Genomic DNA, 112,077 nt, shown 5'->3' with positions numbered 1-112,077 from the left:
GCGAGGAGATGACCCCGGTGGCGCTCGCCGGGCCGGGGGTGTCCAGCCCGACGGCACGCACCAGTTCCCGGGGCACCCCGGTGCGCGCCACGATGCCGTCGAACGCCCGGGCCAGCGCCTCGATCGCCGCCTCCGGCCCGGCCTGGACCTCGCTCGGGATCTCCACCAGCCCGTCCACGAGGAACCGGCCGTCGACGGTCAGCACGGTGGCGTTGTTGCTGGTGCCGCCGTTGTCGAGACCCACCACCACCGGCACACCCGTGCTGCCCACGGCCACCCCTCCCGCCGAGCCTGGCCCGAGGCTAGTTCGCCGTTGCGCGGCCCGCCATGCCCCGGACGGGCCGGGCGGCGCGACGCTCAGCCGGGCCGGCGGGCCGTGACGGCCGTGGCGTCCAACTCCTCGTCGTGCACCACGGTCGGCACCAGACCCGCGTCGGTCAGCACCCCGCAGAGCGCCTCGGCCTGGCCGGCGCTGGACTCCACGGCCAGGTGCCCGCCCGGGACGAGCCACTCGGCTGCGCCGGCCGCCACCCGGCGCAGCACGGCCAGCCCGTCTTCGCCGCCGTCCAGCGCCATCGGTGCCTCGTAGAGCCGCGCCTCAGCCGGCATCAGGGCCAGCGCGCCGCTCGGCACGTAGGGGGCGTTCGCCACCACCAGATCCAGGCGGCCCCGCCACTCGGTCGGGATCGGCCCGAACAGGTCGCCCTGGTAGACGGGCACGCCGAGCGGGGCGAGGTTGCGCCGGGCGCAGGCCACCGCGGCCGGGTCGAGGTCGGCGGCGGCCAGCCAGCGGGGCGCGAGCCGGCCGTGCAGCACCAGCGCGGCGGTGCCGGACCCGCAGCAGAGGTCGAGCACGGCCGGTGCCGGACCGGCCACCGCTGCCGCCGCGGCGACCAGCAGGGCGGTCCGCCCCCGGGGCACGAAGACCCCCGGGTCGACGGCGATCCGCCGGCCGCAGAACTCGGCCCAGCCGAGCAGGTGTTCCAGCGGCAGGCCGGCGACCCGGCGGTCGACGAGCTCGGTCAGGGCCGCGGCCGAGTCGGCGGCGGCGATCAGCAGGTCCGCCTCGTCCTCGGCGTAGACGCAGCCGGCGGCACGCAGCCGGGCGACGAGGGCGGGACGGTCGGGAGGAAACGGTGCCATGGCATGCCTTTCGGGAACGCTTGTCGGCGCTCCCGGCGTCGCCTAACCAGGGACGACGCGGACTCGGCGGGGAGCGCCGGTCCTTCGCTGGTGGATCGGGCTCACCTCCTCCGGTCGGGGCCCGTACGGGCCGTGGCTGTCCGTCACCTTAGCGGAGCTGGCACCGGCCGGCCGCCCCGGCACCGGCGCGCTGCGGTGTCAGCCCGCGCCGGTGTCAGTCCGCGCCGACGATCGGGCCGTCCCCCGGTTCAGGCCACGCTGGCGACCGAACCGTCCCGAGGTCAGGCCGCGCTGGCGTCCAGCGCGGCGGTCACGTCGGCCACCAGGTCGGCCGGATCCTCGATCCCGCAGGAGAGCCGGACGAAGCCGGGGGCGGTGTCGTCGCCCCACTGGGCCCGCCGGTCGGCGGTGGTGTGCAGCCCGCCGAACGAGGTGGCGGCGGCAACCAGCCGGGACGCGTCCAGGAACCGGGCCACCCGGGCGGCGTCGCCCAGGTCGAACGAGAGCACGCCGGGCATCCGTCGCATCTGGACCGAGGCGACCGGGTACGCCGGATCCTCCGGCCGCCCGGGCCAGCGCAGGCCGGTGACGTCGTCGCGGCCCGCGAGCAGCCGGGCGAGCGCCTCGGCGTTGGCGGTCTGCCGGGCCAGCCGCAGGTCCACGGTCGCCAGCGAGCGGTGCGCCAGCCAGCAGTCGAACGCGCCGGGTATGCCGCCGGTGGTGGTCCGCCAGGCCGTCACCGGGTCGAGCAGCTCGGCGGAGCGGGTCGCCACGTAGCCGAGCAGCAGGTCGGAGTGGCCGGTGAGCGCCTTGGTGCCGGAGGCGACCACCACGTCGGCTCCGAGGTCCAGCGGGCGCTGCCCGAGCGGGGTGGCGGTGGTGTTGTCCACCGCGAGCAGCGCCCCGGCGGCATGCGCGGCGGTGGCCAGGGCCGGCACGTCGGCCACGTCCAAGCCGGGGTTCGCCGGGGTCTCCAGCAGCACCAGGCGGACACCCTCGAACGAGGGGTACGGCCCGGCCGTCGGCACGAAGTGGACCCGCACCCCGATGCCCTCGAGGGTGGCGGTGGCGAACGCGCGGACCGGGAAGTAGCCGTCGGCGGGGAGCAGCACGGTGTCCCCGGGGCGCAGCAGCGCCAGCAGCAGCCCGGTGATGGCCGCCTGGCCGCTGGCGAAGACCCGGCAGTCCCCGCCCTCCAGCTCCCCGATGGCCGCCTCCAGCAACCGCCGGGTGGGGTTGTCCGGCCGGCCGTACCCGTTGGGCGCCGCCGCCGGCCCCTCCCACGGGTCCAGGTGGTACGGCGCGGCGAAGACCGGCCCCGGCAGAAACGGTGCACCGGGCGCCGGGGCCGGCAGCCCGGCGTGCACGCTGCGGGTGCCGTCACCCCAGTCGCTCATGCAGCCGCCTCGCTCTCGGCGACGGCATGAGGCTCGACCGCACGGTGCCCGATGATCCGCTCGCTCATGGCCGCCTCACTCGTACGACTCGGGCTTCGCGGTCCGGCTCATCAGCGCGTCCACGGCGAGCCGCGGATCCATCCCCTCGTGGCAGATCCGCTCGATCTGCTCGGTGATCGGCATCTCCACCCCGTGCGCCCGGGCCAGGTCCCGGATGGCCAGGCAGCTCTTCACCCCCTCGGCGGTCTGCCGGGTGGCCGCCTGGGCCTGCTCCAGGGTCTCCCCCCGGCCCAGGTGCTCGCCGAAGGTGCGGTTGCGGGCCAGCGGCGAGGAGCAGGAGGCCACCAGGTCACCCATGCCGGCCAGGCCGGCGAAGGTGATCGGGTCGGCGCCGAGCGCCACGCCCAGCCGGGCAGTCTCGGCCAGCCCGCGGGTCATCAGCATGGCCCGGGTGTTGTCGCCGAAGCCCATCGCGGTGGCGATCCCGTACGACAGGGCGATCACGTTCTTCACGGCTCCGCCCAGCTCGCAGCCGATCACGTCGTCGTTGGTGTACGGGCGGAAGTACGACGTCCGGATCGACGACTGGACGAGGGCGGCCCGCCGGCTGTCGGTGCTGGCGACCACGGTCGCGGCGGGCTGCTCGGCGGCGATCTCCGGGGCCAGGTTGGGCCCGGAGACGACCACCACCCGATCGGCGGGCACCCCGGCGGTCTCCATGATCACCTGGCTCATCCGCTTGGTGGTGCCCAGCTCGATGCCCTTCATCAGGGAGACCAGCGTGGCGTCCGGATCCAGGTGGGGGGTCCACTCGGCCAGGTTGGCGCGCAGCGTCTGCGACGGCACGGAGAGCACCACCACCTCCGCCCCGGCGATCGCCTCCTCGGCGTCGCCGGTCGCGGTGACCCGGTCGGGCAGCCGGAGGTCCGGCAGGTAGTCCGGATTGCGGTGCTCGGTGCGGATCGCGTCGGCCACCGACCGCCGCCGGGCCAGGATCGTCACGTCCCGCCCGGCGTCGGCGAGGATCTTGGCGAACGCGGTCCCCCACGACCCCGCCCCCAGCACGGCCACATGCCCGCTCATGCCGTCGCCTCCCCACGGTCGGCGACGCCATGAGGCACCACCGCGCTGAGCCAGCCGATTCGCTCGCTGCGCTCGCTCATGCCGTCGCCTCCCCACGGTCGACGACGCCATGAGGCACCACCGCGCTGAGCCAGCCGATTCGCTCGCTGCGCTCACTCATTCACTCACCTCGCGGGAACGGGTGCGGGCGGGGCGCTCCCAGAGCGGTGGTGGGGTGCCGCCGCGAATCTCGGCGACCAGGTCACGGATCCGCAGCATGATCGTGTCGGTCATCTCCTCCAGGACCGCCCGGGTCGGCGTGGCGCCCGCCCAGCGGCTCAGGTCGATCGGGGGCCCGGCGACCACGGTCACCGGGGTCCGCGGGCGCAGCCGCAACCGGGCCGTCCGCGGGTCGAACATCCACTCCGGCCCCCACATGGCGACCGGGATCACCGGCGCGCCGGTGGCCAGCGCCAGCCGGGCCGCCCCGGTCTTGCCCTTCATCGGCCACAGGTCCGGTTCGCGGGTGGTGGTCCCCTCCGGATAGATCACCACGGCGCCGCCCTCGCGTACCGCCGCGACCAGCTTGTCCAGCGACCTGGCCGCCTCGACCGAGCCGCGCTCCACCGGGATCTGCCGGCACCGGTGCAGGATCCAGCCGATCACCGGCACCCGGAACACGCTGGCCTTGCCGAGAAACTGCGGCCAGCGCCCGGAGTCGTAGATGAAGTGCGCGGAGACCAGCGGGTCGGCGTGCGAGATGTGGTTGGGCACGATGATCATTCCGCCGTCGCGGCGCAGGTGCTCCATGCCCCGCCAGGTGCGCCGCGTCCAGACGTTCAACACCGGCTTGACCAACACCACGGCTAACCGTGGCCAGAATCCCACCTTCCGCCGCGCCACCCTGTCTCCTCCTCGCGCCCCACGCACCCACGCCCCGCGACGAAATCATGCCTGCTCGCCCTGGGTCCGGCCAGAGAGGGTACCGCCGTCCCCACTGGCAGGATGGTCACGTGCCCGAGCCGAGCTGGACCGTGGTGGTGCCGGTGAAGCGCCTCGAGGCGGCGAAGAGCCGCCTGCGGGGCGCGCTGTCCGGCGTACCACACGAGGAGCTGGCGCTGGCGCTGGCGGCCGACACGGTCCGCGCGGTGCGGGCCTGCCCGGCGGTCGCCGAGGTGCTGGTGGTGACGGACGACTCGCGGGTGGCGGCGGAGGTGGCGGCGGCCGGCGCCCGGGTGGTGACGGACCCCGCAGCCGGGCTGAACGCCGCCTTCCGGCACGGCGCGGCAGCCGCCGGCCCGCGCGCCGCGGTGGCCGGACTCACCGCCGACCTGCCGGCGCTGCGCCCGGCCGAGCTGGCCGCGGCGCTGCGGGCCGTCCGCACCGGCCCGCCGGGGGTACGCGGGTTCGCGGCCGACGCCCCGGGCACCGGCACCGTGCTGCTCGCCGCGCCGCCCGGCGTACCCCTGGATCCCCGGTTCGGCCCGGGCTCGGCCGCGGCGCACACGGCCAGCGGGGCGCGCCCGCTGCGCGGTGCCTGGCCCACGTTGCGCCGCGACGTGGACATCCCGGCGGACCTGGCCGCCGCCGCCCGGCTGGGCGTGGGCCCGCGCACCGCCGCGCTGCTGGACGCCCGCTCGGCCGCCACCCCCGGCCGACCCGTCGGGTACGGTGCTGGCATGCAGGGCACGGTGGCCACCTACGACGCGGCGACCCGCAGCGGCGTGCTGCTCCTCGACGACGGCACCGAGCTGGCCTTCCCGGCCCGGGCCTTCGACGCCTCCGGGCTGCGGCTGCTCCGGCTCGGGCAGCGGGTCCGGATCGAGCGGGACGCGGCCGGTGCGGTCGTCCGGGTGACGTTGCCGACGATGGCCTGAGCAACCTGCCCCGAGTTCATTTTCCGTTCACCGGAATCGGGGAATCATGAGGGGGTGAGCACCCCTCGCGAGCAGCCCGAGAGTCCGCCGCACTTCCTGCACCCGACCGCGTCCCGCAACGGCGCCCCGGCCCGCGGCACCGACGGCCGCTTCCGCCGCGTCCGCGCGCCGGAGGAGGACCTGCCCGTTGAGGCGTCGGCGCCCGACTCGGCGGGGCTGGAGGAGTCCCTCGACCCGGTCGAGGGGCCGGGTCCGGTGCCGGACGCCGCACCGCCGGCGGCGCAGCCGCTGCCCGAGGATCGTTTCCTCAACCGGGAGCTCTCCTGGCTCGACTTCAACGCCCGGGTGCTGGCGCTCGCCGAGGATCCGCGCACCCCGCTACTGGAGCGGGCGAAGTTCCTGGCCATCTTCGCCAGCAACCTGGACGAGTTCTACATGGTGCGGGTGGCCGGGCTGAAGCGGCGCCTCTCCGCCGGCCTGCCGGTACGCGGGGGTGACCGGCTGCCGCTGCGTACCCAGTTGGAGCTGGTCGCGGAGAAGACCGCGGACCTGGTCGCCCGGCACGCCACCTGCTTCGTCGACGAACTGCTGCCGAAGCTGGCCGAGGAGGACATCCGGATCCTGCGCTGGAGCGACCTGGACGACCCGGAGCGGGAACGGCTGCGCACCTGGTTCCGGGAGCACATCTTCCCGGTGCTCACCCCGCTCGCGGTGGACCCGGCGCACCCCTTCCCGTACATCTCCGGGCGGTCGTTGAACCTGGCCGTGTCGGTCCGCGACCCGGACGGCGGATCGGAGCTGTTCGCCCGGGTCAAGGTGCCGAACAACGTACCCCGGTTCGTCCGGGTGGCCCGCGACCAGCCAGGCGTCCGGTTCCTGCCGCTGGAAGACCTCATCTCGGTGCATCTCGGGCAGCTCTTCTCCGGCATGCAGGTGGTCGAGTGCCACCTGTTCCGGGTCACCCGTAACGCCGAGGTCGAGGTGGACGAGGACCGCGACGAGGACCTGCTCCAGGCCCTGGAACGAGAACTGGCCCGGCGCCGGTTCGGTCCCCCGGTACGGCTGGAGGTGGCCGCGTCCATCTCCGACCACATGCTGGAGCTGCTCGTCCGCGAGCTGGACATGGACAGCCACGACGTGCTCCGGGTCCGCGGCCTGCTCGACCTCTCCGCGCTCTGGCAGGTGTACGGCGAGGCCGACCGCCCCGACCTCAAGGATCCGCCGTTCGTGCCGGCCACCCACCCCCGGCTCACCGAGGGCGAGGTGCCCCGCAGCGTCTTCGCCACCCTGCGCGACGGCGACGTGCTGGTGCACCACCCGTACCACTCGTTCGCCACCAGCGTGCAGCGCTTCATCGAGCAGGCCGCCGCCGACCCGAACGTGCTGGCCATCAAGCAGACCCTCTACCGCACCAGCGGCGACTCCCCGATCGTCGACGCGCTGGTCGACGCGGCGGCCGCCGGCAAGCAGGTGGTGGTGCTGGTCGAGCTGAAGGCGCGCTTCGACGAGGTGGCGAACATCGGGTGGGCGCGCACCCTGGAGCGCGCCGGCTGCCACGTCGTCTACGGCCTGGTCGGCCTGAAGACGCACTGCAAGACCGCCCTGGTGGTACGCCAGGAGGGCAACCAGATCCGCCGCTACTGCCACATCGGCACCGGCAACTACCACCCGAAGACCGCCCGGCTCTACGAGGACTTCGGCATGCTCACCGCCGACCCGGAGATCGGCGCCGACCTGACCGACCTGTTCAACGTGCTGACCGGCTACAGCCGGCAGACCGCGTACCGGCGGCTGCTGGTGGCCCCGCAGGGCATCCGCAGCGGCCTGATCGAGCGGATCGAACGGGAGGTCGCCCACGTCCGGCTCGGCATGCCAGGACTGGTGCAGTTCAAGGTGAACGCCCTGGTGGACGAGGAGATCACGGACGCGCTCTACCGGGCCTCGCAGGCCGGTGTCCACGTCGACCTGCTGATCCGGGGCATGTGCACGCTGCGTCCGGGGGTGCCGGGGCTGTCGGAGAACATCCGGGTCCGCTCGATTCTGGGCCGGTTCCTGGAGCACTCGCGGATCTTCCGGTTCGGCAACAACGGCGACGCCGAGTTCTGGATGGGTTCGGCCGACCTGATGCACCGCAACCTGGACCGCCGGGTGGAGGCGCTGGTGCAGGTGAGCGACCCGGTCGCCCGGGCCGAGCTCGACCAGGTGCTGACCGCCGCGTTCAGCCCGGACGTGGACGCCTTCGAGCTGGCCTTGGACGGCAGCTGGACCCGGCGTACGGGCACCGAGGAGGCGCCGCTGACCCACCTGCAGGAGCTGTTGCTGCACCGGGTCGGCGGGACGGCGGGCTGAGCGGCCCACGGCGGGCACGGATCGCGCATACGGTGAGCGGATGACGGACGACGAGCCGGTGCGGATCCGGGCGGCGGGCGGCGTCGTCTGGCGCCCGGCGGCGGCCGGCGTCGAGGTCTGCCTGGTGCACCGCCCCCGGTACGACGACTGGTCGCTGCCCAAGGGCAAGCTGGATCCCGGCGAGCACCCGCTGCGGGCGGCGGTCCGCGAGGTCGCCGAGGAGGCCGACGTCCGGGCCGTGCCGCAGGTCCGCCTGCCGACGATCCGCTACCGCAGCGAGGGCCGGCCGAAGGCGGTCGACTACTGGTCGATGCGGGCCGTGGCTGCGGGCGGCTTCCAGCCGGACACCGAGGTGGACCAGGTGCACTGGCTCCCCGTCGACGAGGCGGTACGCCGGGTCAGCTACCCGCACGACGGCGAGGTGATCGCCGCGTTCGCGGCGCTGCCGCCGGTGACCGCCACCGTGCTGCTGGTCCGGCACGGGCACGCCGGCAGGCGGGGCACCTGGACCGGCCCGGACGCCGGCCGGCCGCTGGACACGGAGGGCTGGGCCCAGGCGCAGGCCCTGGCCGAACTGGTGGCCCTGGTCCGCCCGGTGCGTCTGCTCGCCGCCTCGGCCCGGCGCTGCGTGCAGACCCTCGACCCGGCGGCCGCCCGGCTCGACCTGCCCATCGAGGTGGCCGGTGACCTGGACGAACCGAAACCCGGCCAGCAACCGGACGAGTGCGTGTTGGCCGCCGCGGCCCGGCTGACCGAGCTGGCCGAGGCCGGCGACCCGGTCGCGGTGTGCGGCCAGGGCAAGGTGATCCCGGGCATGCTGGAGCGGCTGACCGGCGAGGCCGGCGACTTCACCACCCCGAAGGGCGGCGGCTGGCTGCTCGCCTTCACCGGCAGCCGCCTGCTCGCCGCCGACCGGCTGTAGGGGAACAGCCCGCCTGGCTGGTGCCGCCGTTGTGGAGACCCACCACCGGCAAACCTGTGCTGGCCCACGCGGTTGCCGGTGGGTGGCGAGTTCGGCACGAGGACTGCCGCGGCCGGTCGGCCGCGACCGGTCGCGCCGCCGGTCCCCGGCGGGCGTACCCACGGAAAAGGGCGCCCACCGCGAGCGGTGGGCGCCCTTACGGGCCGGACGGTCAGCGCCGCGTGGCGGTCTTCTTGGCCGGCGCCTTCTTCGCGGGTGCCTTCTTGGCGGCCGTGGTCTTCTTGGCGGCCGTGGTCTTCTTGGCCGCCGTGGTCTTCTTCGCCGCCGTGGTCTTCTTGGCCGCCGTGGTCTTCTTGGCCGCCGTCGTCTTCTTGGCGGCGGTGGTCTTCTTGGCCGCGGCGGTCTTCTTCGCCGCGGTCGTCTTGGCTGCGGCGGCCTTCTTCGCCGGCGCGGTCTTCTTCGCCGCGGTCGTCTTGGCCGCCTTCGCCGCCGTGGTCTTCTTGGCGGCACCGGCCGCGGCGGTCTTCTTCGCCGCGGTCGCCTTGGCCCCGGTGGTCTTGGCTGCGGCGGCGGCAATCTTCTTGGCAGCGGCCGTGGCCTTCGGCACCTTGCCGCCGGCCACCATCTCCTTGAAGCCAGCGCCCGGGCGGAAGGTCGGGACGGAGGTCTTCTTGACCTTCACCGCCTCGCCGGTCCGCGGGTTGCGCGCTGTTCGGGCGCCCCGGACACGCTTTTCGAACGCTCCGAATCCGGTGATCGCCACCTTCTCGCCCTTGGTGACCGCCGCCTGGACCTCAGCGAGGACCGCGTCGAGCGCGGCCGTCGCCGTCTTCCGGTCCCCCAGGCGAACGGCGAGCGCCTCGATGAGCTCGGCCTTGTTCACGACTTCCTCCCGATTGTGCAACTGACTCGACGCGAGCCATTCTGCGCGCACGGTATGCCCTGTGCTGCCGGGACACAAACATTCGGTGGAAAAAAGGCCTTGTGTCGTAACGGATTCGCCCCCACCGGCGAACCGGTGGGGGCGAAAACCGATGTGCGCTCGGGCGTACGGCTACGCCAGCGAGGGCAGGAACGACGGTCGGGACGCCTCGTACGCGCCGATCTCGGCCTCGTGCCGGAGGGTGAGTCCAATGTCATCCAAGCCCTCCATCAGCCGCCAGCGGCTGTGGTCGTCCAGCGGGAAGGCCCAGGTGGCGTCCCCGGCGCGGACCTGGCGGGCGGCGAGGTCGACCGTGACCGGGGTGGTGGGGTCCGATTCCACGAGATCCCAGAGTTCCGCCACGGCTTTCAATTCCAGCTCGACCGGAAGGAGGCCTTCCTTCAGCGCGTTGCCACGGAAGATGTCGCCGAAGCGAGGAGAGATCACAGCGCGGAAGCCCCAGTCCCGCAGGGCCCAGACGGCGTGCTCCCGTGAGGAGCCCGTACCGAACTCGGGGCCGGCGACCAGAATCGACGCTCCTGAATAGGAGGGATCGTTGAGGACGAATGACGGATCCTCCCGCCACGCACTGAAGAGCCCGTCCGCGAAACCGGTCCGGGTCACCCGCTTGAGGTACACGGCGGGGATGATCTGATCGGTGTCCACGTTGGACCGGCGCAGCGGCACCGCGGTGCCGGTGTGGGTGGTGAACTTGTCCATCTCTCGGCTGCCCTTCTACAGGTCGGCGGGGGCGGCCAGGCGGCCGACCACGGCGGTGGCGGCGGCGACCGGCGGGGACACCAGGTGGGTACGCCCGCCCCGGCCCTGGCGGCCCTCGAAGTTGCGGTTGGAGGTCGAGGCCGAGCGCTGGCCCGGCGACAGGGTGTCCGGGTTCATCCCGAGGCACATGGAACAGCCGGCGAAGCGCCACTCGGCGCCGGCGTCGGTGAAGACCTTGTCCAGCCCCTCCGCCTCGGCCGCTTCGCGCACGGCAGCGGAGCCGGGGACCACCAGCATGCGTACGCCGTCGGCCACCTGGTGTCCGCGCAGCACGTCGGCGGCGGCCCGGAGGTCCTCCAGCCGGCCGTTGGTGCAGGAACCGACGAAGACCACGTCGACGGCCAGGTCGCGCAGCGGGGTGCCGGGCTTGAGGTCCATGTATTCCAGGGCCCGGCGGGCGGCGGCCCGCTCCGGCTCGGTGACGAACTCCTCCGGGTCCGGCACGGCGGTGCCGAGCGGGGCACCCTGACCCGGGTTGGTGCCCCAGGTGACGAACGGCGTGATCCGGCTGGCGTCCAGGGTCACCTCCGCGTCGAAGGTCGCCCCGTCGTCGGTGGGGAGCGTCTTCCAGTACGCCACCGCGGCGTCCCAGTCGGCCCCCTGCGGCGCGTTCGGCCGCCCCTTCAGGTACGCGAAGGTCGTCTCGTCCGGCGCGATCATGCCGGCCTTGGCGCCCCACTCGATGGACATGTTGGCGATGGTCATCCGCCCCTCCATGGAGAGGTCGCGGATCGCCTCGCCCCGGTACTCGACGATGTGGCCGCGCCCACCGCCGGTGCCCACCTGGGCGATCAGCGCCAGCACCAGGTCCTTGGCGGTGACGCCGGGGGCGAGCTGGCCGGTGACGTTCACCGCCATGGTCTTCGGGCGGGCCTGCGGCAGCGTCTGGGTGGCCAGCACGTGCTCCACCTCGCTGGTGCCGATGCCGAACGCGAGCGCGCCGAAGGCGCCGTGGGTGGCGGTGTGCGAATCGCCACAGACGATCGTCATGCCGGGCTGGGTGAGACCCAGCTGCGGGCCGATGACGTGCACGATGCCCTGGTTCTCGTCGCCCAGCGGGTGCAGCCGTACGCCGAACTCGGCGCAGTTGCGGCGCAGCGTCTCGATCTGGGTGCGGGAGGTGGGGTCCGCGATCGTGAGCAGGTCGCCGCGCCGGGACCGGAACGCCGGGTCGTCGTACCCGGTCGGGGTGTTGTGGTCCTCGGTCGCGATCGTCAGGTCGGTACGGCGGACCCGGCGACCGGCCAGGCGCAGCCCGTCGAACGCCTGGGGGCTGGTGACCTCGTGGAGCAGGTGCAGGTCGATGAAGAGCAGATGCGGCTCGCCGTCGGCGGATCGGACGACGTGCGCGTCCCAGACCTTCTCGGCCAGGGTCCTCGGTTGAGTGACTCCCACCATCTGGACATCCTAAATTCTGGGAGGTATGTTTCGGCTTGTGGGACACAGTATGAGCGGTGTCGGCGTTCTCGACAAGGCGGTGGTCATCCTGGCCGCCTGTGTCGACGGCGCCAGCCTGGCCGAACTCGTTGAACGCACCAAGCTGCCCCGGGCCACCGCGCACCGGCTGGCGCAGGCGCTGGAGATCCATCGGATGCTGGTCCGGGACACCCAGGGGCGCTGGCGCCCGGGCCCCCGGCTCGGCGAGTTGGCGAACGCCGCGCCGGACGTTCTGCTCACCGCGGCCGAGCCGCTGCTCGCCGCGCTGCGCGACGCCACCGGCGAGAGCGCCCAGCTCTACCTGCGCCGCGCCGACGAGCGCATCTGCGTGGCCGCCGCCGAGCGGGCCAGCGGCCTGCGGGACACCGTGCCGGTCGGCTCGGTGCTGCCCATGACGGCCGGTTCCGCGGCGCAGATCCTGCTCGCCTGGGAGCCGCCCGAGGCGGTCATGCCGCTGCTACCCCGGTCCAAGTTCACCGGCCGCACCCTGGCCGAGGTACGCCGCCGCGGCTGGGCGCAGAGCGTCGGCGAGCGGGAGGCGGGTGTGGCGAGCGTCTCGGCCCCCATCCGCGACCGCACCGGCCGGGTGATCGCCGCGATCAGCATCTCCGGCCCGATCGAGCGCCTCGGCCGCCGCCCCGGCGAACGCCACGCCATGGCCGTGGTCCGCGCCGGCCAACGCCTCTCCGGCCTCTAACCCCCTCCCCCGCCCTGCCCTCCCTCCCCCTCCCCCAATCGCCATGTTGATCAAGAAGTTTGCGTCGCCGATCGGGGCGTCGGTGACGTAAACCTCTTGATCACCAGGGGTGGGCGGGGGAGCGTGCAGGGTGGGCGGGAATGGCGAACGGCCCGCCCACCAGGTGGGACGGGCCGTCGATCGTGGTAGCCCCGACCGGATTCGAACCGGCGCTACCGCCTTGAGAGGGCGGCGTCCTGGGCCGCTAGACGACGGGGCCAGGCACTCTTCCTGCTTCACCACCCTGACGAGCGGTGCGGGGTTAGTCTAGCGGCACGCCCGGCGGGCACGGCGACGGGGTCGGCTGCGGGGATGGCCGAATCCTCCCGCCGCCCCGAGTCCGGCAGGCAACCTGGGGCCGGCGACAACGCCCCGCCCCGGCGCGAACGACAGCCCGCCCGGCGCGAGGGCCAAGGTCGGCCGCACACGAGCGGCGACACCGCCGGACACGAAACAGCCCGCCCCACGAGGTGGGACGGGCTGTCGACGACGTAGCCCCGACCGGATTCGAACCGGCGCTACCGCCTTGAGAGGGCGGCGTCCTGGGCCGCTAGACGACGGGGCCAGAACTATCTGCTTCCTCACCCGCTCGGTGAGGAAGCTGCACTCTATCAGAGATCACCTGCCGCCCCTACAGCGAGGAGCGGAGCAAACTCCGCCAGAATCCAGCGTCCGAGGATTCTCACGAACCCGCGGCTGCGCTGGGGTACCAGGACTCGAACCTAGACTAACTGAACCAGAATCAGTCGGGCTGCCAATTACCCCATACCCCATTGGCCCCTTGCGGCGCCGGGAATGAACTTTACCCTCCCGGTGCCGGCAGGCCAAATCCAACCCCTCGAACCGCACCTGACCTGCGGAAACGAGACGTCGGACGCGTCAGGCGACCGGCACCACCGGGTTGGTGAGCTCGCCGATCCCCTCGATCCGCACCGTGACCGTATCCCCGTCGGTGAGCGGGCTAACCCCCGCCGGGGTGCCCGTCAGCACCACGTCACCCGGGAGCAACGTCATCACGTGGGAGATGTACGACACCAGGGCCGGCACGTCGAAGACCGTGTCCTTGGTCCGGCCGAGCTGACGCACCTCCATCTCCTCGGGATCGCGACCCACCTCACAGCGGATCTCCAGGTCGGAGACGTCCAGCCCGGTCGTGATCCACGGGCCGAGGGGGCAGAACGAGTCGAAGCCCTTGGCCCGGGTCCACTGCCCGTCGGAGCGCTGGAGGTCCCGGGCGGTGACGTCGTTGGCGCAGGTGTAGCCGAAGATGGCCCGCTCGGCGGCGGCCCGGTCGGCCCGGCGCGCCCCCGGGGCGCCGATCACCACGGCCAACTCCGCCTCGTGCTCGACCTGCTTGGAGAAGATCGGCAGGCGGATCGCGTCCCGCGGGCCGATCACCGAGGTGGACGGCTTCAAAAACAGCAGCGGCTCCTTGGGCACGTCGCTGCCGTGCTCGGCGGCGTGCTCGGCGTAGTTGCGGCCGACGCACACCACCTTGCTCGGCAGGATCGGCGAGAGCAGCCGCACGTCGGAGAGCGCCCACCGGGCGCCGGAGAACTGGATCTGCCCGAAGGGGTGCCCGTCGATCTCGGCGATGGTCAGGCCCTGCGGCCCGGCCTCCGGCTCGCCCTCGACGACCCCGAACGACATTCCCTTGGCATGAGCAAAACGAGCGATACGCACCCGGCCAATCTATCCCCGCCACCGGCCTGCCCACGTCGGGCGCGGCCGGCCCGCCGCGCGGCTCCGCCGGACACCGGCCGCCACGAGCCACCAGACCAGGCGGGCGCGTAAGCCCGCCGGGCGCCGGAACGTCGCCGAACCGGGCGAGCCAGCCTACGTGGCCAGCGGCGGGCCGGAGCGAAAATGCCGACTTCGTACCCGCCCGGCGGGGCCGGGCCCATAGCTTCGGGTCCGGAGGTGCGTTCGTATGCCTGCATCGAGACGGCACCACAGGACCCTGGCAGTGATCGTGAACTGCCTCGGCGTGCTCGCCGCCGTACCGGCACTGCCCGGCACGGCACCCCGGGCGGCGGCAGCACCCGCCCAGCCGGGACCGGCCGCGGCGGCACCCGCCCCGGCGGAGCGCGCCACGCCGATCCCGACCGGGATGCCCGCGGCGCCGCCCGCAGTGCCGCCGGCGAGTCCGGCCCCGATCCAGATGTCCAAGCCGCCGGTCACCGTGGCGATGACCGCGGCCAACACCCCGGCGCCCGGCTACCAGATCGAGGTACGCAACGCCGGAAACACGCCAGTCGACACGACCGTACGGCAGGAGCTGCCGGCCGGGTCGCAGGCGACCACGGTGACCGCCGGCGGTCGGGCCACCCGCGCGATCGGGTCGTCCGGCGTGAACGAGGTCACCTGGCGGCTGCGGTTGCCGGCGCGGAGCACCACCACGTTGCACACCGCACTCAGCACGACCGCCCAGGGGCGGTCGGTGACCGCACCGGCCTGCGCGTACGGGACCGACGGGACCCGGCCGTACGACTGCGCCACGGCGACCTGGACGGGATCGGGGGTTCCCGTGGCGAAGGTGACCGCGGCCCCGGTGTGGCGGCGACCGCCGGTGCTGCTGGGCGCGCTCGCCGCGGTCCTGGTCGTCACCGTCGGCGTGCTGTTGTGGTGGTGGCAACGCCGCCGGCAGCGCTCCCGCGTGGCGACGGGCGCCGGCGATCCGGCCCTCGCCCGCGGGGCGGCCGGCCCGGCCAGCCCTGCCCCGGGCGGCCCGGCAAGCCCTGGCGCGGGCCCGGCAAGCCGCGCCGGGGGCGGCCCGGCAAGCCCCGGAGCGAGCGGCCCGGCGGCGGGCGCCTCGGCAACCCGTGGGACGGACGGTCCGGTGCACCCCGGAGCGGGCAGCCCGGCGGACCGCGGGACGGTCTACCCGCGCCCGGCCATGCCACCGCTGCCCGGGCAGCGCCGCAAGCCGCCGGTCTGGCTGCTGGTCGGGGTCGCGGCGGCGGTGCTGGCCGGCCTGGTCGGGGTGGGTGCTTGGACGGCCACCCAGCGGGTCTCCGCGATCGACACCAACAAGCAGCCGACCAGCGGCGCGTGGATCGGCCGGAGCGTCACCGGGGCGCTCGGCGTCCCGCTGCGGGAGGCGGCGTTCGAGTTCACCGTCTACCGGGTGGCCTGCGGCACGCAGGGCCTGCCCAGCGCCCAGGCGGGCGGCCGGCAGTGCCTGGCCACGGTCGGGGTGCGCAACCTCACGCAGGGCGAGCAGACCTGGCACGGCCAGTTGCAACGGGCGTACCTGCCGGGCGGCAACTGGGTCGCCGCCGACGAGGACGCCACCCGGGTGGCCAACCTCGGGCGGGACGTCTTCGCCCAGCCGGTCGCCGCAGGCAGCCGGGTGCTCCTGCCGCTGGTCTTCACCGTGCACGGCACCGACCCGCCGAGGCAGTTGGAGCTGCGCAGCGGGGTCTTCTCCGCCGGGGTGCGGGTGGACGTGCCCTGACCCGGGGTCGGGCGGCGGTCGTACCCTGGGGTGCGTGACCGCCGCCCTCGCCCCCGCCACCGTGCTCGACGCGGCCGACTGGCAGGCCCGGCGGCGGGCTCACGAGGAGCGGGCGGACGCCTGGCTGACGCCGCACCTGGCCCGCCGGCGCTCCGGGGTGAAGCACCCGGTGGAGGACTTCCTCTTCACCTACTACTCGTACCGTCCGGCGCAGTTGCGCCGCTGGCACCCGGGCGCGGGCGTGGTGCTGCGCGACGCGGACCCGGCCGAGTTCGGCCGGGACTACCACGCGGGTGCCGACGGCCTCACCCTCGACACCGAGCGGGTGCGCGCCCGGCGCGCCGAGTCGATCACCTGGATCCGTACGCTGCTCGCGGCGACCGCCGGCCGCCCGGCCCAGTTCGGCTGCTTCGGGCTGCACGAGTGGGCGATGGTCTACCGGCAGACCCAGGACGAAGTACGGCACAACGCCTGGCCGCTGCGGCTCAGCCCGGCGGCGACCGCCGCCGTGGTGGAGGAGCGGGGCGTGCGGTGCAGCCACTTCGACGCGTTCCGCTTCTTCACCGCGCCGGCCCGGCCGCTGAACCTGCTCACCCCGACCCGGGAGAGCCAGCACGCGCTGGAGCAGCCGGGCTGCCTGCACGCCAACATGGACCTCTACAAGCATTCCTACAAGCTCTCGCCCCTGGTCCCCTCGGAACTCGTAGCCGACTGCTTCGAGCTGGCGAGAGCGATCCGGACCCTGGACATGCGGGCCTCTCCGTACGACCTCACCGACCTGGGCTACTCGCCCGTCAGAATCGAGACCATCGAGGGCCGGCACGAGTACGTGCTGGCACAGCGGTCGTTCGCGGAACGGGCCGCGCCGCTGCGCACGCGCCTGATCGCGGAGTGCGACCGGCTCCTCGCCGCCTCGGACGGCTGACCAACGCTCTCAGTCACTCAGCTGCCAGAAGCCGGCGCGAGCAGTTGGGCTGTCCGGCGGTGCGGGTGGAGACGCCGGGTTCAGCCCTCCGGATGGCCGCGGTGCGCCGCCCACTCCGGCGCGAGGATCGACATGACGGTGGCGTCCACCCAGTCGTCGCCGTCGCGGAGCACCTGCCGCAGCGTGCCTTCGGCGACGAAGCCGACCTTCTCGTAGACCCGGCGGGCGCGCGGGTTGAACGCGAACACCTCCAGCGAGATCCGGTGCAGGCCGAGCTGCTCGAAGCCGTACCCGACGATCAGCCGGACCGCCTCGGTGCCGAGCCCCCGGTTCCGGCCGGCCGGGCCGATCAGGGTGCGGAAGTTGCAGCTGCGGTTGTGGCCGTCCCACTCGTTGAGGACCACCTCGCCGACGCAGGCCCCGGTCGCCTTGTCCACCACGGCCAGGTCGAGCCGGTCGGTCTGGCTGTTGCGGGTGCCGTACCAGGCTCGCAGCCGACCCGGGTCGAACGGCTCGGGCGGGCTGCCGGTGAGCCGCGCCACCTCCGGGTCGGCCAGGGCGACCTGGAAGGCCGTGAGGTCGTCGTCGACGAACGGGCGCAGGACGACCCGCTCGCCGGTGAGCGTGGGCTTGACGGAGAAGTCGACGGGCACCGGCGCATTCTGGTCGGCGGCCCGGTGGGCGGCAAAATCGTTTTCCGCGCCGGGCCGGTCAGTCGCCGTCCACCCGGCGGTCGCGCTTGCGCTGGGCCTGGCGCTTCTTGTCGGCCAGCCGGCGCTCCTTTGCGGCGCGGGACGGGCGGGTCGGGCGGCGGGGCTTGGCCGGCGGGGCGACCGCCTCCCGCAGCAGGCCGGCCAGCCGTTCGCGGGCCGCCTCGCGGTTGGCCAGTTGCGCCCGGTGCTCGCTTGCGGTGACGGTCAGCACGCCGTCGACCAGCCGCCCGGCGAGCCGGTCCAGCGCGCGGGCGCGCAGCGGCTCGGGCACGCTCGGCGAGCCGGCCAGGTCGAAGCTGAGCTCCACCCGGGAGTCGGTGGTGTTGACCCCCTGCCCGCCCGGCCCCGACGAGCGGGAGAAGCGTTCCCGCAGCTCGCCGGTCGGGACCACGAGCCGGTCGGTCACCCGCAGTCCGTCGTCCACGCCATGAGGCTATCGCCCGCCCCGGTGACTCGGCGTGGGAGTTACGGTCGGGGTGGGCGTCGGCCCGGCCCGCTCGTGGTCCGACCCGGCCGCCGCGTACGCGGCCGCGCCGACGAGCAGCAGGGCGATCACGCCGAGCTTGGTGATGACCGCGCGGATCGCCAGCCAGGCGGTCCGCCGGGTGCCCGGGACGATGTTACGGGCGGTCTTGTAGTCCTTCCAGCCGCGCTTCGCGCGGGCGTAGGACGCGCCGACGCCGGCGCCGATGACCAGGCCCACCAAGAGGAGGGCCGCAATGACAGCTTGCTCCACCCACGCCAGTATCCATACTCAGCGTAATATTTCCATGGCCCGATGGTCCCACGCCGGATATCCGACAGTTCACCCCGATGCGGCGCGATGGTCCGGTAGGGCGGCGCAGGTCAACGTCCGGTCAGCCGCCCCGGCCGATGATGGTGTCGGCGGTCTGCTGGACCTGGTCGATCGGGATGGCGAACCCGATGCCGATCGAACCGGTGCCGTCGATGGTGGCGATGGCCGTGTTCACCCCGACCACCTCACCCCGCGCGTTGACCAGCGGGCCTCCCGAGTTGCCCGGGTTGATCGAGGCGTCGGTCTGCACCGCGGTGTGCCGGCCGTTGCCGATGCGTACCTGACGGTTGAGCGCGCTGACGATGCCGGCGGTCACCGTGCCGGACAGGCCGAGCGGGGAACCGACCGCGAGCACCGGCTCGCCGACCCGGGTGGTGTTCGGCTTGGCCAGCGGCAGCGGCGACAACCCGGCCGAGGCGGGCACCTTGAGCACCGCCAGGTCGCTGCCCGGCTCCCGACCCACCACCTCGGCGGTGAACCGCCGGCCGTCGGAGGTCTCCACGGTCACCGGACCGGCGCCGCCCTTGGCCAGGATGTGGTCGTTGGTCACGATGTGCTGCTCGTGGTCGATGGCGAAACCGGAACCGCTGGCCGACGTCCCGGACCCGCTGCCGACCATCACCGACACCACCCCCGGCACGGTCTTCTCGGCCGCGGTGACCAGTTCCGCCGGCACCGGCGCGGCGGACGCCGCCGCGGGCCCGGGCGCGTCCCGGCCGGCCACCCAGCTGCCGGCCGCCGCACCGGAGACCGTCGACAGGGCCACCACCGCGAGCGCGGTCAGCATCCGCCCGCGCCAGCCACGCCGCCCCGGACCCTGCTCGGACCCGGGTACGTCCCAGCGGCCGCGCCCGTCCGGATCCAGCTCGGGCGAGACGAACCACGGGCCGCGTGGCTCGCCGAGTCCGGTCTGCACTGCCATACCTGGCTCCTCACGTGTCGTGCCGTCGTCGCGGACGGGTGGTACGGGTCAGGGCAGCCGGGAGAACCACCGCAGGGATCCGGCGGCCGCACCCATGGCGAAGACCAGCCCCAGGCCGATGAAGCGGGCGGAGATGTCCTGCCGTTCCTTGCGATAGCCGACCGAGGTGCCGATGTCCTCGTAGACGGCGCGCAGCTCGGCGCTGGTGGACGCCTCGTGGAAGCCGCCCCCGGTCTCGTCGGCGACCGCCTTGAGGGTCTGCCCGTCCACCGGCACCTGGATCGCCCGGCCGCCCCGGTCGACGAAGCCGGACGGGGTGCCGAAGGAGATGGTGTGCACCGGGACCTTCGCCGCCACGGCCTGGGCGGCGGCCTCCATCGGGTCCATGCCGGAGGTGTTCGCGCCGTCGGAGAGGATGATGATCCGGGCCGGCGGCGGATCCTTGGCCGCCTTGGCGTCCAGACTCTTCACCGCGCCCAGGGAGGTGCTGATCGCCTCGCCGATGGCGGTGCCCTGGACACCGGTGATCCCCTCAGCGAGCCGCCCGACGCCGTCGTGCAGCGCGTCCCGGTCGGTGCTCGGCGGGACCAGCACCGCCGCGCTGCCCGCGAAGGCGACCAGCCCGACGTTGAACTCCTTCGGCAGGCCGTCGACGAACCGGCGGGCGGCCTGCTTGGCGGCGGTCAGCCGATCCGGGTCGACGTCGCTGGCCAGCATCGAGGTGGAGACGTCCACCGCGACCATCACGGTGGCCCGTTCCCGGGGCACCCGCACCTCGGCGCTGGGTCGGGCGAAGCCGACCACCAGCAGCGCCAGCATGGCGAGGAAGAGTCCTGCCGGCACGTGCCGGCGCCAGGCCGGCCGGTGCGGCGCGACCCGGTCCAGCAGTCGCAGGTTGGTGAACCGGACCGCGTACCGGCTCTGCCGGCGCTGCATCATCAGGTAGCCGGCGACGAGCGCGGCGACGCCGAGCAGGAGCCAGAGCCGGACGGGTGACTGCCAGGTCACGCGGCACCTCCCCGGTTCGGGGCCGGCGCGGCGGCCAGCCGGCGCTGGGCGTGCACGTGCCGCACGATGTCCGCGCTCCAGTCGCGGTCGGTACGCAGCGCCAGGTGGTTGGCCCCGCACCGGCGCAGCGTGGCGCGTATCTGGTCGCGTTGGGCGGCGGCGGCCTGCGCGTACCGCTCCCGCAGGGCCCGGTCGCCGGTCCACACCTCGCGCCGCCGGCCGGTCTCCGGGTCGACCAGGGCCACCAGGCCGACGTCCGGCAGTTCCAGCTCGCGCGGGTCGGTCACCTCCACGGCGAGCACCTGGTGCCGGACGGCGAGCCGGCGCAGGAGGACCTCCCAGGGCGGCGCGGCGTCCGGGTCGTCGGGCAGCCCGTCGAGGAAGTCGGAGACCACCACCACCAGGCCCCGCCCCCGGGCCACCCGTCCGACCCCGTCGAGCCCGTCGGCCAGCCCGGGTGGGGCGGCGCCGCCGTCAGGTCGCGACGCGCCGAACTGAGGCCGTGGTGCGGCGTCCGCGGCAGCGAGCTGTCCCGCCACGTCGTGCCCGCCGACTCGCGGCGCGGCCAGCAGGGCACGCAGCAGCCCGAGGAGGTGGGTACGCCCACCCCGGGCCGGGAACCGGCGTACGCCGTCCGGGGCGAGCACCAGCGCGCCGAGGCGGCTGCCGACGCCGGCGGTGAGGAAGCCGACCGCTGCCACGGCGGCCACCGCGAGTTCCCGTTTGTCCAGAGTGGCGGTGCCGTACTCCATGCTGGGACTGGCGTCGACCAGCAGCCAGGTGGTCAGCTCCCGGTCGGCGTCGACCTCGCGTACGTGCGGGACCGTGGTCCGGGCGGTGACCGCCCAGTCCATCCGGCGTACCTCGTCCTCACCGGGGCGGTACTCGCGGCTGCCGGCCACCTCGCTGCCCGGGCCGGGCAGCAGACCGCGGTACTGGCCGTGCAGCAGCCCGTCGAGGCGGCGGGTGACGGTCAGTTCCAGCCGGCGCAACCGCTCGTCGGGGGCGAGGTCCGTCAGGCCGGGATCGGGCAGGGTCGGTGCGGCCCGGCGCCTCATGCCGCCGCCAGGTCGGGCGCCGTCTCGGGGTGGCCGGCGACCACCCGGGGCGGCGGCACCGCCTCGATCAGCCGGCGTACCACCGCCTCGGCGGAGACGCCGTCGGCCACCGCGTCGAAGGAGAGCACCAGCCGGTGGGCGAGCACGTCGACGGCCAACTCCCGGACGTCCTCCGGAAGCACGTACTCCCGGCCCCGGATGAACGCCTGGGCGCGGGCGGCGGCGACCAGGCCGAGGGTCGCCCGCGGACTCGCCCCGTACGCCAGCAGCGGCGCGATCTCGGGCAGCCCGAACCGGCCCGGGTCGCGGGTGGCGAGGATGAGCCGGACGACATACTCGGCGAGCGCGTGGTGGACGAAGATGTCGCTGGCCCGGCGCTGGAGTTCTCGCAGCCGGGCCGGGTCGAGCACCGGCCGGGCCGTCGGCCGGTCGCTGCTCATCCGGTAGAGGATCGCCAGCTCGTCGGCGTCGGTCGGGTAGTCGACCACGATCTTCATGAGGAAGCGGTCCCGCTGCGCCTCGGGAAGCTGGTAGACGCCCTCCGACTCGATCGGGTTCTGGGTGGCGAGCACCAGGAACGGGTCGGGGACGGACCAGGTCCGGCCGCCGATCGAGACCTGCCGCTCGGCCATCGCCTCCAGCAGGGCCGACTGCACCTTCGCCGGGGCGCGGTTGATCTCGTCGGCGAGCACCAGGTTCGCCATGATCGGGCCCAGCTCGACGTCGAAGGCCTCGGTGGAGGCCCGATAGATCCGGGTGCCGACGATGTCCGAGGGGACCAGGTCGGGGGTGAACTGGATCCGGGAGAACGTGCCGCCGACGACGGTGGCGAGGGTCTGCGCCGCGAGGGTCTTCGCGACCCCCGGCACGCCCTCGAGGAGGCAGTGGCCGTCGGCGATCAGGGCGGTGAGCAGGCGTTCGACGAGGCGATCCTGCCCGACGATCACGCGTTTGACCTCGAAGAGGGTCTGTTCCAGCTCGGCGCTGCTCGCATCGGCATCCACCGGGCTGGGCACGCTGGCCAGGGTGTCCGAGATGTCCGTCACGGTGCTTGCTTCCCGAGCCGGCCCGGCGGCAAACGTCGGATTATCGGCCCCTCGGCGGTCGTTCCTGAGCCGGACGGGGAGGACACCCCCAGTCGGGCACCAACCGGGTGACCGGGTGCGGGCGGCGCAGCTGGGCGCAGACGGGTCGCCGTCGCGGCGGCCGGTGGCGGCGAACGGCGCTGGCCCCCGCCGGAGCGGGGGCCAGCGCGGCGGGGCGGGTCAGTTGGCGATGATGATGTGGAACGGCTTGTCCGCGTACCCGCCGGAGGAGCTGCGGGTCTGGACGAAGACCGCGTTCGGGATCAGGGTCCGGGGCGCGGCCGAGATCTCGCCGCCCGGGGGGACGTTGGCCGGGTCGTTGGTGCCGATGGTCGCGTGGTACGCCTTGAGGCGGACGTCGTAGTCGAGCGTCACCTGAAACTGCCCCGCGAACTGGCCCGGCAGATTGCTGGCGAACTTCGTGACAGCGGTGACATTGGCCGAGTGCTGGAGCAGGGTGCCGTTGCTGCTGACGACGGCCCAGGCGACCGTGCCGACGGCGGGCGGGGCGAGGGTCGCCCGCAGCGCGGACTTCGCCGCCCGGGCCTCGGCGGCGGTCACCGGGGGCTGCTGGCCGGGCTGCCGGGCGCCGGGCTGGGCGACCTCGGCCGGAGCCTTCGCCGCCGGGTGGGCGGCGGCCGCGATGCCCCCGCCGGCCAGGGTGAGGGTCAGGACGCCGAGCGCTACCACCGCCGCCTTGCGTCTGAGGAATATGGCCATGACAGGTCTCCCTTTTGTGACCGTGACGAGCTGGCCGACCCGCGATTGACGGGCCGGATGACTACTGCCGCAGAGCCGGGCACAGAAACCCGCGGGCCATCGGGAGCCCGCGCATTTTTCCGCACCGTCAAGGTTGACACTCAACCTTCTGCACCCGGCTTGACCTGGTCTTACTACCGAGAGTCGCGACGTCTCAACCAGGTGGAAGTTAGCACCGGAAAATGCCGAGGGTCAATAGCGCCCATTTGCGTGTCGACTCGCGATTGGCGGCCCGAAAACTGTGAAAGGTGAATCGGAGACCATTCGTGAAATGGTGTTGCGGGCACCGTGGCGGCACCCGGCGCGGTACGGTGACGGCCGTGATCACCACCACGGACGCGGGGCGGGCCGCCGCCCGGACGCGCCCGATCGCCACCACCGCCTGCTGGCTCGCCGTCGCGCCGGTGGCCGCCTGGGCCGTGCTCCGGCTGGCCGGCCTGGAGCGCGGGCCGCTGGTGCAGGCGGTCGCCTTCACGCCGTACGTCGCCGCCGCGTCCCTGGTGCCGCTGGTGCTGGCGCTCGCGCTGCGGCGCCGCGCGGCGGCGGTGGTCGCGGCGGTCATCGCGTTGGCGCTGGTCGGCGTGGTGGCGCCCCGCGCGGTCGCCGCCGGGCAGCCCGAGGTCGGTGGCCCCACGCTCCGCCTGCTCACCGCCAACCTGCTGGTGGGCGGCGCCGATCCGGCCAGGCTGGTCGAGCTGGTCCGCGGGCACCGGGTGGACGTGCTGGCCGTGCAGGAGTTCACCCCCGGGATCGCGGCCGAACTGGACCGCCTCGGGCTGGCCACCCTGCTCCCCTATCGGGAGCTCAACCCCGAGGTCGGCACCACCGGCTCCGGGCTGTACGCGCGCTTCCCGCTCAGCGAGGGCGGGTTCCGGCGCAACCCGGGCTTCGCCTTCACCCAGGCGTACGGGACCCTGGCGGTGCCGGGCGCGCCACCCCTGCGGGTGGAGTCCGCGCACCCGGCCGCCCCGTACGCCGTGGAGGTGCTCCCAGACTGGTGGACCGACCTGCGGGGGCAGCCGCCCGCCACGCCCCGGGGGCGGCTGAGCATCCTGGCCGGGGACTTCAACGCCACGCTCGACCACGCGCCGCTGCGGGAGCTGATCGCCACCGGCTACGTCGACGCCGCCGACGCGGCCGGCGCCGGGCTCGCCGGCACCTGGGGCCCGTACGACGGGGACCTGATCCCGCCGGTCACCATCGACCACGTGCTGGTGGACCGGCGCATCGCGGTCCGCTCGGTGGCCGTGCACCCCGTCCCCGGCAGCGACCACCGGGCCGTCCTCGCCGAGCTGCGCCTGCCCGCCGCGTGAGCAGGGGCCTCTGGTTGACCTCAGACGCTGAGCGGGATCCCCTCCTTACACGCGGGCCCGGTCCAGGCCGTAGGTGAGCGCGTCGACGAGGGCGTGCCAGCTCGCCTCGACCACGTTGGGGTGCACGCCGACGGTCGTCCAGTCGCGGCCCGCGCCGGCGGTCTCCACCAGCACCCGGGTCACCGCGCCGGTGCCGTGGCTGCCCTCCAGGATCCGGACCTTGTAGTCGGCCAGCTCGAAGTCGCGCAGCTCCGGGTAGTGCCGGGCCAGCCCCACCCGCAGCGCCTCGTCCAGGGCGTTGACCGGGCCGTTCCCCTCGGCGGTGGCGATCACCCGCTCGCCGCGTACCCGGATCTTGACGGTGGCCTCGGAGACCACCGCGCCGTCCTCGCGGTGCTCGACCAGCACCCGGTAGGACTCCAGGGCGAACGGCCGGGGCGCGGCGCGGCCGGGCAGCTCGGCGCGGACCAGCAGCTCGAACGACGCGTCGGCGGCCTCGAACGACCAGCCGCCGGCCTCCAGCTCCTTGACCCGCCTGGTGACGGTGGACAGCGCCTCCGGATGGCCGGCCAGGTCCAGCCCGAGCTCACGGCTCTTGAGCTCGATGCTGGCCCGGCCGGCCATCTCGGTCACCAGGATCCGCATGTCGTTGCCCACCACCGACGGGTCCACGTGGTTGTAGAGCAACGGGTCGACCTTGATCGCGCTCGCGTGCAGCCCGGCCTTGTGGGCGAAGGCGGCGGCCCCGACGTACGCCTGGTGGGTGTCAGGGGCGATGTTGGCGATCTCGGCGATGGCGTGCGAGACCCGCACCATCTGTTCCAGGCAGCCCTCCGGCAGGACGGGCAGCCCGAGCTTGAGCTGGAGGTTGGCGACCACCGCGAAGATGTCGGCGTTGCCGGGGCGCTCGCCGTACCCGTTGGCGGTGCCCTGGAAGTGCCGGACGCCGGCCTCGACCGCGGCGATCGTGTTGGCCACCGCGCAGGCGGTGTCGTTCTGGCAGTGGATGCCGAGCAGCTCCGGCGCCACACCGGTGCGCGCGGTGACGTCGGCGATGGCGGCGGTGATCTGGGACGGCAGCATCCCGCCGTTGGTGTCGCAGAGCACGAACCGCTCGGCGCCGGCGGCCAGCGCCGTCTCCAGCACCGCCGCGGTGTACGCCGGGTCGTGCCGGTAGCCGTCGAAGAAGTGCTCCCCGTCGACGAAGACCCGCCGGCCCTGCCGCACCAGGTGCGTGACCGTGTCCCGGACCATCGCCAGGTTCTCCTCGGCGGTGGTGCGCAGCGCCCGCTCGACATGCCGCAGGTCCGCCTTGGCGACCAGTGCCACCGCCGGGGTCTCCGCGTCGAGCAGCCCGCGCACCTGCGGGTCGGCGTCGACCGCCACCCCAGCCTTGCGGGTGGCCCCGAACGCGACCAGGATCGCGTGCTTCAGCTTCAGCTCGGTGCGCGCCCGCCGGAAGAACTCGGTGTCCTTGGGCACCGCGCCGGGCCAGCCGCCCTCGATGAAGCCGACCCCGAGGTCGTCCAGCAGGCGGGCCACCGCCAGCTTGTCGACCACCGAGTAGCTGAGCCCCTCGCGCTGGGCGCCGTCGCGCAGCGTCGTGTCGTACACCTGGAAGGTCATGGGAGTCCTCTTCTCGAGCCTTGAGGGGAGCAACAAAAAGACCCCCCGCGGATGCGGGAGGTCTGCGCGCTCGGCGAGAGGGAAGCCGGCGCGCTAGTTGCCAATAATCAGGACGGAGCTGGTCACGGTCCGTACTCTGCCACCCCGGTCCTGGTTTTGGGAGGCACAATCCACATGCCGGGACGGTGACGGAGGGTGTTAGTACCCGATCGAGGGACGATCCGCGGCAGAATCCCCCGGCTGGTGATCGACTTCACAAGTCATCCGGCCGCTATCAAGCGGAAACGACGTTGCGGCAATATCTGGAACCGATCCAGTTACCGGCCTCGCGCCGCTGACAAGCCGTTGTCAAGGAGGACCTGTGCTCACCGTCGGTGACCGCTTCCCCGAGTACGAACTCACCGCCTGCGTGTCGCTGGACGCCGAGAAGGCGTTCGAGACGATCGACCACAAGTCCCACCAGGGCAAGTGGCGGGTGGTCTTCTTCTGGCCGAAGGACTTCACCTTCATCTGCCCCACCGAGATCGCCGAGTTCGGCCGCCTCAACGGCGAGTTCGCCGACCGGGACGCCCAGGTGCTCGGCGTCTCCGTGGACAACGAGTTCGTCCACTACGCGTGGCGCAAGGACCACCCGGACCTGCGCGAGCTGCCCTTCCCGATGCTCAGCGACATCAAGCGCGAGCTGACCGCCGACTGCGGCGTGCTCGGTGCGGACGGCGTCGCCCAGCGGGCCACCTTCATCGTCGACCCGGACAACGAGATCCAGTTCGCCATGGTGACCGCCGGCTCGGTCGGCCGGAACGTCTCCGAGGTGCTGCGGGTGCTGGACGCGCTGCAGACCGACGAGCTCTGCCCGTGCAACTGGAACAAGGGCGGCGCGACCCTGGACGCCAACGCGCTGCTCGCCGGCGCCGGGGCCTGACCATGGGCCTGGACGCGGTCAAGGCGGCTCTGCCCGAGTACGCCAAGGACATCAGGCTCAACCTCGGCTCCACCATCGTCACCTCGACCCTGAAGCCGGAGCAGGCCTGGGGCACCGCCCTGGCCTGCGCGGTGGCGGCCCGCAACCCGGTGGCGCTCAGGGAGATCGCCGCCGAGGCGGCCGGTCGCCTGACGCCGGAGGCGGTCGAGGCGGCCAAGGGCGCCGCCACGATCATGGCGATGAACAACATCTACTACCGGGCCAAGCACCTGATCGGCGACGAGCAGTACGCGTCGCTGCCGGCCCGGCTGCGGATGCAGATCATCGCCCGGCCGGGGGTCGAGAAGGGCGACTTCGAGCTCTGGTGCCTCGCCGTCTCGGCGATCACCGGCTGCGGGGTCTGCCTGGAGTCGCACGAGAAGACCCTGCGCACCGCCGGGTTCAGCCGCGAGCAGGTGCACGAGGGGCTGCGCATCGCGGCCGTCGTGCACGCCGCCGCGGTGGCTCTGGACGCGGAGGCCGCCCTGGCCTGAGCGGTCGGTGTAGCGACCTCCGCACCCGGGTACGAAGGGTCCGACAGCGCACATCCCCCGAGAAAGTCGAGAAAGGGAGTGAACGCCATGGAGCGGCTCGACCCTCGAACGACCCGCGGGACGCCGGACCCGCTCACCTACGGTGATCAGAGCGCCTTCGTGGGCGGCACGCCCGCGGGACGCTTCGACCCGTGGAGCTACCGGGACGGGGCCGGGGTGACCGGCATCGACCTGGTCGGCTACAAGGTGGAGGCGACTGACGGCGGGATCGGCAAGGTGGACCGGGCCAGCCACGAGGTGAACTCCAGTTACCTGGTGGTCGACACCGGGCCGTGGATCTTCGGCAAGAAGGTCATGCTGCCGGCCGGCACCGTCAACCACGTCGACCACGACGAGCGGAAGGTGTACGTCGACCGGAGCAAGGACCAGATCAAGGCCGCGCCCGAATACGACGAGAGCACCGACACCGATCCGGCGTACCGGGACAAGCTCGGCGGGTACTACGACGACACGTACTCGTCGATCCCGCCGGGTACCGCCCGGTGACGGAGGACGCCTGCCACTGACGGCCGGCGGGGCACATCGGGGCCCCGCCGGCCGTTACCGTGTCAGGGGTGGACGCCACGGACACCCCTCAGCGCAACCCCTTCCCCGCCCTGTTCAACTTCCGCGACGTCGGCGGGCTGACCGGCCACGACGGGCGGACCGTCCGCCGGGGCCGGCTCTACCGCTCCGACTCCCTGCACCGGATCGACGAGACCGACCGGGAAATGTTCACCGCCCTCGGCATCCGTACCGTCATCGACCTGCGCCGCCCCACGGAGGTGGCCCGCGACGGCCGGGTGCCCGCATACGACGGGCTGACCTACCGGCACATCCACCCCGAGCACGACGACTGGGCCGGAATTCCCTACGACCCGCAGGAGAGCCTGCCCCGCTGGCTCGCCGACCGGTACGCAGCCCTGGCCCAGACGGGCACCGCGGGGCTGGCCGAGGCGATCGGGCTGATCGCGGACAGCGCCACCGCGCCGGTGGTGGTGCACTGCGTGGCCGGCAAGGACCGGACCGGGATCGTCTGCGCGCTCACCCTCGCGGTGCTCGGCGTGGCCGACGAGGACATCGTCGCCGACTACGCGTTGAGCACCGAGGCGTCCGAGCGGTTCAGCGCCTGGGTCGCCGCGGCGCTGCCCGAGGCCGCGCAGCCGCCCCGCCCGTACCTCGCCTCCCCCGCCGAGGCGATGACCATCTTCCTCACCGAACTGCGGGCGGGCCACGGCTCCGTGGAGGGCTACCTGCACCACGCCGGCGTGACCGACGCGCAGCTGACCGCCCTCCGCGCCCACCTCCTCACCTAACCCCCCACCCCCAGGAGTTGATCAAGAAGTTTGCGTCTGATTCCGGCGTCGCGCCGACGCCAACTTCTTGATCAACGCCTGGGTGCCGCCGGAAGCAGGCCGACGGTGGCGGGCACGACGAGGTACGGCCGGCACCGCCTCCGACGGTGCCGGCCGTACCGGGTCCAGGGGCAGGTCAGAGGACTCGCTGCACCCAGCCGTGCCGGTCCTCGGCGCGGCCGCGCTGGATGTCGACCAGCCGCTGCCGCAGGGCCATCGTGGAGCGTCCGGACTCCCCACCGCCGATGAGGAACTCGCCGTCGGGGAAGCGCACCCCGCCGATCGGGGTGATCACCGCGGCGGTGCCACAGGCGAAGACCTCGCGCAGCCGGCCGCTGGCCGCGTCCGCCTGCCAGTCGGCGAAGCTGACCGGCCGCTCCTCGACCCGGTGCCCCGACTCGGCCGCCAGGGTGAGGATCGCGTCCCGGGTGATGCCCGGCAGGATGGTGCCGGTCAGCGGCGGGGTGACCAGGGTGTCGTCGTCGTAGACGAAGAAGACGTTCATGCCGCCCAACTCGTCGACGAAGCGCCGCTCCACCGCGTCCAGGAAGACCACCTGGTCACAGCCCGCCTCGATCGCCTCGGCCTGGGCCACCAGCGAGCTGGCGTAGTTGCCGCCGCACTTGGCCGCGCCGGTGCCGCCCGGGGCCGCCCGGGTGTAGTCCGGGGAGACCCAGACCGTGATCGGCTTGACCCCGCCCGGGAAGTACGCCCCCGCGGGCGAGGCGATCACCGCGTAGAGGTACTCGTTGGCCGGCCGCACCCCGAGGAAGACCTCGCTGGCGAACATGAACGGCCGCAGGTAGAGGCTGCTGTCCTCGGCGTCGGGGATCCACTCCCGGTCGATCTCGACCAGCCGGCGCAGCGACTCGACGAAGGTCTCCGTCGACAGCTCAGGCATCGCCAGCCGCCGGGCGGAGGCGGCGAAGCGGGCGGCGTTCGCCTCGGGGCGGAACAGGGTCACCGACCCGTCCGCGCCCCGGTACGCCTTCAGCCCCTCGAAGATCTCCTGCGCGTAGTGCAGGACGGCGGCGGCCGGGTCCATCGGGATCGGCGCGCGCGCCTCCACCCGGGGGTCGTACCAGCCCTTCCCGTCGGCGTACCGGATCGTCACCATGTGGTCGGTGAACACCCGACCGAACCCGGGGTTCGCCAGCAGGGCGGCCCGGTCGGCGGCGGATACCGGCGCGGGATTCGGACGGATCTCGAAATCGAGCTTGTCACCACCGCTCATCGCGCTGACCTCCCTGCGGGTCCACGGCATGCGTTGTCGCAGGCCGACGTCATTGGTGCCAGAAACTTACCCCGAACGGTCGTTCAGCGGATAGCTCCTGCCTGCCACATCGAGCGCACCGAACGGCGACTCGGGACGGTCGGGCGGAGCGGGCCCGGGGACGGGTCTGGCGGCCCGACGCCGGGCCGTGGACGGCCCTGGTCAGGCTACGGCGTAGCCGGCGAGCCGGTCGCCGACCTCCTCGGTGCGCAGCGGCGCACCCGGCGTACGGCTGGCCAGCTCGGCACCGACCGCGGCGGTGACCCGCGCGGCGGCGTCGGCGTGGCCGAGCTGGTCGAGCAGCAGCGCGGCCGAGAGCACCGCGGCGACCGGGTCGGCGACGCCGCGCCCGGCGATGTCCGGCGCGGAGCCGTGCACCGGCTCGAACATCGACGGGTAGCGCCCCTCCGGGTTGATGCAACCGCTGGCCGCCAGGCCGATGCCGCCGGTCACCGCGGCGGCGATGTCGGTGAGGATGTCGCCGAACAGGTTGTCGGTGACCACCACGTCGTACCGCTGCGGGTTGGTCACCAGGAACATCGCGGCGGCGTCGACGTGCTGGTACTCGGTGGCCACGTCGGGGTGCTCGGCGGCGACGGCCTCGAAGGCACGCGCCCACAGCGAGCCGGCGTGGGTCAGCACGTTGGTCTTGTGCACCAGGGTGACCTTGCGGCGCTCCCGGCGGCCGGCCCGGGCGAAGGCGTCCCGGATCACCCGCTCGACGCCGTGCCGGGTGTTGAGGCTCTCCTCGGTGGCCACCTCGGCCGGGGTGTTCCGGTGCAGCGCACCGCCGGCGCCGGCATACAGGCCCTCGGTCCCCTCGCGGACCACGACCAGGTCGACCTCGCCCGGCTTGACGGCGGCCAGCGGGGCGGGCACGCCCGGCCATAGCCGCGACGGGCGCAGGTTGACGTACTGGTCGAAGGCGAAGCGGAGCTTGAGCAGCAGGCCACGCTCCAGCACGCCCGGCGGCACGGTGGGATCGCCGACCGCGCCGAGCAGGATCGCGTCGTGCCCGGCCAGCTCGTCGAGGACCGAGTCGGGCAGCACCTCGCCGGTGCGGTGGTAGCGGGCGGCGCCGAGGTCGTACTCGGTGGCCGTCACGCCGGGGAGCACGGCGTCGATGACCTTGCGGGCCTGCGCGACCACCTCGGGTCCGATCCCGTCTCCGGCCACCACCGCGATCCGTGCCACCACACGCTCCTCAAACTCGTCGGTCCCGGCAACGGTACGTCGTCGTCCCGGTTCCCGGTACGCGCCTTCCAACATTCGGGAAAGCTGGATGCTCAGGAGTCTCCCAGGTGGCATTCATGGTGCAGTCATCTCCGCTGCCTAGGGTCGGAGACGTCCGGGTCGGACGGGGGCCCGGGACCGGCTTCGCCGCGGCGCTGCGGCGTCGTCAGCGAGGGAGCGGATGCGATGCGGATCGACGAGCAGCGACCGGCCCGGTGGGCCGACGAGCAACCCCGGACCCGATGGATCGACCAGGCCGCCTTCCGCAGCCACCGCCCCGACCTGCGCCTCGGCGCCCGCAGCCACCGGCTGGACCGGGCCGGCGGCACCGCGGTCGACCGGATCAGCGTCCGGCACACCGTCCGCACCTCCACCGCCGAATACTCTCTGCTCTTGAACGCGCCCGAGTGGCTGGGCCACCGGGGCGTCGGCGAGGCGCTGCGGGACGCGGTCGCCGAACTGCGGGCCATCGACCTCACGTACGGGCCGAACCAGCCGGACAGCCTGGTGTCGAAGCTGCGGCGGGGCGAGATCAGCCCCGAGTCGTACCCGCCGCTGGCGGACCTCGTGAACCGCTGCGCCGCCATGCGGGCGGCGACCGACGGGTGGTTCGACGCCTGGGCGGTGCCGGGCGGCTTCGACCCGGGTGGCCTGCTCAACGGCTGGGCGGTGGAACGCGCCGCGGCCCGGTTGCGCGCCGCCGGCGTCCACGACTACGCCGTGCTCTCCGGCGCCGACCTCACCGTACGCGGGCACGCCGCGCACGGCGGCCCGTGGCGGGTGGCCGTGCACCATCCCACGGACGCGCAGCGGGCGCCGCTGGTGCTGGAGATGACGGCCGGCGCGGTGGGCACCTCCGGGGTGTCCGGACGGCAGGGGCACGTGGTGGACCCGCACACCGGTGAGCCCGTCGACCAACTCGTCGCCGCCACCGTGGTGGGACCGGACCTCACGGTGGCCGACGCCTACGCCACTGCCCTGTACGCCGCCGGGCCGGCCGGGCTGGCCTGGTTCCGCAACGGTTCGGACTACCGGGCGCTCTTCGCCCACCGCCGGCGCTGAACGCGTCGACACTCGACACCCGTCGCCCCGCCTTCGCACCCGGGACGCGGGCCGCGATCGGCCCCCACGGTCTCGGCAACGACCGTGGGGGCCGGTCAGCGACGAGTGCACGTGGCTCGCGCAACCGAGGGGTGCGGACCTGATTGGGCCGGGCGTCCGACCGCGTCACCCGAAGACGGGCCGGAGTCTCAACTCAGTCCGTGACCGCACAGGTACGCTAGCCAATCGACGTAACTCGACGCAAGAGGCTCCACAGCGGACCGTCATCCCAGCCCGCGCACACTGGCCAGCGGCGGGGCAGGCGTGACGGCGCGGACCGGGGATGGCACGCTGTCCGCCGTGAGTTTCGATCTGAGCGTGTGGGCCCTGCCGGCCGGAGCCACGCCCGACGACGTACGGGCGGCGGTGCAGCGGTGCCGCGAAGGACGGCACGGCGAGCGTCACCCCGACCCGAGGGTGGTCGGTTTCTACCGGGCGATCACGGCCGCCTATCCCGATCGCCCGGCCCGCCCAGGCACGCCCTGGGCGGTCGCCCCGCTGCACGCGGCCGCCGACCACGTGGAGATGAACCTCATCCCCACCTGCGAGGACCAGGTGCTGCTCGACATCGAGCGGCTGGCCGGCGAGCACGACCTGATGCTCTACGACGTCCAGGACGGCACGGTCTACCCGCCGCCCACCCGCGTCGCCCGCTGATCGCCGGGTACGACGAGGGGCCCGGCCGTGCGGCCGGGCCCCGGGTTCGTCGTGTGTGGACTACTCGTCGCGCAGGTCGGCCGCGCTGGCCGCGACCGCGCCGATCGAGTCGGCGGCCGAGCTGAGCAGGTCCGCGCCGAGCGCCTGGTCGACGGTGAGCGTCATCAGCGTCTCGCCACCGGCCTCCCGGCGGGCGACCTGCATGGCGGCGATGTTGACGCCGGCCTCGCCGAGCAGGGTACCGACGGTGCCGACCACTCCCGGCCGGTCGACGTAGCGCAGGAAGACCAGGATGCCCTCCGCGCCGATCTCGACGTCGAAACCGTCCACCTCGGTCAGCTTGAGGACGTCCCGAGCGCCGGCCTGGGTCAGGGTGCCCGAGACGCTGACCGTCCGCCCGTCCGGCAGCGCGCCGCGTACGGTCACCAGGTTGGGGTGGTCGATCGTCTCGGCCTGCGCGGTCAGCGCCACCTCGACCCCGCGCTCGGCAGCCAGGTGCGGCGCGTTGACGTAGGTGACCTGCTCCTCCACCACCGAGCTGAACAGCCCCTTGGTGGCGGCGAGCTTGAGCACCGACACGTCGTGGTTGACGATCTCGCCACGCACCTCGACGGTGACGCTGGCGGCCACCCCGCCGGCCACCGCGGTGAAGGCCCGGCCCAGCTTCTCGGCCAGCGGCAGCAGCGGCCGGACGTCCTCGGCGACCACGCCGCCGGCCTGCACGTTCACCGCGTCCGGCACGAACTCGCCCTGGAGCGCCAGCTTGACGCTCTTGGCCACGGCCAGACCGGCCTTGTCCTGCGCCTCGTGGGTGGAGGCGCCCAGGTGCGGCGTGGCCACCACGTTGTCGAAGGCGAATAGCGGGGAGGAGGTGCAGGGCTCCTTGGCGTAGACGTCGACGCCGGCGCCGCCGACCCGGCCCTCGGCGATCGCGTCCGCCAGCGCCTGCTCGTCGACCAGGCCACCCCGGGCGGCGTTGACGATCCGCACGCCCGGCTTGACGATCGCGAGTTCCTTCTCGCCGATCAGACCCACCGTCTCCGGCGTCTTGGGCAGGTGGATCGAGATGAAGTCGCTCTCCCGCAGCAGCTCCTCCAGCCCGACCAGGCGGACGCCGAGCTGGGCGGCACGGGCCGGCTGGATGTACGGGTCGTACGCGATCAACCGGGTGCCGAAGGCGGCGATGCGCTGCGCGAAGAGCACGCCGATGCGGCCGAGGCCGACCACGCCCACGGTCTTGCCCTGGACCTCCACGCCGGTGTACTTGGACCGCTTCCACTCCCCCGCCTTGAGCGCCGCGCTGGCGCTGGCGGTGTTGCGCGCCACGGCGAGCAGCAGCGCGACGGCCTGCTCGGCGGCGGAGACGATGTTGGAGGTGGGCGCGTTGACGACCATGACGCCCCGGGCGGTGGCGGCCGGCACCTCGACGTTGTCCAGGCCCACGCCGGCCCGGGCGACCACCTTCAGGCGCGGCGCGGCGGCGATCGCCTCGGCGTCGATCTGGGTGGCACTGCGTACGATCACCGCGTCGGCCTCGGAGAGCGCGGACAGCAGGGCCGGACGGTCGGTGCCGTCGACGTGGCGCACGTCGAAGTCGTGCGCAAGCACCTCGATGGCGGCAGGGGCGAGTTCTTCGGCGATCAGTACGACAGGATTCATCGGTCCTCGTAGACGCTCGTATGCGGTCGGCCTGGCACGCCCGGACGCCGCGCTGCGTCCTGCGCTGAACCGTGCCGTGGCCGTTCGGTGCCGGCTACGCACCTATCAGCGATCGTAGGGTGCACCCCGGCCAGCATGTCCCGGAGTATGGGGTGAGCGCCCTCACACAGCCGCCCGTATCGCGCTGCCGCACCGGCTGGCCCGGCCCGCCCCACTCCGGAGCGGCCCGCGGCTGGCCGAGGCGTTGGTCACCCGGTCCCAGCAGGTGAGCCTCCGCAGCCACGGCCCGGCGCACAGCCGCCGCGACGCGCCCGCCCCCGTTCACGACGAGGCCGTCCCGATCGAGGAGCGGGCGGGATGACGGCAGTGGCCGCGTCCGGCGCCGGGGAGAGCGCCGGGCGCGGCCACCCGCTTGCCGGAGCCGTCAGGCGGTCTCGGTGATCGGCCGGTCGACCCAGCTCATCATGGCGCGCAGCTTCTGCCCGGTCTCCTCGATCGGGTGCGCCGCGCCCTCGGCCCGCCACTTGGCGAAGTTCGGCCGGCCGGCCTCGTCCTCGGCGACCCACTCGCGGGCGAACTCGCCGGACTGGATCTCGCCGAGGATCTTGCGCATCTCCTCCTTGACCCGGGAGTCGATGACCCGGGGGCCGCGGGAGAGGTCGCCGTACTCGGCGGTGTCCGAGATGCTGTAGCGCATCCGGGCGATGCCGCCCTCGTACATCAGGTCGACGATGAGCTTCAGCTCGTGCAGGCACTCGAAGTAGGCCACCTCCGGGGCGTACCCGGCCTCGGTGAGCACCTCGAAGCCGGTCTGCACCAGCGCCGCGGCGCCGCCGCAGAGCACCGCCTGCTCGCCGAACAGGTCGGTCTCGGTCTCCTCCGTGAAGGTGGTCTTGATCGCGCCGGCCCGGGTGCCGCCGATCGCCTTCGCGTAGGCCAGGGCCAGGCCGAAGGCGGTGCCGCTGGCGTCCTGCTCGACGGCGACCAGGCAGGGCACGCCCTTGCCGTCGACGTACTGGCGGCGGACCAGGTGACCCGGGCCCTTCGGGGCGACCATCGCCACGTCCACGTCGGCCGGCGGCTTGATCAGGCCGTACCGGATGTTGAAGCCGTGGCCGAAGAAGAGCGCCTTGCCGGGGGCGAGGTTGGGCGCGATCGCCTCGGCGTACAGGCCGCGCTGGGCGGTGTCCGGCGCCAGGATCATGATCACGTCGGCCTCGGCCGCCGCCTCGGCCGGCGTGAGCACCCGCAGGCCCTGCTCCTCGGCCTTCGGCCGGCTCTTCGAACCGGCGGGCAGGCCGATCACCACGTCGACGCCGGAGTCGCGCAGCGACAGCGCGTGGGCGTGGCCCTGGCTGCCGTACCCGATCACGGCGACCTTGCGGCCCTGGATCAGACCCAGGTCGGCGTCGTCGTCGTAGTACACCTCAACGCTCATTTACTTCCCTTTCGTACGGCGGTGCCCGGCGGCCCGTCGTGGACTTGTGCGGTGGTTCCAGCGGCGCGGGGCGCCGGCACGGTCGGGTCTCAGGCGGCGCGCAGCGCCGGGCCGGCGGTGATGGAGCGCGAGCCGCGCCCGATCGCCACCGTGCCGGACTGCACCATCTCCTTGATGCCGAAGGGTTCGAGGTCGCGCAGCAGCGCGTCGAGCTTGTCCGGGGTGCCGGTGGCCTCGATGGTCAACGTGTCCGGGGCGACGTCGACCACCCGCGCCCGGAACAGGTTCACCGTCTCCAGCACCTGGCCACGGGCGTTGCGGTCCGCGCGGACCTTGACCAGCAGCAACTCCCGGGCCACCGAGACCTGCGGGTCCAGCTCAACGATCTTGAGGACGTTGACCAGTTTGTTGAGCTGCTTGGTCACCTGCTCCAGCGGGGACGACTCGGCGTTGACCACGATGGTGATCCGGGAGACGTCGGGGTTCTCGGTCTCCCCCACGGCGAGGCTGTCGATGTTGAAGCCGCGCCGGGAGAACAGCCCGGACACCCGGGCCAGGACACCCGGCTTGTTCTCCACGAGCACGGACAGCGTGTGCATGGTCATGCCACGACCTCGCTCCGCTCGGTCGCGTCATGACGCGACATGGGGCTGAGTTTGATGATTCGCTCGCTGCGCTCGCTCATTTACAGTTCGTCCTCGTCGAAGGCGGGGCGGACGCCCCGGGCGAACATGATCTCGTCGTTGCTGGTGCCGGCCGCGACCATCGGCCAGACCATGGCGTCCTTGCCGACCACGAAGTCGATGACCACCGGCGCGTCGTTGATCGCCATGGCCGCCTCGATGACCTTGTCCACGTCGGCGGCGCTCTCGCAGCGCAGGCCGACGCAGCCCAGCGCCTCGGCGAGCTTGACGAAGTCCGGGATGCGGTGCTTGTGGGTGCCCAGCTCGGTGTTCGAGTAACGCTCCCCGTAGAACAGGGTCTGCCACTGCCGGACCATGCCCAGGTTGCCGTTGTTGATCACGGCGACCTTGATCGGGATGCCCTCGAGCGCGCAGGTGGCCAGCTCCTGGTTGGTCATCTGGAAGCAGCCGTCGCCGTCCACCGCCCAGACCGTGGTGTCCGGCTTGCCGACCTTGGCGCCCATCGCCGCCGGGACGGCGTATCCCATGGTGCCGAGGCCGCCGGAGTTGAGCCAGGTGTACGGCTTCTCGTACGAGATGAACTGGCTGGCCCACATCTGGTGCTGGCCGACGCCCGCCACGTAGACGGTGTCCGGGCCGGCGATCTCGCCCAGCCGCTTGATCACGTACTGCGGCGACAGGGTGCCGTCGGCCGGCTCCTCGTACCCGAGCGGGTACCGCCGGCGCAGGTCGTCGAGCTGGTTCCACCAGTCGCCGAGGTCGGCCGCCGGCCGGGCCGCCTGCTCGGTGGTGACGGCGGCGATCAGCTCGTCGATCACGTGCCGGGCGTCGCCGACGATCGGCACGTCCGCGTGCCGGTTCTTGCCGATCTCGGCCGGGTCGATGTCGGCGTGCACCACGGCGGCGTCCGGCGCGAACGAGTCGAGGCGGCCGGTGACCCGGTCGTCGAAGCGGGCCCCGAGCGCCACGATCAGGTCGGCCTTCTGCAGGCCGTAGACCGCGGCGACGGTGCCGTGCATGCCGGGCATGCCCAGGTGCTGCCGGTGCGAGTCGGGAAACGCGCCGAGCGCCATCAGGGTGGTGACCACCGGGATGCCGGTCAGCTCGGCCAGCCGGCGCAGCCCCTCGGTGGCGCCGGCCTTGAGCACGCCGCCACCGACGTAGAGCACCGGGCGGCGGGCGATGGTCATCAGCCGGGCCGCCTCGCGGATCTGCTTGCCGTGCGGGTGCAGGGTCGGTCGGTAGCCGGGCAGGTCGAGGGTGGGCGGCCAGACGAAGGTGGTCTGCGCCTGGAGGACGTCCTTGGGGATGTCCACCAGGACCGGACCCGGCCGGCCGGTCGCGGCCAGGTGGAACGCCTCGGCCAGCACCTGCGGGATCTCGTCGGCCGTCTGCACCAGGAAGTTGTGCTTGGTGATCGGCAGGGTGATGCCCTGGATGTCCGCTTCCTGGAAGGCGTCCGTGCCGATCGCCGGACGCGCGACCTGGCCGGTGATCGCCACCATGGGCACCGAGTCCATGTACGCGTCGGCGATCGGGGTGACCAGGTTGGTCGCGCCCGGGCCGGAGGTGGCCATGCAGACCCCGACCTTGCCGGTCGCCTGGGCGTACCCGGTGGCGGCGTGGCCGGCGCCCTGCTCGTGGCGGACCAGGATGTGCCGGACGGCGGAGTCGTAGAGCGGGTCGTACGCCGGCAGGATCGCGCCGCCCGGAATGCCGAAGACGACGTCGACGCCGAGGGCCTCAAGTGACCGCACCAGCGATCCGGCGCCGGAGACCTGCGCCGAGGCGGGCTGCCGTACGGCCGGGGCGGACCCGTTGCGGGGGGTGGTGGCGTGGTCGGCGGCAGCGGCCGGCTCGGTGGCCGGGCGGGCTCGCCGGACGGAGTGGGCGAGGGTCTCGGGCGTGGGTCTCGTCATGGCGGTTCAAGCCTTCGGCTGGAGTGGGTGATGCGTTTCTCAGGGTGGAACGCGGGCGTCCCGGCGATGGTCCGACGGCAACAAAAACGGCCCACGTGCAGATGCACGGGGCCAGCGCACTCTCGCTCAGGGAGAGTGCGCTCAGGTAAGTACTCGCAGCGACCGGTTCGACGACATGTGGCTAAGCCTGACGCATCTCACGCGATGAGTCAACTGATCCCACATTTTGGTTAACGGACCTCGGCGTGTCGGCACCCGACGCGCCCCCGGCAGCCGGTGCGACCTGCGCAGATCCCTCGTTCGGGGGACGCGGGACGGGCACCGACGCCGGTGGATCTGACCGGAGCCGGGGCAGCAGCGGGGAGGCCGGGCGGACCGGCGCGGGCGGCGGGGCCGGCGGCACTGAGGCGGGCCGGGCGCCGGGCGAGGTGGCCGCCTCCAGCATCGCCTCCAGGTGCTCGGCCGGCACCCCCCAGCCGAAGAGCGCGCCCTGCCCGAACCGGCAGCCCGCGGCCACCACCGCGGCCAGTTCCGTGGGGGTGGTCACACCCTCGGCGATCACCTCCAGGCCGAGCTGGTGCCCGAGGCGCATGACGATGTCCACCATCGGGGCGAACGCCGGGCCGTCCCGGCCGACCGGACGGACCGGCTCGTGCTCGGCGACCAGGCTGTGGTCGATCTTGAGGATGTCGATCGGGAGCCGGCGCAGCTGCCCCAGCGAGGAGTAGCCGGCGCCGAAATCGTCCAGCGCGATCCGCACGCCGGTGCGCCGCAGCGCGGCCAGCCGGCGGATCAGCTCGTCCAGGTCGGTGGCGACCGCGTGCTCGGTGACCTCCAGCACCAGCCGCTGCGGCGGTACGTGGTGGGCGCGCAGCGCGTCGGCGACCTGAACCACGTACTCCGGGGCGTGCAGCTCGCGGGGCGAGACGTTGACCGAGACCCAGACGTCGTGCCCGTCGGCCAGCCAGCGGGAGAGCTGGTAGCAGGCCTGGTGCAGCACCCAGGCGCCCAGCTTCGAGATCATCCCGCACTCCTCGGCCAGCGGGATGAACTCGTCCGGCCGGACGTTGCCGAGTTCGGGGTGGTGCCAGCGGAGCAGCGCCTCGGCGCCGACCGGCCGGACCGACGGCAGCGAGGCCACCGGCTGGAACGCCAGGCGCAGCTCGTCGCGCTCGATCGCGCCGCGCAGCTCGTGCTCCAGCATGGTGCGCCGGCGCAGCAGTTGGTCGTACGTGGCGTCGTAGCGCTCGACCCGGTTCTTGCCCCGCTGCTTGGCGTAGCGCAGCGCCAGGTCGGCGTTGCGCAGCAGCAACTCGACGTCGGTCTGTCCGCTGCTGCGGGCCACCCCGATGCTGACCGAGAGGAAGACCGGCCCGTCCGCCTCCTCGTACGGGCGGCCGAGCACCCCGAGCAGCCGCTCGGCGACCGGCCCGGCGTCGCTCGCGCCGTGCATCAGCACCGCGAACTCGTCGCCGCCGAGCCGGGCGGCCAGATCGCCCGGGCGCAGGTTGCCGCGCAGCCGCCGGCCGACCTCGGCCAGCACCGCGTCGCCGACGTCGTGCCCACGCATGTCGTTGACGTTCTTGAAGCCGTCCAGGTCCAGCCCGAGCAGGACGCAGGGGACCCGGGCCTCGGCGCAGCGGTGCAGCGCCCGCAGCAGGCCTCGCCGGTTGGCCAGGCCGGTGAGCGGGTCGGTGTGCGCCAGCTCACGGAAGTGGGCCTCCCGCTCGGCCAGCCGGTCGGCGTAGTTACGTACGTCGTTGAGGGCGAGATATTGCCGGGCCACCAGGGCGAAGCCCTCGACGCTGCCGGCGACGATGCCCATCGCGTCGAACCCGCCGCCCTGGACCAGGTGGTACATCGCCGACGCGGCCATCGCGAGCATCGGCACGAAGGCGTACTCGCCGTCGCGGCGGATCAGGTCGACGTTCACCTGCCCGGGCAGGTCGACCCGGTGCACGGCCAGGGCGGCGGCCAGCAGGCCCGCGGCCAGCACCGCGGCGCCGGTGTGCACCATCACCGGACCGCCCTGACAGAGCCCGGCGGAGACGCCCAGTCCGCCGCCGATCATCCCGGTCAGCCCGGCCGCGAGCAACGCGAGCCGGCCGCGCGGCGGCGCGGCCCGCAGCACCACGATCAGGGTCAGCCCGGCGGTGACCGCCGCGCTGACCGTGGCCAGCCCGATGGGTACGCAGGCGATCGGGGTGGCCGCGCCGAGCAGCCGGGTCGGCGGGCTGAACAGGACCCAGCCGACGAACCAGAGCGCGCTGGCCATGATCAGGCCGTCGAGCAGCAGCCGGGCGGCCGCCGTCCGGGTCGCCGCGGCGCCGGGCAGCCGGAGCAGCGCGGCGCCGAGGGTGAGCGCGCTGAGCGTGCTGCCCACCGACACCAGGGTCGCCCAACCGGTCCGCTGCCCCTGCTCGTGGGCCCAGTGCGGGGTGGCGACCAGCGCGGCGGCCACCCCGACGAGGAGGGTGAGCAGGGTAATGCCGGCGGCCGCGGCGAGCAGCAGATGGGCCTGCCGGTGGGGCCCGACCCGGCGGCGGGCCGACCCGGCGAGCAGCGCGGTACCGGCGGCGGCGGCGAGCCCGCTCAGCACCGCGACGGTGACCATCCCCGGGGACGACTGCACGACCTCAACTGTGCCGGATGTGAGCACCCCGTGGGGCACCGGGTGTGCATCTGTTGGGACACGGCGCGCGCGGCCGGGGGCCGCCGGAACGACGGTGTCAGACTGGTAGTCATGCCTGAGCTGCGGTCGAGGACCTCCACCCACGGTCGGACGATGGCCGGCGCCCGGGCCCTGTGGCGGGCCACCGGGATGACCGACGACGACTTCGGCAAGCCGATCGTCGCCATCGCCAACAGTTTCACCCAGTTCGTCCCCGGTCACGTACACCTCAAGGACCTCGGCGGCCTGGTCGCCGACGCGGTAGCCGAGGCTGGCGGGGTGGGCCGGGAGTTCAACACCATCGCCGTGGACGACGGCATCGCCATGGGCCACGGCGGCATGCTCTACTCGCTGCCCAGCCGGGAGCTGATCGCCGACGCGGTGGAGTACATGGTCAACGCGCACTGCGCGGACGTCCTGGTCTGCATCTCCAACTGCGACAAGATCACGCCGGGCATGCTGCTGGCCGCGCTGCGGCTCAACATCCCGACCGTCTTCGTCTCCGGCGGGCCGATGGAGGCCGGCAAGACGGTGGCGATCGAGGGCGTGGTCCACTCCAAGATCGACCTGATCGACGCGATGATCGCCGCGTCGAACGAGTCGGTCACCGAGGACCAGCTCGGCCAGATCGAGCGCTCGGCCTGCCCGACCTGCGGCTCCTGCTCCGGCATGTTCACCGCCAACTCGATGAACTGCCTCACGGAGGCGATCGGCCTGGCGCTGCCCGGCAACGGGTCGACCCTGGCCACCCACGCCGCGCGCCGGTCGCTGTTCGTCGAGGCCGGCCGCACCGCGGTGGCGATCGCCAAGCGCTGGTACGACCAGGACGACGCCTCGGTGCTGCCCCGGTCGATCGCCAGCCGGGCGGCCTTTGAGAACGCCGTCGCGCTCGACGTGGCCATGGGCGGCTCGACCAACACGGTGCTGCACCTGCTCGCCGCCGCCCGCGAGGCGGAGCTGGACTTCGGGGTGGCCGACATCGACGCCATCTCCCGCCGGGTGCCCTGCCTGGCCAAGGTCGCGCCGAACTCGCCGCAGTACCACATGGAGGACGTGCACCGGGCCGGCGGCATCCCCGCCATCCTCGGCGAGCTGGACCGGGCCGGCCTGCTGCACCGGGACGTGCACGCGGTGCACTCCCCCAGCCTGCAGCAGTGGCTGGCCGACTGGGACGTGCGTGGTGGCTCGGCCACCCCCGAGGCGGTCGAGCTGTTCCACGCCGCCCCCGGCGGGGTGCGCACCACCGAACCGTTCTCCACCACCAACCGCTGGTCGTCGCTGGACACCGACGCGGCCGGCGGGTGCGTGCGGGACCGGGAGCACGCGTACAGCGCCGACGGCGGGCTGGCCATCCTGCACGGCAACCTGGCACCGGACGGCTGCGTGGTGAAGACCGCCGGGGTGCCCGAGGAGTGCCTGACGTTCCGCGGGCCGGCCAAGGTCTACGAATCGCAGGACGACGCGGTGTCGGCGATCCTGGCCAAGGAGGTCGTCGCCGGGGACGTGGTGGTGATCCGGTACGAGGGCCCGAAGGGCGGGCCGGGCATGCAGGAGATGCTCTACCCGACCTCGTTCCTCAAGGGCCGCGGGCTGGGCCGCTCCTGCGCGCTGCTCACCGACGGCCGGTTCTCCGGCGGCACCTCCGGCCTGTCCATCGGCCACGTCTCCCCGGAGGCGGCCTCCGGCGGGCTGATCGCGCTGGTCCGCGAGGGCGACGAGATCGTCATCGACATCCCGGCCCGGTCGATCCACCTCAACGTGCCCGACGACGAGATCCAGGCCCGCCGGGTCGCCGAGGAGAAGCGGGACCGGCCGTACACCCCGGCCGACCGGCAGCGGCCGGTGTCCGCGGCGCTGCGCGCGTACGCCTCGATGGCCACCTCGGCCAGCGACGGCGCCTACCGCCGGGTGCCGGAGTAGCAGGAGGGGTCCCCGGTCAACGCCTGCGGCACGGCAGGGGGCCCCTTCCTAACGCCAGTCCCGATAGGGTCCGCGTCGTGGAGACGACCATGAGCTACGCGCGACGGATCCGGCCGGTCATCGACCGGGTGTACGTGGGTGCCCGCTGGGCGGCCCGGGTCCGGATGGAGGCGTTCTACGCGGAGCGGGGCGCGGACCTCGGCGCGGAGAACAGCTTCTACTCCGGCGTGCTGGCCCGACCCATGCCGGCCGACGCGCTCGCCGACGGGCTGGTCTACACCTCCGGCAGCATGGACGCCGAGCTGGCCCAGGGTGTGCTGAAGGTGGACGCCGAGGGCACCTGGCACCTGACCGAGCTGGGCCGGGAGCTGGCGCTGTACGCGCAGCGGGCGACCGCCGAGGCCGCCGAGGAGCTGTGGTCCGCCGGGCCGCCGATGCTGCCCGGCCTGGCCTCGGTGCCCCGGCTCGCCGAGCTGGTCGGCCGGGTGCTGGCGCACGGGCTGGCCACCGGCGGGCCGGCGTTCCGCGCCATGACCCCGCCGTATGAGCCGGACGACGCCTCGCCGGCGCTGCTGCTCACCACCCGGCTCGGCTCGCTGCGCCACCATCGGGCCGACGCGCACCGGGCGGCGTGGCGGGCCGCCGGGCTGACTGCCGAGCAGATCAAGGCACTGCCCGACGGGCCGGAACGCGCGGCGATCGAGGCCGACACCGACCGCCGGGACGCGCCCGCGTACGCGGTGCTCACCGAGGACGAGCGGTGGGAGCTGCTCGCCGGCCTGGGGGCGCTGCCCGGCTGAGGCGGCCCGGCGGTCCTCCCGGCCGGCTGCGGCAGGTCCCCCAAAGACGGCCTCCGGCCGGGGTGACCCGGGGCCGCCGCCGGGTCAGCGCGGGGCGGAGGGAAACTCCTCGAACCACGCCTCCACCCGCTCGGCGGTGGCCGGGCGGGCGAGGGCGAAACCCTGGCCGTAGCGGCAACCGGCGCGGCGGGCCCCGGCCACCTGCGCCTCGGACTCCAGCCCTTCGACCACCACCTCCAGGCCCAGCCGGTCGCCCAGGTTGGCCACCACCTCGATCAGCGGGCGCTGCCCCTCGGTGGCCGGACCGACCAGGTGCGGACCGACCTTGAGCAGGTCGATCGGCAGCCGACGGAGCTGGGCGAGGGAGGCGTGCTCGGCCCGGAAGTCGTCCAGCGCGGTCCGCACCCCGAGGGAGCGCAGGCCGGCGAGCCGGGCCACCACGGTGGACAGTTCCGCGCCGACTGCGGGCTCGGCCACCTCCACCACGAGGCGTTCCGGCGGCACGTCGTACGCGGCCAGCGCGGTCGCGGTGCGGGTGACGAAGTCCGGCGCGGCAAGCTCCCGGGGCGTGACGTTGACCGCCATCCACAGCTCCCGGCCCCCGTCGGACCAGGCGGCGAGCTGCCGGCAGGCCCGGTCGAGCACCCACCGCCCCACCTCGCCGACCAGGTCGAGATCCGCCGCGACGGGCAGCAGCTCGTCCGGCAGCACTGTGCCCAGCACCGGGCTGCGCCAGCGCAGCAGCGCCTCGGTGCCCACCGGCTGCCGGTCGGCCAGGGCCAGCACCGGCTGGAAGATCAGATCCAGCTCGCCCCGGGCGACCGCGCCAGGCAGCTCCCGTTCCAGGTCCAGCCGGCGGACCAACTGCTCCTCGAGGTAGGCGTCGTACCACTCGACCCGGTCGCGGCCGAGCTGCACCGCGCGGCGCCGGGCCAGGTCGGCCTGGCGCAGCACGTCCTCCGCGTCGCCGCCGGTGGTCTCGGCCAGCCCGACGCTGACCTGGAGCCGGACCGCCCCGGTGGGCCGTGGGTAGGGTGCGCCCAGCGCGGCCAGCAGCCGGGTGCCCAGCGCGTACGCGAGCACCGGCCCGACGTCGGTCAGCACGGCGAACTCGTGATCGGCGAGGCGGGCCACCAGGTCGCTGCCGCAGCCGGCCCGGATCCGGCCGGCGACCTCGACCAGCACCGGCGCCTCCACGGCCCGGCCGTCCGGAGCGTGCAGGTCGATGACCAGCAGCGCGCCACCCGTCCGCCGGGCCATCCCGCACAGCAGCCCGGCCCGGTCGACCGGGGCCACGGTGGACGCCGGGCCGGCCGGCGGGTCGTCGCCGACCAGGTCGCGCAGTCGCGCCTCGCGGGCGGCGAGCCGGGCGACGCGCCGTCGCTGGTCGGCGGCGGCGAGCAGTTCCCGGAGCACCATCGGCGGGATGACCGCCAGCCCCAGGGCGACCGCGGTGCCGGTGAACTCGCCCACCGTCCACAGGTGATGACCGGCCGCGAGCGCCGCGATGCCGGCCGGCGCGGTCAGCGCCGGCCAGGCGACCGGGAACCCGCCGGGTCGGGGTCGCTCCCCGGCGGCGCTGCGCCGGGCGCCGCCGGCGGTGAGCAGCGCGCCGACCAGCAGCAGGGGCGCGACGCCCAGGACGGCGCGGTCCGGCGCGCGGTAGGCGAGCAGCACGACGAGGAGGGCCAGTCCGGCGAGGGTGGCCGCCGCTCCGGCCTGGCAGCGCGCCGCGCCCGGGCGGCGACGCCGGCCCGCCAGCGCGGCCACCAGCAGCACCGCCAGCCCGGTCGCGCCGGCGATGCTCGCGGTACGCGCCACCGACGGCACCTCGCCGGGTGGCAGCAGCACCCAGCCCGCGAAGACCAGGCTGACGCCGAGACCGAGGACGTCGACGGCCCGCCGGAGCCGCTCGGCCCCGGTGAGCCGGGAGCGGCCGGGGAGCCGGAGCAGGGCCACGGCGTACAGCGGGGCGGCCACCGCGAGGCCGGCCAACGCGACCGGCAGCCGGTGCGCCGGGTCGGTCAGCGGCAGCACGGCGACGGTCAGCCCGGCGGCCAGCACCGCGGCGTCGAGGATGGTGGCGACCCGACGGGTCAGCGCGGCGCGCCGGACCAGCCGTACGCAGGCCAGTGCGCAGCCGCCCGCGACGGCGAGCGCCACGCCGGACAGGGCCGGGACGAGGCCGGCGGCCCCGGCGAGGACGAACAGCGTGCCGGCGAGCGCCACGACGAGGTCGGCGAGCGGTGGCCGGCGATGATCACCGGCGGGGTGGGTGACGGGCACGGCGGACGCCTTCGTGAGGGGGACACGGGGCGGGAGCGACTGCGGACGGGCGGGGTCAACGGTGGGCGGCGGCGACGGGCATGACCGAGGCCAGACGGGAACCGGCACGGCACGCCGAGAAACGATCCCGGACACGGCTGGTTACGCCATGCCGCACGTGATGCCGCTCACATCTATGTCGCCGGCCACCGGCCTCCCGCCCGGCCGGCACCCGCCCGGCCAGGGGTGCGATCATCGGAGGGTGAGCCGCGCCGACACCATCCGTTTCCGCCACAACCAGGCGATCCTGGTCGCCGCGATCGTCGCGTTCCTCGGCGCGCTGCCCGTGGCCACCGCCCGCTGGTGGCTGCTCTGGGTCCTGCTGATCCCGCTGGCGGTCGCGCTCTGGGCCTGGCGGGGCGGCACCGACGCGGACCCCCGCGAGCTGCGGCTGCGAGCGCTCGCCGGGCAGCGGCGGATCCCCTGGGCGCGGGTCGCCGAGCTGACCGCCGACGCGCGGGGCCGGGCGGTCGTCCGGCTCGACGACGGCGAGCTGCTGGTGCTCCCCGCGGTACGCGCCGCCGACCTGCCCCGGCTGATCTCCGCGACCGGGCACGAGCTGTCCGACACCGCCGGCTGAGCCCGACCCCGGCGGGATCGGCCGGGACGGGCTGAGCCGGCCCGGTCAGTAGCCGTCCACCACCCGATTCACCAGCGGCTCCCCGGCCACGAGCCGGCGCACCTGCTCGCCCACCAGCCGGTACGCACGCGGCAGCAGGCCGCGGACCGAGCCGGCGACGTGCGGGGTGAGCAGGACGTTCGGCAGCTCCCACAGCGGATGGTCGGCGGGCAGCGGCTCGGGATCGGTGACGTCCAGCGCGGCCCGCAGCCGGCCGGAGGCCAGCTCGGCGACCAGCGCCGGCGTCCGGGCCACCGGGCCGCGGGCGGCGTTGACCAGCAGCGCGCCGTCCGACATCGCGGCGAGGAACTTCTCGTCGACCAGCCCCCGGGTCTGCTCGGTCAGCGGCACCAGCAGGACCACCACGTCCGCCTCGGGCAGCAGGGCGGGCAACTCGTCCACCCCGTGCACCCCCTCGGCGGGGCGCGGGGTCCGGGCGACCAGGGTGAAGGTCACCTCGAACGGGGCCAGCCGGGCCTGCACCGCGGCCCCGATCGACCCCGCCCCGACGATCAGCACCCGCTTGCCGGCCAGCTCGTCGGTCGGGGCCACCGCGTCGTACGCCCACTCCCGGCGGGCCTGCGCCCGGGCCAGCGGTCCGAAGCCGCGCAGCACCGAGAGGATGGCGGTGACCACCCACTCGGCGGTGCTGGTGTCGTGCACGCCGCGGGCGTCGCAGAGCGTCACCCCGGCGGGGATCTGCCCCACCCAGGCGTCCGCCCCGGCGGACAGGAGCTGCACCACCGCCAGGTCGGGCAGGTCGGCCAGGAGCGGGGCGGCGGCCGGACCGGCGGAGAGGAACGGCGGCACCCAGAACCGCACGCCGGCCGGGGAAGACGGGAGCCGGGCGGGGTCCTCCAGCAGCTCCACGGTGACGCCCGGAGGCAGCTCACCGAGGAGGGCGGGACCGGCCCGGTGCGGGATCCAAACCTTCACGATCGCCGACGATAGTCGCCGACGGGTGCGGCCCTGCTCGCGGTGGCCGTCCGCGCGGCCTCAGCCCGGCTACCCTGGGTCGGGTGAGCGCGCCTCCCCCGTACCCCCGCACCGGTCGCCGTCGGGCGGCGCTGGCGGCGTCCTGCGCGGCGCTGCTGCTGGGCACCGCCGGCTGCGCCTTCGGCGAGCCGGATCCCGACCCGGCCGGCCAGCCGCCCAACCTGCCGACCCCGTCGGCGACCGCCAGCCCGGGCGGCGCCGGCCAGCAGGTGGTCACGACAGTGCTGGCCAAGGGCCTGGCGGTGCCGTGGGCGGTCGCGTTCCTGCCCGACGGCGGCGCCCTGGTGACCGAGCGGGACAGCGGCCGGATCCTCCAGGTCGGCCCGGAGTCCGGGCCGGAGGGGATGAACGTCACCGTGGTGCAGAGCGTGCCGGACGTCGCGCCCGGCGGCGAGGGCGGGCTGCTCGGCATCGCCGTCTCCCCGTCGTACGCGAAGGACCGCACGGTGTTCGTCTACTACACCGCCGCGCAGGACAACCGGATCGCGAAGCTCGAGCTCGGCGGACGGCCCACCCCGATCCTCACCGGCATCCCCAAGGCCGGCAACCACAACGGCGGCGGCCTCGGCTTCGGCCCCGACGGCTACCTCTACGTCAGCACGGGCGACGCCGGGAACACGGCCAACGCGCAGGACCCGAAGAGCCTCGGCGGCAAGATCCTGCGGATCACGCCCGACGGCAAGCCGGCTCCGGGTAACTCCACCGCCGGCTCCCCCGTGTGGTCGCTCGGGCACCGCAACGTCCAGGGCTTCGCCTGGACGCCGGACAAGCGGATGTACGCCGTCGAGTTCGGCCAGAACACCTGGGACGAGATCAACCAGATCAACAAGGGCGGCAACTACGGCTGGCCGCAGGTGGAGGGGCGCGGCGACGACAAGCGCTACGTCAACCCGGTCGTGCAGTGGCGGACCGGCGAGGCCTCCTGCTCCGGGCTGGCCGCGGCGGAGCGCCTGCTGGTCACCGCGTGCCTGCGCGGGCAGCGGCTCTGGCTGGTCGAGCTGGCCCCGACCGGGACCGTCCTCGGCCAGCCCCGCGAGCTGCTGGCCGGCAAGTACGGCCGGCTCCGGGCCGCCGCGGTCGCCCCGGACGGCTCGGTCTGGGTGACCACCTCCAACCGGGACGGCCGGGGCAAGCCGGTCCCGGAGGACGACCGGATACTGCGGCTGGTCTTCGCCGACGGCGGGGCCGGACGCAGCTGACCGGTCACGCCGGCCGGCACCGACCGACAGGTGACAACGTCCGGGCATAGCCCGGGTTTACCAAGATCCAGCATTGGGCAGGTCAGAATCTGAGTATGGACGGCCAGGAGAACGAGCAGCGCAGGACCGGGGACGAGGCAGCCCCGGCGACCGGGCGCGCCCGCCGCTGGGCGTCCCGACGGTGGTGGCGGGGACGGCCGGGTGTCCGACTGCGCCAACTCGGCGCGGTGCTGGCCCTGCTCGTGGTCACCCTCACCGGGATCATCGCCGGCACGTACGCCGGTGGGCACGTGGGCACCGACATCGGGCCGTTCCGCGCGCACCTGAGCCTCAGCCCGTCGCTGAGCGGTGGCACCACCATCGACATCCCGCCGCTGGGCGCGTTGAAGCTGGACAGCCACAACGGGCCGACCTACCTGACCGTGGAGCTGGGCGCGCTGGACCAGCGGCGGACCGAGGCGCTGATCGACGACCCGGCGAGCATCAGCCGGGCCAGCCAGTCCGCCGTGGAGGACGTCCGCGCCGGCGTGATGCGCCTCGGGCTGAAGACGCTCGCCTCGGCGGTGCTGGCCACCCTGCTGCTGGCCGGGCTGGTCTTCCGGGACGTACGCCGGATGGCCTGGGCCGGCGGCCTGGCGCTGGTGGTCACCGCCGGGAGTCTCGGGTTGGCCGCCGCCACCGTCCGCCCGCAGGCGATCGAGGAGCCGCGCTACGAGGGGCTGCTGGTCAACGCGCCGGCGATCGTCGGTGACGCGCGCCGGATCGCCAACGACTACACCAAGTACGCCGAGCAGCTCCAGCGGCTGGTCGGCAACGTCAGCAAGCTCTACACCACCGTCTCGGCGCTGCCGGTGTACGAGCCGGCCCCCGGCACCACCCGGGTCCTGCACGTCTCCGACATGCACCTCAACCCGACCGGCTGGTCGCTGATCCGGACCATCGTCGAGCAGTTCGGCATCGACGTGGTGATCGACACCGGCGACATCACCGACTGGGGCAGCGAACCGGAGGCGTCCTTCGTCGGCTCGATCGGCCTGCTCAAGAAGCCGTACGTCTACATCCGCGGCAACCACGACTCGGCGCGGACCGCCGCGGCCGTGGCCAATCAGCCGAACGCCATCGTGCTCGACAACTCCACGACCACGGTGTCCGGGCTGACCATCGCCGGCATCGGCGACCCGCGGTTCACCCCGGACAAGGAGACCTCACCGGCCGGCAGCGGGCTCACCGCGCAGGTCGCCGACCAGGTGATCGGGGTCGGCGAGCAACTGGCCACCACGGTGCAGAACTCGCCGACCAAGGTGAACATCGCCCTGGTGCACGACCCGGCCTCGGCCGGGCCGCTCTCCGGCACCTGCCCGCTGGTGCTGGCCGGGCACCTGCACGAACGGCAGGTGCTGAAGCTGCCGCAGTCGCCGGGCAAGGAGCCGACCACGCTGATGGTGGAGGGCTCCACCGGCGGCGCCGGGCTGCGCGGCCTGGAGGGCGAGAAGCCCACCCCGCTGACCATGACGGTGCTCTACTTCGACCAGCAGAAGCTGCTCCAGGCGTACGACGAGATCACCGTGGGCGGCACCGGCCAGTCGCAGGTCAACCTGGCCCGGCACGTGATCAGCGACCCGGCGAAGGGCGACCAGGTGCCGGTCACCCCGACTCCCACCCGGGGTGCCCCGGTGCCGTCCGGTCCGACCCCGGGCAGCCCGACCGCGAGCCCGACCCGCTGAGGCGTCAGCGCAGCGAGAGCGCGGCCAGGGCGGCGTTGACGATGCTGCCCGGCAGCAGGTCGTGCAGCTCGTACAGCTCGTGGACGCTGCCCGACTGGCCGAACTCGTCCACCCCGAGCGGCACCGCCGGGGCGCCGAGCGCCGAGCCGAGCCAGGCCATCGCGTGCGAGGCGGCGTCGTGCACGGTCACCACCGGCACCCGGTCGGCGAAGGCCGACCGCAGCGCGCCGGGCACGCTCGGCACGGTCGCCGTCCGGACGCCCTGGCGCAGGGTCCGCTGCCAGGCCCGGTAGAGCCGGTCCAGGCTCGTCACGTCGACCACGTGCGCGGCGACGCCCTCCTCCGCCAGCTCCGCGGCGGCCGCCAGGACCTCGGGCAGCACCGCGCCGGAGGCGGCGAGCTGCACCACCGGGGCGTCGGCCAGGTGCGGGTACGCCTCGTGCGCGTCCACCAGCCGGTACGCCCCGGCGACCACCTGCCGGCGCAGCACCGCGTCGCCGATCCGGGCCCGGGCCGCCTCGAAGGGCGCCTGGTCGATGGGGCGGGTGCTGAGCCGGAAGTAGTACGCCCCGTCCTCGGCGGGCGCGGCGGTGGCGGCGGGTGCGGCTCCCCCGGCGATCTGGCCGAGCGCGTCACAGAGCAGCCAGTCGAGGCTGCCGGCGTACGCGGGCTCGATGAAGGTGACGCCGGGCAGCTCCAACCCCACCGAGGCGGTGATGGTGGACTGGTGGGCGCCGCCCTCCGGGGCGAGGGTGATGCCGGACGGGGTGCCAGCGACCACGAACCGGGAACCCGAGTAGGTGCCGTAGAGGAAGGCGTCCAGGCCGCGCAGCACGAACGGGTCGTAGACCGTGCCGACGGGCAGCAGCGGCTGGCCGGACAGGTCCCAGGACAGGCCGAGCTGGCCGAGCAGCAGGAACAGGTTCATCTCCGAGATGCCCAGCTCGATGTGCTGCCCCGCCGGGCTCTCCGTCCAGCGCAGCATCCGGTCCTCGGTCCAGGAGCGCTGCGCGGTGGGGGCGAAGACGCCGGTCTTGTTGATGAACCCGGCCAGGTTCGTCGAGGTGGCCACGTCGGGCGCGGTGGTGACCAGGTAGGGCGCGAGGTCGGCGTCCCGGGCCAGGTCGACCAGCACCCGGCCGAAGACCTCCTGGGTGGAGACGGGCTTGTTGGCGCGTACCTTGGTGGTCTCCGGGACGGTGACCCCCAGCGCCCGCTCGCGCGGCGCGCGGGACAGCGCCTCCCGGCGCTCGCCGGCCCGGATGCCGGCCGGGGAGGCCGGGTCGAGGCGGTCCCACTCGGTCTCGCGGGTCAGGCCGTGCCCGGCGCGCAGCGCGTCGACCTGCTCGGTGCTGAGCAGCGCCGAGTGGTTGCGCGGGTTGCCGGCGATCGGCAGCCCCCACCCCTTGACCGTGTACGCGAAGACCACGCTGGGCCGGTCGGTGACCGCGTCGCACTGGGCGTACGCGTCGAGCATCGCCTCGAGGTCGTGCCCGCCGAGGTCGGTGACGAGCGGGCCCAGCTCGTCGTCGGGGATGTCGGCCACAAAGGCGGACACCTCGGCCGGCGCGCCGTCGAGGAACTGCTTGCGCAGGGCCGGCCCGGCCAGCCCGAACAGCGACTGGTACTGCTCGTTCGGCATCAGGTCGATCCAGTCGCGCAGCGCCTCGCCGCCCGGCCGGGCGTACGCCTCGGCGAGCTTGCGGCCGTACTTGACCTCGACGACGTGCCAGCCGGCGGCCTCGAACTGGCCGCGCCACTGGTTGATCCGGATGCCCGGGACGACCCGGTCCAGCGACTGGCGGTTGAAGTCGACCAGCCACATCACGTTGCCCAGCCCGGTGGTGGCCGGGTCGGCGACGGCCTCCCAGATGTTGCCCTCGTCCAGTTCGGCGTCGCCGATCAGCGCGATGAACCGGGAGTGCGGACGGGCGCCGAAGTGCGCGTCGACGTAGCGGCGGGTGACCGCGGCGAACAGCGGCGCGGCGGCGCCCAGGCCGACCGAGCCGGTGGAGAAGTCCACCCCGTCCGGATCCTTGGTCCGCGACGGGTACGACTGCAGCCCGCCGCGCGCCCGCAGCTTCGGCAGGTACGACCGGTCCAGGTTGCCGAGCAGGTACTGGATGGCGTGGAACACCGGCGAGGCGTGCGGCTTGACCGAGACCCGGTCCTCGCCGTCCAGGTGGGCGAACCAGAGCGCGGTCATCGCGGTGACCAGGGAGGCGCTGGACGCCTGGTGGCCGCCGACCTTCACCCCGTCACCGGTGTTCCGGTCGTGGTTGGCGGCGTCCACGATGCGGGTGGCGAGCCAGAGCACCCGCCGCTGGATCTCGTCGAGGACGTCGAGGTCGTGCTGGTTCACGGTGACTCCATCCGGGCGTCGCCGTTGACGCCCTTCGCGGGGGTGCGCGGGTCGGCGCGCTAGCCGGGGGATACGGGAAGGGCCGCCGCCGGATCGCGACGGCGGCCTTCACGGGGGTGTCAGGCGGGGATCCCTGCTGAGCACCAGGCGTCAGCAGGGCCCTTCGCCTCAGCCCTGGACGCCGAGGCGCGCCAGGATCAGCTCGCGGACGGTCCGGGCGTCCGCCTGGCCGCGGGTGGTCTTCATGACCGCGCCGACCAGGGCGCCGGCCGCGGCGACCTTGCCGCTGCGGACCTTGTCGGCGACCTCCGGGTTGGCGGCGATCGCCTCGTCCACCGCGGCGGTGAGCGCGCCGGTGTCGGAGACGACCTCCAGGTTCCGGTTGGCCATGATCTGGGTCGGCGAGCCCTCGCCGGCCACCACGCCCTCCAGGACGGTACGGGCCAGCTTGTCGGTGAGCTTGCCGGCGTCGACCAGGCCCTGCAGCTCGGCGACCTGCACCGGGGTGGCCCCGACGTCGGCCAGCTCGACACCGGTCTCGTTGGCCCGCCGGGACAGCTCACCAAGCCACCACTTGCGGGCGGCGGCCGGGGTGGTGCCGGCGGCCACGGTCTGCTCGATCAGTTCGACCGCGCCGGCGTTGAGCACCGACTGCATGTCCAGGTCGGACAGACCCCACTGCTCCTGCAGCCGGCGGCGGTGCAGCCGGGGCAGCTCCGGCAGGGCGGCCTTCAGCTCGGCCACCCAGGCCGGGTCCGGCGCGAGCGGGACCAGGTCCGGCTCCGGGAAGTACCGGTAGTCGGTGGCGGTCTCCTTGGACCGGCCCGGCGTGGTGTCGCCGGTGTCCTCGTGGAAGTGCCGGGTCTCCTGGGTGATGCTGCCGCCGGCGTCGAGCACCGTGGCCTGGCGCAGCATCTCCGAGCGGACCGCCCGCTCGACCGAGCGCAGCGAGTTGACGTTCTTGGTCTCGGTGCGGGTGCCCCACTCCTCACCCGGCTTGTTCAGCGAGGTGTTGACGTCGCAGCGCAGCGAGCCCTCCTCCATCCGGACGTCGGAGACGCCCAGCGAGCGGAGCACGTCGCGCAGTTCGGTGACGTACGCCCGGGCCACCTCCGGCGCGAGCGCGCCGGTGCCGGGGATCGGCTTGGTGACGATCTCCACGAGGGGGATGCCGGCGCGGTTGTAGTCGACCAGCGACTCGGTCGCGCCGTGGATCCGGCCGGTGGCGCCGCCGACGTGCAGCGTCTTGCCGGTGTCCTCCTCCAGGTGCACCCGCTCGATGCCGATCCGCACGGTCTCGCCGTTGACCTCGACGTCCAGGTAGCCCTCGACGCAGAGCGGCTCGTCGTACTGGCTGATCTGGAAGTTCTTCGGCATGTCCGGGTAGAAGTAGTTCTTCCGGGCGAACCGGCACCACTCGGCGATCGAGCAGTTCAGCGCGAGGCCGATCCGGATCGTCGCCTCGATGGCGGCCTTGTTGGCCACCGGCAGCGAGCCCGGCAGGCCCAGGCAGACCGGGCAGACCCGGGTGTTCGGCTCGCCACCGAAGTCGGTCGGGCAGCCGCAGAACATCTTGGTGTTCGTGCCCAGCTCGACGTGGGTCTCCAGGCCGATCACCGGTTCGTAGCGCGCGACGACCTCGTCGTACGCGGGCAGTGTCGTCGTCATCTGAGCTCCAGGCGCGATCCGGACGGAACCGGTCCAGCCTAGTCGGGCCGGCGGCGGTCACCTCGCCCGGGTTTCCACCCAGGCCGGTACGTGTCCGGTCCGGCCGGGGCGCCCGCCCGGGGTGCGGTCCCCGGGCGGGCCCCGAGGTCAGCGCTCCTCGACCAGCCCGAGGTACATCACCTGCGGGTCGACCGGATTGAAGGCGAGGCCGGCGATCCCGTCGTGGGAATTGTGCTGCGAGGTCAACCGGCCGGTCGACGCGTCGTACCGGTAGAGATCGGTGCCGTAGCCACCGAACCACGTGCCGTACGCGAAGTACAGCACGTCCGGGTCCACCGGGCTCGGCCACAACGGGGTGCCGTTGATCAACGTCGCCTGCGCGCCGTCGAGCACCGACCCGAAGCTGCGGCCCCCGTCGGTCGAGCGCCAGATGTGCCGCGCGGAGTTGTCGTTCTGGCTGAGGTCGTAGCCCTCCAGCCACACCGTCCGCGGATCCAACGGCGAGAAGGCGACGGAGAAGCCGTTCGCCTGCGGGGTGGCGCCGACCCCGGCCGACCGGGTCCAGCTGCGGCCGCCGTCGAACGTCACGTAGCTGCCGTGGCCCATGGTGCCCACGATGAGGTGATCCCGGTCGGCGGGATCGACGGCCGCCTGGTAGACGAACTCGTCCTGGCCGGCCGGCACCCCGACGGCGGCCCAGGTGGCACCGCCGTCCTGGGAGTCGTAGACCTGCCCGGCCTTGCTGACCGCCCGCACGTCCCGCGCGTCGGTCCGGCCCACCGCCAGTCCGACCACGCCGTCGCCCGGAACCGGGCCGGCCACCTCGGCGACCTGGTCGTCCTGCACCCGGTAGATCGGCTGATCGTTCACGCCGTACGCGTAGGCGTTCCCGTCCGGCCCGGCGGCGAGGTAGTACGCCGCCAGGCTCAGCCCGGTGTCGGCGATCTGCTGCCAGGTGCAGCCGGCGTCGGTGGACCGCTGGATCGCCGTCTTCGAGATGGCCACCAGCGTGTTCGGCGTGCTCAGGGCGACGAGCCTCGGGTAGGCGACCGGGGTGAGGGGGGTCGTGGTGCGGGCCAGGATGCCACCGTCGTTACGCGTGAAGGTGACCGAGCCGTCGCCCTGCACCACGCCGCACTGCGGGCGGTGCCACCCGTCGGCAGCGGCGGCGGGCGCCGTGGTGGCGAGGTTGACGGCACCGGCGGCCGTGACGGCCAGCGCGAGTACACCGCTGAGTCGGGAGAAGATCATGAAGCATGTCTAGACGTGGGCATGCACCGATCGCCACAGTTTCGGGTGTCCGAGCCCGGCCATGGCCTGTGTCGGACACCCGCGAGGCGGGAAGGGGCTCGAATGTTCGAGTCGTTGGGTCTGACCCCGGTGGAGGAATCGGTCTACCTGGCCCTCCTGCACCGACGGCAGTCGAGCGTGCCGGAGCTGGCCCGGCAGGTCGGGGAGAGCGTCCGGGTGGTCCGCGCGGCGACCGAACGCCTGGAGGAACTCGGCTTCGTCAGCCGGCTGGTCGGTGCCGGCACCCGGCTGCTGCCGACCCGCCCGGACGTCGCGGTGAACGCCCTGGTCGTGCGGCGCACCGAGGAGTTCACCCAGGTACGCCGAGCCGCCGAACGGATGGCGGAGGAGTTTCCGCAGGAGCTGCCGACCAGGCCGGACGAGCTGCTGGAGATCGTCACCGGCCGGGCTGCCGTCGAGGCCCAGTTCGTCCAGCTCACCTACGGCGTGACGAAGGAGCTGCTGGTCCTGGATCGCCCGCCGTACGCCCAGGAGGTGGCGTCGGCGAACGTGTCCGAGAACGAGCTGCTCGGCCGGGACGCCAGCGTGCGGGGCATCTACGCCCCCGAGGCCTTCGAGCTGCCCGGCGCCTACGAGCAGGCGATGGCGGCCGTGGCGGCCGGGGAACAGGCGCGGGTGCACACGGACGTGCCGCTGAAGCTGGCGATCGGCGACCGCTCGGTGGCGCTGCTGCCGCTGGCCAGCGAGCGGGCCATGGACGCCGCGCTGGTGATCCGCGCGCCCATGGTCGTGTCGGCGCTGGTGAAGCTCTTCGAACTGCTCTGGGTGCAGGCCACGCCGCTGCCCGCCTGGGACCCGGAGCAGCCCGCGACGGGAGCCGACGAGCCGGATCTGCGGCTGCTGGGCCTGCTCGCCACCGGGCTCAAGGACGAAGCCATCGCCCGCGAACTCGGCGTGAGCGTACGCACCCTGGGACGCCGCTCGTCCGCCCTGCTGGCCGCACTCGGCGCCCGTACCCGCTTTCAGGCCGGGCTGCAGGCCGGGCGGCGGGGCCTGGCCTGACCGGGCGTCACCCGCGGGTCAGGGATCGACGGCGGCGCTCGTAGGCCAGGAGGAGGAGCATCCCACCGACGGCGATCACCGCGACGCCCAGCAACAGCATGGTTCGCGTGTCGGATCCGGTGACCGGGAGCCCGGGCCCGGCCGTGGCCGACGGCGACGCCGATGACGGGGACGGCGATGCCGATGACGTGGGCGTCGGGGACGGCGAGGACGGCGCTGCGTCGATGACGAGCGTGACCTCGTCGGTGGCGCTCGACGCGGTGCCGGTCGCCTTCACCGTGAAGGTGAAGCTGCCCTCGGCCTCAGGGGTGCCGTTGAGCCCGCCGTCCGGAGCGAGGGTCAGCCCGTCGGGCAGGTCGCCCGCGGTCACGCTGAACTTGATGTTGGAGTCACCGGTGGCGGTGAACCGGAACGAGTACGCCTCGCCCACCGTGCCTCGGGGCGGTTCGCCCGAGGTGATGGTGGTGGCCGGATCGGCGATCACGACGGTGATGTCCTGGTCGGCGTAGAAGCCGTGCGTGTCCGTCATCCGGACGCCGAACGAGTAACTGCCCGGCGTGGTCGGCGTACCCGAGAGCGTCCCCGCCGACGCCAACGCCATCCCCACCGGCAGCGCACCGGACCGCAGCGAAAGGCTGTACGGGTCGGCGCCACCCGAGGCGGTGAACGTGTGCGTCGGGTACGCCTGCCCGGTGTACCAGGGTGAGGTGGGGGTGCCCGAGGTGATGGTGATCGAGGGTGCCTTCACCTCGACGGTCACGTTCTGGTCGGCAAAGAAGCCGTTTGCGTCGGTCATCCGAATGCCGAAGGTGTAGCTGCCCGGCGTGGTCGGCGTACCCGAGAGCGTCCCCGCCGACGCCAACGCCATCCCCGCCGGCAACGCACCGGACCGCAGCGAAAGGCTGTACGGGTCGGCGCCACCCGAGGCGGCGAACGTGTGCGTCGGATACGGCTCGTACGCGGTGACCGGGGAAGTCGGCGGACCGGAGGTGATGGTGATGGTCGGCGCCTCGACCACGACGGTCACGTCCTGCTCGGCGAAGGAGCCATCCGCGTCGGTCATCCGAATGCCGAACGAGTAGCTGCCCGGCGTGGTCGGCGTACCCGAGAGCGTCCCCGCCGACGCCAACGCCATCCCCGCCGGCAACGAACCCGACCGCAGCGACGGAGTGTAAGGAGCCGTGCCCCCGGACGCCGTGAACGTGTGCGTCGGATAGGGCTCATAGGCGGTGACCGGGGACGCCGGCGGACCGGAGGTGATGGTGATCGTCGCGGCAGCCGCCGGCTGTGCCGTGCCGAGCAGCACCAGCATGAGTGCCGACACGATCATTATCGGTCGCAGCGTCTTCATCGCCCGTCCAGGATTCGATCAAGGTAAGCCGGGATTCGCGTTCACCAGCGCGAAGCGACCTTATCCAATCAGGACAGCCAGGAAGGCGTAATGGACCGAACGGTGACCGCGTGTTGCCGATCGGTGTTGACTTCGGCTGCCGCGACGCCCGTCTCCGGACGTGACCGCGCCCCTCGCGGGGCGGCCTGTCGGCCGCCCCGCGAGCGGGTCACAGGGCCGGCGGGGCGAACGTGCCGACCGTGGACTCCAGCGCGGCGGCCACCCGGTACATCCGGTCGTCCGCCATCGTCGGGGCCATGATCTGCAGACCAACCGGAAGCCCCTCGGAGAGGCCGCACGGGACCGAGATGGCCGGCCCGCCGTACAGGTTGGTCGGGATGGTGAACAGGTCCGCCAGATACATCTGGTACGGGTCGGAGGTACGCGCCCCGATCGGGAAGGCCACGAACGGGGTGGTCGGCGAGATCAGCGCGTCCACCTGCTCGAACGCCGCAGTGAAGTCCCGGGTGATCAGGGTGCGAACCTTCTGCGCCTGCCCGTAGTAGGCGTCGTAGTAGCCCGACGAGAGCGCGTACGTGCCGATCATGATGCGCCGCTTGACCTCCGGGCCGAAGCCGGTCTCGCGGGTCAGCGACATGACCTCCTCCAGCGACCGGTTGCCGTTGTCGCCGACCCGCAGGCCGAACCGGACGCCGTCGAACCGGGCCAGGTTGGAGGAGCACTCGCTCGGCGCGATCAGGTAGTAGGCCGGCAGGGCGTACTTGAAGTGCGGGCAGGAGACCTCGACGATCTCGGCGCCCAGCTTCGCCAGCGCCTCCACCGACTCGCGGAACGCGGCCATCACGCCCGGTTCGGCGCCCTCGCCGGTGAACTCGGTGACCACACCGAGCTTCACGCCGGTCAGGTCGCCGGTCGCGCCGAGCTTCGCCGCACCCACCACGTCCGGCACGGCGGCCGGGATGGAGGTGGAGTCGCGCGGGTCGTGCCCGCCGATCACCTGGTGCAGCAGTGCGGCGTCCAGCACCGTACGGGCGCACGGGCCGGGCGTGTCCAGCGACGAGGAGAACGCGACCAGGCCGTACCGGGAGGTGCCGCCGTAGGTGGGCTTGGCGCCGACCGTGCCGGTGACCGCACCGGGCTGGCGGATCGAGCCGCCGGTGTCCGAGCCGATCGCCAGCGGCGCCTCGAACGCGGCCAGCGCGGCGGCGCTGCCGCCACCCGAGCCGCCCGGGATCCGGGTCAGGTCCCAGGGGTTGTGGGTCGGACCGTAGGCCGAGTATTCGGTGGAGGAGCCCATGGCGAACTCGTCCATGTTGGTCTTGCCGAGCATCACCGTGCCCGCGTCGCGCAACCGCTGCACGATCGTCGAGTCGTACGGCGGGCGCCAGCCCTCCAGGATCTTCGACCCGACCGTGGTCGGCACACCCTTGGTGGTGAGCACGTCCTTCACGGCGACCGGCACGCCGGCCAGCGGGCCCAGCTCCGCGCCGGCGGCCCGGCGCTCGTCGACGGTGCGGGCGGCCGCCAGCGCGCCCTCGGTGTCGACATGCAGGAAGGCGTGGACCTGGTCCTCCACGGCGGCGATCCGGTCCAGGTGGGCCTGGGTCACCTCGACGGCAGAGGTCTCCCCGCTCGCCACGAGCCCCGCGATCTCCGTCGCGGTCAGCCTGGTCAGGTCACTCATGCCGACACTCCGCTTCGCTCCGTGCCGCCATGAGGCACCACCACGCTGATCCTGATGATTCGCTCGCTGCGCTCGCTCATGAAGCCACATCCTCATCCAGGATCCGCGGGACGCGGAACCGCTGCTCCTCGGCGTCGGGCGCACCCGAGAGCGCCTCCTGCGGGGTCAGGCACGGCGCCACCACGTCCTCGCGGAGGACATTGGTCAGCGGCACCGAGTGGGAGGTCGGCGGGATGTCCGCCGCGGCGACCTCGCCGACCTGGGCGACCGACTGGAGGATCACGTCCAGCTGACCGGCGAAGGTGTCCAGCTCCTCCTCGGTGACGGCGAGCCGCGACAGTCGCGCGAGGTGCGCGACCTCCTCGCGGGAGATGGCGGCCATCGGGTGCCCCCTTCGTGGCTGTCCTGCTGCGTCTTCGGTGTGCCGGCCGCGCGTACGTCGGTGGCGATGACGCGCGGTGACCGGAGCGAGTCTATTGTCCTGCGGTCGCGTCAGCGCCTCCGACTCCCCCTCCCGGCCCGTCACCGTGCCGGTCGGCGCGGCCCCTCCGCTTCCGCGGCCGACACCGGGTGGACCGGACGGTAGCGGGACAGCCAGGTGACCAGCTCCTCGGCCGGCATCGGCCGGGCGTAGAACCAGCCCTGGGCCACGTCGCAGCCGGCGGCGTGCAGCAGCCGCCAGGTGCGCTCGTCCTCCACGCCCTCGGCCACCACGCGCAGCCCGAGCGCCCCGGCCAGCTCGATCATCGACCGGACGATCGCCGCGTCGTCCGGGTCCTCCGCCATCCCGAGGACGAACGACCGGTCGACCTTCACCTCGGACAGCGGCAGCCGGCGCAGGTGCTGCAACGACGAGTACCCGGTGCCGAAGTCGTCCAGCGCGATGCCGACGCCGATGCGGTGCAGCTGGGAGATGCTGGCCAGCACCCGCCGCGGGTCGGCCATCAGGGCACCCTCGGTGATCTCCACCTGGAGCCGGTCCGGCGGCACGCCGTACCGGGCCAGCCGGTCGGCGATCTGCTCGGCGATCTCGCCGGTGTGCAGGTCACGGACGCTGACGTTGAGCGCGGCGCGCAGCGTGAGGCCGGCCGCCGACCACTTCGCCAGCTGCTCCGTCACGTCGTCCACCACCCGGCGGGTGAGCAGCCGCATCACCGCGCTCTGCTCGGCGACCTGGATCAGCTCCCCCGGGTCGACCATGCCCCGGCGCGGGTGTCGCCAGCGCAGCAGCGCCTCGACCCCGACCACCTCGCCGGTCGCGATGGCGATCTGCGGCTGGTAGTACATGGTGATCTCGCCCGGATCCCCGGCCGGGTCGTCCCCGCCGCCGACGTTGCGGACCGGGCCCTCGGCGAGCGCCTCCGGGAACCGGTCACCGGCGGCGCCCGCCGACGCGTTGGCGCCGACCGTGCGGGCGGCCCGGCGGCGGATCGGATCGGCGTTCGTGACGATCCGGTTGATCAGCTCGTCGTCGTGCCGCAGGTCGACCCGGGCCGGTCGGCGACGCAGCCGCCACCGCCCCGACCCCTGGCCCGGCCGGGCAACGATGCCGCGCCGGCCGCCGTTGCGGGCTACGCCGTCGGCCCGAGCCGGGGCGGGCAGGCCGGGCGCGGTGGCGAGGGCGGCGCCGTCGCCCCCGCGTACGCCGGGCGGTGCCGCGACCGGCGAGGTCGGCGTGCTATCAAGCACCCGGCGCAGGTCGGCCAGGAGGCCGAGCCGTTCCGCCGAGTTGTGGTCGGACTCGGCCGCGTAGACGGCGACGGTGTCGTTGCGGTGCTTGGCGTCGTACATGGCCACGTCGGCGTGGCGCATCAGGGTGGCGAAGTCCTCGCCGTGCTCCGGGAACATCGCGACGCCGATCGAGCCGCCCACGTCCAGCGGCAGCCCGTCCAACGGGACCGGCTCGGCGAGCGCGGCGACCACCCGGTCGGCCAGTTCGCGAGCCTGGTCGGCACCCGTGAGCCGGGGTACGACGATGGCGAACTCGTCGCCGCCGAGGCGGGCCACCAGGTGATCCTCGTCCACCACGTCGGTCAGCCGGGCGCTCACCTCGACCAGCAGCCGGTCCCCCACCGCGTGCCCGAGGGCGTCGTTGACGTGCTTGAACCGGTCCAGGTCGAGCAGCAGCAGGGCGAGGTGGGCGTCCGGCTCGCTCCGGGCGGCCCGCTCGGCGTGCAGGTGCACCTGCTCGGCCACCTCGGCCAGCAGCGCCTTGCGGTTGGGCAGCCCGGTGAGCGGGTCGAGGGCGGCCAGTTGCTCCTGCTCGGCGGAGAGCCGGGCCATCCGGTAGACAGCGAAGAGCGGCACCAGCACCAGCGGGATCAACGCGGCGCTGGCCCGGGCGGCGGCGACCAGCACCGGGGCGAGCAGCAGCAGCGACCCGGTGGAGAGCAACTCGTAGGCCAGGCCGAGGCGGACCCGGGGCCACCAGCGGGCGCCGAAACGCAGCCGGATCGCGAAGGTGACCAGGCCGTAGTTGACCGTGAACCAGGCCGCGGCGGCACCGCCCACCGCCGCGACGTCCGCCCAGTGCAGCCGCCCGCCGTCGAAGAGGTCGCCGGCACCGAGCCGGGTGACCAGGTACGCGGCGCCGAGCGCGCAGGCGTACTGGGCGGCGTTGAAGCCGGTCCGCCAGAGGGCGTACCCGAGCCGCCAGCCGGAGACGGCCACCGCCACGGCCTGCACCGCGACGGCCGGGCCGAGCCCCCAGCCGAGCAGGATCGCGAAGGTGAAGCAGGTCGACGGGAAGACCGCCGAGGTCCGGCGCCGGCCGGGCGGGACGAACGGGCGGGCGTCACAGGCGACGGCGAGCGCCGCCATGGTCCAGAAGGCCGGCGGCATGTCCGACAGCCGTTCCGGCAGCCCGGCCAGCGGACCGGCCGAGACGAGCACGGCCAGCACTCCGACCACGGCGACGAAACCGAAGAACGGCGTACCCCGCCCGGGCGGCACGGAGTTACGCGGGTCGCCGGTCTCCATCGCACCTCCCGGGAGCGGCCCTCCGGCGTGCGCCGTCACACGCCGTACGCCAATGAAACGCCCTCAGGGCCGGATTCCCGCCACGACAGTCACGAATCGGTCGTAGTCGTAATTAACTTGGTATCCGCGCCTCGACCCCGCGGAGATCCACTTCGAGCCCGCCCTCACTCCTCGACGCGGGCCACCGCCCGGGCCGCGTCCGGGCCGGACTCCAGCAGCACCCGGAACCCCTCCTCGTCGAGGACCGGCAGCTTGAGGCTGGCCGCCTTGTCGGCCTTTGACCCCGGGTTCTCCCCCACCACGACGAAGCCGGTCTTCTTGGAGACCGAGCCGGTGACCTTGCCGCCCCGGCTCTGGATCGCCTCGGACGCCTGGTCGCGGCTGAACCCGGCCAGAGTGCCGGTCACCACCACGGTCACCCCTTCGAGCGGGCGCGGCCCCTCCTCGCCGGCCTCCTCGGCCATCCGCACGCGGGCCTCGGCCCACTTGCGCACCACCTCGCGGTGCCAGTCGACGGCGAACCACTCCTTGATGCTGGCGGCGATGGTCGGGCCGACCCCGTCCACCGAGGACAGCTCCTCCTCGCTGGCCGCCTCGATCGCCGGGACGGACCGGAAGTGCCGCGCGAGGGCCTGCGCCGCGGTCGGGCCGACGTGCCGGATGGAAAGCGCCACGAGCACCCGCCACAGCTCCCGCTCCTTGGCCACGGCCAGGTTCTCCAGCAGCTTGGTGGCGTTGCTGCCCAGACTGCCGTCCTTGTTGACGAAGAACGGCGAGCGGGCGAGTTGCTCGGCGTCGAGGTGGAACAGGTCGCCCTCGTCCTGGATGATCCCGGCGTCGAGCAACGCGGCGGCGCCCTTGTAGCCGAGCACCTCGATGTCGAAGCCGCCCCGGCCGGCCAGGTGGAAGACCCGCTCGCGCAGCTGCGCCGGGCAGCTGCGCGAGTTGGGGCAGCGGATGTCGACGTCGCCCTCCTTGGCCGGCGCGAGCGGCGTGCCGCAGGACGGGCAGATGGTCGGCATGACGAACGGGTGGGCGTCGGCGGGGCGCAGGTCGACCACCGGGCCGAGCACCTCGGGGATGACATCGCCGGCCTTGCGCAGCACCACGGTGTCGCCGATCAGCACGCCCTTGCGCTCGACCTCGCGTGCGTTGTGCAGGGTGGCGTACGCGACGGTGGAGCCGGCCACCTTGACCGGCTGGAGGACGGCCCGGGGCGTCACCCGGCCGGTCCGCCCGACCTCGACGTCGATGTCGAGCAGCTTGGTGTTGACCTCCTCCGGCGGATACTTGAAGGCGATCGCCCAGCGTGGCGCGCGGCTGGTCGAGCCGAGCCGCCCCTGGATGGAGACCGGGTCGACCTTGACCACCACGCCGTCGATCTCGTGCTCGACGTCGTGCCGGTGCTCGGCGTAATAGGCGATGTACTCGGCCACTCCGGCGAGGTCGGGCACCACCCGCCAGCGGTCGCTGGTGGGCAGCCCCCATGCCTTGAGCGCCGCGTACGACTCGGACTGCGCCGTCGGCTGGAAGCCGTCCCGGGCGCCGATGCCGTGCACCACCAGGCGCAGCGGGCGGGAGGCGGTGATCCGGGGGTCCTTCTGGCGCAGACTGCCCGCGGCGGCGTTGCGCGGGTTGGCGAACGGCGCCTTGCCCTGCTCGACCAGGCCGGCGTTGAGGTCGGCGAACGCGGCGACCGGGAAGTAGATCTCGCCGCGCACCTCCAGGAGGTCGGGCACGTCCGGGAAGTCGTCGGACGGGGTCAGCCGGGCCGGCACGTCCCGGATGCTGCGCACGTTGGCGGTGACGTCCTCGCCGGTGCGGCCGTCGCCCCGGGTGGCGGCCCGGACCAGTCGGCCCTTCTCGTAGGTCAGGTTGATGGCCAGCCCGTCGACCTTGAGCTCACAGAGGTAGGGCGCCGGGCCGCCGGCGTCCCGCTCGACCCGCTCGGCCCAGGCGGCCAACTCCTCGTCGGCGAAGGCGTTGTCCAGCGAGAGCATCCGCTGGGCGTGGGTGACCGGGGTGAAGTCGGTGGAGAAGGTCCCGCCGACCCGCTGGGTCGGCGAGTCGGGGGTGCGCAGCGCCGGGTACTCCTCCTCCAGCGCCTCGAGCTCGCGCAGCAGCTTGTCGAAGTCCGCGTCCGGGATGGTCGGCGCGTCGAGCACGTAGTAGCGGTACTGGTGCTCGGTGAGCTCCTGGCTCAGCGTGGCGTGCCGCTCCCGGGCCTCCGGGGTCGGCTCGGCGCCCGCCGCCGCCTCCTGGGCGGGGCTGACCGTCTGGGGAACCGCGTCCTCGGACCTTTCGGACACCCTCGTCGACCTGCTTCCTACTTGTTGCTCGTTGTTGAGCTGTTCGGATGTTTCGCTCTCCGCTCGGCTGGTGCCGGGCTGGAGTCCTGGACCGGCAGTCTGGTCCGGTGGCGATCGGTCCGGTCCTGCAGGATCTGCTTCACCCGCTGGTGTGGGGTGTGCAGGGCGATGTCGGGGTCGCCTGCTCTTTGCAGGATGTTGATCGCGGCGTTCACGTCGGCCTGCCACACCACCCCGCACCGGGTGCAGTGAAACCTGTCCCCGCTGCGCCGGCCGAACCGGCCGCAGCGGTGGCAGGTTTGTGAGGTGTAGGCGGCGTTGACGGGAACGTGCGCAGAACCTCTGCGCTCCGACACGCTCTTCAGGGCCTCCGCGGTGACTCCTTTTGTCCACGCGGCGAGACGCCGGTTGATGTTCTTGGGAAGCTTCTCTCGTCCGGTGAAGCGTTTGGTGAGGTCTTCGGCGATCACGGTGGCGGCCTTGTCGACAACCTCGTGCACGGCGGTGAAGATCTCCGTACGCACCCGCGCCCGATGCCGGGCCGCCTGCCGATCCCGCTTCACCGTCCCGAGGTTGTTGACCTTGATCCGCTGCGCCTTGGCGTGGTCACCGCGCGCAGCGGCGGTGTTGGCTATCGAGCGCAGCTTCGCCCGACGCCGGTTACGTTCCTTCAACCGATCCGACTCGGCGGTCAGCAGTTCGCCGAGCTGTTCACCGTGGGGCTGGCCGTCGGAGTCGGTCAGCGCCTCGGTGTAGCCCTTGTCCACACCCAACGTCTGGTCACCGCAGGGCCGCTGCGACGACCGCATTCCCGCCGCGTCGACCTGGTAATGCACCTCCACCCGGCCGCCGCGCAGGATCAGCCGCAGCGTACCCGCCGGGGCCACGGTCGTGGACAGCGGGATCTTGACCAGCTGGCGGCGTTGCAGGCCCGGGACTGACAGCCACAACCGACCCCGCCCATCGACGGCGGTGTTGTACTTGTCGGCGCGCACCACGATCTGATCGTGCGTCCGGTTGCGGCCCCGCTTCCAATGCTTACGCATCTGCCGAGCCAGGAACGGATCCCCAGCCCACTGGTCCGCCTTCAACACGGCGAACATCCGCTTACGCTCTGCCGGATCGCTGGTGCGCCGGATGATCGCCCGCCGGACCTCGACCTTCGCCGCCTCCAGGTTCGCGGCGATGTCGGCTATGGCGTCGCGGACCGTTTCCTTCCACGCGTTCGCCAACAGACCGAACCGCGGGTAGGTACCGTCAGCCAGCCAGCGGTCCCGCACCTGCCGATCCGTCAGCCCAGAACCGACCCCGGCGACCGAGCCGTAGCGCTGCCACACCTCACTACGCACCCGACCCAACCGGCGCGCCTGCTCCGCCAACGCCGCAATCTTGCCCGGATTCAGGTGCGCCGAGTAGGCGATCCGGGTGACCTTCACCGGCCACTCCCCACGGTCAGGTGCGCCACCTTGAGCTCCTTCGTGCTACTCCCCGCACAGTAGCGGGCGGGTCCGACAATCGTCCCGCCACCCGCCCTGAGCTGGGCATGGGCGCGGGCCGGGTGCTCAGTCATGGGGGGTGGCGAGGGTGGTGAGCTGGTCGGCGTACTCGATGCGGGTGGACCAGTCGGCGGGCCACGCGGACATGCCATGGGCGGCGCCGAGGAAGGCGCCGGCGAGCGCGGCGATGGAGTCGGAGTCGCCGGCGGTGGTGGCCGCCCGGGCCAGCGCGCCGACCGGGTCGTCGGCGTGCCGCAGCGCGCAGAGCAGCGCCGTCGCCAGGGCCTCCTCGGCGATCCAGCCCTCCCCGGTGAGCCGGCACGGGTCGCCGCCGTCGTCCGGGCGGGCCAGCGCCGTGTCGAGCCGGCCGAGCACCCGCAGGCACTCGTCCCACCCCCGGGCGATGAACTCCTCCGGTGTCGCCTCGCCGGGGCGCTGCCACAGGTCGCCGAGCCAGTCGGCGCGGTAGACCGTCCGCTGCTCCCGGGCCCGGGCGGCGAGCAGGTCGGGCAGGTCGGTGAGCGCGGCGCCGTCGCGCAGCAGCCGGACCGCGTACGCGGTCAGCTCGCTGGCCGCCAGGCCGGTCGGGTGCCCGTGGGTCAGGCCGGCCTGGAGCTGGGCCAGCCCGGCGAGCATATCGAGGTCGACGTCGAGCAGCCCGACCGGGGTGACCCGCATGTTCGCCCCGCAGCCCTTCGAGCCGGCTACCGTCGCCTGCTGCCAGCGGACGCCCCGCTCCAGCTCGGCGCAGGCCCGCAGGCAGGTCATCCCCGGCGCGCGGTTGTTGTCCGGGCTGACCGCCCAGGCGAGGAACCGCTGCCGCAGCAGCGGCTCCACCACCTCCGGCGTGTACGCGGGCGCGTCGTGCAGCGCCCAGGCCACCGCGAGCGCCATCTGGGTGTCGTCGGTGACCAGCGCCGGGTCACCGGCCAGCTCCCGCGGGCCGGCCGGGCCGTAGCGGCGGACGATCTCGGCGACGGTCAGGAACTCGGTGGGCCGGCCCAGGGCGTCGCCGTAGGCGAGACCGAACAGCGAACCGGAGGCGCGGCGCGGCGAAGAGTCGATCACGGTGGCGATCATGCACCGCCGCCGCAAGCCGCGCCGCTCGTGGTCAGTCCCAGCAGAGGCAGAACGGATGCCCGGCCGGGTCGGCGTAGACCCGGAAGCCCTCGCCCTCGCCGGGCAGCCGCCGCGCGCCCAGGGCCAGCGCCGCCTTCTCCGCGGTCTCGATGTCGTCCACCGTCACGTCGAGGTGGAACTGCTGCGGCCGGTCCGGGTCGGGCCAGTCCGGCGCGCGCAGGCCCGGCGCCTGCTGGAAGGCGATCCGCGGCTGGTGCCCCGGCGGACCGCCGAGCACCACCCATTCGTCGCCGTCGGAGTTGTCCTCGATCAGCGGGAGGCCGAGCAGCTCCGCGTAGAAGCTGGCCAGCGCGCGCGGATCGGGGCAGTCGATCACCACGGAACGCAGCTGTCCAATCATGCCGGTCATCCTGCCCGGTAGGTACGACAGGAAACCTCAGTCCTCGGCCAGCCGTCGGCCGGCGTCCCGGCACGCCGCGAGGACCGCCCGGGCGTACGCCGGGGTGGCCCCGGCCAGGCCGCAGGCGGGGGTGACCACCACCTGCTCGGCGAGCCGGCGGCGGGGGAAGCCGAGTTGGTCCCAGACCCGGCGTACCCGGTCGGCGACCTGGGCCGAGGTGGGGGCGCGACCGCCGGGCGGCGGCAGCGCGGGCGCGGCGCCGGCCAGCAGCCCGAGCCCGGCGTCGATCGCCTCGCCGAGCGGGTCCAGGTCGGTGACCAGTCCGAGGTCGAGAGCGACGCCGGTGGCCCCGGCGGTCCGGATCAGCTCCAGCGGCACGTCGGGCGCGCAGCAGTGCACCAGGGTCGGCACCCCGGTCGCCTCGATCACGTCGCGCAGCAGCGCCCTGGCGACCTCCGGTTCCACGGCGGGGTAGGTGCCGAAGCCGCTCTCGGTGGGCACCCGGCCGGCCAGTACCGCCGGCAGGGACGGCTCGTCGAGCTGGAGTAGCACCGACGCCCGGGGCAGCCGGCGGGCCACCGCCTCGACGTCCCCGCGCAGCCCCTCGGCGAGCGAGCCGGCGAGGTCCCGCACCGCGCCCGGGTCGCGGATCATCCGGCCGCCGATCGGCAGCTCCACCGACGCGGCCAGGGTGAACGGGCCGGCCGCCTGGACCTTGACCGGGCCGGCGTACTCCTCGGCCTGCTCGGCGAGCTGGTCGAGGTCGCGCTCCATCAGATCGCGGGCGCGACGCAGGTCCTTGCCGGGGCGCGGCGCGACCCGCCAGCGGGCCGCGAACAGCTCGACCGGCAGCTCGACGAGCAACCCGCCGGTCCGGCCGATCAGGTCGGCACCGGGACCCCGGGCGGGCAGCTCCGGCAGGTGCGGCAGGGCGGGCAGCTCGCCGAGCACGATGCGCTGCGCCTCGGCGATGTCGATGCCGGGCAGCGAACCGATGCCGGTCGCCGCCCCGGCGGGCCAGGGCCAGGGCTGATCACTCACCGCCGCAGACTATCCGCTGCCCGGCCCGCTTCCGGCGGGGACGCCGCCCCGGGCGAAGAACGGCACGCCAGCGGTGTCGACGTGGCCGGCACGCAGCCCGAATTAGGGCGTGTCTCCCGGATCTCGTCGAGCCGAGACGAGGCCAAGGCGGCGATCCGACAACGCCGCCGGGCGCCGTCTGGGCCCGTCGCAGGCCGGCGAAGATCCGGGAGACATGCCTAGTCCCGCAGCCGCTTTCGAGCTGACATCACGAACGACTCAGCGCCACCGCCGCCCGGCCCCGACCAGGCCCCGGCCCTGACAGCCGCACCCACACCCGCCGGCACCCGCACCCGCACCCGCCAGCGGCAGCGGCAGCGACAGCGGCAGCGGCAGCGGCAGCGGCAGCGGCAGGTTGAATCGTTTACGACATCAGCTCGAAAGGACGCGCAGGCACAGTCGCCGGTGCGAGGAGGGCTTCGGGGCGCGACGGCCGGCGGCACCGAGAAGACCAGGGCCAGCGCTATGGGCACCGCCGACCGACCACGCCGGACGCCCAGTTCCCATCGCGGAATGCCGAAACGCGCACCGACCGCGAGAGCTCGAGCGGGAGCGGGAGGCTCAGCCGGTGATGGTGGCGGAGCCGAGCACCACGTCCCCGGCCGGGTCCGGCCGGTATGCCACCACGGCCTGCCCGGCGGCGACCCCGCGTACCGGGCGCCGCAGCTCGGCGTGCAGCCCGTCGGCGTCCAGCGACACGGTCGCCGGCACCACGTCGCCGTGCGCCCGCAACTGCACCTCGCACTCGACCGGGCCGGCGGGCCGCTCGCCACCGGTCCACACCGGGCGGGTGGCCCGCACCTGGGAGACCTCCAGCGCCTCGGCCGGGCCGACCGTCACAGTGTTGGTCTTCGGGGTGATGGAGAGCACGTAGCGGGGGCGGCCGTCCGGGGCGGGCCGGTCCAGGTGCAGGCCGCGCCGCTGCCCGACGGTGTACTGGTAGGCGCCGGTGTGGCTGCCCACCACCGCGCCGGTGAGCGCGTCGACCACCGCGCCGGGGGCCTCGCCGAGCCGCTCGGCCAGGAAGCCTCGGGTGTCGCCGTCGGCGATGAAGCAGATGTCGTGCGAGTCCGGCTTGTCGGCCACCGCGAGGCCACGCCGGGCGGCCTCCGCGCGTACCTCGGCCTTGGTGGAGTCGCCGAGCGGGAAGATCGACCGGTCGAGCTGCGCGCGGGTCAGCACCGCGAGGACGTACGACTGGTCCTTGGCCAGGTCGACGCTGCGCCGCAGCAGACCGTCCGGGCCGAGCCGGGCGTGGTGGCCGGTCACCACCGCGTCGAAGCCGAGCGCCACCGCCCGGTCCAGCACCGCGGCGAACTTGATCTTCTCGTTGCAGCGCAGGCACGGGTTCGGGGTACGGCCGGCCGCGTACTCGGCGACGAAGTCGTCCACCACGTCCTCGTGGAAGCGGTCGGCCAGGTCCCAGACGTAGAACGGGATGCTGAGCACGTCGGCGGCCCGACGGGCGTCCCGGGAGTCCTCGAGGGTGCAGCAGCCCCGGGCGCCGGTGCGGTAGGTCTGCGGGTTGCGGGCCAGCGCCAGGTGCACCCCGGTCACGTCGTGCCCGGCCTCCACCGCGCGCGCCGCCGCCACGGCGGAGTCCACCCCGCCCGACATCGCCGCCAGAACCCTCACCGGCTCACTCCCCTCGTCCTCACCGAGGGTATCCGGGTCAGCGGGGAGTGCGGAGAGCGGCCGCGCGGCGGGCCCGCTCCACGGCGGCCGGCAGCGCGGCGATCAGCGCGTCGACCTCCGCCCGGGTGCTGGTGTGGCCGAGGGTGAACCGCAGCGACGAACGGGCCCGGTCGTCGTCGGCGCCCATGGCCAGCAGCACGTGCGAGGGCTGGGCCACCCCGGCCGAGCAGGCCGAGCCGGTCGAGCAGGCGATGCCCTGGGCGTCGAGGAGGAGCAGCAGCGCGTCCCCCTCGCAGCCGGGGAAGGAGAAGTGCGCGTTGCCGGGGAGCCGCTCGACCGGGTCGCCGTTGAAGATCACCTCGGGGACGGCCTGCCGGACCCGTTCCACCAGCTCGTCGCGAAGGGCGGCGACCCGGGCCGCGTACTCCTGCTGGCGCTTCACGGCGGCCTCGACGGCGACCGCGAAGGCCACGATGCCGGCGGTGTCGAGGGTGCCGGAGCGGACGTCGCGCTCCTGGCCGCCGCCGTGCAGCACCGGGGTGGCGGCGACGTCCCGGGCCAGCAGCAGGGCACCGACCCCGGTCGGGCCGCCGAGCTTGTGCCCGGTGACGGTGAGGGCGGACACTCCGCTCGCGGCGAAGTCGACCGGCACCTGCCCGACCGCCTGGATCGCGTCGGTGTGGAACGGCACCCCGTGCTCGGCGGCGACCGCGGCCAGCTCGACGACCGGCTGCACCGTGCCCACCTCGTTGTTGGCCCACATGGTGGTGACCAGGGCCACCCGCTCGCCGTGCGCGGCCAGCTCGACGCGGAGCCGCTCCGGGTCGATCCGGCCGGCGGCGTCGACCGGCAGCCAGCCGACCTCGGCGCCCTCGTGCCCGGCGAGCCAGTCCACCGCGTCCAGCACGGCGTGGTGCTCGACGGCGCTGGAGACCACCCGGGTCCGCTCGGCATCGGCGGTGCGGCGGGCCCAGAAGATACCCTTCACCGCGAGGTTGTCGCTCTCGGTGCCACCCCCGGTGAAGATCACCTCGGAGGGACGGGCACCGAGGACGGCGGCCACCCGCTCGCGGGACTCCTCCACCCGCCGCCGGGCGCGCCGGCCCGCCGCGTGCAGCGACGACGCGTTGCCCACCTCGCGGGCCGTGGCGACGTACGCCTCGAGTGCCTCGTCGAGCATCGGGGTCGTCGCCGCGTGATCCAGGTATGCCATCCCGCTCAGCCTAACGGCCCTGCGCCCTGCCGCCGGATGCCGGACCGCCGTCGATCCCGGGCCACGCCGGATGTTCCCAGTCGGTACGCTGAACGGGCCCACGTGGCCGACAACTCGCCGAGGGCATCCCTGACGGGCTGATCGGCGGGCCGGCTCAGCTCCCCGGCCCGCCGATCAGCTCCTTTCGGTCACTTCCGCTTGCGGATCTCCGCCGCGGCCTGCGGGACGACCTTGAACAGGTCGCCGACCACGCCGAAGTCGGCCAGCTCGAAGATCGGCGCCTCGCCGTCCTTGTTCACCGCGACGATGGTCTTCGAGGTCTGCATGCCGGCCCGGTGCTGGATCGCGCCGGAGATGCCCAGCGCGATGTAGAGCTGCGGGGAGACGGTCTTGCCGGTCTGGCCCACCTGGAACTGGTGCGGGTAGAAGCCGGAGTCGACCGCCGCGCGGGACGCGCCGACGGCGCCGCCGAGCAGGTCGGCCAGCTCCTCGACCAGCTTGAAGTTGTCCGCGTTGCCGACACCGCGACCGCCGGAGACGACGACCGAGGCCTCGGTGAGCTCCGGGCGGGAGCCCTTCTGCTCGGCGACCCGCTCCACGACCTTGGCGAGCTTGTCGGCGTCGGTGACCGACACGGTGAGCTGCTCCACCGCCGGGCTGGCCGGGGCCGGGGCCGGGGTGAGCGAGTTCGGCCGGACGGTGACCAGCGGCAGCCCCTTGGTGACCTTGGACTTGACGATGGTGGAGCCGGCGAACGCGACCTGGGTCGCGGTGCCGTCGGCGGCGAGGGCGAGCACGTCGGTCAGGATGCCGTTGTCCAGCTTGACCGCCAGGCGGGCGGCGATCTCCTTGCCCTCCTGCGACGAGGCGAGCAGCACGGCGGCCGGCTGCACCCGCTTGACCAGCTCGGCCACCACGGTGGCCTTCGGGGCCACCAGGTAGCCGTCGATCTCCGCGCCCTCGGCGGCGTAGATCTTCTCCGCGCCGTACTCGCCCAGCTTGGCGCTCAGCGCCTCGGCGGCACCGGCGCCACCGAGCACGACCGCGCTCGGGGTGCCCAGCTCGCGGGCGAGGGTGAGCATCTCCAGGGTGACCTTCTTGACGCCGAACTCCCGGGTGGCTTCGACGACGACGAGAACCTCAGACATGTCCAGACCTCTCACACGAACTTCTCGGTGGCGAGGAACTCGACCAGCTTCACGCCGCCCTCGCCCTCGTCGGTGATCTTCTCGCCGCCGGAGCGCGGCGGGCGCTTGGTGTGCTCGAGCACGGCGCTGGTCGCGCCGTCGAAGCCCACCTCGGCGGGGGCGACGCCGAGGTCAGCCAGGGAGAGCGTCTGCACCGGCTTCTTCTTGGCGGCCATGATGCCCTTGAAGGAGGGGTAGCGCGGCTCGTTGATGGTGTCCCAGACGGAGACGACGGCCGGGGTGGCGGCGGTGACCACCTCGTAGCCCTCCTCGGTCTGCCGCTCGACGGTCAGGGTGGCGCCGTCGACGGTGAGCTTGCGCGCGCCGGTCAGGGCGGCGACCCCCAGCCGCTCGGCGATCATGTGCGGGAGGACCTGGACCCGGCCGTCGGTCGACTCGGCGCCGCAGATCACCAGGTCCGCGCCCAGCTGACCGAGGGCGGCGGCGAGCACCTTGGAGGTGGCCACGGCGCAGGACCCGTGCAGGGCGTCGTCCACCACGTGCACGGCCTTGTCCGGGCCCATGGAGAGCGCCTTGCGGATCGACTCGGTCGCCCGGTCCGGGCCCATGGTCAGGATGGTGACCTCGCCGCCGTGCGCCTCCTTGATCTTCAACGCCTCCTCGATGGCGTACTCGTCCATCTCGTTGATGACGTTGTTCGCCGAACCGCGGTCGACGGTGTTGTCGTCAGAACGCAGGTTGCGGTCCGCGCCCGAATCGGGCACCTGCTTGACGAGTACGACGATGTTCATCGCGCTTCGACGACCCTCCTGTTTGGTGTAGCGATCACTCGCCCGGTCACGGGCGCAGCCTCCCGCGTGACTTAACGATCGGTCAACTACGGGCTGCTGTGCGGTTGCCCACGGGACCTATGTTACCCACAAGTAGCATCGCCTCTCCGGGTGCTCAGAGTGACACAGGTCACCGAGCGCCAGCGTGCCGGGTAGGCTCACAAACCGGGAGGTGAGGCATATGTCCGAAACCAGCGTTTCACCGGGCCGGCGCGACCCGGCGGGAGGCGTGCGCACCTCCCGCCGGCCCTGCCGCCGGATGATCCCGGACACCTACCGGTGCGCCTGCGGCCGCGTCCGCGACCGCTGTGTCCGGGCCAGCGTCCGCGCGCTCTGGTCCGTCGAGCCGGTCAGGCGGGCCCGGCCAGCGCACCCCTGATCTTGTCGATCACCGCCGCCTCACTGGTCGACTTCCCCCGGTGGGCCTGCGCCACCTGCTCCGCCGCGGCCAGCACCACCGACCGGTACGCCTCGACGTCCGCCGGCGACTTCGCCCGCAGGATCTCCACCGCGCGGCGCAACGCGGGCAGCACCGTCGCCTCGATCTCCAGCGCGGAGTCCCGGGGCAGTTGCGGCAGCCGGCCCGTGGTGAGCGCCTCCTTCACCACCCCGCTGGCGCCGCCGAGCGCCCCGGACGCCGCGAAGCTCTCCCGCACCAGGGACAGCATTCCCGGCTCGGCGTTGGAGACCAGGAAGACCGCGCCGAAGGCCCCGGTCCTGAGGGTCAGCCGCTCGTCCTCCGTCAACGGTTCCATGATCACGGAGTGTAGACGTACGGAGTGGTCGTGGTGACCGCGACGAGCCCCAGCCGCTCCAGGATCGGGCGGCTGTCCGGCGAGCAGTCCACCTGCACCAGCGTCTTGCCGCGCTGCTCGGCCAGCCGCGCCCGGTACGCCACCAGCGCCCGGTAGATGCCCTTGCCCCGCCACTCGGCCAGGGTCGAGCCGCCCCAGAGCGTGGCGAAGCTGGTGTCGTGCAGATAGCGCACCCAACCGGCGCTGACCACCACGCCGCCCGCCTCGGCCACCACCACCGTGATCGACTGCGGGTCGACCTCGATCTCCTTCGCCAACCCGGTGACCAGGTGGCTCCGGTCGTCGTTCCAGACCGCCTCCTCCATCGCGGCGATCCGCTCCAGGTCCTCCCGGGCGGTCACCTCACGCAGGCGTACCCCCTCGGGCAGGACCGGGACGGCGGCGGCCAGGGCCGCGACCGGACCGACCACGACGGTCTCCAGATCCTCCGGCACGAAGCCGGCAGCGCTCAGCCGGTCGCCCAGGTCGGCCGGCTCGTCGTGACCGTTCAGCTTCCACTCGACCGCCTCGCCCCGGCCGCGGAAGAACTCGACCTGCCGGGCGATCAGCGCGTCCAACTCCGCGCCGGCCAGCCCGTCGAGGGTCCGGTACGTGATGAACCCGCGATGGTCCAGGCCGACGATGCGGACCAGCGGGCCGTCCCGCTCGACGGTCACGCCGGGCGGCGGCGGGTTCGGGATCTCCGGGCGGATCTGTGCGTCATAGGCATCGCGCAGGCTGCGCGCGTCAAGATCAGTCATCCCCCCAGGCTAGGCACCGGGTAAAGCGGATAATCGACGACATGTGGGAGGCGATCAGGCGCTGGTTCGACCCGCGCGAGCTGCGATCGGTCGGCACCACGCCGGACTACCGCTTCTCGCTGGCCAACGAGCGGACCTTCCTGGCCTGGCTGCGTACCGGCCTGGCGCTGATCGCCGGCGGGCTGGCCGCCGCGCAGTTCCTGCCCCCGCTACCCCTGGCCCACCTGCGCGAGGCGATCGCCATCGCACTGCTGCTGCTCGGCGGCACGGTCGCGGTCCGCGCGGTCGACCACTGGGCGCGTACCGAGCGGGCGATCCGGCTGGGCGAGGAACTGCCCGCGTCCCGCTTCCCGGCGATCCTGGCCCTCGCCGTCGCCGTCGGCGCGCTGCTGCTGGTGGTCGCGGTCCTCGCCCGGGCGATCCGATGACCGGCGACCCCGGGCTCCAGCCGGAACGGACCCGGCTGGCCTGGCGGCGTACCCTGCTGACCCTCACCGGGGTCACCGTGCTGCTGGTCCGGCTGGCGCTAACCGGCGGCGCCACGGGCGCTGCGCTGGCCGGGCTCGCCGTGCTGGCGTGGCTGGGCGCGCTCGCGGTGAGCTGGCGGCGGGCCACCGGCACCGGGGCATGGCGGCCGCCGCGCTGGTCGTTCCCGCTGACCGCGCTGACCGCTGCCGGTCTAGCGCTGCTCGGCGTCGTGCTGGTGGTGGCCGGGCTGCGCTGAACGGCGTCAGTGGTCCATGATGTCCGGCATGTATCGCCTGTACGGGCTCCTCTTCCTGGCCCAGATCGTGCTCGCCGTCTGCGCACTGATCAGCTGTCTCTCCGCCGAGGAGGGTGAGATCCGGGCGCTGCCCCGCATCGCCTGGGTGCTCATCATCCTGTTCTTCCCGCTGATCGGTTCGGTCGCCTGGTTCGCCGCCGGGCGGGAGCACACCGGTCGCCGACCCCGCACCCCCTGGCCGATGGGGAACGGCTTCTCCGAACAGGACCGCCGCCGGCCGGTGGCGCCGGACGACGACCCGGCGTTCCTGTCCTCCCTGGCCGAGCGGTCCCGCCGCGACGACCAGGAACTCCTCCGGCGCTGGGAGGACGACCTGCGCCGGCGCGAGGAGGACCTGCGCCGCCGGGAGGGCGACCGGGACCGGCCGGAGGTCTGAGCCCCGCTGGCGGTCCGACCACCCCGACAACCCGACCGCCGTCGCCGGTCACTCCGGCGACGGCGGTCGCCGGCCGTGGATCAGGCCAGGTTGGACGAGCGGGGGTACGCGTCGGACGGGTCGGTCAGCACGTTGACCAGGTACGGCACGCCGGCGTCGAAGGCGCGGGTCAGGGCCGGGCCGAGGTCGGCGGCCTTCTCCACCGTCTCGCCCGCGCCACCGAGCGCCTCGACCACCTTGTCGTAGCGCAGCCCGGGCTGGAGGTCGGCGGCCACGTCGTAGCCGTACATGGCCCGCATCGGGTGCTTCTCCAGCCCCCAGATGCCGTTGTTGCCGACCACGATGACCACCGGGAGCTGCTGCCGGACCAGGGACTCCACGTCCATCAGCGAGAAGCCGGCGGCGCCGTCGCCCATCAGCACGCAGATCTGCCGGTCGGGGTGGCTGACCCGGGCTCCCATGGCGTAGCCCATGCCGGTGCCGAGGCAGCCGTACGGGCCGGGGTCGAGCCAGGTGCCGGGCTGCGCCGGCTCCAGGTACTTCCCGGCGTACGACACGAAGTCGCCGCCGTCGCCGATGGTGATCGCGTCGGCGGCGAGCACCTTGCGCAGCTCGCCGTAGACCCGGGCCGGGCGGATCGGGTCCGTCTCGGCGGCCATCTCCTCGGCGTCGCGGGCCTTCGCGGCGTCCTCCGCGGTGCGCAGCTGGGCGATCCAGTCGGCGTGGTCGGCCCGGTCGCCGGAGTGCTCGGCGAGCGCGGTGAGGATGAGCCGCAGGTCGCCGGCGGGGCTGACGGCCGGCTGGACGTGCCCGGCACGCTGGCTGGGCGCGTCCACGATGTGGACTACCGGGGCGTCGCCGAAGTCGCCGAAGCTCAGCCGGAAGTCCAGCGGGGTGCCGACGACCACGACCACGTCGGCGCCCTTGAGGGCGACCCGGCGGGCCTTGGCGAAGGCCAGCGGGTGCTCCGGCGGCAGCGCGCCCCGGCCCATGCCGTTGGTGAAGACCGGCACCTGGAGGGACTCGGCGGCGGCGCGCAGGGCCTCGGTCGCGTCGCCCGCGTACACGTCGGAACCAGCGATGATCACCGGGCGGGCGGCGCCGGCGATCAGGCCGGCGGCCCTGGCGACCTCGTCCAGGTCCGCCTCAAGCGGGGCGACCGGGGTGACGGCTGGCAGGTCGGCGTCGCCGACCGAGAAGACCGCTTCGAGGGGGAAGTCGAGAAACACCGGGCCGCGGTGCGGGGTGAGCGCCGCGGTGAGGGCGGCGGTGACCGCGCGCGGGATGTCGTCGGCGCTGAACACCGTCTCGGCGTGCTTGGTCACCGGGGCGACCAGGGGCAGGTGATCCATCTCCTGCAGGCTGCCGGAGCCCCAGCGGAACTGCGGGGCCCGCCCGCCCAGCACCAGCACCGGGGAGGCGTTGAAGAAGGCGCTGGTCAGCCCGGAGACACCGTTGGTCACGCCGGGGCCGGCGGTGAGCACGGCCAGGCCGGGGCGGCGCTGGAGCTTCGCCACCGCCTCGGCGGCGAAGACGGCGGACTGCTCGTGCCGGACGTCGTAGATCGGGAAGCCGGTCCGGTGCGCGGCGTCGTAGAGCGGGAAGACGTGCCCGCCGGAGAGGGTGAACATCTCCCGTACGCCGTGCGCGCGCAGCGCCGCCAGCGCCAGTTCCCCGCCGTGCCCCTCGACCGTCATCGCCACTCCCCTTCGTCCCAGGACCGGAGTCACACGTTACTGGCCGGTAGGCAGAATGTGAACCGGCCTCGGGCCGGCGACGGAGGTGCGCCGCCGACCCGGGGCAGGCGGCTCAGCGGCCGGTGAAGTCAGGCTTGCGCTTCTCGACGAACGCGGCCATGCCCTCGCGCCGGTCGTCGGTGGCGAAGAGCGCCGCGAAGAGCTGGCTCTCCCAGGCCAGGCCCGAGTTGAGGTCCATGTCCAGGCCACCGTCGACGGCCAGCTTGGCGGCCCGCAGGGCCTGCACCGGGCCGGTCAGGAACGGCTTCACGTAGGCGACGGCGGCGTCGTAGACCTCGGCGGCCGGGACCACCCGGTCGGCCAGGCCAATCCGCAGTGCCTCCTGCGCGTCGACCATCCGGCCCGTCATGATCAGGTCCTTGGCCCGCGCCGGGCCGACCAGCCGGGCCAGCCGCTGGGTGCCGCCGGCGCCCGGGATGATGCCGAGCTTGATCTCCGGCTGGCCGAGCTTCGCGTCCTCGGCCACCACCCGCCAGTCACAGGCCAGGGCCAGCTCGCAACCGCCGCCGAGGGCGTACCCGGTGATCGCGGCGACCACCGGCTTCGGGATCCGGGCGATGGCGCCCAGCGCGCTGGAGAGGTCGGCGGCGCGGGCGGCCATGTCCACGTAGGACATGTCGGCCATCTCCTTGATGTCCGCGCCGGCGGCGAAGACCTTCTCCCCGCCGTACACGATGACGGCGCGGACCTCGGCGTCCGCGGTGGCCTCGGTGGCGGCGGCGCGCAACTCCTCCTGCACCTGGGTGTTGAGCGCGTTCATCGGCGGCCGCTCCAGCCGGATGGTGCCGATGCCGTCCTTCACTTCCAGCCTGACGAACTCGCCCACGCTGCCCTCACTTCCTCGTCGAAGTCGCGTGCCAACCTTACGGCCCGGGTCGTTGGGGCAAGTAGTCTGGTAGCTGCCCTGCCACCGGGAGTAAGGCCATGATCACGTATTACGACGACAGGTCCGTGCAGGTCACCTCGACCGCCGTGCGCGTCGACGGCCGGACGTTCCCGCTCGCCGAGATCAGCGTGGTGTGGCACCGCCGAGGCAGCCGCTCCTGGCGGGTGCTGGCCGGCCGGGGCGCCATCGGGGCGGCCCTCGCCGGGCCGGTGGCGGCCGCCGTGCTCGGGGTCGCGCTGGCCATCTGGCTGCGGCCCGCGCCGGTGGTGACGATCGCCATCGTGGGCGCCTCCGTGCTCGTCGGCCTCGGGGTCGGGCCGCTCGCCGACGTCCTCTTCGAACACCTCGACCGCTCCTACGACCGGGGCAGCCGGGAGCTGGAGATGTGGGCGCGTTGGCGGGGCCAGCCGGTGCGGCTGCTGCGCAGCGGCGACGCGCTGCGCTTCGGCCAGATCTACCGTGCGGTGCAGCGCGCCATGGAGAGCGGGCAGGTGCCCCGCCGTCAGAAGGCGATCGGCTCGTCCGGCAGCAGCCCCAGGCCGCGCAGCAGGCCATAGGTGTCCTGCTCGCCCCAGAACTGGACGATCCGCCCGCCGGCCAGCCGGTACATCTTGCAGGCGCTCTGCACGGTCGTCGCCCCGGTGGCGTCCCGCCGGTACGTCTGCGCCAGCGAGACGACCACCCGGTCCTCCGCCGCGAAGAGCTCCAGGATCTCCTGGTCGACGACGGTCAACCCGGGCGAGGAGACGGCGGCCTCGGGGTAGTGGCGGCCGCGCACCGCCGTGCCCGAGCCGTAGATCTCCACGTCCTCGGCGACCACCTCGGCCAACTCGGCCAGGTCCTTGGTGACGAACGTCCGCAGGTACCGGCGGACCACCTCGACGTTGCGCTCCTGCTCGCTGAGGCCCGCCGGGGCACCGGCGCCGTTCCGGTCCGTCATGCGCTCGGACGCTACCCGGCCGAGCGTGTTTCCGTTGTCCCCGCGGCCGGTCTGGGTTTGGAGCCGGAACCCCGAGCCCGGACCGCAGGCACTCCTGTTCGCCCCCTTTGGAGCTGATGTCGCAGACGATTCGGGCCCGCAGCCGCGCCCGGACGTGACATCGCAAGCGATTCAGCTCCAAAGGGGATGCGCAGCCATCGGGCCGCCGGCCCCGCCCCGCGAATGCGGCTCTCGCCAGCACCGGGGCTTGAAACCGGGTGGTTAATCTGAGTGATGACCCTCTATTACCGGGACGACGCGGTACAGGTCACCTCCGAGGCCATCCACGCGGGCGGGCACGTCGTCACCCTCGCCGACGTCACGTACGTCTGGCACGCGCGCGGACCGACCACCCTGGCCGTGCGGTCCCGGGTCCTCGGCCGCGGCGTCCTGGTCCTGCTCCTGTCGCTGCCGCCGCTGGTGGCCGTGGTCTGCGTACTGTCCCTCGCCTGGGCCGCGCAGGACCGGGGCAACTGGCAGCTGGCCCTGGTCGTCCTGGCCGGCTGCGCGGTCGCCGCGCTCGTGCTCACCCCCTTTCTGGAGGTGCCGCTCGGCTGGCTGGACCGCTCCTACGACCGCGGCAACCGGGTGCACGAGCTGTGGGTGCAGCACCACGGACGGGAGGTGATGCTGCTGCGGACACCGGACGCGCTGCGGTTCGGGCAGATCTACCGGGCGGTGCAGCGCGCCGTCGAGCAGCAGGGCGAGCGCCGCTGACCGCTCCACCCGGCGATGCTGGTCGGGGCAACGCACACTGGTGGGCATGGCGATTTCCCTCCCCCGCCCCGGCGCCGTCGTCGGGCTCACCCGTTCCGCCCTGGACCAGGCGCTCGGCTCGGCCGCCGCGTTCGCCGCCGTGCCGGCCCGTGCCTTCGCGGTGCTCGACGACGTGGAGTTGCTGCTGCGCCGGATCAACGGGGTGGTCGACCGGATCGAGGGCACGCTCGACCGCACCGACCGGGTGCTCACCGACGCGGAGGCTGCGGTCCGGGAGGTCGGCGTGATCAGCGCCGCCGCCACCAGGGCCATTGAGACGGCCACCGAGGTCGCCACGGCCGCCGCCGCGGCGGTCGGCGAGGCCGAGCGCGTCTCCGCCGCCGCCGGCGTGGTGGTCGGCGAGGCCGACCAGGTGGCCCGGGCGGCGGGCGCGGTGGTGGCCGAGGCCGAGGCGGCGACCGGCACCGCCGCTGAGCTGTTGGCGGCGTACGAGCCGGCGCTGCGGCGGGCCGCGCCGATGGCGGCCCGGTTCGTCGAGCAACTCAGCCCGGAGGAGGTGACCGCCGCGATCCGGCTGGTCGACGAGCTGCCGAAGCTGAAGGAGCACCTGACCGCGGACGTGCTGCCGATCCTGGCCACCCTGGACCGGGTCGGCCCCGACCTGCACGACCTGCTCGCCGTCACCCGCGACCTCAAGCTCGCCGTCGCCGGCATCCCGGGCCTCGGCATGCTCCGCCGCCGCGGCGAGCGCCTTGTCGACGACCCCACCGACCGGGACGCCGCAGCCAACTGACCGGGCCGACCGGGGGCTGCGGCCGGTCGCACCGGGGCTCAGCAGTCGCAGGTCACGGCGGCGCGGGGCGCGGTCAGCTCGTCCACCCGGCGGCGGACGGTCCCCTCCGGGGTTACCACCGGCAGCCCCTCCCGTGCCCAGTACTCGAAGCCGCCGATCATCTCCTTCACCCGCCAGCCGAGCCGGGCGAACTCCAGCGCCGCCCGGGTGGCCCCGTTGCAGCCCGGCCCCCAGCAGTACGTCACCACCGTCGACCCGGCCGGCACCACCTCGGCGGCGCCGGCGGCGATCTCGGCCGTGGGCAGGTGCACCGCATCCGGCAGGTGCCCCTGCCGCCAGGCCGCGGCCCCGCGCGAGTCGACCACCACCAGGCCGGGCGTGCCTGCCGTCAGGGCGGCGTGCACGTCGCTGACGTCGGTCTCGAAGCTGAGTCGGGCGAGGAAGTGGGCGGCAGCGGTCGCCGGTTCGGCCGGCGGTACGGAGAACGTCATGCCCCGATCCTGCGGCTCCGGCCGGCAGCGGCGGGAGTGGCGTGGTCGTCGTCCTTCGCTAAGATCCCGCCATGGCTCCCGTGGACCGTACCGTGGCGGTGCTCGCGTACCCGGGGATGTCGGTCTTCGAGACCGGCATCGTGACCGAGGTGTTCGGGCTGCCCCGCCCGGAGCTGGAGGTCGACTGGTACCGGCTCACCGTCTGCGCGGAACGCCCCGGGCCGGTGCCGGTCGTCGGCGGGGCCGCTCTGCACACGCCGCACGGCCTGGCGACCCTCGCCGAGGCCGGCACGGTGATCCTGCCCGGGGTGCCGGACGTCACCGCCGACCCTTCGCCGGAGCTGGTGGCCGCGTTGCGTCGGGCGCACCGGCGAGGCGCCCGGCTGATGTCGATCTGCTCCGGCGCGTTCGCCCTCGCCGGGGCGGGTCTGCTCGACGGCCGGCGGGCCACCACCCACTGGCGGTACGCGGACCTGCTGGCCCGGCGTCACCCGGCGGTCACCGTCGACCCGGACGTGCTCTACCTGGACGATGACGACATCCTCACCAGCGCGGGCAGCGCCGCCGGGCTGGACCTCTGCGTGCACGTGGTCCGCCGCGACTTCGGGGCGGCGGTCGCCAACGCGGTGGCCCGTCGGCTGGTGATCCCGCCGCACCGGGAGGGTGGGCAGGCCCAGTTCATCGAGGCGCCGGTGAGCGTCGACCCGGACGACGACCGGATCGCCGCCAGCATGGCCTGGGCGGTCCGCCACCTGGCCGAGCCGCTGACCGTGGCGGCGCTGGCCCGGCAGGCGCACATGTCGACCCGCAGCTACCTACGGCACTTCGCCCGGGCCGCCGGTGCCAGCCCGATCCGCTGGCTGATCGACCAGCGGGTGCGGGCCAGCCTCGCCCTGCTGGAGACGACCGATGCACCGGTGGCGGAGATCGCCGCGGCGGTGGGCTTTGACAGTCCGGTCACCTACCGGCACCACTTCGGGCGGGCGATGCGCACGTCGCCGTCGGCGTACCGGCGGGCGTTCCGGGCCGGCGTGGCGTAGCCGGTCAGGCCGGCGGGGTGTACAGCTCGTCGATCTCCCCCCGGCGGGGCATCGCCACCGACGCGCCGAGCCGGCGTGCGCAGGCCGCGCCGGCCGCCGTCGCCCAGTGCACCGCGTCGACGAGGTCCCGGCCCTCGCCCCAGCCGACGGCGAGTGCGGCGATGGCCTGGTTGGCGCCCTTGCCGCCGGGCAGCATCACGAAGTCGCTGCCGAGCACGGTCTCGCCGGGGCGGGGCAGCGCGGCGGCGGTGCCGACCAGGTCCATGTTGGCGCTGCCCACCACGGCGACCCGGGTCTGCGGCACGGTGGCCCCTCCTCCGGTCACGCGGCCCGGGCGGTCCACCGGTCGCCGGTGCGCTGCACGACCAGCGGCAGGCCGAAGGTCTTCGACAGGTTGTCGGCGGTGAGCGTGTCGGCGAGCAGACCCTGGGCCACCACGCCGCCCTCGCGCAGCAGCAGGGCGTGGGTGAAGCCGGGCGGGATCTCCTCGACGTGGTGGGTCACCAGCACCAGCGCCGGGGCGTCCGGGTCGTACGCCAGCTCGGCGAGCCGGGCGACCAGGTCCTCGCGCCCACCCAGGTCGAGCCCGGCGGCCGGCTCGTCGAGGAGCAGCAGCTCGGGGTCGGTCATCAGGGCGCGGGCGATCTGCACCCGCTTGCGCTCCCCCTCCGACAGCGTGCCGTACGCCCGCTCGGCGAGGTGGCCGACGCCGAGCTGGTGCAGCAGCGACTGGGCGCGCAGCTCGTCGGTGCGGTCGTAGTTCTCCCGCCAGCGGCCCACCACCGACCAGGCCGCGGTGACCACGACGTCGGCGACCCGCTCGTCGCCGGGAATCCGCTCGGCCAGCGCGGCGGTGGAGAGGCCGATGCGGGTCCGCAGCTCGTTGACGTCGGTGCGGCCGATCCGCTCGCCGAGGACGTGCGCGGTGCCGGTGGTCGGGTGCAGCCGGCCGGCGGCCAGGTTGAGCAGGGTGGTCTTGCCGGCGCCGTTCGCGCCGAGCACCACCCAGCGTTCGTCCAGCTCGACCCGCCAGTCGAGGTCGTGCAGCAGCGCGGTGCCGGAGCGTTTGACGCCGATCCCGTCGAGGCTGACCACCACATCCAGGTCATGAGTCACCGGTCCATCCAACCACGCAGCCCGCGCGCTGCCCCCCACGGGCGGGGTCGCCGCCATAGGGTGGGGCACCGTGTCGTTGGTCACCACACCCGGAGGATGGTTCATGCCCGACGCCTGCCAGGAGCCGCGGGGATGAGCGCGGTCATCGAGATCGCCGGTCTCCGCAAGACGTTCCACACCCTGCGCCAGGGGCGCCGGGTCGCCGTCGACGGTTTCGACCTGCTGGTCGAGTCGGGGCAGATCCACGGTTTCCTCGGGCCGAACGGCTCGGGCAAGACCACCACGCTGCGCGCCCTGCTCGGGCTGGTGCGGGCCGACGCCGGCCGGATGAGCGTGCTCGGGGCCAGTTCTCCGCAGCGGCTGCCGGAGGTGGCCGGGCGGGTCGGCGCGATCGTCGAGAGTCCACAGTTCTTCGGCAACTTCACCGCCCGCCGTACGCTGCGGCTGCTCGCGGTGGCCGGAGGCGTGCCCACCGGCCGGGTGGACGAGGTGCTGGAGCAGGTCGGACTGCGGGATCGGAGCGAGGAGCGGGTCAAGGGCTACTCGCTGGGCATGAAACAGCGGCTGGCCGTCGCGTCGGCGCTGCTCAAGAGCCCGGAGCTGCTGATCCTCGACGAGCCGGCCAACGGGCTGGACCCGGCCGGTATCCGGGAGATGCGGGACCTGATGCGCTCCCTCGCGGCGTCCGGGGTGACCGTGCTGCTGTCCAGCCACATCCTGGCCGAGATCCAGCTGATCTGCGACCACGTGACGATCATCAGCCGGGGTCGGCGGGTGGCGTACGGGCGGGTGGATGAGGTGCTGGACGGCTTCGACCAGCACGAGTGGCAGGTCCGGGTGGCCGAGCCGGAGCGGGCCGTGGAGCTGCTGGCCCAGGCCGGCATGTCGGTCACCGCCCATCCCGAGCACCTGTTGGTCGCCGGGGTCGACGACCCGGAGCTGATCAGCCGCACGCTGGGCGAGCAGGGTCTCTGGGTGCGGGAGCTGATTCCGCTCCGCCCGGACCTGGAGAGCGTCTTCCTGGAGCTGACCGGGACCACCCCGCACCCCACGGTGCCCCGGCAGGTGGACGGGTCGATACGCCCACCGGCCGGTTCGGACGACGTGGTGATCGATCTCGACGCGCGCGAGAGCCAGGAGGTGGACGCGTGAACCTGGTCCGTGCCGAGTTGGAGCGGCTGACCGCCCGCCGCTTCGTGCAACTGATGGTGGTGCTGCTGCTGGTCGCCTTCGCGGTGACCGCGGGGACCACGCTGGCCGGCTCACACCAGCCCTCGGCCGAGGAGTTGAGCCGGGCCCGGGCGCAGGCCGCGGAGCAGATCGCGCAGCTGGAGGCGGCGCACGATCGCTGCCTGGCCATCAAGGCCGGGACCGTGGAGCCGCAGGAGCACGACTACGTGCCCAAGGACTGCGCCGAGGTGGACCCGGGGCGGATGGAGCGGTTGCCGACCACCTCGGACTACCTCAGCGGAGTGTTCGTCTTCGCCACCGAGGCCAAGCCGCTGCTCTACTTCCTGATCGCGTTCCTGGTGCTGTTCGGCTTCCTGGTCGGGGCCTCATACATCGGCGCCGATCTGAACTCGGGTGGCGTGGTCAACCTGCTGCTGTGGCGACCCCGCCGGTGGGCGGTGCTCGGCGCCAAGCTCGGCACGCTGCTCGCCGGGCTGCTGGTGTTCTCCGCGGTGGCGTCGGCGGCGTATCTGACCGTGTTCTGGCTGATCGGCCAGACGGTCGGGTACCCCGGACCGATGGACGGGTCGTTCTGGGCGTCGCTGGGCGCCCAGCACGGGCGGGGGATGGCGCTGGTGCTGATCGCCGCGGCGGTCGGCTTCGCCATCGCGACGCTGGGCCGGCACACCGCCGCGGCGCTCGGCACGGTGGCCGCGTACCTGGTGGTGTGGGAACTGGGGGCGCGGCTGGTGTTGCAGATCCTCGACGCGGCCCGTCCGGACCAGTGGATGCTCTCCAGCTACCTGGGCGCCTGGCTCAGCGGTGAGGTCGAGTTCTGGGATCGCAGCGCCTGCCAGGGCGACATCTCCGGCTTCTGCGAGGGCTTGTACACCCTGACCTGGCGACCCGGGCTGGCGGTGCTGCTCGGGTTGGCCGTGGTGCTGGTCGGGGCCGCGTTCGCCGCGTTCCGCCGCCGCGACCTGATCTGAGCCGGGCCGGTGCGGCTCCCGTCGCCGGGGCCGCACCGGCAACTCCTTGCAGACGATCGCCAGCTCGTGAAGAATTCCTTCACATGGCGGCGTGGGCGACGACGGGCGGACGGTCAACCGACCGTCGAGCCGAACACCTCGTCGCGCACCGCGTCGAGCGCGGTGCGCAGCGCGCCGCGCAGGATCGGCTCCTCGGTGAGCCCGGTGGTGACCACCCGCGGCCGGACCAGGGTGATCGCCGCCACCTCGTGCTGCACCCGCTCGGCCAGCGCCGCCCCGCCTGCCTGCCCCACGTCGCCGGCGAGCACCACCAGCGGCGGGTCGAGCACCACGCAGGTGCTGGCCACCCCGAGGGCCAGCCGGCGGGCCAACTCGTCCAGCATCGATCCGCCGGCCGTGCCGGCGGCGATGGCGGCACGCACCGCGTCGGCCGCACTCTCCGCGGCGAAGCCGTGCTCGGCGGCCACCGCACGGACCGCGTCGGCGCCCGCGAGCTGCTGGAACGCAGGCTTGGCCCGCTTCGAGACGTCCCGCGGGATGGGTACGCCGGGCACCGGCAGGTAGCCGATCTCGCCGGCCGCGCCGCTGCTGCCGTGATGCAGCCGGCCACCGAGCATGATCGCCAGGCCGACGCCGGCGCCCACCCAGACCAGGACGAAGTCCGAGACGCCCTGCGCCGCGCCGGACTGGGCCTCGGCGACGGCGGCCAGGTTGACGTCGTTCTCGAAGACCACCGGGGTGTGCAGGTCCTCGCGGAGCGCGGCGAGCAGGCCGCGGTGCCAGCGCGGCAGGTTGAACGCGAAGGTGATGTCGCCGGTGCCCGGGTCCACCAGACCGGGGGTGCCGAGCACGATCCGCCGTACGCTCGACAGCTCCGCGCCGGCGCTGCTCGCCGCCTCGACCACGGCGTTGTGCACCACGCCAACCGGGTCGTCGGTGTCCTTCGTCGACTGCTCGACCCGGCCGATCACCGCCCCGGTGATGTCGGCGCAGGCCGCCACCACGCGCTCGGCGTCGACATCCACGCCGACCACGTACGCGCTGCCGGGCCGGACCGCGTAGAGCTGGGCGTTCGGGCCCCGCCCGCCGGCCTGCTCGCCGACCCGGGTGACCAGCCCGCGCTCTTCCAGCCGCTCGACGAGCTGAGACGCGGTCACCTTGGAGAGCCCGGTCAGCTCGCCGAGCCGGGCCCGGGTGAGCGGCCCGCGCTCGAGGAGCAGTTCCAGCGCCGCGCGGTCGTTGAGCGCCCGCAACAGGCGGGGGGTGCCGGGCAGCCGGGTCGCACTCATGCCAGGTCCTCTATTTTCAGTAAAGTTTGCTAACCACAAAAAGTCCTGCCGAGGGGTGTCCGCTAGCGTATCGGCCGCTCCGATCCTGAGTCGTCGGACGACCCGGCAGGGAAAGGGGAGACTCGTGGGCCTGGATCCAGGACTCCGTCGGCTGGCGCTGGGCACGTTGCTGGCCGCGTACCCCGGCCCGGTCCCGCCCGACTGGGCGGTGGACCTGCTCGCCGAAGGGCTCGCCGGGCACACCCTGTTCGGCACCAACATCCACGACCCGGCCCAGGTGGCGGCGACCACCGCCGAGCTGCGCGCCGGCCGCCCGGACGCGATAATCGCGATCGACGAGGAGGGCGGCGACGTCACCCGGCTGGCCCACGCCACCGGCAGCCCGTACCCGGGCAACGCGGCGCTCGGCGCGGTCGACGACGTGACGCTGACCCGCCAGGTGTACGCGGCGATCGGCGCCGAACTGGCCGCGCTCGGCATCACCTTCGACCTGGCGCCGACGGTCGACGTGAACACCGCCGACGAGAACCCGGTGATCGGCACCCGCTCGTTCGGGGCCGACCCGCTCCGGGTGGCCGCCCACTCGGCCGCCGCGGTGGCCGGCCTCCAGTCCGCCGGCGTCGCCGCCTGCGCCAAGCACTTCCCCGGCCACGGCGCGACCGTCGCCGACTCGCACTACGAACTGCCCACCGTCGACGTACCCCCGGCGGTGCTGCGCGCGCGGGACCTGCCGCCCTTCGCCGCGGTGGTCGACGCCGGGGTACGCGCCGTCATGACCGCGCACATCCGGGTGCCGGCGCTGACCGGCGACGGTCCGGCCACGTTCAGCCGGGCGGTCCTGGTCGACCTGCTGCGCGGCGAGTACGGCTTCACCGGCGCCGTGATCACCGACGCGCTGGAGATGAAGGGGGCCGCGCTGGCCGCGGGCGGGGTCGGTCCGGCCGCCGTACGCGCGCTGGCCGCCGGCGCGGACCTGCTCTGCATCGGCGCCAAGGTGGACGCCGACCTGGTGGAGCTGGTGGTCGAGGAGATCGTCGGCGCGCTCGGCGACGGCCGGCTGGACCGGGCCCGGGTCGAGGAGGCGGCCGGCCGTGCCGCCGAACTGGCCGCCTGGACCGGGACGGCCGGCACGCCGACCAGCGGCCCGGATGGCCTCGGCTACGCCGCCGCCCTGCGCGCGGTACGGGTCGAGGGCGACGTCACCGGCCTGATCGCGCCGCTGGTGGTGCAGGTGCACGCCACCTCGACCATTGCCGAGGGCCGGGTGCCGTGGGGGCTCGGGCCGCACCTGGCCCGGGCCGAGGAGGTCCGCGCCGTCGCGGGCAAGACCGACCCGGACGAGCTGCGCCGGCGGGCCGGGGACCGGCCCATCGTGCTGGTCGGCCGCCACCTGCACCGGCTGCCCGGGGCGCGGGAACTGGTCGAGGCGCTGGCTGCCGCGCACCCGGTGACCGTGGTGGAGATGGGTTGGCCGGGTGCCTGGCGGCCCGCCGGCGCCCGCGCCTTCGTCACCACGTACGGCGCCAGCCACGCCAACGGCCGGGCCGCGGCGGAGGTGCTCGGCCTGACCGGCTGAGCCGCCCCACCGCGGCGGTCGCCCGCCGAGCGCAGGCCGGGCCCTCCGCTCGGCGTCGTTCTGTGTTGGGCCCGGGCCGGGCCCCTCCCCTCGGCGCCGTCCTGTGTCGGGCCCGGGCCGGGCCCCTCCGCTCGGCATCGTCGTATGTCGGGCCCGGCCGGCCCATCCGCTCGGCATCGTCGTGTCGGACGCCCCCGCCGGGCGCTGCCCACGCGGGCGCCCGCCGGGTGAGCGTTCGTGGGGCGACGGACTGGTAACTGTGCGGCCCTACAGAGCTGATGGCGCAAACGATTCGGCCTGGTCGCCCGGGCCGAGTCGTTCACGCCATCAGCTCGAAAGGGCCCAACGAGGACCACCTCCGCCGGACCGATCCGTTCACGTCATCACGTTCTTAGCGCCGCGGCAGGCAGCCCCGACGGGATGCTTTCCGACTTCGCTGGCCGCCGCGCCCCTTCGTAGCGTCGCGGCGGGCGCCCTCCGACGGGATCGGCTGCGCCTCGCCGGCCGCCGCCTCCCTGGCGCGGCCGGTGACCAGTCCGCGCGGTCGCGCGTCGGCGTCGCCCCTCTCTTGAACACGTTCAAATCCTGTCGTACGCTGAGCGCGGCTTCGATTTGAACGCGTTCAAGAAGGGCGACGAGATGGACGTGAAGGTCTGGATGTACCTGGCCTACCTTGCGGTCAGCATTGGGCTGACCGTCTGGGTGGCCCGGGCGCTGTCCCGCAACGGGCTGGTCTTCCTGGAGGACGTCTTCGCCGACAAGCGGCTGGCGGACGCGGTCAACAGCCTGCTGGTGGTCGGCTTCTACCTGCTCAACCTCGGCTACGTGACGGTGGCGATGAAGGAGGCCGACGCGGTGGGCACCACCAGCCAGGCGCTGGAGGAGCTGTCCATGAAGGTGGGGTGGGTGCTGCTGGTGCTCGGCGCGCTGCACTTCTTCAACGTCTTCGCGCTCGGCCGGTACCGGCGCGGTCGGCTCCGCCAGCAGGCGGCCGCCGCCCACCCACCGCTCGCCCCGGTGGGCTACCTGCCCGCGCAGCCCGGCGCCCGGCCGGTCAACCCCGCCGGCCCGGCACCCCAGACCGGCCCGACACCGCCCACCGGGCCCACGCCACCGGCCGGCCCGACGCCACCGGTGCGATGACGCTCGTACCGGGCTGGCAGCCGGCGGATCCCACCGGGCACGGGGCCGATGGGATCCGCTGGTTCACCGTCCTCTACGACGCGCACTGCCCGATGTGCCGGGCCGCCCGGCAGTGGCTCGCGTCGCGCGCTCAGCTCGTACCCCTGGAGTTCGTGCCGGCCGGCTCGGTTGAGGCCCGGCGGCGCTTCCCCGGGCTGGACCACGACGCGACCCTGCGGGACCTGACCGTGGTGGCCGACACCGGCGCGGTGTACGCGGGCGACGGTGCCTGGTTCGCCTGCCTCTGGGCGCTGGCCGACCACCGCCGGACCGCGGACCGGCTGGCCCGCCGCGACCTGCTGCCGCTGGCGCGGCGGGTGGTGGCGACCGCCTCCTCGGTACGCGAACTGGTCCGCCAGCCCTGGCCGGACCCGGGATACGGTGACCACGATGACCGAGCAGACTGCGTCGACGACCGGTGCGGATGGCCCGACCACCGGGGCGACGGCCCGGGGTGAGCAGACCCGGCAGCTGATCCTGGACACCGCGATGCGGCTGTTCCGCGAGCGGGGCTACACCCGCACCACCATGCGGGCTATCGCCCAGGAGGCCGGCGTGGCGGTGGGCAACGCCTACTACTACTTCGGCTCGAAGGAACACCTGATCCAGGAGTTCTACGCGGGCACCCAGCACGAGCACCGGGCGGCGGCCGCGCCGACGCTGGCCCGGGAGCGGGACTTCGCCGCCCGGCTGGCCGGGGTGCTGCACGCCGGGGTGGACGTGCTGACGCCGTACCACTCGTTCGCGGCCACCTTCTTCAAGACGGCGGCGGAGCCGACCTCGCCGCTCAGCCCGTTCTCGTCGGAGTCGTCGGAGCCACGGGAGGCGTCGATCGCGCTCTTCCGCGAGGTGCTGGAAGGCTCCACCGCCCGGGTGGACGCCGAACTGCGGCCGGCGCTGCCGGAGCTGCTCTGGCTGGCGTACATGGGCGTGGTGCTCTACTGGGTGCACGACCGCTCGCCGGGGCAGGTGAAGACGCGGCAGTTGATCGACGGCGCGGTGCCGCTGGTCGACCGGCTGGTGGGGCTGTCCCGGCTGCGGGTGCTGCGCCCCGTGACCCGCCAGGTGCTCACCATCATCCACACGCTGCGTCACTGACCAGCGAAGGCCGCCAGCCCCGACTAAACCGCAGGTCAAGTCCATTACCGGACAGCACCAAACCGCCGATCACCCCTTGCTCCAGCAGCACGCCAACACTTAGCGTTACCCATGACGGGACCTGGGAGGAGAGGCTGCGGACCGTGGATCCGGCCCGGGATCCACGGTCCGCGCCCACCCGCGATCCGCACCCACCCGCGGTCAGCGGGGGGAGACGCCGTACGAGGTCCAGCCCCGGTCCGGGAAGCCGGCCGCCTCGGCCACCCGGGCTGAGGCGTGGTTGTCGAAGTTGTGCAGATAGGTGGGCACCGCTCCCTCGTCGAGCACCCGCCGGGCCGCCTGCGCGACCAGCCGCCGGGCCAGCCCCCGTCCCCGGGCGCCCGGCACCGTACCGACGGCCAGCTCGTGCCCGTACGCGTCGTGCCGTTTGATCCCCGCGCCGGCCAGGTAGCGCCCGTCGGCGTCGCGTACCACCAGCACCTCCCCGTCGAAGAGCCGCAGCCAGGGCGGCAGACCGGGCGCGGTCGGCGGGATCCACTCGCCGGCGTCGGGCAGCGGTGCCGGGGCGGTGCTCCACCGGAACCTGCCGGTGTGGGTGGTGAACTCCGGCAGCCCGACCGCCGCCGGCAGGGCGGGCAGCAGCTCGTCGAGCGGCCGCGCGGACCCGAGGGCCCGGACCGCGGGCACCCGGTCCGGTGGCACCGAGAGGATCGCGCAGTCGGGCGACGCGACAGCGAGGGCGGGCCGCAGCCGGCCGTCCCATGCCGGCCGGGCCCGGCGGTGCGAGCGGACCACGTGCAGCCCGGGCCCGGCCGGCCACTGCCCCAGCCAGGTCGCCAGGTGCAGGAACAACCGCCGGTCCAGCACGCGGCACACCTCCTCGCCCGGCCGTCACGCTTGTCGTGATCACGGTACGCCCGCCTCGCCCGTAAGGAACTCGCAATAGATCCACTAGCCGGTCCGTCGATACGCTGACCCGACGACGGGAGGTTCGCGGTGGCGCAGCGGGTACTGGTGGTCGACGACGACCGGACGGTCGCCGACGTGGTCTGCCGCTACCTGGAGCACGCGGGCTACGAGGTGAGCCACGCCGGGGACGGGGCCGCCGCGCTCGCCGCCGTGGCCCGCCACCCACCCCAGCTGGTGGTGCTCGACCTGATGCTGCCGGTGCTGGACGGGCTGGAGGTGTGCCGACGGTTGCGCGAGCGGCCGGACGGCGTACCCATCGTCATGTTGACCGCGCGCGGCGACGAGGCCGATCGGATCCTCGGCCTGCAACTGGGCGCGGACGACTACCTGAGCAAGCCGTTCTCCCCCCGGGAACTGGTGCTGCGGGTCCGCTCCGTGCTGCGCCGGGTCGGCGGCGAGCCGCCCGGCGTACCCGCCGAGGTGCTGACCGACGACGGCCTGGCGGTGGAGACCGGGCCCCGGGTGGCCCGGCTGCACGGCCGGGAGCTGACCCTGACGCTGCGCGAGTTCGACCTGCTGGCGCACCTGATGCGGCACCCGGCGCGGGCGTTCCGAAGGGCCGAACTGCTGGAGCGGGTGTGGGGCTGGAGCTTCGGCGACCAGTCCACCGTGACGGTCCACGTGCGACGGCTGCGGGAGAAGATCGAGGCGGACCCGGCGAACCCGCGCCGGATCGTCACCGTCTGGGGCGTCGGCTACCGCTACGAGCCGGGCGATGCGTGACCTGGCGCTGATCTTCGGGGTGGCGCTGGTCGCGGCGCTCGGCGTCGGCCTGGTCGGGGCGATCGCCCTGCGGCTGTTGCGTGGGCGGTCGATCACCGGGCACATCGTCGTGCTGCTGACCGTCACGGTGAGCGCGGTGGTGGCCGGGGTGGCGGTGGTCGCCGAGGCGATGTTCCTCTCCCCGCACGACCTGGAGGTGGTGCTGATCACCGTCTCGGCCGCCGCGGTGGTGAGCCTCGCGGTCGGCTGGCTCTTCGGCCGCCGGCTGGCCGCCGCCGCGGTCTGGGCGGACCAGGCGCGGGAGCGGGAGCGGCGGATCGAGAAGGGCCGCCGGGACCTGGTCGCCTGGGTCTCGCACGACCTGCGCACCCCGCTCGCGGGCCTGCGGGCGATGGCCGAGGCGCTGGAGGACGCGGTGGTCCACGACCCGGGGACGGTGGCCGAGTACCACCGCCGGATCCGGTTGGAGACCGACCGGATGACCCGGCTGGTGGACGACCTGTTCGAGCTCTCCCGGATCAACGCGGGTGCGCTGCGGCTGTCGCTGTCCGCGGTGCCGCTCGGCGACGTGGTCTCGGACGCCCTGGCCAGCACCGCGCCGCTGGCCGCCGCCCGGCGGATCCGGCTGGTGGCCGCCGAGTCGGGCTGGCCGACGGTGGCCGCGAGCGAGCCGGAGTTGGCTCGGGTGGTGGGCAACCTGCTGCTCAACGCGGTCCGCTACACCCCGGAGGACGGCACCGTACGGGTGGATGCCGGCCGCGACTCCGACAGCGCGTGGCTGGCCGTGACGGACACCTGCGGTGGCATCCCCGAGGGGGACCTGCCCCGCCTGTTCGACGTGGCGTTCCGGGGTGAGCCGGCGCGGACCCCGCGCCCCGGCAACGGCGGCGTCGAGGGATCGGGCGGGTTGGGGCTGGCCATCGTCCACGGTCTGGTTGACGCGCACGGCGGGCGGGTAGACGTACAGAACGTCGCCGGCGGCTGCCGATTCGTCGTCCGGTTACCGGCGACGGGAACCTGACGCATCGACGCTGCGTCATATCCATTTCCATACATGGACAAATTTCTTTGGGACGGTAATGGTCATGCCGAATCAGCCGAATGACCGGTACCAGCAGGAAATTGAGCGCAGCTGGCCGGCTGCCGGGCCGGCCGAAGGGTTTCCGGCGCAGCCGGCCCACCGGGAGGCCCGGAGCGCCGGCCAGCTCTCCTGGGCGGAGCTGAACGCGCTGCCGGCCGGCACCTCGACCCGGCACGGCCTCAACAGCCGCTGACGTCCGGCCCGACGGACGGGTCGGCGGCGGCGACACACCCGGGCGCTCCACCCGGGGTCTTCGCACATGTGTGCGGTAGCGTCTTGTGGTCCGAATCCCGGTCTACGACAGGAGAAGCTCCGCGCATGGGCAAGAAGACGATCCACGTCTCCGACTTCAGTGGCACGGTGCTGCGCGCCGACGACGAGGTGGTAAAGGTCGTCGTGCTGGAGCACCCTGACCTGGTCGCCGGGCCCGTGCAACTGGACGCCACCCCCGTCGAGGTGGAGAGCATCGACGACGCGGCGCTGGACGTGGCGGTGGTGGAGATCCACGACAAGCACGGCGGCGGCGAGCCGCGCCGGGTGGTGCTGACCGCCAGCGAGTTCGACGCGATGGCGACCGACGTGCCGATGGCGCAGCTCCTGCGTACCGCCGAGCGGGTCAAACCGCCGAAGGCACGGCGGGGCGCGGAGAAGGTCGACTACGGCACCATCGAGCACGCCGGGAAGCCGCATCGCGGCCGGGTCACCGAGGAGGAGGCCCGGCTGGTGCGCGAGCGCCTCGACGAGGTCAACAAGCGACTCGCCGACGCCGGCATCCGCCAGATCGACCCGGCCGACCCGGAGCACGCCGAGCGGTACGGCTTCCCCACCGCCGACTGACGGCCCCGCCACGCCGGGTACGCGCCCCGAGCCGCGTACCCGGCTGGCGGTACCGGGTGCCGTCGGTGCCCGCCATGGGCACCGACGCGCCAGCTCAGACTCTGCCGGCCGGGAATCGTCCGGGGCTCCCCGAGCGGGGGATCCGGATCCCCCGCGGGCGGGTCAGCGCCGCCGCGCGAACTCGGCGAGGGCGCCGCTGACCGCTGCCTCCATGGTGGCCTTCTCCAGCCCCAGGCCGGTCAGCACCCCGTCGCCGCCCTCCTCCTCGATGAGGGCGAGCAGGATGTGCTCGGTACCGATGTAGTTGTGGCCGAGCCGCAGCGCCTCCCGGAAGGTGAGCTCCAGGACCTTCTTGCCGCGCGCGTCATAGGGGATCAGATCCGGGAGCTGGTCGGCCTTGGCCGGCAGGGCGGCGGTGAGGACCTCCCGCAGCCGCTCCTGGGGTACGCCCTGCGCCTCGATCAGCCGGGCGGCGAGCCCGTCCGGCTCGGCGAGCAGGCCGAGGGCGAGGTGTTCCGGACCGATCTCGGCGTTGCCGGCGGTACGCGCCTCCTCCTGCGAGGCCAGCACCACGTTGCGCGCCCGCGTGGTGAAGCGGCCGAACCCGGCGTTCGGGTCGAGCGCGGCGGCCGTCTCGGCCTTCGCGGCGGACCGCTTCTGGGCGGCCTGCTTGCTGACCCCCATGCTGCGGCCGATCTCCGTCCAGGAGGCGCCCGAGCGCCGGGCCTGGTCGACGAAGTGGCCGATCAGGTGGTCGGCGATGTCGCCCAGGTGGTCGGCCACCAGCACGGCGTCGGCGAGCTGGTCCAGCGCGTCGGCGTGCGCCTTCTTGATGCCTTCGATCAGGTCGTCGAGGCGTACGGGATGGGTCATCTTCAAGGGCTCCGTCATGCGTCAACCATAAGTTGACGCATGGCCAGCGTCAACCACTGGTTGACGGGTGCGAGCGGCGGCACCCGTCCCGGCTCTTCAGCCGGTCGGGTCAACGGCGGTTACGGCCACACCGCAAGTTCGTTCAGCTCGGCTATCTCATAACCGCGCTGCTCGGACAGCCGGACGTATCTGGCGTTGATTCCGGCCGGCAGGGCGACTTTGAGGAAACGCGACCAGCGGGCCTCGGCCCGTTGCGACCAGGCGGTTCCGTCGTCGCTCGTTTCGATCACGACCGGGCCGGAAGCGGACAGGCCATGCGCGAAAACCGCCGCGACCGGACGGCGGGCGCCGAGGTCGACCTGCAGGAAGGTGTTGGCTTGGCAGGCTTTTGCCGAGCTGTTCGGCTGAGGGGTTGACGGGGCCCCGGCGCCGTTCATTCGCTGGCACCCCTGGTGCCGATAGGACGGTCCGTATGCGCCGTCGGTCAGGGAACACGGTACGAGGGGTTTCGGCTGGCCCTGCTGGTCGGCGACCGCGCACTCCTGACCGCGTGACCGGGGCGGCCCGAGAGCCCCGACCAAACCGACGCGCTGACTGTCATGGAGCGTGGTGAAGGTCGTGCCGTTGTCCCTGACCTCTGCGGTGGCAGTGAGGTAGAGGTAGCCCCGCAGATCCCCGATGGCCCGCGCGTCCAACGCCTCGCCCGGCCGCACGTCCTCGGCCTCCCACACCACATCGTTGGCTTCGTTGTCGGCGATTGCGGTGGCCTTGTACCGCGGGGATGTTCGATCCGTCAGGGCTGGACGGCCCGACCACTTCACGCTGATCTCTCTGGGGTCTGGCCGTACGGCCAGGTCCGCCGGCTCCCAGAAGGCCAGCGTCGGTACGTCGAGCTGGGTGCGCTGGATCTTGAATCGGGCATGTAGTGCCGGCCCGTTCGCCGTATCGCCGGCGAGTTGGGCGCTGAGCCCCATGGTCGACGCGGTATTGAACGTGCCCTGGGTATCCCGACCGGTGAGCCGGAACGTGTATGTGCCGGCACTGTCGGTCTTTGCCTTGCGGACGCCCTTGCACACGTCCACGGCGCGAGCCAGACACAGCAGCCCAAGACTCGTGACAGTGGCCAAGATGCCGCCGACGACCTCTGCGGCGTCCGGTTCCTTGTAGAGCACGACGCTCACCCCGGCCGCCGGTGCACCGTCGGCTCGAGTCAGCCGCCCGGAAACAGTCACCTCGGCGTCGTCCGGAACCTTGCTGGCCGTACAACCCACGACGAGCAGGGCAACCAGGGCGAAAGAAGCGACCACGCGGCGGCGAAGAGTGGGACCGGAGGCTCGCATGACGGAATCGTATAGTGAAATGCGTTTCCTCCGCTCTCACCCCGCGACGGGTGCCCAGCGGTGCAACGCGTCTTCAGCGATCTCGCGGTCCTGCGGGTCCCGGCGATGCGTTCGGCGAGGGCGCGCGGACTGACCCCGTGGACGCTGTCGCGGTCAGGGTCGGCGCCTGCGGGGTCGCGGTCGCCTGTCCGGAAGTGCCGGACGAATCGTCGGCCGCTCCGCCGGTCATTTGCTGCGCATCGGCGTTCCAGACTCAGTACAGGTGCTCACCGCTTGACACGTCCCCGGCATTCATACATCCTGATTTCACTAGTAACCTAGTGAAACGGAATTATGGGTGATCGACTTCCACGTCGACGCGCGCTCGGGTATGGCGCCGTACCTGCAGATCGTCAGGCAGGTACGGCAAGCGCTGCTGCTGGGGCTGCTCACCGAGGGCGACAAGCTGCCCACGGTCAAGGAGGTGGTCGCCAAGGTGGCGATCAATCCGAACACCGTGAGCAAGGCGTACCGCGAACTCGAACACCTCGGCCTGGCCGCGGGAAAGCCGGGGGTGGGCACCTTCATCACCCAATCGCTCGGCCACGCATCGCTCACCGAACACGGTCCGCTGCAGCAGGAGCTGCGCGCCTGGATGGACAAGGCCCGCGCTGCGGGCCTGACCGAGCCGGGCATCGAGGCGATGTTCCAGAACACCCTGCGCGAGAGCGCCGAAGAGGAGAAATGAACGCGATCCTGCAAGCCCACGCGCTCGGCAAGAGATTCGGCCAGCGCCAGGCGCTGGCCGACTGCACCCTGGAGCTCCCGCCGGGACACGTCGTCGGCCTGGTCGGGCCCAACGGCGCGGGCAAGACCACCCTGCTGAAGATCGCCTGCGGCATGCTCGCGCCGACCACGGGGCGGATCGAGGTGCTGGGCGAACAGCCCGACGGCGCAACCGCGCAACTGGCCCGGGTCGGGTACGTCGCCCAGGACACGCCCACCTACGCGAGCCTGTCCGTCGCCGACCACCTGAAGTTCGGCGCCAAGATGAACCCGGCCTGGGACGCGAAGCTCGCACAGGCCCGCATCGAGCAACTCGGCCTGAACCCGAAGCAGAAGGCGGGCAAGCTCTCCGGCGGGCAGCGCGCCCAGCTCGCTCTGACCGTCGCGGTGGCCAAGCGACCCGAACTGCTCATCCTCGACGAGCCGGTCGCCAGCCTCGACCCGCTGGCCCGCCGCGACTTCCTGCGCCACCTGATGGAGTCGGTCGCCGAGCATGACACCAACGTCATCCTCTCCTCGCACCTGGTCTCCGACCTCGAACGCGTCTGCGACTACCTGGTCGTGCTGGTCTCCTCCCGCGTACAACTCGCCGGCGAAACCGATGATCTGCTCGCGCAGCACCACCGGATCGTGTGCACGCGGCGCCAGGAGTCCGACCTGCCCGCGGGGTTGAAGGTCATCTCGGCGGAGCACACCGACCGGCAGTCCACGTTCGTGGTGCGAAGCGAAAGCGACCTGCCCGCCGGGGACTGGTCCGCCGAACACCTCGAACTGGAGGACCTCGTGCTGACCTACCTGGAGCGGCCCGTCGACCAGGGCGCCGATAGCGCGATGCAACCGACGGGAGAAGCGCGATGATCTGGCTGACCTGGCGGCAGTTCCGTGCCCAGGCCCTCACCGTCCTCGCCCTGCTCGCCGCCGCGGGGATCGTGTTCCTGGTCACCGGGTTGCCGATGCACCACAGCTACGCCGCGGCCCTGGCCGCGTGCGCCCCGCTGGACGCCTGCGACGGCGCGACCCCCGCGGCGCGGGCGTTGGGTGCCCAGCTCAGCCAGTTGCAGCGAAGCTATGAGCCCATGTTGATGCTCCTGCAACTCCTCGTGATCGCCGTACCGGCGCTGATCGGCATCTTCTTGGGCGCGCCACTGATCGGCCGGGAACTGGAAACCGGCACGCACCAACTCGCCTGGAACCAAACCGTCACGCGCACCCGGTGGCTCGCGATCAAACTCACCGTCGTCGGCGTCGCCGCGGTCACCACCACGGCGACCCTCAGTTGGCTGCTGACCTGGTGGGCCGGGCCGCTGGGCAACCTCAACGGCAACCGGTGGGCGGCGATGACCTTCGCCTCACGCGACATCGTCCCGCTCGGCTACACCGCGTTCGCCTTCGCCCTGGGTACCACGCTGGGACTGCTGCTGCGCCGCACCGTTCCGGCCATGGCCATCACCCTGGCCGTGTTCATCGCCATCCAGATACTCGTACCCGCCCTCATCCGACCCCACCTGCTGCCGTCGACGACAACCACCTTCCCGATCAACCAGGCCAGCGCCAGCCAGTTCCACGACTACCGGGGCACGCAGACGGAATTCCACTTCGACCTGCCGACACCGCGAGGCGCCTGGCTGACATCCCAGCCGCCCGTGAAGAACTCGGCCGGCCAGGTGGTCCGCATCGACAGTTACCCCGAATGCTTCCCAGACAGCCTGAGCGACGCCCCAGACCTGAGTCAGATCGGCGCCTGCCTCGCCACGTACGACCTCCACGAAACAGTCACCTACCACCCCGCGAGCCACTACTGGCCGCTGCAATGGATGGAAACCGGGATCTTCCTCGTGCTCGCCGGGGCGCTGGTCGGTACCTGCTTCTGGTGGATCCGGCGCCGGCCGAACTAACCGTTCGCCCGCCCCGATACTCGAAGACTGCCGCGAGTAGCGCCGACCCGCTCAAACCGAACGGCATGAGCCTCGATCTGGCTACCGTCCAGATCGAGGCCGCCGAACTCCGGAAGCTGATCTACGTCGAGGTGACCCGGCAGTCCCAGCGGTCGACCACAGACAAGCTCGGTTATCTGTTCGATGCCTGACGCTGGGTCACCAAAAGGGTCAGGGCCGGTCTCAATGACCGGCCCTGAGGGTGTTACTGCTGGTGCGCCGCCAGGGACTCGAACCCCGAACCCGCGGATTAAGAGTCCGCTGCTCTGCCAGTTGAGCTAGCGGCGCTCGCTGGCAACGGGGAGAACACTAGCACGGCCCCCGACCCGGGTTCCAATCCGATCCCCGGCTCCCCTCTTCGGCCGAGCTTAACGGGCAAAACCGTACAAAATCTCCCACCCGCAGGCGCAAGGGGCCCAACGCCATGGCAGCGATACGGCACGATGTGCGCCAGGCACGCGAGAACAGAGGTGGGGATGGGCAGGTTCGGGCGGGCCGGGGCGATGCTGGGCGCTCTGGTTCTCACGGCGTCGCTGGCACTGACCGGCTGCGGGGACGACGACAAGAAGACGGCAGCCGGGGCTGCCGACCAGCAGCAGGTCGTACCGAGCGCCGTAGCGGGCGGCACGACCAGCGAACCGGCGGGCACAGCTGCCGCACCGTTGAAGGTGAACCCGACCGACGGGTCGCTCAAGCGCCCGGTCAGCACCGAGATCAGCGCGACCGTTCCCGGCGGCGGGAAGGTGTCGGAGGTCGTCCTCACCGCGGCGAACGGCACCACCGTGGCGGGCCGGCTGCGGCGCGACGGCTCTTCCTGGGTGCCGTCCGCCCCGCTGAAGTACGCCACCCGGTACACCGCCACGGTCACGGGCACCGGCGCCGACGGCCAGACCCACCAGGGCACCAGTACCTTCACCACGATGGCCAAGCCGAAGTCGATGATCGGCTCCGGGCTCTACCTGTTCAGCGGCAAGACGTACGGCGTGGCGATGCCGGTGGTCGCCGAGTTCTCGCCGGGCATCCCGAAGAAGGACCGGGCCGCGGTGCAGAAGCGGATGTTCGTGCAGACCGACCCGCCGCAGCCGGGCGCGTGGCACTGGGTCGACAACGGCACGCAGGCGTACTACCGGGCGCCGGAGTACTGGAAGCCGGGCACCACCATCACCGTACGGCTGGCGCTGGCCGGGATCCCGCTGAGCAACGGCCGCTACGGCAACGTCGACCGGAGCGCGACCGCGAAGATCGGACGCGCCTTCGAGATGAAGGTCGACAACGCGACCAAGAAGATGAGCGTGTACGAGAACGGCGCGCTGGTCCGCACCCTGCCGGTGAGCCTCGGCAAGAAGAGCACCCCCTCCTCCAGCGGCACCATGGTGGTGATGGAGAAGAAGGAGTCGACGGTCTTCGACACCCGGGACGACCCGGACCCGGAGAACCGGTACGTCACGAAGATCGACTTCGCTCAGCGGATCACCTGGGGTGGCGAGTACATCCACGCCGCGCCCTGGTCCGAGGGCGTGCAGGGGCGGCAGAACGTCTCGCACGGCTGCGTGAACGTCTCGATGGCGAACGGACGGTGGCTGTTCGGCCAGACCCTGGTCGGCGACCCGATCACCGTCCGGGGCACCGCGCGGAAGCTGGCGCCGGGCAACGGCTGGACGGCGTGGAGCATGAACTGGTCACAGTTCGTCGCGGGCAGCGCGCTGCCGGTGCCCGACGGGGGTGCGGGACCGGCCTTCTGAGCGATCGGCGGCGGCCCGGTGGCACCCGCCGGGCCACCGCCGGCGACCGTCAGGCGGCGCCGGACCGAGGCAGAGACGAGCCCTGTTCATGAAGCGCCGTAACATACCAGAATCGTTACGTCGCGCCCGGCGTGTTTCGGTTCACTTCCGGCAACGGGTATGGGTACCCGCGCGTCTGTAGAGGACGATGGGACCGGGGATGACGACTGTGGGGGAACCATGCGAGCTAGCCAGGATGAGTTGATCCGGCGCGGCACCGCCCGGCGCGGCACGCGGCGCCGGATGTTCGCGGCCGCGGTGCTCGCCGCCGCGATGGCGCTGACCTCCGCCTGCACCGGCGGCGGTGGCGGCGGCGGCGAGAAGCCGTCGAGCTGGCATGGCGGGGAGGAGGGCCCGAAGGCGGCCGCCACCATCAGCGAGCCCGCGGCCGACGCCAAGGACGTGCCCGCCTCTACCGCCATCACCTTCACCACGAAGGAGGCGAAGGAGACCGCCGTCGAGCTCAAGGACTCCGCCGGCACGGCCGTCGAGGGCACGCTCGCGGAGGACGGGAAGAGCTGGCTCCCCGCCGGCGCCCTGAAGTACGGCGAGACGTACACCGCGACGGTGACCGCGACCGGCGACGACGGCAAGCCGGCGACGGCGACCAGCACCTTCACCACCATGGCAAAGCCCGCCAACCAGGTCCGGGTCAGCAGCTTCCTCGGCGACAACCAGACGGTCGGCGTGGCCATGCCGCTGATCGTCAAGTTCAGCCGGGCCATCCCGCAGGACTACCGGGACGACGTGCAACGCCGGATGACGGTCACCGCGAAGCCGGCCCAGGAGGGGATCTGGCACTGGGTGAGCCCCACCGAGGTGCGCTATCGGCCGAAGAAGTTCTGGCAGGCCAACAGCACGGTGTCGTACCGGGTGCAGGCGGGCGGACTCCCGATCGGCGACGGCTGGTACGGCCGAGCCGACCTGACCGTCGACATCAAGATCGGCCCGTCGTTCGTCATGACCGTAGAGAACCGCACCAAGCGGATGACGGTCACCAAAAACGGCAAGGTGATCCGGACGATCCCGGTGAGTCTCGGCAAGAAGACCACCCCGTCGTCCAGCGGCACCATGGTGGTGATCGAGAAGCTCCGCAAGACGGTCTTCGACACCCGCGAGGAGTTGGGCCCGGAGGAGGGCTACCGCACCGACATCGACTTCGCCCAGCGGCTCACCTGGGGCGGCGAGTTCATCCACGCCGCGCCCTGGTCGGAGGGGGTGCAGGGCCGGGTCAACGTCTCGCACGGCTGCGTGAACGTCTCGATGAAGGAGGGCGCCTGGCTCTTCGCCAACACCCGGATCGGCGATCCGATCACGGTGAAGGGTACCCAGCGCAAGCTCCAGAACGGCAACGGCTGGACCGACTGGAACATGAGCTGGGACCAGTACGTCAAGGGCAGCGCCCTGCCGTACGAGCCGCCGGCGCAGCCCGGTGACGACACCAGCCCGAGCGCGGACCCGAGCGCCACGCCGAACGCCTGACCAACGCGTTACCCGGAGCCCCTTCCCGACGGAGGGGGCTCCGGCGTTTCCCGGCCTGGAAACGGCTGAGGCCCCCTCCCGGAAGAGGGGGCCTCAGTTGCTGGGGTGACTGATGGGAATTGAACCCACGACAACCGGGACCACAACCCGGTGCTCTGCCAACTGAGCTACAGCCACCATGCTCTCCGCGCCGGTCGACCCGGGCGGGGCGCGGACTAATAATAGCCACACCCCTGCCGTCCCCGTCCACCGGGTTCCGGCCGGCCGCCGGGCGGAGGCTCAGAGCTGGGCGGCGATCGCCTTGGCGCTCTCCACGTCCGGGCCGGGCAGCGGGACGAAGATGGTCCGCCGGTAGTACTCCAGCTCCCGGATGCTCTCCCGGATGTCCGCCAGGGCCCGGTGGGCCAGCCCCTTCGGCGGCTGGCCGAAGTACACCCGTGGGTACCAGCGCCGGCAGAGCTCCTTGATCGAGGAGACGTCGATCATCCGGTAGTGCAGGTGCGCGTCGAGGCGGGGCATGTCCCGGGCGATGAACCCGCGGTCGGTGGCGATCGAGTTGCCGCACAGCGGCGCGCTGCCGGAGTCCTTGACGTAGGTGGTGATGTAGTCGAGCACCATGTCCTCGGCCTCGGCGAGGGTGACCGTGGAGCGGCGGGCGGCCTCGGTGAGCCCGGACTTGGCGTGCATGGTCTGCACGATCTCCGGCATCCCGTCCAGCGCCGCGTCGTCGGCGTGGATGACCACGTCCACGCCCTCCCCCAGCACGTTCAGGTCGCGGTCGGTGACGAGCGCGGCGACCTCGATCAGCGCGTCCCGGCCGAGGTCCAACCCGGTCATCTCACAGTCGATCCAGACGAGAAGATCAGCCACCGGATCAGACTACGCGCTGCCGATCCGCCCGCGCCTCGGCACCATGGCCGAGGTGGACCAGTAGGGTTTGCCCCGTGCCAGCCGAACCTGTCGCACCACCCGCCGTCACCGAGGACGATCCGGGCGGCCGTACGGCCCGTCGGCTCGTCACGGTGGTGGCGCTCGCCGCGGTGCTGCCGGCGCTCTATACGCCCGGCACGGTGCACGACTTCTTCGACCTGAAGATCTACATGCGGGCGATGGACTGGTGGGCGGCCGGCCACCCGCTCTACGACTACGTCCAGCCGGACCGGGTGCAGGGGGCGCTCTACTTCACCTACCCACCGTTCGCCGCGCTGCTGCTGCGGCCGTTCGCGCTGCTACCGCTCGGCGCCACCGTGGCGATCTTCACGGCGCTGACCGTGCTGGGCGTGGTGGTGACGACCCGCTGGCTGGTGCTCCCGCTCGTCGAGCGGCACGGGCTGCCCCGGCTGTTCACCGTCACGGTGGCCGTCCTGCTGGTGTTCGCGGTGGAGAGCACCCGGGAAACGCTCACCTTCGGGCAGATCAACATGCTGCTGGTGGTGCTGATCCTGGCCGACCTGCTCTTCGCCGTACCCGGGGGGCGGTCCTGGGCCGGGGTGGGCGTGGGGCTCGCGGCGGCGCTCAAGCTCTTCCCCGGGATCTTCGTGCTCTACCTGCTGGCCACCCGGCGCTGGCGGGCCGCGGTGGTCGCCTCGGCGACCGCGGCGGTGGCCACCCTGCTGGCCGCGGCAATCGCGCCGGCTGACTCGTGGCGGTTCTGGACCCACGAGCTGTGGGCGACCGATCGGGTGGGGCGCCCCGACTACACCGGGAACCAGTCGCTGTTCGGCCTGCTCAGCCGGCTCACCGCCCCGGAGAAGCCGGCCCAGCTGCCCTGGCTGCTGCTGGTCGGCGTGGTCGCCGGGTACGGGCTGTGGCGGGCCGCCCGCGCCGCCCGGGCCGGGGACGCGCTGGCCGGGCTCACCCTGACCGGCCTGGTCGGCGGCCTGTTCAGCCCGATCACCTGGACGCACCACCTGTACTGGTTCATCCCGGCGGTGGTGGTGCTGGTCGGCGCGGGGCTGGACGCCGACCGGGGCACGGTGGCGGGGGCCCAGCGGCGCCGCTGGCGGTTCAGCCTGGCGATCGGCACCGCCTTCGTGATCATCTACGGGGTGGTCACGTTCCGGGACTGGGGCGTCGCGCCGGTGCCTACCGACAGTTTGGGCGAGTTCGTCGCGCGCAACGCGTACGTGCTGCTCAGCCTGGTGCTGCTGGCGGCGCTGCCGACCCGGCGGCCGGGTGGACGGGACCGCACCGGGGCAAGCTGAAACTTGCACCAAATGGACAGACATCGCGACGGGCGCCGTTCGGCGCTAATCTGGTCACAACTACCTCAAGTTTCTCCCAGGTAGCACCGATTCCCCCGGTGACGGTGGCCCTCCGCGTCGGCAGCGCGGAGGGCCACCCGCCGTTGGCGGCCCGACACAGGGCCGGTTTCCCGAGACCACGCCCAGGGAAGCCGGCCCGAGGGGGGTGGCGAGACCGCGGCGCAGGAAGCCAGCGCTATCCGTCGGCGGGCTTCGGCGCGTCCGGCCCGGCGTCCAACGGCGACGCCACCCGTGGCGGGACCTCCACCGGTCGGGGGGTCGCCGGCACGGTGGCCGGGGGCCAGGACCACGCCGGATCGGCCGGCAGGTCCGCCAGGGTCTCCGGGCGCCGGCTCGGCACCGGGCCGATCGCGGCCCGGGACCCAGCGGTGGGCGCCGAGCCGACGGCGACCAGCTGTCGCTCCGGCCAGGCCGGCCGCTCCCCCACCCCGTCGGGCGTGCCCAGCCCGCTGAGCGAGCTGACCCCGAGCCGCCCGGCGAGCACCGGGACCTGGTCAGGCTCGACGACGAAGACCACCTCGCGCGGGCGGACCGGGCGCAGCAGGAGCAGCACGGCGAGGACCACCAGCAGCACCCCACCGGCGAGCAGCGCCCACGCCATCCCGGGGAACCAGCCGGCGCGCAGCTCGGCACGCAGGTCCAGGGCGAGGTCGGCCCGCGCGTCCGGCCGCATCACCACCAGGCTCAGCGACCGGCCGGCCAGCTCGGCGGGGCTCCACTCCAGCGCGCCGATGCCCTCGCGTACCCAGAAGCTCTGCTCGGCGGGGACGGTGGCGGCGGTGCCGGCGGTGGCCGGGCCGGCGGGCTCCAGGCGGACCGGCAGCGGGCCGCGGGCCAGCGCGACCCGGCTGACGGTGGCGTGCGGGGCGGCCGCCAGCCAGCGGGCCACCTGGTCGGTCGGGGCCAGGCCGAGGAAGGCCGGCCCGTCGGCGGTCCGCGCGATCAGCCGTAGGCGGGCCTGTGCGGTCCGGGCGAAGGGCGCCTCGGCGCGGAGCAGGTCGTCCACGTCGGTGACCACGACGGCCTGCCCGGGCGTGCGGATCGTCTCGAAGCGGGCGCCGAAGCCGCCGTCCGGGTTCGCGTGCCGGGCCGCGGTCCAGAGCCCGGCCCCCACGAGGAGCGCCGGGATTCCCACAGCCAACAGCAGCATGCCGGCGATCGTTCGCACGAACCGCATTCGGGTCCTCTCCCTCGGTAGCCAACCACCCGGCCGACCTTACCGAGGCGAACCGCGCAATCGCCGGATATCCACGGCAAGCACCCCAAGGACCGCAGAAAGCACGCCGGCCCGCCGGAAGATCCGACGGGCCGGCGGCACCTGCGCAGGTCAGGACTTCGGCGCGGGCTCCCGACGGGTACGCAGGAAGGCGAGCCCACCGAGGACCAGACCGGCGAGGCCGGCGACCAGACCGGCCACGCCGAGGGCCGTGCCGGCGCTCCCGTCGGAGTCGTCGTCACCGCCGGACGCGGCCGGCGAGGCGTTCGCGGCCACGTTCGCCGCCGGCGAGGCGGACGGCGACGCGGCGGTCAGCTTGAGGACCGGGGCCGGGTGCTCCGGCTCCTCCTTGCCCGGCGTCGGCACCTCGATCCAGCGGGACACATTGCCGTCCGAGTAGGTCTGGATCACCTTGAACACCATCTGGTCGACCTGCGGCAGCGGCCCCATCGACACCGGGAACTCCTGGAACTCGCCCGGCTTGACCCCGCCGCCCGACGCCGCGGTGAAGGTCAGCTTGGCCACCGCCTCGGTGAGCTGGCTGCCGTGCACGTCGATCGGCGGGTCGACCTTGCGCTTCTCCGCCTGCACCGTCCACCCCGGCACCGGCATGGTGGAGACCGAGCCGACCGGTGCGTCCTCCGGCAGGAAGACCTCCACCTTGGTGGTCGAGGCCGTGTCGCTCTCGTTCGGCACCCGGAAGGCGAAGCGGCCGTAGCCGCCCTGGGTCGCCTCCTTCGGGTTGACCGTGACGTGCGCCGAGGCCGGCCCGGCGAGGCCGAGCACGGCGGTGGCGACGGCGGCGAGGGCGAGCGCGGCCGCGGTGGCGGGACGCCGAAGACGGAACATGGGCGGAAGCCTCTCCTACTTGATCGGCACGGTGGCGGTCACCGTGGCCTGGTCGATGTCGGACGTGCGGACGGTGAAGCGGAACACCCACTGCCCCGCCGCCGGCAGATTGATCTCACCGGTGGCATGGACGTCGGACAGCGGCAGCAGCGGGATCTCGATCGGCTCGATCCCGGCCGACGGCAGCGCGGCGGTGGCCTTCCACTCCTGCACCGGCTGCGGTCGGTTGTCGGTGGTGTACGCGTAAAGGTGCATCGAGTTGTTGCCACGCTGGGCCGGGTCCAGCTCCACCTGCAGCGAGTAGAGCGGGCTGGTCAGCGTGGTGGAGAAGTAGCCGGTGGACGTACCGGCCACGTTGGCGGCCTCGGTGCGGGCCGGCGTGGTCTGCACCAGGTTGGCCGTGACGCCGAGCACCACCGCGGTGATCGCCAGCTCGGCCACCACCGCCCGGCGCATCGAACCGGGCCGGCCCGCCGCGGTGCGCCGCCGCACCAGCGACCGGGAGTACGCGGCCACCCCGATCACCAGCACGAACAGACCGATCTTGGCGAGCAGCAACTGCCCGTACGTGGTGTCGAACAGCGCCTGCGGGGTGGCCACCTCGATCAGCCCCTGCACGGTGCCGGCGAGCAGCAGCGCCGCGACCGCCAGGGCCGCCCAGCGGGACCAGATCGGCAGGATCGCGTCCAGCTCCCGCTCGTCGGCCCGGCGCAGCAGGAAGACCGCGAGCATCACCAGGCCGCCCAGCCAGACGGCCATGCTGCCCAGGTGCACCGCGTCCACCACCACCGAGACCGCCGGCACCGGCGAGGCGGCCGGGTGGCCGGCCAGCGGCCAGGTGAACAGCGCCGCCCCGCCGAGGATGGCCAGGATGATCCCGTCGGTCCGGCCGACCGGCGAGGCGTTGAGCGGCCGCAGCAGGAACGCCGCCGCGGCGAGCAGGCCGAGCCGGACCAGGTGCGCGGTGCCGTACGCGCTGCCCAGCACGTCGCCGAAACCGGACCCGGTGACGGCGAACAGGCCACCGCCGGCCGTGTACGGCACCTGCAACCACAGCTCGGCCACGGTCGCGACGGCCAGCAGGCCCAGGCCCGACCAGGCGAGCCGGGCCGGCCCGCGCCGGGACAGCCGGCGCGGCCAGAGCAGGGCCAGCACCAGGGCCGGGCCGACCAGCAGCAGCAGGCCCAGGTAGCCGACGTACTTCGCCACCTTCACCGCGTTCTCCACCACCGGATTCGCGCGGCTGTCCGTACCGGTGTCGGTCGGTGGCGTCGACGGGGCGCCCACCGAGTAGGTGAAGGCGCCGGAGACCGGGTGGCTGTCGGCGGAGATCACCCGGTAGCTGACCAGGTAGGTGCCGCGCGCGCCGGACGGGTCGACCGGGATGGTCACCACCGTGTCCTTGAACGTCGGCTCGCCGCGGTCGGCCCGGGAGCCGTCGGGGGCGATCACCCGGATCTTGCCCGGGACCTTGCGGACTCCCTCGCTGAAGGTCAGCACCACCTCGGCCGGTGCGCCGGGCACCACGGCGGAGGCGGTCGGGCTGGTGCTCACCAGCACCGCGTGGGCGCTGGCCGGGGTGGCCGGGGCGACGAGCAGGGCGACCAGGGCGACCAGCAGGCCGGCGGCGGTCCCCAGCCGGGCGGCCCAGCGGCGGTCGGCGGCGGCCGGTCGGTCGGCCCCGCGGCGGTCGGCGGCGGGGCGACGGCGGCGGCGTACGGCAGCAGTCATGACCATCATGCTTCCCGACGCGGCCCGGGATCGGCGACCCCTGATCATCCGCGTCCGGCGGCGAGCGCTGCGGGTCGGGGCCGCTCCGGCTCGTCGCTGACCCGGCCGAGCGCCCAGAGCAGGCCGGCCTGCACCACGGCCGCCAGGTGGCCCAACTCGTGCACGGCGGCGGTGGTCGAGGCGGCGATGTCCACCAGGCTGGTGCCGGCCAGGCAGACCGCCAGCACCAGGGCCACCGGCAGGAACGCCCGGGCCCGCTCCGGCCGCCAGGCGGCGAGCGCGAAGCCGACCGCGAGGGCCGCGTCGAAGGAGGCCATCTCCCGGCTGGTGTGCGGGTCCGCGTCGACGCCCAGCCCGGCCAGCAGGATCGGCAGCGCGATGGCGAACTGCGCCGCCGCGGCCACCGCCACGGCCACCCGGAGCACCTGGCGCCGGGCCCGCCCGGCGGCCGCGGCACCGGCCCGCACCGCCGCGCGGTCCGCGGCGACGGCGGCCAACACCGGGGCGGTCAGATCGGGTACGTCCACCGGCTGCAGCCGGGTGAGCCGGGTCACCCGCTCGGCGTGGGCCAGCCAGGAGCGGCAACCCGGGCAGGACCCGGTGTGCGCCTCCAGGGCCGCGACCGGGGCCTGCGGGTCCTCCCCGTCCAGCCGCGCCGACAGCGCCAGGCGAACCTCGTCGCACGTCATGAGCGGGTAGTCGGCGGGCGGGCGAGAAAAGTTCCCGACGTGGGCCGGACCACGGAAAGGGCCGAAGGACCCTGCCCGACCCCGGTACGCCGCGTAACCTCGTCTGTCGTGATCCCCGCCCCGCGCGACAGCTCCGCCAGCCACCGTGCGGCGGGGCCCGACGCTGCGCCGGACCCGGCCACGCACTGGGCGCTGGCCGCCCGCGACGGGGACCCGGCCGCCCAGGCCGCCTTCGTCCGCGCCACCCAGGCCGAGGTGTGGCGCTTCGCCGCCGCCCTCGTCGACGTGGACAGCGCCGACGATCTGACCCAGGAGACCTACCTGCGCGCGTTCCGGGCGCTACCCGGGTTCGAGGGGCGGTCCACCGCGCGTACCTGGCTGCTCGGCATCGCCCGGCGGGCCTGCGCCGACCACCTGCGCACGGTGGTCCGCCGGCGGCGGCTCGACGAGCGGCTCGCCGCGCACGCGGCCACCGAGCGGCCGTACCCCGACCCCGCCGGGCAGCTCGGCGCCACCGACCTGATCCGCCGGCTGCCCGCCGAACGGCGCGGCGCGTTCGTGCTCACCCAACTGCTCGGCCTGTCATACGCCGAGGCCGCCGCCGTGGAGGGGGTGCCGGTGGGCACCATCCGGTCCCGCGTCGCCCGGGCCCGCAGCGAGCTGGTCGCCGCCGTCGGCGACGCGCTGGCCGGATGACGGCGGAACTTTTCTCGGATCCGGGGCGACCAATGACCGTGACTGCACCGAGCACCCGGGCCATCCAGTGGCCCGCCGTCCGGCCCTGGCTCGGCGCCGCCGTCCGGCTCGGGCTGGCCGCCGTCTGGTTGTTCGCCGGCGCCACCAAGGTCGGCGACCTGGCCGCCTCCGGCCGCGCGGTCAACGC

Annotated in this window: 104 protein-coding genes, 5 tRNA genes and 3 pseudogenes (2 of these 112 cut by a window edge); 46 read left to right on the top strand and 66 right to left on the bottom strand. The window is 73.3% G+C overall.

From position 1 onward, the window contains the following. The 5 genes from ACFYML_RS08665 to ACFYML_RS08645 form a co-directional block, all read right to left on the bottom strand. Positions 1-271, bottom strand: the beginning of a protein-coding gene (locus ACFYML_RS08665; RefSeq protein WP_387419988.1) for an ROK family protein. Its footprint begins 782 nt before the window's first position; 271 of the gene's 1,053 nt are visible here — the first part of the coding sequence; its start codon is at positions 269-271; the stop codon falls past the left edge of the window. A gap of 86 nt (positions 272-357) precedes the next feature. Further along, on the bottom strand, positions 358-1,143 hold the full coding sequence (locus ACFYML_RS08660; protein ID WP_387419987.1) for a putative protein N(5)-glutamine methyltransferase: 786 nt from the start codon (positions 1,141-1,143) through the stop codon (positions 358-360). Between the two features lie 281 nt (positions 1,144-1,424). Next, complete coding sequence (locus ACFYML_RS08655; protein WP_387419986.1) at positions 1,425-2,540, bottom strand: cystathionine gamma-lyase; 1,116 nt, start codon at positions 2,538-2,540, stop codon at positions 1,425-1,427. Between the two features lie 75 nt (positions 2,541-2,615). Further along, entirely contained in the window at positions 2,616-3,623 is a 1,008-nt protein-coding gene (locus ACFYML_RS08650) for an NAD(P)H-dependent glycerol-3-phosphate dehydrogenase (RefSeq protein WP_357433788.1), read from the bottom strand. 156 nt (positions 3,624-3,779) lie between these two features. Next, positions 3,780-4,505 (bottom strand): lysophospholipid acyltransferase family protein, encoded by a 726-nt coding sequence (locus ACFYML_RS08645; protein WP_387419985.1) that lies wholly within the window; start codon positions 4,503-4,505, stop codon positions 3,780-3,782. Positions 4,506-4,615: 110 nt separating this feature from the next. Here ACFYML_RS08645 and cofC point away from each other — a divergent pair. From cofC to ACFYML_RS08625, 4 genes and pseudogenes are all read left to right on the top strand, one after another. After that, positions 4,616-5,266: pseudogene (gene cofC / locus ACFYML_RS08640) on the top strand (2-phospho-L-lactate guanylyltransferase); the annotation flags it as partial. Between the two features lie 15 nt (positions 5,267-5,281). After that, positions 5,282-5,479 carry a cold-shock protein gene (locus tag ACFYML_RS08635; protein ID WP_241825032.1) on the top strand — a complete coding sequence of 66 codons (198 nt, stop codon included), beginning with the start codon at positions 5,282-5,284 and terminating at the stop codon, positions 5,477-5,479. Between the two features lie 54 nt (positions 5,480-5,533). Beyond that, entirely contained in the window at positions 5,534-7,828 is a 2,295-nt protein-coding gene (locus ACFYML_RS08630) for an RNA degradosome polyphosphate kinase (protein ID WP_387419984.1), read from the top strand. Positions 7,829-7,868: 40 nt separating this feature from the next. Then, entirely contained in the window at positions 7,869-8,750 is an 882-nt protein-coding gene (locus tag ACFYML_RS08625; protein ID WP_387419983.1) for an NUDIX domain-containing protein, read from the top strand. 211 nt (positions 8,751-8,961) lie between these two features. Here ACFYML_RS08625 and ACFYML_RS08620 read toward each other — a convergent pair whose 3' ends face one another. From ACFYML_RS08620 to leuC, 3 genes are all read right to left on the bottom strand, one after another. After that, positions 8,962-9,633, bottom strand: coding sequence for an HU family DNA-binding protein (locus ACFYML_RS08620; RefSeq protein WP_387419982.1), 672 nt, complete (start codon positions 9,631-9,633; stop codon positions 8,962-8,964). Positions 9,634-9,804: 171 nt separating this feature from the next. Further along, complete coding sequence (leuD, locus tag ACFYML_RS08615) at positions 9,805-10,392, bottom strand: 3-isopropylmalate dehydratase small subunit (RefSeq protein ID WP_387419981.1); 588 nt, start codon at positions 10,390-10,392, stop codon at positions 9,805-9,807. Positions 10,393-10,407: 15 nt separating this feature from the next. Beyond that, positions 10,408-11,850 carry a 3-isopropylmalate dehydratase large subunit gene (gene leuC / locus ACFYML_RS08610; protein WP_387419980.1) on the bottom strand — a complete coding sequence of 481 codons (1,443 nt, stop codon included), beginning with the start codon at positions 11,848-11,850 and terminating at the stop codon, positions 10,408-10,410. Between the two features lie 49 nt (positions 11,851-11,899). Between leuC and ACFYML_RS08605 the strand changes: the two genes are divergently transcribed. Beyond that, on the top strand, positions 11,900-12,586 hold the full coding sequence (locus tag ACFYML_RS08605) for an IclR family transcriptional regulator (protein WP_073832469.1): 687 nt from the start codon (positions 11,900-11,902) through the stop codon (positions 12,584-12,586). A gap of 183 nt (positions 12,587-12,769) precedes the next feature. Here the strand turns inward: ACFYML_RS08605 and ACFYML_RS08600 are convergent. The 4 genes from ACFYML_RS08600 to ACFYML_RS08585 all read right to left on the bottom strand — a co-directional run bounded on the left by ACFYML_RS08600 (position 12,770) and on the right by ACFYML_RS08585 (position 14,308). Further along, a tRNA-Glu gene (locus ACFYML_RS08600) sits at positions 12,770-12,845 on the bottom strand. Positions 12,846-13,117: 272 nt separating this feature from the next. Continuing rightward, positions 13,118-13,190 (bottom strand) — tRNA-Glu (locus tag ACFYML_RS08595). Positions 13,191-13,326: 136 nt separating this feature from the next. Then, positions 13,327-13,398, bottom strand: a tRNA-Gln gene (locus ACFYML_RS08590). 106 nt (positions 13,399-13,504) lie between these two features. Continuing rightward, a complete protein-coding gene (locus ACFYML_RS08585; RefSeq protein WP_387419979.1) occupies positions 13,505-14,308 on the bottom strand; it encodes a fumarylacetoacetate hydrolase family protein in 804 nt (267 codons plus the stop codon). Positions 14,309-14,555: 247 nt separating this feature from the next. On the opposite strand from ACFYML_RS08585, the gene ACFYML_RS08580 reads away from it, so the two are divergent. Together ACFYML_RS08580 and ACFYML_RS08575 are read left to right on the top strand one after the other, a co-directional pair. Continuing rightward, the gene (locus ACFYML_RS08580; RefSeq protein WP_387419978.1) at positions 14,556-16,082 is read left to right on the top strand and encodes a hypothetical protein; all 1,527 of its coding nucleotides are present in this window, start codon (positions 14,556-14,558) and stop codon (positions 16,080-16,082) included. A 34-nt stretch (positions 16,083-16,116) separates the two neighbouring features. Then, entirely contained in the window at positions 16,117-17,007 is an 891-nt protein-coding gene (locus ACFYML_RS08575; protein WP_387419977.1) for a 3-methyladenine DNA glycosylase, read from the top strand. Between the two features lie 80 nt (positions 17,008-17,087). Here ACFYML_RS08575 and ACFYML_RS08570 read toward each other — a convergent pair whose 3' ends face one another. The 8 genes from ACFYML_RS08570 to ACFYML_RS08535 form a co-directional block, all read right to left on the bottom strand. After that, on the bottom strand, positions 17,088-17,660 hold the full coding sequence (locus tag ACFYML_RS08570) for a GNAT family N-acetyltransferase (RefSeq protein WP_387419976.1): 573 nt from the start codon (positions 17,658-17,660) through the stop codon (positions 17,088-17,090). A 58-nt stretch (positions 17,661-17,718) separates the two neighbouring features. Then, the gene (gene arfB / locus ACFYML_RS08565; protein WP_387419975.1) at positions 17,719-18,144 is read right to left on the bottom strand and encodes an alternative ribosome rescue aminoacyl-tRNA hydrolase ArfB; all 426 of its coding nucleotides are present in this window, start codon (positions 18,142-18,144) and stop codon (positions 17,719-17,721) included. Positions 18,145-18,153: 9 nt separating this feature from the next. Further along, positions 18,154-18,456: a hypothetical protein gene (locus tag ACFYML_RS08560; RefSeq protein WP_387419974.1), complete on the bottom strand. Its 303-nt coding sequence runs from the start codon at positions 18,454-18,456 to the stop codon at positions 18,154-18,156. Between the two features lie 121 nt (positions 18,457-18,577). Continuing rightward, the gene (locus tag ACFYML_RS08555; protein WP_387419973.1) at positions 18,578-19,438 is read right to left on the bottom strand and encodes a S1C family serine protease; all 861 of its coding nucleotides are present in this window, start codon (positions 19,436-19,438) and stop codon (positions 18,578-18,580) included. 48 nt (positions 19,439-19,486) lie between these two features. Continuing rightward, a complete protein-coding gene (locus ACFYML_RS08550) occupies positions 19,487-20,446 on the bottom strand; it encodes a VWA domain-containing protein (RefSeq protein ID WP_387419971.1) in 960 nt (319 codons plus the stop codon). After that, positions 20,443-21,504 (bottom strand): DUF58 domain-containing protein, encoded by a 1,062-nt coding sequence (locus ACFYML_RS08545; protein ID WP_387419970.1) that lies wholly within the window; start codon positions 21,502-21,504, stop codon positions 20,443-20,445. Before ACFYML_RS08545 ends, ACFYML_RS08550 begins: the two co-directional genes overlap by 4 nt. Then, positions 21,501-22,550, bottom strand: coding sequence for an AAA family ATPase (locus ACFYML_RS08540; protein WP_387419969.1), 1,050 nt, complete (start codon positions 22,548-22,550; stop codon positions 21,501-21,503). Before ACFYML_RS08540 ends, ACFYML_RS08545 begins: the two co-directional genes overlap by 4 nt. A 219-nt stretch (positions 22,551-22,769) precedes the next feature. Then, positions 22,770-23,309 (bottom strand): hypothetical protein, encoded by a 540-nt coding sequence (locus ACFYML_RS08535; protein ID WP_387419968.1) that lies wholly within the window; start codon positions 23,307-23,309, stop codon positions 22,770-22,772. A gap of 359 nt (positions 23,310-23,668) precedes the next feature. Between ACFYML_RS08535 and ACFYML_RS08530 the strand changes: the two genes are divergently transcribed. Further along, positions 23,669-24,661: an endonuclease/exonuclease/phosphatase family protein gene (locus tag ACFYML_RS08530; RefSeq protein WP_387419967.1), complete on the top strand. Its 993-nt coding sequence runs from the start codon at positions 23,669-23,671 to the stop codon at positions 24,659-24,661. A gap of 45 nt (positions 24,662-24,706) precedes the next feature. On the opposite strand, the gene cimA is transcribed toward ACFYML_RS08530, so the two are convergent. Next, positions 24,707-26,287 (bottom strand): citramalate synthase, encoded by a 1,581-nt coding sequence (cimA, locus tag ACFYML_RS08525; protein WP_387419966.1) that lies wholly within the window; start codon positions 26,285-26,287, stop codon positions 24,707-24,709. A gap of 361 nt (positions 26,288-26,648) precedes the next feature. Between cimA and ACFYML_RS08520 the strand changes: the two genes are divergently transcribed. The 4 genes from ACFYML_RS08520 to ACFYML_RS08505 all read left to right on the top strand — a co-directional run bounded on the left by ACFYML_RS08520 (position 26,649) and on the right by ACFYML_RS08505 (position 29,097). Next, positions 26,649-27,209 carry a peroxiredoxin gene (locus ACFYML_RS08520; protein ID WP_387274264.1) on the top strand — a complete coding sequence of 187 codons (561 nt, stop codon included), beginning with the start codon at positions 26,649-26,651 and terminating at the stop codon, positions 27,207-27,209. A gap of 2 nt (positions 27,210-27,211) precedes the next feature. Beyond that, entirely contained in the window at positions 27,212-27,742 is a 531-nt protein-coding gene (locus ACFYML_RS08515) for a carboxymuconolactone decarboxylase family protein (protein WP_387419965.1), read from the top strand. Positions 27,743-27,829: 87 nt separating this feature from the next. Further along, positions 27,830-28,288, top strand: a complete 459-nt coding sequence (locus ACFYML_RS08510) for a PRC-barrel domain-containing protein (RefSeq protein ID WP_387419964.1) — start codon at positions 27,830-27,832, stop codon at positions 28,286-28,288. Between the two features lie 59 nt (positions 28,289-28,347). Continuing rightward, on the top strand, positions 28,348-29,097 hold the full coding sequence (locus tag ACFYML_RS08505; protein ID WP_387419963.1) for a tyrosine-protein phosphatase: 750 nt from the start codon (positions 28,348-28,350) through the stop codon (positions 29,095-29,097). Between the two features lie 175 nt (positions 29,098-29,272). Here the strand turns inward: ACFYML_RS08505 and ACFYML_RS08500 are convergent, their stop codons facing one another. Both ACFYML_RS08500 and ACFYML_RS08495 read right to left on the bottom strand, forming a co-directional pair. Then, positions 29,273-30,370 carry a branched-chain amino acid aminotransferase gene (locus ACFYML_RS08500; RefSeq protein WP_387419962.1) on the bottom strand — a complete coding sequence of 366 codons (1,098 nt, stop codon included), beginning with the start codon at positions 30,368-30,370 and terminating at the stop codon, positions 29,273-29,275. Positions 30,371-30,571: 201 nt separating this feature from the next. Next, positions 30,572-31,603, bottom strand: coding sequence for a 3-isopropylmalate dehydrogenase (locus tag ACFYML_RS08495; RefSeq protein ID WP_387419961.1), 1,032 nt, complete (start codon positions 31,601-31,603; stop codon positions 30,572-30,574). Between the two features lie 225 nt (positions 31,604-31,828). Between ACFYML_RS08495 and ACFYML_RS08490 the strand changes: the two genes are divergently transcribed. Both ACFYML_RS08490 and ACFYML_RS08485 read left to right on the top strand, forming a co-directional pair. Continuing rightward, the gene (locus ACFYML_RS08490; protein ID WP_387419960.1) at positions 31,829-32,704 is read left to right on the top strand and encodes an FAD:protein FMN transferase; all 876 of its coding nucleotides are present in this window, start codon (positions 31,829-31,831) and stop codon (positions 32,702-32,704) included. Positions 32,705-33,043: 339 nt separating this feature from the next. Then, positions 33,044-33,400 carry a hypothetical protein gene (locus tag ACFYML_RS08485; RefSeq protein ID WP_387419959.1) on the top strand — a complete coding sequence of 119 codons (357 nt, stop codon included), beginning with the start codon at positions 33,044-33,046 and terminating at the stop codon, positions 33,398-33,400. A 60-nt stretch (positions 33,401-33,460) separates the two neighbouring features. Here ACFYML_RS08485 and serA read toward each other — a convergent pair whose 3' ends face one another. From serA to ACFYML_RS08460, 5 genes are all read right to left on the bottom strand, one after another. Further along, positions 33,461-35,059, bottom strand: a complete 1,599-nt coding sequence (gene serA / locus ACFYML_RS08480; RefSeq protein ID WP_387419958.1) for a phosphoglycerate dehydrogenase — start codon at positions 35,057-35,059, stop codon at positions 33,461-33,463. 424 nt (positions 35,060-35,483) lie between these two features. Beyond that, on the bottom strand, positions 35,484-36,497 hold the full coding sequence (gene ilvC, locus ACFYML_RS08475) for a ketol-acid reductoisomerase (RefSeq protein WP_357433840.1): 1,014 nt from the start codon (positions 36,495-36,497) through the stop codon (positions 35,484-35,486). 89 nt (positions 36,498-36,586) lie between these two features. Continuing rightward, entirely contained in the window at positions 36,587-37,102 is a 516-nt protein-coding gene (ilvN, locus tag ACFYML_RS08470; protein WP_073832451.1) for an acetolactate synthase small subunit, read from the bottom strand. A gap of 80 nt (positions 37,103-37,182) precedes the next feature. Beyond that, positions 37,183-39,060 (bottom strand): acetolactate synthase large subunit, encoded by a 1,878-nt coding sequence (locus ACFYML_RS08465; RefSeq protein WP_387419957.1) that lies wholly within the window; start codon positions 39,058-39,060, stop codon positions 37,183-37,185. A gap of 181 nt (positions 39,061-39,241) precedes the next feature. Next, the gene (locus ACFYML_RS08460; RefSeq protein ID WP_387419956.1) at positions 39,242-41,692 is read right to left on the bottom strand and encodes a putative bifunctional diguanylate cyclase/phosphodiesterase; all 2,451 of its coding nucleotides are present in this window, start codon (positions 41,690-41,692) and stop codon (positions 39,242-39,244) included. A gap of 111 nt (positions 41,693-41,803) precedes the next feature. On the opposite strand from ACFYML_RS08460, the gene ilvD reads away from it, so the two are divergent. After that, positions 41,804-43,651 carry a dihydroxy-acid dehydratase gene (gene ilvD / locus ACFYML_RS08455; RefSeq protein ID WP_387419955.1) on the top strand — a complete coding sequence of 616 codons (1,848 nt, stop codon included), beginning with the start codon at positions 41,804-41,806 and terminating at the stop codon, positions 43,649-43,651. A gap of 77 nt (positions 43,652-43,728) precedes the next feature. After that, entirely contained in the window at positions 43,729-44,451 is a 723-nt protein-coding gene (locus ACFYML_RS08450) for a hypothetical protein (protein WP_387419954.1), read from the top strand. An 84-nt stretch (positions 44,452-44,535) separates the two neighbouring features. Here ACFYML_RS08450 and ACFYML_RS08445 read toward each other — a convergent pair whose 3' ends face one another. Then, positions 44,536-46,737, bottom strand: coding sequence for a putative bifunctional diguanylate cyclase/phosphodiesterase (locus ACFYML_RS08445; RefSeq protein WP_387419953.1), 2,202 nt, complete (start codon positions 46,735-46,737; stop codon positions 44,536-44,538). Between the two features lie 241 nt (positions 46,738-46,978). On the opposite strand from ACFYML_RS08445, the gene ACFYML_RS08440 reads away from it, so the two are divergent. Then, a complete protein-coding gene (locus ACFYML_RS08440) occupies positions 46,979-47,356 on the top strand; it encodes a PH domain-containing protein (protein ID WP_387419952.1) in 378 nt (125 codons plus the stop codon). A 45-nt stretch (positions 47,357-47,401) separates the two neighbouring features. Here the strand turns inward: ACFYML_RS08440 and ACFYML_RS08435 are convergent, their stop codons facing one another. Continuing rightward, positions 47,402-48,331, bottom strand: coding sequence for a 2-hydroxyacid dehydrogenase (locus ACFYML_RS08435; RefSeq protein WP_387419951.1), 930 nt, complete (start codon positions 48,329-48,331; stop codon positions 47,402-47,404). An 83-nt stretch (positions 48,332-48,414) separates the two neighbouring features. On the opposite strand from ACFYML_RS08435, the gene ACFYML_RS08430 reads away from it, so the two are divergent. Beyond that, complete coding sequence (locus ACFYML_RS08430) at positions 48,415-49,590, top strand: PQQ-dependent sugar dehydrogenase (RefSeq protein ID WP_387419950.1); 1,176 nt, start codon at positions 48,415-48,417, stop codon at positions 49,588-49,590. Positions 49,591-49,685: 95 nt separating this feature from the next. Continuing rightward, entirely contained in the window at positions 49,686-51,314 is a 1,629-nt protein-coding gene (locus tag ACFYML_RS08425; protein WP_387419949.1) for a metallophosphoesterase, read from the top strand. 4 nt (positions 51,315-51,318) lie between these two features. Here the strand turns inward: ACFYML_RS08425 and ACFYML_RS08420 are convergent, their stop codons facing one another. The 3 genes from ACFYML_RS08420 to ACFYML_RS08410 form a co-directional block, all read right to left on the bottom strand. Beyond that, positions 51,319-53,676: a pyruvate dehydrogenase gene (locus tag ACFYML_RS08420; RefSeq protein WP_387419948.1), complete on the bottom strand. Its 2,358-nt coding sequence runs from the start codon at positions 53,674-53,676 to the stop codon at positions 51,319-51,321. A gap of 168 nt (positions 53,677-53,844) precedes the next feature. Then, positions 53,845-55,344 (bottom strand): Asp-tRNA(Asn)/Glu-tRNA(Gln) amidotransferase subunit GatB, encoded by a 1,500-nt coding sequence (gene gatB / locus ACFYML_RS08415; RefSeq protein ID WP_387419947.1) that lies wholly within the window; start codon positions 55,342-55,344, stop codon positions 53,845-53,847. A gap of 147 nt (positions 55,345-55,491) precedes the next feature. Next, positions 55,492-56,595, bottom strand: coding sequence for a hypothetical protein (locus tag ACFYML_RS08410; RefSeq protein ID WP_387419946.1), 1,104 nt, complete (start codon positions 56,593-56,595; stop codon positions 55,492-55,494). Positions 56,596-56,697: 102 nt separating this feature from the next. Between ACFYML_RS08410 and ACFYML_RS08405 the strand changes: the two genes are divergently transcribed. Further along, positions 56,698-57,657, top strand: a complete 960-nt coding sequence (locus ACFYML_RS08405; RefSeq protein ID WP_387419945.1) for a helix-turn-helix domain-containing protein — start codon at positions 56,698-56,700, stop codon at positions 57,655-57,657. 7 nt (positions 57,658-57,664) lie between these two features. Here ACFYML_RS08405 and ACFYML_RS08400 read toward each other — a convergent pair whose 3' ends face one another. The 15 genes from ACFYML_RS08400 to ACFYML_RS08330 all read right to left on the bottom strand — a co-directional run bounded on the left by ACFYML_RS08400 (position 57,665) and on the right by ACFYML_RS08330 (position 76,417). Continuing rightward, positions 57,665-59,008 (bottom strand): putative Ig domain-containing protein, encoded by a 1,344-nt coding sequence (locus ACFYML_RS08400; protein ID WP_387419944.1) that lies wholly within the window; start codon positions 59,006-59,008, stop codon positions 57,665-57,667. A gap of 208 nt (positions 59,009-59,216) precedes the next feature. Continuing rightward, positions 59,217-60,692: an Asp-tRNA(Asn)/Glu-tRNA(Gln) amidotransferase subunit GatA gene (gene gatA, locus ACFYML_RS08395; RefSeq protein WP_387419943.1), complete on the bottom strand. Its 1,476-nt coding sequence runs from the start codon at positions 60,690-60,692 to the stop codon at positions 59,217-59,219. Between the two features lie 76 nt (positions 60,693-60,768). Further along, complete coding sequence (gene gatC / locus ACFYML_RS08390; protein ID WP_148797891.1) at positions 60,769-61,074, bottom strand: Asp-tRNA(Asn)/Glu-tRNA(Gln) amidotransferase subunit GatC; 306 nt, start codon at positions 61,072-61,074, stop codon at positions 60,769-60,771. Between the two features lie 140 nt (positions 61,075-61,214). After that, positions 61,215-63,671: a putative bifunctional diguanylate cyclase/phosphodiesterase gene (locus tag ACFYML_RS08385; RefSeq protein WP_387419942.1), complete on the bottom strand. Its 2,457-nt coding sequence runs from the start codon at positions 63,669-63,671 to the stop codon at positions 61,215-61,217. Between the two features lie 164 nt (positions 63,672-63,835). Then, positions 63,836-65,980 (bottom strand): NAD-dependent DNA ligase LigA, encoded by a 2,145-nt coding sequence (ligA, locus tag ACFYML_RS08380; RefSeq protein WP_387419941.1) that lies wholly within the window; start codon positions 65,978-65,980, stop codon positions 63,836-63,838. Between the two features lie 17 nt (positions 65,981-65,997). Continuing rightward, positions 65,998-67,416, bottom strand: a complete 1,419-nt coding sequence (locus tag ACFYML_RS08375) for an RNA-guided endonuclease TnpB family protein (RefSeq protein ID WP_387419940.1) — start codon at positions 67,414-67,416, stop codon at positions 65,998-66,000. Between the two features lie 126 nt (positions 67,417-67,542). Then, on the bottom strand, positions 67,543-68,556 hold the full coding sequence (locus ACFYML_RS08370; protein WP_387419939.1) for an ADP-ribosylglycohydrolase family protein: 1,014 nt from the start codon (positions 68,554-68,556) through the stop codon (positions 67,543-67,545). A 31-nt stretch (positions 68,557-68,587) separates the two neighbouring features. Next, complete coding sequence (locus tag ACFYML_RS08365; protein WP_387419938.1) at positions 68,588-68,956, bottom strand: VOC family protein; 369 nt, start codon at positions 68,954-68,956, stop codon at positions 68,588-68,590. Positions 68,957-68,992: 36 nt separating this feature from the next. Continuing rightward, the gene (locus tag ACFYML_RS08360; RefSeq protein WP_387419937.1) at positions 68,993-69,997 is read right to left on the bottom strand and encodes a methionine synthase; all 1,005 of its coding nucleotides are present in this window, start codon (positions 69,995-69,997) and stop codon (positions 68,993-68,995) included. Positions 69,998-70,597: 600 nt separating this feature from the next. Next, the gene (mnmA, locus tag ACFYML_RS08355; protein WP_387419936.1) at positions 70,598-71,671 is read right to left on the bottom strand and encodes a tRNA 2-thiouridine(34) synthase MnmA; all 1,074 of its coding nucleotides are present in this window, start codon (positions 71,669-71,671) and stop codon (positions 70,598-70,600) included. A gap of 37 nt (positions 71,672-71,708) precedes the next feature. Next, positions 71,709-72,884: a cysteine desulfurase family protein gene (locus tag ACFYML_RS08350; RefSeq protein WP_387419935.1), complete on the bottom strand. Its 1,176-nt coding sequence runs from the start codon at positions 72,882-72,884 to the stop codon at positions 71,709-71,711. A gap of 188 nt (positions 72,885-73,072) precedes the next feature. Then, positions 73,073-74,032, bottom strand: coding sequence for an electron transfer flavoprotein subunit alpha/FixB family protein (locus ACFYML_RS08345; protein WP_387419934.1), 960 nt, complete (start codon positions 74,030-74,032; stop codon positions 73,073-73,075). 11 nt (positions 74,033-74,043) lie between these two features. Next, positions 74,044-74,823: an electron transfer flavoprotein subunit beta/FixA family protein gene (locus tag ACFYML_RS08340; RefSeq protein ID WP_387419933.1), complete on the bottom strand. Its 780-nt coding sequence runs from the start codon at positions 74,821-74,823 to the stop codon at positions 74,044-74,046. A gap of 389 nt (positions 74,824-75,212) precedes the next feature. Further along, positions 75,213-75,617 (bottom strand): hypothetical protein, encoded by a 405-nt coding sequence (locus tag ACFYML_RS08335; RefSeq protein ID WP_387419932.1) that lies wholly within the window; start codon positions 75,615-75,617, stop codon positions 75,213-75,215. 2 nt (positions 75,618-75,619) lie between these two features. Further along, entirely contained in the window at positions 75,620-76,417 is a 798-nt protein-coding gene (locus tag ACFYML_RS08330; protein WP_387419931.1) for a GNAT family N-acetyltransferase, read from the bottom strand. A gap of 41 nt (positions 76,418-76,458) precedes the next feature. Between ACFYML_RS08330 and ACFYML_RS08325 the strand changes: the two genes are divergently transcribed. The 3 genes from ACFYML_RS08325 to ACFYML_RS08315 are packed head-to-tail and all read left to right on the top strand — an operon-like array spanning position 76,459 to position 77,577. Continuing rightward, positions 76,459-76,845: a DUF202 domain-containing protein gene (locus ACFYML_RS08325; RefSeq protein WP_357433901.1), complete on the top strand. Its 387-nt coding sequence runs from the start codon at positions 76,459-76,461 to the stop codon at positions 76,843-76,845. Further along, on the top strand, positions 76,842-77,141 hold the full coding sequence (locus tag ACFYML_RS08320) for a DUF202 domain-containing protein (protein WP_357433903.1): 300 nt from the start codon (positions 76,842-76,844) through the stop codon (positions 77,139-77,141). Before ACFYML_RS08325 ends, ACFYML_RS08320 begins: the two co-directional genes overlap by 4 nt. A gap of 28 nt (positions 77,142-77,169) precedes the next feature. Further along, complete coding sequence (locus tag ACFYML_RS08315; RefSeq protein WP_387419930.1) at positions 77,170-77,577, top strand: PLD nuclease N-terminal domain-containing protein; 408 nt, start codon at positions 77,170-77,172, stop codon at positions 77,575-77,577. Positions 77,578-77,657: 80 nt separating this feature from the next. Here the strand turns inward: ACFYML_RS08315 and ACFYML_RS08310 are convergent, their stop codons facing one another. After that, entirely contained in the window at positions 77,658-79,274 is a 1,617-nt protein-coding gene (locus ACFYML_RS08310; protein WP_387419929.1) for an acetolactate synthase, read from the bottom strand. A gap of 112 nt (positions 79,275-79,386) precedes the next feature. Then, positions 79,387-80,160: an enoyl-CoA hydratase-related protein gene (locus ACFYML_RS08305; protein ID WP_387419928.1), complete on the bottom strand. Its 774-nt coding sequence runs from the start codon at positions 80,158-80,160 to the stop codon at positions 79,387-79,389. A gap of 98 nt (positions 80,161-80,258) precedes the next feature. On the opposite strand from ACFYML_RS08305, the gene ACFYML_RS08300 reads away from it, so the two are divergent. Then, on the top strand, positions 80,259-80,777 hold the full coding sequence (locus ACFYML_RS08300) for a DUF6232 family protein (protein ID WP_073832420.1): 519 nt from the start codon (positions 80,259-80,261) through the stop codon (positions 80,775-80,777). On the opposite strand, the gene ACFYML_RS08295 is transcribed toward ACFYML_RS08300, so the two are convergent. Then, the gene (locus ACFYML_RS08295; protein ID WP_387419927.1) at positions 80,723-81,160 is read right to left on the bottom strand and encodes a nuclear transport factor 2 family protein; all 438 of its coding nucleotides are present in this window, start codon (positions 81,158-81,160) and stop codon (positions 80,723-80,725) included. The two genes, ACFYML_RS08300 and ACFYML_RS08295, sit on opposite strands and share 55 nt — an antisense overlap. A gap of 273 nt (positions 81,161-81,433) precedes the next feature. Here ACFYML_RS08295 and ACFYML_RS08290 point away from each other — a divergent pair, with 273 nt between their 5' ends. Then, the gene (locus ACFYML_RS08290; RefSeq protein ID WP_387419926.1) at positions 81,434-81,916 is read left to right on the top strand and encodes a DUF6232 family protein; all 483 of its coding nucleotides are present in this window, start codon (positions 81,434-81,436) and stop codon (positions 81,914-81,916) included. 46 nt (positions 81,917-81,962) lie between these two features. Next, on the top strand, positions 81,963-82,709 hold the full coding sequence (locus ACFYML_RS08285; RefSeq protein WP_387419925.1) for a hypothetical protein: 747 nt from the start codon (positions 81,963-81,965) through the stop codon (positions 82,707-82,709). A 38-nt stretch (positions 82,710-82,747) separates the two neighbouring features. On the opposite strand, the gene ACFYML_RS08280 is transcribed toward ACFYML_RS08285, so the two are convergent. Further along, positions 82,748-83,200, bottom strand: a complete 453-nt coding sequence (locus ACFYML_RS08280; RefSeq protein ID WP_387419924.1) for a rhodanese-like domain-containing protein — start codon at positions 83,198-83,200, stop codon at positions 82,748-82,750. 71 nt (positions 83,201-83,271) lie between these two features. Between ACFYML_RS08280 and ACFYML_RS08275 the strand changes: the two genes are divergently transcribed. Next, entirely contained in the window at positions 83,272-84,240 is a 969-nt protein-coding gene (locus ACFYML_RS08275) for a helix-turn-helix domain-containing protein (RefSeq protein ID WP_387419923.1), read from the top strand. A 4-nt stretch (positions 84,241-84,244) separates the two neighbouring features. Here ACFYML_RS08275 and ACFYML_RS08270 read toward each other — a convergent pair. From ACFYML_RS08270 to ACFYML_RS08260, 3 genes and pseudogenes are all read right to left on the bottom strand, one after another. Then, a pseudogene (locus tag ACFYML_RS08270) lies at positions 84,245-84,400 on the bottom strand (ribokinase); the annotation flags it as partial. Further along, positions 84,383-84,544 (bottom strand): annotated as a pseudogene (locus ACFYML_RS08265) (PfkB family carbohydrate kinase); the annotation flags it as partial. The pseudogenes ACFYML_RS08270 and ACFYML_RS08265, both read right to left, overlap by 18 nt. Before the next feature lie 17 nt (positions 84,545-84,561). Continuing rightward, complete coding sequence (locus tag ACFYML_RS08260; RefSeq protein ID WP_387420013.1) at positions 84,562-85,413, bottom strand: ABC transporter ATP-binding protein; 852 nt, start codon at positions 85,411-85,413, stop codon at positions 84,562-84,564. A 75-nt stretch (positions 85,414-85,488) separates the two neighbouring features. Here ACFYML_RS08260 and ACFYML_RS08255 point away from each other — a divergent pair, with 75 nt between their 5' ends. Together ACFYML_RS08255 and ACFYML_RS08250 are read left to right on the top strand one after the other, a co-directional pair. Beyond that, entirely contained in the window at positions 85,489-86,508 is a 1,020-nt protein-coding gene (locus tag ACFYML_RS08255; protein WP_387419922.1) for an ABC transporter ATP-binding protein, read from the top strand. Next, entirely contained in the window at positions 86,505-87,515 is a 1,011-nt protein-coding gene (locus ACFYML_RS08250; RefSeq protein WP_387419921.1) for an ABC transporter permease subunit, read from the top strand. The genes ACFYML_RS08255 and ACFYML_RS08250 overlap by 4 nt, the downstream gene beginning before the upstream one ends. A 113-nt stretch (positions 87,516-87,628) precedes the next feature. Here the strand turns inward: ACFYML_RS08250 and ACFYML_RS08245 are convergent, their stop codons facing one another. Continuing rightward, positions 87,629-88,804 (bottom strand): ROK family protein, encoded by a 1,176-nt coding sequence (locus ACFYML_RS08245; protein ID WP_387419920.1) that lies wholly within the window; start codon positions 88,802-88,804, stop codon positions 87,629-87,631. A gap of 124 nt (positions 88,805-88,928) precedes the next feature. Between ACFYML_RS08245 and ACFYML_RS08240 the strand changes: the two genes are divergently transcribed. From ACFYML_RS08240 to ACFYML_RS08225, 4 genes are all read left to right on the top strand, one after another. Then, on the top strand, positions 88,929-90,380 hold the full coding sequence (locus ACFYML_RS08240; RefSeq protein WP_387419919.1) for a glycoside hydrolase family 3 N-terminal domain-containing protein: 1,452 nt from the start codon (positions 88,929-88,931) through the stop codon (positions 90,378-90,380). Positions 90,381-91,019: 639 nt separating this feature from the next. Next, complete coding sequence (locus ACFYML_RS08235) at positions 91,020-91,523, top strand: hypothetical protein (protein WP_387419918.1); 504 nt, start codon at positions 91,020-91,022, stop codon at positions 91,521-91,523. Further along, entirely contained in the window at positions 91,520-92,020 is a 501-nt protein-coding gene (locus ACFYML_RS08230) for a thiol-disulfide oxidoreductase DCC family protein (RefSeq protein ID WP_387419917.1), read from the top strand. The genes ACFYML_RS08235 and ACFYML_RS08230 overlap by 4 nt, the downstream gene beginning before the upstream one ends. Then, positions 91,953-92,660: a TetR family transcriptional regulator gene (locus ACFYML_RS08225; protein WP_387419916.1), complete on the top strand. Its 708-nt coding sequence runs from the start codon at positions 91,953-91,955 to the stop codon at positions 92,658-92,660. The genes ACFYML_RS08230 and ACFYML_RS08225 overlap by 68 nt, the downstream gene beginning before the upstream one ends. A gap of 201 nt (positions 92,661-92,861) precedes the next feature. Here ACFYML_RS08225 and ACFYML_RS08220 read toward each other — a convergent pair whose 3' ends face one another. Further along, positions 92,862-93,527, bottom strand: coding sequence for a GNAT family N-acetyltransferase (locus ACFYML_RS08220; RefSeq protein ID WP_387419915.1), 666 nt, complete (start codon positions 93,525-93,527; stop codon positions 92,862-92,864). Positions 93,528-93,656: 129 nt separating this feature from the next. Between ACFYML_RS08220 and ACFYML_RS08215 the strand changes: the two genes are divergently transcribed. The 4 genes from ACFYML_RS08215 (at position 93,657) to ACFYML_RS08200 (ending at position 96,270) form a co-directional block, all read left to right on the top strand. Then, entirely contained in the window at positions 93,657-94,352 is a 696-nt protein-coding gene (locus ACFYML_RS08215) for a response regulator transcription factor (RefSeq protein ID WP_387419914.1), read from the top strand. Beyond that, entirely contained in the window at positions 94,345-95,373 is a 1,029-nt protein-coding gene (locus ACFYML_RS08210) for a sensor histidine kinase (RefSeq protein ID WP_387419913.1), read from the top strand. The genes ACFYML_RS08215 and ACFYML_RS08210 overlap by 8 nt, the downstream gene beginning before the upstream one ends. A gap of 64 nt (positions 95,374-95,437) precedes the next feature. Then, positions 95,438-95,626, top strand: coding sequence for a DNA repair protein (locus tag ACFYML_RS08205; RefSeq protein WP_073832407.1), 189 nt, complete (start codon positions 95,438-95,440; stop codon positions 95,624-95,626). Between the two features lie 125 nt (positions 95,627-95,751). After that, complete coding sequence (locus ACFYML_RS08200) at positions 95,752-96,270, top strand: hypothetical protein (RefSeq protein WP_387419912.1); 519 nt, start codon at positions 95,752-95,754, stop codon at positions 96,268-96,270. A gap of 162 nt (positions 96,271-96,432) precedes the next feature. Here the strand turns inward: ACFYML_RS08200 and ACFYML_RS08195 are convergent, their stop codons facing one another. Together ACFYML_RS08195 and ACFYML_RS08190 are read right to left on the bottom strand one after the other, a co-directional pair. Beyond that, on the bottom strand, positions 96,433-97,161 hold the full coding sequence (locus ACFYML_RS08195) for a Clp protease N-terminal domain-containing protein (protein ID WP_387419911.1): 729 nt from the start codon (positions 97,159-97,161) through the stop codon (positions 96,433-96,435). Between the two features lie 101 nt (positions 97,162-97,262). After that, entirely contained in the window at positions 97,263-98,483 is a 1,221-nt protein-coding gene (locus ACFYML_RS08190) for a discoidin domain-containing protein (RefSeq protein ID WP_387419910.1), read from the bottom strand. Positions 98,484-98,820: 337 nt separating this feature from the next. On the opposite strand from ACFYML_RS08190, the gene ACFYML_RS08185 reads away from it, so the two are divergent. The 4 genes from ACFYML_RS08185 (at position 98,821) to ACFYML_RS08170 (ending at position 101,334) form a co-directional block, all read left to right on the top strand. Next, positions 98,821-99,210 carry a GntR family transcriptional regulator gene (locus ACFYML_RS08185; RefSeq protein ID WP_120729302.1) on the top strand — a complete coding sequence of 130 codons (390 nt, stop codon included), beginning with the start codon at positions 98,821-98,823 and terminating at the stop codon, positions 99,208-99,210. Next, complete coding sequence (locus ACFYML_RS08180) at positions 99,207-100,106, top strand: ABC transporter ATP-binding protein (RefSeq protein ID WP_387419909.1); 900 nt, start codon at positions 99,207-99,209, stop codon at positions 100,104-100,106. The genes ACFYML_RS08185 and ACFYML_RS08180 overlap by 4 nt, the downstream gene beginning before the upstream one ends. Beyond that, the gene (locus ACFYML_RS08175) at positions 100,103-101,143 is read left to right on the top strand and encodes an ABC transporter permease subunit (RefSeq protein WP_387419908.1); all 1,041 of its coding nucleotides are present in this window, start codon (positions 100,103-100,105) and stop codon (positions 101,141-101,143) included. Before ACFYML_RS08180 ends, ACFYML_RS08175 begins: the two co-directional genes overlap by 4 nt. A 65-nt stretch (positions 101,144-101,208) precedes the next feature. Then, positions 101,209-101,334: a hypothetical protein gene (locus tag ACFYML_RS08170; RefSeq protein ID WP_387419907.1), complete on the top strand. Its 126-nt coding sequence runs from the start codon at positions 101,209-101,211 to the stop codon at positions 101,332-101,334. Between the two features lie 60 nt (positions 101,335-101,394). On the opposite strand, the gene ACFYML_RS08165 is transcribed toward ACFYML_RS08170, so the two are convergent. Further along, positions 101,395-101,470, bottom strand: a tRNA-Lys gene (locus tag ACFYML_RS08165). Positions 101,471-101,658: 188 nt separating this feature from the next. On the opposite strand from ACFYML_RS08165, the gene ACFYML_RS08160 reads away from it, so the two are divergent. Further along, positions 101,659-102,924, top strand: a complete 1,266-nt coding sequence (locus tag ACFYML_RS08160) for an Ig-like domain-containing protein (protein WP_387419906.1) — start codon at positions 101,659-101,661, stop codon at positions 102,922-102,924. Positions 102,925-103,143: 219 nt separating this feature from the next. Next, entirely contained in the window at positions 103,144-104,445 is a 1,302-nt protein-coding gene (locus tag ACFYML_RS08155) for an Ig-like domain-containing protein (protein WP_387419905.1), read from the top strand. Between the two features lie 101 nt (positions 104,446-104,546). Here ACFYML_RS08155 and ACFYML_RS08150 read toward each other — a convergent pair. Together ACFYML_RS08150 and orn are read right to left on the bottom strand one after the other, a co-directional pair. Continuing rightward, positions 104,547-104,622 (bottom strand) — tRNA-His (locus ACFYML_RS08150). Between the two features lie 102 nt (positions 104,623-104,724). Continuing rightward, on the bottom strand, positions 104,725-105,315 hold the full coding sequence (orn, locus tag ACFYML_RS08145) for an oligoribonuclease (RefSeq protein WP_387419904.1): 591 nt from the start codon (positions 105,313-105,315) through the stop codon (positions 104,725-104,727). A 74-nt stretch (positions 105,316-105,389) separates the two neighbouring features. On the opposite strand from orn, the gene ACFYML_RS08140 reads away from it, so the two are divergent. Next, on the top strand, positions 105,390-106,649 hold the full coding sequence (locus ACFYML_RS08140) for a glycosyltransferase 87 family protein (RefSeq protein WP_387419903.1): 1,260 nt from the start codon (positions 105,390-105,392) through the stop codon (positions 106,647-106,649). 235 nt (positions 106,650-106,884) lie between these two features. Here the strand turns inward: ACFYML_RS08140 and ACFYML_RS08135 are convergent, their stop codons facing one another. From ACFYML_RS08135 to ACFYML_RS08120, 4 genes are all read right to left on the bottom strand, one after another. After that, positions 106,885-107,886 (bottom strand): hypothetical protein, encoded by a 1,002-nt coding sequence (locus ACFYML_RS08135; protein ID WP_387419902.1) that lies wholly within the window; start codon positions 107,884-107,886, stop codon positions 106,885-106,887. A 150-nt stretch (positions 107,887-108,036) separates the two neighbouring features. Then, the gene (locus tag ACFYML_RS08130; RefSeq protein WP_387419901.1) at positions 108,037-108,774 is read right to left on the bottom strand and encodes a YcnI family protein; all 738 of its coding nucleotides are present in this window, start codon (positions 108,772-108,774) and stop codon (positions 108,037-108,039) included. Positions 108,775-108,789: 15 nt separating this feature from the next. Continuing rightward, entirely contained in the window at positions 108,790-110,505 is a 1,716-nt protein-coding gene (locus ACFYML_RS08125; RefSeq protein WP_387419900.1) for a copper resistance CopC/CopD family protein, read from the bottom strand. Between the two features lie 44 nt (positions 110,506-110,549). Further along, on the bottom strand, positions 110,550-111,194 hold the full coding sequence (locus ACFYML_RS08120; protein ID WP_387419899.1) for a zf-HC2 domain-containing protein: 645 nt from the start codon (positions 111,192-111,194) through the stop codon (positions 110,550-110,552). A gap of 108 nt (positions 111,195-111,302) precedes the next feature. Here ACFYML_RS08120 and ACFYML_RS08115 point away from each other — a divergent pair, with 108 nt between their 5' ends. Both ACFYML_RS08115 and ACFYML_RS08110 read left to right on the top strand, forming a co-directional pair. Next, the gene (locus ACFYML_RS08115; protein ID WP_387419898.1) at positions 111,303-111,890 is read left to right on the top strand and encodes a sigma-70 family RNA polymerase sigma factor; all 588 of its coding nucleotides are present in this window, start codon (positions 111,303-111,305) and stop codon (positions 111,888-111,890) included. Between the two features lie 32 nt (positions 111,891-111,922). After that, positions 111,923-112,077 carry the 5' end (the start) of a MauE/DoxX family redox-associated membrane protein gene (locus ACFYML_RS08110; RefSeq protein WP_387419897.1) on the top strand. Its footprint extends 370 nt past the window's final position, so only the first 155 of its 525 coding nucleotides appear in the window; its start codon is at positions 111,923-111,925; its stop codon lies beyond the right edge, outside the window.

Origin of the sequence: Micromonospora sp. NPDC007230 (genome assembly GCF_042869115.1) — a bacterium.
GTDB lineage: Bacteria > Actinomycetota > Actinomycetes > Mycobacteriales > Micromonosporaceae > Micromonospora.
The sequence above is the reverse complement of the archived record's forward strand: the minus strand, read 5'-3'. Positions and strand labels throughout refer to the sequence as shown.

Excerpts from the sequence above, each read along its gene's own strand:
- ACFYML_RS08660 (WP_387419987.1), bottom strand. The coding sequence starts at position 1,143 with ATGGCACCGTTTCCTCCCGACCGTCCCGCCCTCGTCGCCCGGCTGCGT.
- ACFYML_RS08655 (WP_387419986.1), bottom strand. The coding sequence starts at position 2,540 with ATGAGCGACTGGGGTGACGGCACCCGCAGCGTGCACGCCGGGCTGCCG.
- ACFYML_RS08650 (WP_357433788.1), bottom strand. The coding sequence starts at position 3,623 with ATGAGCGGGCATGTGGCCGTGCTGGGGGCGGGGTCGTGGGGGACCGCG.
- ACFYML_RS08635 (WP_241825032.1), top strand. The coding sequence starts at position 5,282 with ATGCAGGGCACGGTGGCCACCTACGACGCGGCGACCCGCAGCGGCGTG.
- ACFYML_RS08625 (WP_387419983.1), top strand. The coding sequence starts at position 7,869 with ATGACGGACGACGAGCCGGTGCGGATCCGGGCGGCGGGCGGCGTCGTC.
- leuD (WP_387419981.1), bottom strand. The coding sequence starts at position 10,392 with ATGGACAAGTTCACCACCCACACCGGCACCGCGGTGCCGCTGCGCCGG.
- leuC (WP_387419980.1), bottom strand. The coding sequence starts at position 11,850 with ATGGTGGGAGTCACTCAACCGAGGACCCTGGCCGAGAAGGTCTGGGAC.
- ACFYML_RS08605 (WP_073832469.1), top strand. The coding sequence starts at position 11,900 with ATGAGCGGTGTCGGCGTTCTCGACAAGGCGGTGGTCATCCTGGCCGCC.
- ACFYML_RS08580 (WP_387419978.1), top strand. The coding sequence starts at position 14,556 with ATGCCTGCATCGAGACGGCACCACAGGACCCTGGCAGTGATCGTGAAC.
- ACFYML_RS08555 (WP_387419973.1), bottom strand. The coding sequence starts at position 19,438 with ATGGCAGTGCAGACCGGACTCGGCGAGCCACGCGGCCCGTGGTTCGTC.
- ACFYML_RS08545 (WP_387419970.1), bottom strand. The coding sequence starts at position 21,504 with ATGAGGCGCCGGGCCGCACCGACCCTGCCCGATCCCGGCCTGACGGAC.
- ACFYML_RS08535 (WP_387419968.1), bottom strand. The coding sequence starts at position 23,309 with ATGGCCATATTCCTCAGACGCAAGGCGGCGGTGGTAGCGCTCGGCGTC.
- cimA (WP_387419966.1), bottom strand. The coding sequence starts at position 26,287 with ATGACCTTCCAGGTGTACGACACGACGCTGCGCGACGGCGCCCAGCGC.
- ACFYML_RS08515 (WP_387419965.1), top strand. The coding sequence starts at position 27,212 with ATGGGCCTGGACGCGGTCAAGGCGGCTCTGCCCGAGTACGCCAAGGAC.
- ACFYML_RS08510 (WP_387419964.1), top strand. The coding sequence starts at position 27,830 with ATGGAGCGGCTCGACCCTCGAACGACCCGCGGGACGCCGGACCCGCTC.
- ACFYML_RS08500 (WP_387419962.1), bottom strand. The coding sequence starts at position 30,370 with ATGAGCGGTGGTGACAAGCTCGATTTCGAGATCCGTCCGAATCCCGCG.
- ACFYML_RS08490 (WP_387419960.1), top strand. The coding sequence starts at position 31,829 with ATGCGGATCGACGAGCAGCGACCGGCCCGGTGGGCCGACGAGCAACCC.
- serA (WP_387419958.1), bottom strand. The coding sequence starts at position 35,059 with ATGAATCCTGTCGTACTGATCGCCGAAGAACTCGCCCCTGCCGCCATC.
- ilvC (WP_357433840.1), bottom strand. The coding sequence starts at position 36,497 with ATGAGCGTTGAGGTGTACTACGACGACGACGCCGACCTGGGTCTGATC.
- ilvN (WP_073832451.1), bottom strand. The coding sequence starts at position 37,102 with ATGACCATGCACACGCTGTCCGTGCTCGTGGAGAACAAGCCGGGTGTC.
- ACFYML_RS08465 (WP_387419957.1), bottom strand. The coding sequence starts at position 39,060 with ATGACGAGACCCACGCCCGAGACCCTCGCCCACTCCGTCCGGCGAGCC.
- ilvD (WP_387419955.1), top strand. The coding sequence starts at position 41,804 with ATGCCTGAGCTGCGGTCGAGGACCTCCACCCACGGTCGGACGATGGCC.
- ACFYML_RS08425 (WP_387419949.1), top strand. The coding sequence starts at position 49,686 with ATGGACGGCCAGGAGAACGAGCAGCGCAGGACCGGGGACGAGGCAGCC.
- gatB (WP_387419947.1), bottom strand. The coding sequence starts at position 55,344 with ATGACGACGACACTGCCCGCGTACGACGAGGTCGTCGCGCGCTACGAA.
- ACFYML_RS08410 (WP_387419946.1), bottom strand. The coding sequence starts at position 56,595 with ATGATCTTCTCCCGACTCAGCGGTGTACTCGCGCTGGCCGTCACGGCC.
- ACFYML_RS08405 (WP_387419945.1), top strand. The coding sequence starts at position 56,698 with ATGTTCGAGTCGTTGGGTCTGACCCCGGTGGAGGAATCGGTCTACCTG.
- ACFYML_RS08400 (WP_387419944.1), bottom strand. The coding sequence starts at position 59,008 with ATGAAGACGCTGCGACCGATAATGATCGTGTCGGCACTCATGCTGGTG.
- gatA (WP_387419943.1), bottom strand. The coding sequence starts at position 60,692 with ATGAGTGACCTGACCAGGCTGACCGCGACGGAGATCGCGGGGCTCGTG.
- gatC (WP_148797891.1), bottom strand. The coding sequence starts at position 61,074 with ATGGCCGCCATCTCCCGCGAGGAGGTCGCGCACCTCGCGCGACTGTCG.
- ACFYML_RS08385 (WP_387419942.1), bottom strand. The coding sequence starts at position 63,671 with ATGGAGACCGGCGACCCGCGTAACTCCGTGCCGCCCGGGCGGGGTACG.
- ACFYML_RS08370 (WP_387419939.1), bottom strand. The coding sequence starts at position 68,556 with ATGATCGCCACCGTGATCGACTCTTCGCCGCGCCGCGCCTCCGGTTCG.
- ACFYML_RS08365 (WP_387419938.1), bottom strand. The coding sequence starts at position 68,956 with ATGATTGGACAGCTGCGTTCCGTGGTGATCGACTGCCCCGATCCGCGC.
- ACFYML_RS08350 (WP_387419935.1), bottom strand. The coding sequence starts at position 72,884 with ATGGCATACCTGGATCACGCGGCGACGACCCCGATGCTCGACGAGGCA.
- ACFYML_RS08345 (WP_387419934.1), bottom strand. The coding sequence starts at position 74,032 with ATGTCTGAGGTTCTCGTCGTCGTCGAAGCCACCCGGGAGTTCGGCGTC.
- ACFYML_RS08340 (WP_387419933.1), bottom strand. The coding sequence starts at position 74,823 with ATGAACATCGTCGTACTCGTCAAGCAGGTGCCCGATTCGGGCGCGGAC.
- ACFYML_RS08335 (WP_387419932.1), bottom strand. The coding sequence starts at position 75,617 with ATGGAACCGTTGACGGAGGACGAGCGGCTGACCCTCAGGACCGGGGCC.
- ACFYML_RS08330 (WP_387419931.1), bottom strand. The coding sequence starts at position 76,417 with ATGACTGATCTTGACGCGCGCAGCCTGCGCGATGCCTATGACGCACAG.
- ACFYML_RS08325 (WP_357433901.1), top strand. The coding sequence starts at position 76,459 with ATGTGGGAGGCGATCAGGCGCTGGTTCGACCCGCGCGAGCTGCGATCG.
- ACFYML_RS08320 (WP_357433903.1), top strand. The coding sequence starts at position 76,842 with ATGACCGGCGACCCCGGGCTCCAGCCGGAACGGACCCGGCTGGCCTGG.
- ACFYML_RS08315 (WP_387419930.1), top strand. The coding sequence starts at position 77,170 with ATGTATCGCCTGTACGGGCTCCTCTTCCTGGCCCAGATCGTGCTCGCC.
- ACFYML_RS08310 (WP_387419929.1), bottom strand. The coding sequence starts at position 79,274 with ATGACGGTCGAGGGGCACGGCGGGGAACTGGCGCTGGCGGCGCTGCGC.
- ACFYML_RS08300 (WP_073832420.1), top strand. The coding sequence starts at position 80,259 with ATGATCACGTATTACGACGACAGGTCCGTGCAGGTCACCTCGACCGCC.
- ACFYML_RS08295 (WP_387419927.1), bottom strand. The coding sequence starts at position 81,160 with ATGACGGACCGGAACGGCGCCGGTGCCCCGGCGGGCCTCAGCGAGCAG.
- ACFYML_RS08290 (WP_387419926.1), top strand. The coding sequence starts at position 81,434 with ATGACCCTCTATTACCGGGACGACGCGGTACAGGTCACCTCCGAGGCC.
- ACFYML_RS08285 (WP_387419925.1), top strand. The coding sequence starts at position 81,963 with ATGGCGATTTCCCTCCCCCGCCCCGGCGCCGTCGTCGGGCTCACCCGT.
- ACFYML_RS08280 (WP_387419924.1), bottom strand. The coding sequence starts at position 83,200 with ATGACGTTCTCCGTACCGCCGGCCGAACCGGCGACCGCTGCCGCCCAC.
- ACFYML_RS08275 (WP_387419923.1), top strand. The coding sequence starts at position 83,272 with ATGGCTCCCGTGGACCGTACCGTGGCGGTGCTCGCGTACCCGGGGATG.
- ACFYML_RS08260 (WP_387420013.1), bottom strand. The coding sequence starts at position 85,413 with ATGGCGGCGACCCCGCCCGTGGGGGGCAGCGCGCGGGCTGCGTGGTTG.
- ACFYML_RS08255 (WP_387419922.1), top strand. The coding sequence starts at position 85,489 with ATGAGCGCGGTCATCGAGATCGCCGGTCTCCGCAAGACGTTCCACACC.
- ACFYML_RS08245 (WP_387419920.1), bottom strand. The coding sequence starts at position 88,804 with ATGAGTGCGACCCGGCTGCCCGGCACCCCCCGCCTGTTGCGGGCGCTC.
- ACFYML_RS08235 (WP_387419918.1), top strand. The coding sequence starts at position 91,020 with ATGGACGTGAAGGTCTGGATGTACCTGGCCTACCTTGCGGTCAGCATT.
- ACFYML_RS08230 (WP_387419917.1), top strand. The coding sequence starts at position 91,520 with ATGACGCTCGTACCGGGCTGGCAGCCGGCGGATCCCACCGGGCACGGG.
- ACFYML_RS08225 (WP_387419916.1), top strand. The coding sequence starts at position 91,953 with ATGACCGAGCAGACTGCGTCGACGACCGGTGCGGATGGCCCGACCACC.
- ACFYML_RS08210 (WP_387419913.1), top strand. The coding sequence starts at position 94,345 with ATGCGTGACCTGGCGCTGATCTTCGGGGTGGCGCTGGTCGCGGCGCTC.
- ACFYML_RS08205 (WP_073832407.1), top strand. The coding sequence starts at position 95,438 with ATGCCGAATCAGCCGAATGACCGGTACCAGCAGGAAATTGAGCGCAGC.
- ACFYML_RS08200 (WP_387419912.1), top strand. The coding sequence starts at position 95,752 with ATGGGCAAGAAGACGATCCACGTCTCCGACTTCAGTGGCACGGTGCTG.
- ACFYML_RS08195 (WP_387419911.1), bottom strand. The coding sequence starts at position 97,161 with ATGACGGAGCCCTTGAAGATGACCCATCCCGTACGCCTCGACGACCTG.
- ACFYML_RS08190 (WP_387419910.1), bottom strand. The coding sequence starts at position 98,483 with ATGCGAGCCTCCGGTCCCACTCTTCGCCGCCGCGTGGTCGCTTCTTTC.
- ACFYML_RS08180 (WP_387419909.1), top strand. The coding sequence starts at position 99,207 with ATGAACGCGATCCTGCAAGCCCACGCGCTCGGCAAGAGATTCGGCCAG.
- ACFYML_RS08175 (WP_387419908.1), top strand. The coding sequence starts at position 100,103 with ATGATCTGGCTGACCTGGCGGCAGTTCCGTGCCCAGGCCCTCACCGTC.
- ACFYML_RS08170 (WP_387419907.1), top strand. The coding sequence starts at position 101,209 with ATGAGCCTCGATCTGGCTACCGTCCAGATCGAGGCCGCCGAACTCCGG.
- ACFYML_RS08160 (WP_387419906.1), top strand. The coding sequence starts at position 101,659 with ATGGGCAGGTTCGGGCGGGCCGGGGCGATGCTGGGCGCTCTGGTTCTC.
- ACFYML_RS08155 (WP_387419905.1), top strand. The coding sequence starts at position 103,144 with ATGCGAGCTAGCCAGGATGAGTTGATCCGGCGCGGCACCGCCCGGCGC.
- ACFYML_RS08135 (WP_387419902.1), bottom strand. The coding sequence starts at position 107,886 with ATGCGGTTCGTGCGAACGATCGCCGGCATGCTGCTGTTGGCTGTGGGA.
- ACFYML_RS08130 (WP_387419901.1), bottom strand. The coding sequence starts at position 108,774 with ATGTTCCGTCTTCGGCGTCCCGCCACCGCGGCCGCGCTCGCCCTCGCC.
- ACFYML_RS08125 (WP_387419900.1), bottom strand. The coding sequence starts at position 110,505 with ATGACTGCTGCCGTACGCCGCCGCCGTCGCCCCGCCGCCGACCGCCGC.
- ACFYML_RS08120 (WP_387419899.1), bottom strand. The coding sequence starts at position 111,194 with ATGACGTGCGACGAGGTTCGCCTGGCGCTGTCGGCGCGGCTGGACGGG.